Genomic DNA, 115,343 nt, shown 5'->3' with positions numbered 1-115,343 from the left:
AGCTGGTAATAAATTGGTCGATGGTGATTTGGGCACCATTGGCAAAATCACCGAATTGAGCTTCCCAAATCACAAGTGCATTTGGATTTGCCATTGAATAACCAAACTCAAAACCTAATACACCATATTCTGAGAGTAAAGAGTTGTAAATCATGAATGGAGCCTGATTTCCCGGGTCGATATTGCATAAATTACAATGTCTTTCATTGGTTTCAGCATCATTCAGGATAGAATGCCTGTGGGAAAATGTACCTCTTTCCACATCCTGCCCGGTAAGCCTCACAATTTTGTTCTCCAGCAAAATAGAACCATAGGCCAAGGCTTCAGCAGCTGCCCAGTTCAACATTTTTGATTCGAAGAACATGTTCTTTCGCTCCTTCATCAGTTTTTCAATCTGCTTAAGCGGCTTGAAATCTTTAGGGTAGGAGGTAAGGGCATCGGCAATTTTCAATGCAGATTCCAATGGAATAGAAGTTTCCGGAGACTGGTCAAAATCTTCCGGTGTTGACTTTCTCATTTCATTCCATCTTTTCTCAAAGGGCTGCTCCCTGTAAGGAAGGGGATTTTGTTTTACATCTTTGAGTCGGTCATTAAGTAACTTTTTAAATTCCTTTTCCAGGGTTTTGGCGATCTTCGCATCAAAATCCCCTCTTTGGGTAAGTTGCTTGCTATAAACCTCCCGTGGGTTTGGATGCTTGGAAATGATATTATATAATTTTGGTTGGGTGAACTTTGGTTCATCACTTTCATTATGGCCATGCCTTCTGTAGCATACCATATCAACCATGATATCTTTCTGATATTTTTGTCTGAATTCCACTGCCAGTTTTACCGCAAATACTACAGCTTCAGGATCATCTCCATTGACATGAATCTCAGGAGCCTCAATAATTTGGGAAATATCCGTACTGTAAATACTTGATCTTGCGTCTGTAAAATCAGTGGTAAATCCTACCTGGTTATTAATAACAAAATGGATGGTTCCTCCAACTTTATATCCTTTCAGGTTAGACATTTGAGCAGTTTCATATACAATACCCTGTCCAGCAAGTGCCGCATCTCCATGAATAAGAATTGGGAGAATTTTCTTTGGGTCATTATTGTAAATTTTATCTGCTTTGGCTCTTACATTACCCAAAACTACGGTATTCACGGCCTCAAGGTGAGATGGATTAGGTAACAGGTTCACCGTTACTTCTTTGCCATTGAGCGTATTAATTTGTGAGGAGAAACCTAAATGGTATTTAACATCCCCGTCTCCCATAGTTTCATCCGGAAGTGCTGCACCTTCGAATTCGTTGAATACTTCTTCGTAGGTTTTTCTCACTATATTGGTAAGAATATTCAGTCTTCCTCTATGGGCCATACCCATCACTACCTCTTGTATGCCTAATTCCGAACCATGATTAATGATTGCATCCAAAGCTGGGATTGTAGATTCTCCTCCCTCAAGAGAAAACCTTTTCTGTCCCACATATTTGGTGTGCAGAAAATTTTCAAAAACTACGGCCTCATTCAGTTTTTCAAGCACACGTTTCTTTTCATCACTGGTGAGGGTGAATTTTGGAAATTCTTCTTCCACTTTTTGTCTGAACCACTCGTGAATCTCTGGTTCCCGAATTGAAGAAAACTCAAAACCAATTTTACCACAGTAAATTGTCCTTAACTTTTTAATAATATCTTCAAGTGTAGCAGGACCAATTCCTATTTTCTTTCCCGATTGAAATACAGTTTTTAAATCACTTTCGGATAATCCAAAGTGCTCTATTTCCAGAAGGGCTTTTCGGTTAAGTCTTTCCCTTACCGGATTGGTTTTTGATTCCAGGTGTCCTCTAAGTCGATAGGCCTCAATTAATTCGTTTACAGCAATCTCCTTGTGTGCCTGAGATTGGTCAACCACTCCTCCGGCAGCCTCTTCTCCATTTTGCCCATAATTTGCCTGCGAAAACTCAAACCCCTCAAAAAATCTTTGCCATGAAGTATCAACGGAATCAGGATTTTCCTTGTAAGATTTGTACATCTCATCGATATAACTACCGTGAGCATTTGCTATAAAAGAATATTTGTCCATTTGGTAATAATTACTGGTAATCCCACAAAGCTAATATTTAATAAAAAATAAAACAAAACCTGAATTTGCTTATGCGGGTATAATAATATCGTTTATATTCGGATTTGCTTTAAGTGAAACGTTTGTTTTTGGAGAAGTTTAAAAAATCCTGCAAAAAATTATTTAATCACTAATTAGGATGACAAATTTTAAAATTTATTTGAAGAATACTAATAATTCAGATGATTTAATTTAAGTTAGGATAAAACCTTGTTGATATCAAAAAACTGAATAAAAATTTTGTTGAGATAATTCTACGAGCTGACCGGATTTTTTATGGGAATATCCTTATTTTTTTTTAATTTAGTTGGGGCTAGTTTAAATTTCGGTTCCACCAAAATGTTGGACCACAGCGATAATAATTGGCTTGATAAGCTACCAAATTATCAAATTTTAAACCTGTACTGGATACCAATTGAAAAGTATAGTTGATTTTAAAGAAATTATTTTAGGGATTAAGAGAAAATTTATTTTAAAAAATTGTCCGGATTTTTTTTCATATTAGCTTTAGTGTTGCGTTTGAAAAAATGTCTGTCACTTTTCAGAATGGGCTAAATTGGTGGATTTATTGTAATTAGTTTCAATAAAATGACTATTCCAGACTGGATTTTTTTTAACTATTTCCAAATTCAATTGGTTTGGAAACATCTAACCAAATAGAACAAAATTATTAATGATTCAATCCTTCCTTAATTATCTTCAGTACGAAAAAAGAAGCAGTCCGCATACCATTAAATCTTATAAAAAAGATTTAGAGCAGTTTCATGAGTTTTGTCTGAGTCAATTTCCTCTAGGAACAGAAACAGTAGTGCTGGAAACTATGGATTATGAGATGATCAGGAGCTGGGTCATTCAACTTATTGCGGATGAAATCTCACCAAGGTCAGTCAATAGGAAAATAGCCACTATCAATACTTTTTATAAGTTTTTACTTAAAAAAGGCGTAATAGAAGATTTGCCTACCAGGAAACTTCAGTCTTTGAAGTATTCGAAGAAACTGCCCAATTTTGTGAAAGAAACTGAGATGGAAGGCGTTTTTGAAACGGGCTTTCCGGAGGGACAAAATTATAGTATGAAAGAAAAACTGGTGATTGAATTGTTTTACGGGACCGGAATCAGGTTATCGGAACTGATAAACTTGAAAGTGGAAGGTATTAATCTGAATACCAGGGTGTTGAAGGTGTTGGGTAAAAGAAATAAGGAGCGGATGATTCCGATTAATGATAAACTACTGGAATTATTAGAAAACTACATAAAAACAAACGAATTGTCCCAGGATAATTTTTTAATTACTACGGATAAAGGGAAAAAGGCTTATCCATCCATGATTTATAAAATTGTGAATAATTACCTGAGTTTGTATACCACTTCAGGTAAAAAAAGTCCCCATACATTGCGGCATACTTTTGCCACCCATCTGCTGAATAACGGGGCTGATCTTAATGCCATTAAGGATCTTTTAGGACATGCAAATTTGGCTGCTACCCAAATATACACGCATAATTCTATTGAAAGAATAAAGAAAATTTTTGAACAGGCTCACCCTAAGGCCTGAAAAAAATCTGATTTAATTCAACTAAAATTATGGATACTCGTCATAAAAAAGAAATGGAAATTCGTTAATTTAACAACAAAGAATTACTGGAAAGAGAGGCAAAAAGTAGAAATAAAATTATTTTTATATTTTGGCTGAACTAACCAGCAATACCGAATAGGTATGAGAAAAAAAAAATCATTTTATAGATTTAGAATGATTTTATTAGTTAGAAAGTGATAAATAAACATCACTCATTTTGCCTGTACGGTTTGATTTTGAGATTTTAATTCTCGCTATTTAATAAGTACAGGTTCTTTAAATAGTTTTTTAACACTTAAAATTAAAATTGTATGAAACTTCAGATGCATTCGGTACACTTTACAGCTGATCAAAAGCTGTTGGACTTCATTCAAAAGAAGGTGGATAAATTGGAAACATTTTATGATAGAATCTTGGATGGAGAGGTATTTTTAAGAATTGATAAAGGAGAGCATAAAAAGGACAACAAGGTGGCTGAAGTAAAAATTAATTTGCCCGGGAACACTTTATTTTCCAAGGAACAGGCAGGTTCGTTTGAGGCTGCTACCGATGCTGCTGTAGAATCGCTACGAAGACAACTGAAAAAACATAAGGAAAAACTTTTTGCTAAACATTAAAATTGATCCTAATAACAAAAAAGGCTCAGGAAGAAATTTCAGAGCCTTTTTTGTGAATTTTATTTTCCTTAAGCCAGATATAATTTTTTATAATACTCCTTTAACATTCTTTTCACTGCAAACTCATCTTTTGTACTCAGGATGCTCCTTTTCATCATTTTTACCCATTTTTTCCTATTGTCATAGTAAGTAGGAATAACCTCATCGAGCAGTGTCTTATACAAAGCCTTCAAGTCATGTTTGTCCTGTTTTTTCTCGTTTTCACTTTCAAAGCCATCCCCAAATTGCCATCCATTTTTTCCGTGCTCACAAGCTTCGGGCCACCATCCATCCAGAATACTGAAATTAAGCACACCGTTCATGGCTGCTTTCATTCCTGAAGTTCCGCTGGCTTCCAAAGGCCTTCTGGGATTATTTAGCCACACATCTGAACCTCTGGTGAGATGGGCCCCAATGGTCATATCATAATTTTCAAGGAAAACCACTGCACCTTTATACTTCTCCGACATTTCCACCAGATTGGCAACAATGGCCTTCCCGGTATCATCAAGCGGATGAGCCTTTCCTGAAAAAATAAGTTGAAGTTTATTTTCTTTTAACAGCGGTTCAATTATTTCTTTGTTGGAAAAAATCAGATTGCTTCTTTTATAGGGTACAGCTCTTCTTGAGAAGCCAATGAGTAATACATTTTCTTTTAAAGTGACTCCTGTTCTTTCTTTTACAAAGGCAATCAGGTTTTTCTTGTTTTCCTGATGATTATTCCAGAGTTTTTCTGAATCATCCACACTTTCTATCATTTTTGAATCCACCCAGGTAGGTAAATGGATACAATTGGTGATTCCGACAATCTCCGACCTGTTTTTAACATCTTTCCACATTTTGTTGGCAGTTTTGTTGTGTAATGCCGCTACCGCATTCGATTTTTTAGAAAGCCTTAAAGCACCAACAGTCATGTTGAAGGGGGATCCTCCCAGCTTTTCCAATTGCTTTGCAGTAAAATTCAGGTTGGCTCCCATATACATCAGTTTGTCGATTGGATGAGATTCATTTCCCTGAATTACCGGAGTGTGTGTAGTGAAAACTACCTGCTTTTTGGTAGCTTCTTTTGCTTCCTTCAGGGTAAGTCCTTTTTCCATTTTCTCCCCGATCAATTCAAAACCGGCAAATAAGGCGTGTCCTTCATTGAAGTGGTAAACATCCGGCCGGATTCCCAATTTTCTTAATGCCCTGACACCACCAATACCCAAAACCATTTCCTGGGCAATTCTTTCTTCTCCAAACCAGCCATACAATTGGCCTGTGATCCAGCTGTCACTGTTTTCGGGAATGTCAGTATCGAGCATGTAAATTGGAGCATTTCCGAATTTGGTCACCTTCCAAACCTTACAAAAAACCTTAACATTCCTAATGTCCACAGAAACTTTGACACCCGTTTCTTCAAAACAATCATATTTGTAATTGTGGTAAGAATCGTAAGGTTGTCCCTTTTTATCAATCAATTGGTCGGTATATCCCTGTTTCCATTTTATACCAATTCCCACAATCGGAAATTTATGGTCTTTTGCCCCTTTTAAGTAGTCGCCAGCCAGAATTCCCAAGCCCCCTGCATATGTTCTCAGAGAGGTATCCAAACCATATTCCATACAGAAATAGGCTACTTTCGGTTTATTGTTTTTCTTTTTTGTTGAGTTTTTAACTGATTTATTTTTTTTCATTAGTCAGGTTTTTTAGTTTGGGAGATAATGCATTCTGGTTTCAGAAAACCGGGAATTCCAATATGACAAAATATCAATTGCATTCCTTTTGATTTTAAAAATATTTATAAAAAATTGGCTTTTGCTAAAATGAAAAGAATTTTTTTTAAGCTACTTGCTGTTTTTTTTATCGCTTCTTGTAATACCTCCCCTGGAGATCAAAACAAAAATGCCATTTTAATAGAGAATGAGGAATTTAAAGATTTCCCCTCCAAACTTTTTGAGGGTAATACGATATTTCCCGTGACTTTAAAGTTTGATATTGATTCAGTTTCAAAGGATATTCAAATGGAGAGAAGTGACCATCCGGTTACTCTGATTTACGAAAAGGAGGGAAAAACAATTTCTTTAAATGGTGAAATAAAGACCAGAGGTAATTTTAGAAGCTCTGAATATATCTGTAATTTCCCGCCATTTTCGTTGAAATTCCCTAAATCTGAGGAGGACTCCACTTTATTTGAAGGCACAAAAAAATTGAAGGTGGTTACGCATTGTATTAATGAAAATAGTGAAAACCCGCAATATTTATTTCAGGAGTATCTGGTTTATAAAATTTATGAACAACTTACTCCCAAAAGCTTTAAAGTTCAATTACTTCAAGTGAAATATGAAGATACTTCAGGGGACATTCCTGATTTTACTTCCTATGCTTTTTTGATAGAAAATGATGAAAAAATGGCCATAAGGAATGAAAGTGTACTTTCTGAAGAAATATTTATGGAAGGTGATGAAAATCCTGATTATAATCACTCTACTTTACTTTCTACCTTTCAGTTTATGATAGGCAATACTGATTGGTTTTTGCCTGATCATAACATGAAAGTGATGGTGGACCAGTCAGGGGATACTACCGCTATCCCTTACGATTTTGACCTTTCTGGAATGGTAAATGCCCCATATGCTAATCAGTACCACAACTTTGGAATGAAAAGTATTCGGGATAGAAAGTTTATGGGTTTTTGCAGAAATGAATCGGAATACAAAGCTGTATTTAACCTTTTTAATGACAAAAAGAATTCCATCCTGGCCTTATATAGGTCTTTCCCCTATCTTGATGAAGCACAAAAGAAAGCTTCATTAGATTACATTGAATCTTTTTATACAATTATCAATTCTCCGGATTCTGTGGCAAAATATATCGAGGCCAATTGCAGTAGTACTTTTTGAGGAAAGGATGGCATTTGTAATTAATCTAATTCCTGTCTTTATTCTAAGAGCTTGTTTAAAATTTAGGTTTTCAAGCGAAAACGTCCAGTTTTGGCTTCTTAGGAAAAAAGAAAATTTTTGAATAGCAGCGCTATTTGGAAATTTTGCTCTAAATTGATTTTCCCTTTTTCAAAATCCATAGAAGAAATGATTTGGTTTAAGCTCCAGTGCTCCACACCGGGTACTCCACATCGGGTACTATAATCCCCAGGAAATAGTAATCTCTCTATCAGTCTTCTAGGGCAAAATAATACGCGATAAATTTTAAATTACTAATTATAACTTTAAAGTAAGTGTATTCTATCTTATTATCATATGAAAATATTGACATATATCATTTTATTCATGAGTGATTAATTGCAACTTTATATAAAAGTTTAATTATCCCACACCATGAGAAATTCCAGAAGAAATTTCATTAAAATATCCTCACTTGGAATTGGAGGAGCGGCTGTAGCAGGAACTGCTGTGCACTGGGCCTCTGGTAAAATAATCAATGAAGCCATTCCCAAATCATTTCAATTTAAGCAAACACCAACCTATTGTGAAGTTTGTTTCTGGAAGTGTGCCGGATGGGTAACTACTGATGAAAACGGGGAAATCTGGAAGGTAGAAGGCCATAAAGCTGATCCACATTGTAATGGCAGGTTATGCCCCAGAGGAACCGGGGGAGTAGGAATGTATTATGATGAAGACCGTCTGAAAACTCCTTTAATTCGAAGGATAAAAAACGGGAAACAGGTTTATGAACCTGCTTCATGGGAAGAAGCCTTTACCTACATTGCCAACAAGCTGAATTTAATAAAAGAAAAGTATGGACCTGAATCTGTGGCTTTGTTTACCCATGGATCGGGGGGGAAATTTTTAGGTCATTTTTTGAAAGCCTATGGTTCAAATAATATTACTGCTCCTTCATTTGCTCAATGCCGGGGACCCAGAGAAGTGGCTTTTTTAAGCACTTTTGGTGAACTGGTTTTATCACCAGAAAGGACTGATATAAGGGATACAAAATGCCTGGTGTTAATTGGCTCCCACCTTGGGGAAAATATGCATAATGGACAGGTACAGGAAATGTCTCAGGCTATTGACAATGGAGCTGCCATAATTACAGTTGACCCAAGATTTTCCACTGCTGCCAGTAAATCAAAACACTGGTTGCCAATAAAACCAGCAACTGATTTAGCATTATTATTAGCCTGGATACATGTGATTATCAGTGAAGGTTGGTATGATGAGGAATATGTTGAAAAATATTGTTTTGGATTTGAAGAATTGAAGGCACATGTCCAGCAATATTCACCGGAATGGGCATATGGGATTACCACAATAGAACCTCAAACGATTCGGGAAACGGCAAAAGAAATGGCAAATGCTGCTCCTGCAGTAATTATCCATCCGGGAAGACATGTGACCTGGTATGGAGATGATACGCAAAGGTTGAGAGCTGTGGCTATTTTAAATGCAATTTTGGGGTCTTGGGGCAGGAGAGGTGGATTCTATAACCCTGAAAAAATAGCTTTACCAGAATTTCCGCATCCTCCATTTCCAAAACCTAGGAAAACCTGGAAAGATGCATTTCCCGAACAGTATAATATGGCCTATGAAGTCTTGTCAACAGGTGTTTGTGAGGCTTCTATTCCTTCTGCCGAAAGGGATAGTGCAATAAAAGGCTGGATAGTAAATGGTACTAACCTGGTTCACACATTACCTTACCAGCAACAAACTTTAGAGGCTATTCAAAATCTGGAGTTATTAGTGGTTATAGATACCATGCCCATGGAAATTACCGGATATGCAGATGTGGTTTTACCGGAATGTACTTATCTGGAAAGGTATGATGCCATTAGGAACTCTCCCCATCGGGAGCCCTATCTGGCTTTGAGAATGCCGGCCACCCAACCGAAATATAATTCTAAGCCAGACTGGTGGATTGCCAAAAAACTGGCAGAAAAAATGGGGCTGGGCGCCTACTTCGGATGGAAAAATATAGAAGAAATGCTGGACTGGCAATTGAAAAAAGTAGGATCTTCTTTAAAGGAGATGCAGAAGCTCGGGGTGAAAAAACTGAAGCGGGAATTTGACGATTTATATTTTATCCGTGGGCAGGAAATTGAGTTTAACACCAATACGGGGAAAATTGAACTATTCTCCACAGAATTACAAGCAGAAGGATTTGATCCTCTACCAAAATATACACTTCATCCAGAGCCTGAAGAGGAGTTTTACAGGTTGAATTACGGAAGAGCCCCAATGCATACTTTCAGCCGGACTTCCAATAATCCAAATCTCCATGCCCTTATGCCAGAAAATTATCTTTGGGTAAATCCAAAAGTTGCCAGGCTATGGAAGTTAAAAAACGGGCAGGAAGTATGGCTTAAAAATCAGGCTGGAAAAGTAAGTTACTTCCCCATTAAGATAAGGATAACTGAAAGAATCAGATGGGATTCGGTCTATATGGTTCATGGGTTTGGCCATAAAGAACAAAGGCTTTCCAGAGCCAATGGGAAGGGAGCAAGTGATACTCAATTGATCACCAATGTGATGATGGACCCCATTATGGGAGGAACAGGAATGAGAGGAAATTTTGTGACATTTTTAACTGAAAAACCAGAGAAAGAGGAGGAAACATTATGAGATATGCAATGGCCATAGATACAAGGAAATGTGTGGGTTGCAGTGATTGCGTAGTAGCCTGCCAGATTGAAAATAAAGTCCCGGAAGGGTTTTGCAGGGACTGGGTAGTGGAAGCTACAAGCGGTACTTACCCAAAATTGGAATTGGAAATTCGCTCAGAAAGGTGCAACCAGTGTGGAAATGCACCTTGTGTGAGATGCTGTCCTACAGGGTCCAGTTTTTATGCAGATGGGGGAATTGTGTTGGTTGATCCGGATAAATGTATTGGCTGTGGGGCATGTATTGCTTCCTGCCCCTATGATGCCAGGTATGTACACCCTGAGGGTTTTGTCGATAAATGTACATTTTGTATCCAGCGGGTAAGGAAAGGTCAACGACCGGCATGTGTAGAAGTTTGCCCAACCAATTGCATGTATTTTGGGGATTTGGATGATCCCAATAGTGAGGTTTCCATCAAACTAAAGGAAAGAAAGCATAAAACCCTTATTCCTGAAGCCGGAACTGACCCACATCTTTATTTTCTGATTTGATTTGAAACTTGAAAAAATGAAAGAGGAATTAATTATAAGCGGAAGAATGAATCCCAGGATTGACCCGGAGTTGGCCATCTGGCATTGGGAAATTCCATTTTATCTATTTGTAGGAGGATTGGCTGCAGGAATTTTATTTTTTGCTTCCTTTTACTATTTGAGGGGAAAGGCAAACGAAATGCCCAATACGGTTAAATGGGCACCATTGCTTGCCCCAATTCTTTTAATAGCGGGATTAGGAGCACTTTTCCTTGATTTGAATCATAAACTGTATTTCTGGCAATTGTATACCACCATAAAGTTACAATCTCCTATGTCATGGGGAGCCTGGACGCTATTGGTGATCACTCCCCTTTCCTTACTTTGGTGTTTTTCATATTTAAGTGAATTATTTCCAAAATGGAATTGGAAGCAGAAAACTCTTAGTCGGTTTGAAACTTATTTAGTTGGAAAAAGAAAAATCCTGGCCTGGATAATGGTATTCTTTTCTGTGATTTTGGGTATTTATACTGGTATTTTACTATCAGCATTTAATGCCAGACCTCTTTGGAATACCTCTATTTTAGGCCCCTTATTTCTTACCTCTGGACTTTCAGCCGGAGCAGCTTTTATCCTTTTAATTAGCAAAAACAATTTTGAAAAACAGCTTTTCAGGAAAATTGACCTGATCATCATAGGGGTTGAATTATTTTTCATCATTCATATGTTCATGGGATTTTTGGCCAGTACTCAGGTACAAATAGATGCGGCTAAGCTTTTCCTTGGCGGTGACTATACGCTTCCATTCTGGATTTTTGTGGTTTTTCTGGGTATGATAGTCCCTGCTTTGCTGGAATATCTGGAAATGAAAGGTCAAAAAATACCTTCATATATCCCTGCAATTTTAGTCATTTTTGGCAGCCTGATGTTAAGGTTCATCATTGTAAATGCTGGGCAGGTTAGTAGATATCTTTATTAAATTTTATAGTCATGGCTCATCAAAATTATATAACTCATCATTCCAAATATATGAATCCCTATTTAGCAGGAATTCTGCTGGGATTTGTTTTACTGGCAGCTTTTTATCTGACAGGCCGAGGCCTTGGGGCAAGTGGGGCCATGAAAAGCGCAGTGGTTACAACGGTAGCTGTAATTAGTCCGGATCATGCGGAAAATTCTGGCTTTTATAGTAAATATCTTTCTGGTGAAAACTCTCCAATGCATTCCTGGCTGGTTTTTCAGGTACTTGGAGTTTTTGTGGGCGGTTTGCTATCAGGGGCTTTTTCCGGAAGACTAAAGTTGACTACGGAACATTCCCCGAATATCAGTTCGAGAAAAAGAATTTACCTGGCTTTAATAGGTGGGGCACTTTTCGGGTTTGGTTCGCAATTGGGCCGGGGATGTACCAGTGGAGCGGCCCTTAGTGGAATGGCTACTTTATCTGTTGCCGGATTTGTCACCATGGTGGCCATTTTTGGGACTGCCTTTGCGCTGGCCTACTTTTTTAGAAAAAACTGGATTTAAGCACCTGTGCTATTATTTCTGAGAAATAGTATTCTCTCTATCAGTCTTTTATGGCAAAAGAATATACCGTTATTTTTGAAATATTACTTAAAATAGAAGATTATGGGACCTATAATTCCTGTAAATGAAATTTCAACAGAGATAAACTTCCTAATTGCTTTCTTGATAGGATTGGGATTTGGTTTTGCTTTGGAACAGGCTGGTTTTTCCTCCAGCAGGAAATTGGCAGGCATGTTTTATGGGTATGACACCACCGTGCTAAAAGTATTTTTTACTGCAGCTATCACCGCCATGTTGGGCTTACTCTTCCTCAATTATTTTGAGATGATTGATATGAGTATAGTCTATGTAAATGAGTATTACATCAATTCAGCGATTATAGGAGGAATCATTATGGGGGCAGGTTTTATTATTGGCGGATTTTGCCCGGGCACCAGTGTTTGTGCAGCAGCTATTGGGAAAAAGGATGCATGGTGGTTTCTACTGGGTAGTTTTTTAGGCATTGTGTTGTTTGGAGAAACCTATTCTTTATGGGAAGGATTTTACCTGAAAAATTATTTGGGCAACTTAAAACTTTCCACTTACCTGAATTTAAGTGATGGGGTTTTCGCATTTCTTGTGATTGTGGCGGCAGTGTTGATGTTTTGGGTAGGAGAATTGGCAGAGAAAAAATTTGCCAGAAATGATATTACCAAAGAATTGTAAGTTTAAAAGAAATTAAAAATGAACACACGAATTATATTGTCAGTAGTGGTGATCGCATTGGGTGCAATTTCAGCGATGTTTCCCTCCAAGGTAAATAACGCATTGGTCCCAACAGAAGAGGAAATCCAGTGGGAATTAAGAAGTGGAGCTTCATTTATTAATGTCGATGAGCTTGCCGAATCCTTGATAAATAAAGATCCGTCATATTTTCTTATTGATATTCGAGATGTTAAAGCATATGAGCAAAGTGCAATTCCCAATTCCATCAACATTCCTTTCGATAGTTTGTTCTCAGAAAACTGGATAGGCTATCTGGATCAGAATGCAAATAGAAATATCCTCATTTCTACAGATGAATTGAGGGCAAGGGAAGTTTTTGAATTGGCCAGAAGAAAGGGATTTAAAAATAATTATATTTTGGCTGGAGGTTTTAAAGCATGGGAAAATACCATAATTAATCCACCACACCCCTCAGTAACTGCCCCGGAAACTGAATTGATTTTATACCAAAAACGGCTTGCCAGTAGCCAGTTTTTCACGGGTAAAACAGCCGTTTTTTCCAATTCCACCACTAAAAAGCCTGTTTTACCCATCAAACGAAAAAAGAAAAAAGCTGTGCAGGGAGGTTGTAGTTAGAGCTTTTGAAATTGTGAACGAAATTGTAATTTTTTCACCCAATTAATACTTCTTTAATTATTTAGTTCTCCTTTGGCCTTGCTCAAATAGCGTGAAGCATTTAGGGGAATGAAGCGTAAAGAAATCTTCCAAACTCAATCAGCTTTGTAAAAGTTGATTGAGTTTGGAAGATTTTAGCGCAATGGACTTAAATATAGCTATTTGTGCATCGCCTTGATCTTTTGGTTCTTTTGGATCAAGCCAAAAGATCAAAAGGCTTACTACTAATGATGTAGAAAATTATTTACACTACTTAATATTTTTTGCAAATTGACTAGAGCGGCATAATAATTAAGCTTTCCGCCCTTTTTCCAGTCGATGAAAAAGGGCAAAAAAATCTCTGCTTTCAAAAAGGTTTTCCGAAAAAGTGGTGATAGTACCTGCATTCTTTTCCCCCTAGGGACTAGCAAAATAGTTGTCAGTACTTGTGACTATTTCCCACACTAATATTGAAAGCAATTGGCTATTAATATTTTAACTCTATAAAAATGGAATAAAACCATTAATAAGGAATGAAGGCGTAGTTTTATTAGTCTTTTTTGCTGCAGGATTATTTTTCTACATGTTTTATTTAAGTCTATTTTAACAACACAATTCAAAAAAAAATCCCAATTCTAAATAATGGTCTTATAAGTTGTTTTCTTGTATGGTGGGGTGTCTGTAAAAAAGGCGGGGAGGTGCGTTGACTTGTGGGGGGAAGCATCTTTTTTACTAGCCTTTTTTTGCTGACTTATTTTTGGTAATGAAAAAAAAGTCAGTCGGGTTGAAGGGCGGATAGCCCTTGGCACGAGCGTTGGTTTACCTGAATAATTGGCTATATTAAAGTTTAGTGTGTTCGATAGAATATAGTTTTAATTCATTTAAATTACTTTTTACTGAGATGGAATAAATGGTTTGTGGTAACCAAAAGTAATCGGTTAAAGTAAAAATCCACTTTTTACCAAAAGGAACTTTGATTATAAAAAACTAATTCTCTTTATCTTCATTTTCATTTCCCAATAATCTACCTTTGCGCCCTGAATCATAAAGTGAAAGGCAGTGAAAGCAAAGCAATTAAAAAAGGATAAAGTCAATATCATCACTCTGGGTTGTTCAAAAAACCTGGTGGACTCGGAAGTAATGCTTACCCAACTAAAGGGAAATGCAATTGAGGCGAGTCATGAAAGTAAAAAAGATGATGCGAACGTGATCATCATCAATACTTGTGGGTTTATTGACAATGCCAAGCAGGAATCTATTGATACCATTTTGCGATATGCTGATGCCAAAACAGACGGGGAAATTGATAAATTATATGTAACCGGCTGCCTTTCTCAACGCTACAAAGATAATTTAGAGGAAGAAATTCCTGAAGTGGATGCCTTTTTCGGGACAATGGAATTGCCAGCTTTGTTGAAAAAATTCAATGCCGATTACAAGCATGAATTAGTTGGGGAAAGAATCACCACTACAGCCAATCACTATGCCTACATGAAAATTTCTGAGGGTTGTGATCGTCCATGTTCTTTCTGTGCTATTCCTTTAATGAGGGGGAAACATGTATCCCGACCGATGGAAGAATTGGTAACGGAAGCCAAGAATCTGGCTAAAAACGGTACTAAGGAATTGCTTTTAATTGCCCAGGATTCGACTTATTACGGTCTGGATTTATATAAAAAAAGGAATCTGGCTGAATTATTAGATCGCCTATCAGATGTGGATGGCATAGACTGGATAAGACTTCATTATGCTTTTCCCGCTGGTTTTCCTGAAGATGCACTTTCTGTAATAGCCAGTAAACCCAATATTTGCAATTACCTTGATATTCCATTACAACATGGCTCAACCAATATGTTGAAGATCATGAGAAGGGGAATTACCAGAGAAAAAACGGAAGAATTGATTCACCGAATGCGTGAAAAAGTGCCTGGAATTGCCATCAGAACCACCGTGATTGCCGGCCATCCAGGAGAAACTGAAGCCGACCATCATGAAATGTTGAGTTTTATTGAGAAAATGAGATTTGAACGCTTAGGCGTTTTTACTTATTCTCATGAGGAAAATACACATGCTTTCTCTATGGCAGATGATGTTCCTGAAGAACTAAAAGAAGAAAGAGCAAATGAAATGATGGCGCTTCAGCAAGATATTTCTCTGGAACTAAATCAGGAAAAAGTGGGGAAAACATTAAAGGTTTTATTCGATAGAAAGGAAGGGGGGCATTTTATTGGACGAACAGAATTTGACTCTCCTGAAGTAGATAATGAGGTTTTGGTAGATGCGAAGGAAAACTATTTAAGGGTCGGTGACTTTGCCAATATCAAAATTACCAAAGCCACCGATTTTGATTTGTATGGGATTCCTGTTTAAAGTGGAGCATCCCAGCCAGAAATCTTTATTTCAAAAAGTCCTCCCTTATTGGATTAAAACTGTCAATTAACCTCACGTTTTTGGTTAACAATTTCACAGTATGCATTTTTCCTGAAGGGACATAATACATGTCTCCTGCTTTTAGGTGTTGGTCAGGTTCTCCCTCGCAATAAAAAATTACTTCTCCTTCTGCTACATAAGCAGTCTGCTCATGGGGGTGGGAGTGAGGAGGCTCAGGTTCTTCCCAAGGACCATCTGAAAAGTCAATGAGTACCATCATTAAATTATCCAGGTGGACTATTTTTCTTTTTAATCCCTCTCGAACTACTTCATAGGGAACATCATCAAATTTTAATACTGCCATTTTCTATATTTAATAGATGAAATAATGATTGTCAATTAAAAGCAAAAATCTTTTTATGACCAGAAATCAAATGTCTGAAAATATTATGGTTAATAAAAACCTACCATAAACTTTAAGAAGTTATGCTTGATTTTGAATTCCACAAGGAAGGCTTTTACCGACTGGTTTTATTTGTTTTATATTGCCCTTGTTCTTCGGTGATGGTAACCACAAAGGCATCTTTAAAACCCTGTTCCCTTATCTTTTTGGCAAGTTTAAGTGCAATATTCTGATCGTATTCCCTTCCAACCATGTAGCGATATTGATAATTGCTGCCAGGCATTTTATATTCTTCTACTCTAATATCTAAATCCTGGAATTGTTTCTGTTTCAGGTTTACGGATTTTTTACTCGCCATAATCTGAACCTTATAAACTGTTGTCCGGTCTTCTGCATCATTTTCTTCTACTACAAATTGCCGAAATGCCCGGAAAATTGCTGAAGCAATCAAATCTTGTCCATGTGTACTATTCAGGTATTTTTCTTCTGGGGGATTGCTCATAAATCCACATTCTACCAATACTCCGGGCATTGTTGTGTATTGTAAAACCTGTAAGTTGTATCCTCTGTCCCTGGCGTCCATCACTCCTCTGCTTTTTCTTCCGGCTCTTGTCTTAAATTCATTTTCCACTAATAAAGCCAGTTTCTTACTTGAAGCGAAAGAATTGCTATGGATGTGAGTCCGGGTCCCGTAAATGGCTCTGTTAGGATTGGAATTACAGTGGATACTTATAAAAACATCTACCTTATTTTTATTGGCAAGGTCTACAATATTATCCAACCCTACGAACTTATCGGTAGTTCTGGTATATATAACTTTGGTGTCTTTAATTCTTTCTTCTATATACTTTCCCAGTTTCATAGCAATTTCCAGATTCAGATGTTTTTCATTTTTCATACTGGATTTGCTTGCTTCATTTCCGGGATCTTTTCCTCCATGTCCCGGATCAATCATCACTTTAATGGTTTTTTTATTCTGGGCAAGAGCATTTTCCTGAAATGAAAAAGTGGCTATGCATAAATTAGTGAAGAAAAAAAGTATAAAAAATCTTCCTGGCATTGAAATTTTAGCTAAAAGATAACCCAAAAAATACTGGCAAAAATAAAAAGTATTCACGTGCTCTTAAACCGATAAAGTAAAAAGTAACAGTTTATTTTCAAAAGCAACCTCCAAATATTACAATTTTTATGGTTTTTGTTAGATATTAATGAGCAATAAACAGGAATAATTGATTAGGATATTAATTCTTTGGTGTTAATCCATGTTCCAGTACCAGATAATTCAGGAAATTCTGGTTAGATTCCATCAAAACCTGATAGCAATTATCAAAACCCACATCACTTTTATAATAAGGATCCTCCACATCGCTTCCTGATTCATTTCTATCAAAATCCCTCATCATCATCAATTTGTATTTTTGTCCTTTTCCCTTTTCCTCCAATATTTGAATATCCTTCAGGTTTTTTTTATCCATGGCAATGATGTAATCAAATGCCTGAAAATCTTTTCCAGTAAAAGGCCTGCTCCTATGGGTAAGGGTAATTCCATTTTTTGAGGCTGTATTCCTCATCCTTTTGTCAGGAAGCTCACCCTGATGGAAACTGATCATACCTGCAGAATCACAACTGATCTGGTCCTGAAGTTCATTTTCTTCTACCAAATGTTGGAAAATACCTTCTGCCATTGGAGAACGGCAAATGTTCCCTAAACAAACGAACAACACTTTTATCATTCTTATTTATCTTTTTTATTTCAATATTTTGTCTTTCACGAAACTTTATAGTCGTCAGCGGTAAGTAAATCCTTGATTTTCTCTCTAAAATCACCCTGAATTAAAATTTCTCCATCTTTTGTGTTTCCTCCTACACCACATTTGGATTTAAGCTTTTTACCCAATGCTTTTAAATCTTCATCACTTCCAGCGAACCCGGTAATTAAAGTGACCTGTTTCCCCCCTCTGGCTTTTTTATCAAGGGTTATTTTTAATTTTTGTTGATTCGGAGGCAGGGTTTCCTGCTCAGGTACCTCATCGTAATTATATTCGAAATCAGGGTTGGTAGAATAAACTACTCCCTCTCTGTTTTTTTTATTTTTCCTCCCCATTTTATATCATCTTTCTTTAATTGTAATAATTTTGATGTCAATAATAAACAAGTATCCGTCATTTCATTCAAAAATATCAATAAATGCCAAAAACTATTAATAGCCTCTTTATCATTTTTTTTATGTCCAGTTTTTTGTCTGATAAGCCAGCCTATCTCCTTTATGACAAGGAGGGAAAACCTACCAATTTTAGTGCAATGACCAATGTATTGGCAGATGCGGATGTGATTTTGTTTGGAGAGTTACATAACAACCCCATCTCACACTGGCTTCAGCTGCAAGTTACAAAAGATTTATATGCTGCAAAAAAGGAAGATTTAATTTTGGGTGCGGAAATGTTTGAGGCAGATGACCAATTGATATTAAATGAATATTTGCAAAACCTTATCAAATCCAGTCATTTTGAAAAGGAAGCAAAAATTTGGAATAATTACGGTACAGATTACGCGCCTCTGGTTGAATTTGCCAAATCCAATCAATTAAATTTTGTAGCTACCAATATTCCAAGAAGGTATGCGAGCCTTGTTTCCAGACAGGGATTACAGGCACTTGATCATCTTGAAAAGGAAGCAAAATCCTATATAGCACCCTTACCTATCAAAACAGATTTGGAACTGCCAGGCTATAAAAAGATGATTGAAATGATGGGCGGCCATGGTGGTGACATGAAACCTGAAAATTTTGCTTATGCTCAGGCTATTAAAGATGCTACGATGAGTCATTTCATTTTAAAACATTGGAAAAAAGGGAAAACCATTATTCATTACAATGGGGCATACCATTCTAATAATTTTGAGGGTATAGGATGGTATCTCAAGGAAAGCAAGCCGAAGTTAAAAATCATCACTATTTCTACGGTAGAACAAAATGACATTAATACCCTGGAGGAAAAAAATAAATCGCTTGCCGATTTTACTATCGTAATTCCTTCTGATATGACCAAAACGTATTAAGTGATTTAGTTGATTAGTTTAATAGACAGAAACCCCAACCCATTCCAAAATTTTGGTTGAATTGGGGTTTTTCAGTTATGGGGTTCCTTTAAGTCATTATTGAAGAAAAAGACGGAAAAAATAACTAATAAATCTCGTGGGTTTTAAATGTCTATTTGAATTGGAAGGTTGAACGCAATAATTGCAAGACCAGCAGGCTTAAAAGCGAATATATCCTTGTTATTAAAGAATTTGAAGCAGAAAATCCGGCATGCAATGTAAGGTTTTGTTAGAAAAATTGAGGTTTTGCAACTTAAATGGAGAGAAGTTACCTGATTAGCTAATTTCTATACTTTTCAACATTGTATAAAATAATAGTTTTCAGGATTTATATTTTATTGGAAAGAAATTGTATTTTTTGAAGAAATGACAAGAAATATGATATAAATCACCTTTTTCTTACAACTTCGGGGGACAATTGAGAGTCCTTATAGGACAAGACCTGATCGAAAATTTTTAATAATTTGAAGATTACAGTTGTATTTCTAAGGTTTTTTCTAAAAAAAGTGCTTAAACCTTAAATAAAATACAATGTAATTTTTGGGAAATTTTAAGGGCTGGTTAGCAGAACATAAGATTTTTTAATCTGTTATATTTGGAAATAATTAATTTTTTGACTCAAAAGTCTTCTATTCCAAATTTGGATTTTTAATAGGAGGAATTTTTTCGGACCAGCTTTTACAATAATCAACCAACAAATATCCAATTTGGAAATATTCCAATAAACAATTGAGTAAAATCCTGATTAAATTTTAATAATTACGCTGTCTAAATTTACAAACTATGAGGAAAACTATACTAAGTGCAATTTTTATTACCATTTTTGCTTTCGTAGGATTTGCGGAGGAAATGGAAAATCCTGATCAATGGAATTCAGAGAAATTATGGGAAAGTAAAGAAATTACTATTTCCAACATTTATCCTAACCCGGCTGTAGATTATGCCATTTTCGATTATTCTGTATTAGAATCAAATTCCAATGTCAGAATTATTCTGCGAAATTTAATTGGAAGTGAAGTGGCCAGTTTTTCCCTAAGTGGAAATGAAAGTCAATTGAAAATATCCCTTACTGATTTTTCAGCTGGAGTTTACTTTTACACCTTAAGTATTGACGATAAAAGCCTCGTTACCAAAAAATTTATAGTAAGTAAGTAATAATTTAGTATAGTTTTTCTCTCATTTAAAACACAAAAAAGCCCTCCAATCTTTAAGTTGGAGGGCTTTTTTGTGTTTTCTTTTTCGTTGGCTGGGGGATAGGGAACTTTGGACCGAAAAAAAATATTCTTCTAGAAAGATTTTATAAGAATTTCATCAGATCAGTTTGTATTTTTAGCCGGTCTATAATTTTTGGATTGAAATTTAAAAATGTTGAATATTAAACAACCTGCTTTTCTAATAAAAATCGTCAATTTCGAGTATTGGCCTTATTGGGTTTTCTATATTCCACTTTATTTCTACGGGTTTTACCTAGCCTTCAGGTCCCGCTCGCTTACTTACTTTTCCGCCACCAATCCGGGGATGAAATACGGTGGGGTAATGGGTGAATCAAAAATTAGTGTACTCAATAAAATTCAGCCTGCATTTCTTCCCAAAACTATTTTCCTGGAGAAGGGAAAGTCAATAAATGAATATTATTCCCTTATCGAAAGCATTAACCTTTCTTTCCCACTTATAGTGAAGCCGAATATTGGTGAAAGGGGAAAAGGGGTGGAAAAGATCAACAGCAAAGCTGAACTGGATACTTATTTTTCCAGCCATAATGAAGATTTACTGGTGCAGGAATATATTGATTTTCATTTAGAGCTTGGGATTTTATATTACAGATATCCAGGAAAACCCCAGGGCGATATTTCATCCGTAGTAGTAAAGGGATTTTTAACAATTGAAGGAAACGGAAATTCTACTTTGCAGGAATTAGTGGAAAATAATACCCGGGCGAAGGGAAGAAAAGCATATTTGCAGGCCAAGTTTGAAGATAAATGGAAAGAGATTATCCCTAAAGGGACGCAATTACTTCTGGAGCCTATAGGGAATCATTGTAGAGGTACCGTATTTAAGAATGGTAATCACCTGATCAACAGTCAATTGGTAAACGTGATTAATGAAATTGCCTGTGGTATTGAAGGCTATTATTATGGTCGGTTTGATTTGAGGGTGAAATCTCTGGAGGATCTTTATAAGGGGGAAAATATTAAAATACTGGAATTAAATGGAGTAAGCTCAGAGCCCGCTCATATTTACGACCCTTCCATGAAATTATGGAAAGCCTATAAGGATGTATTTAAGCATGCGAAAATTATTTGGGAAATTGGAAGAGCTAATCACAAAAAGGGTGTTCCTTATACCTCGCTGAATACTTTTTTAAAGGATTTGAAGATTCATTTTTTTCCTCAACCTGCGGAACTCAATCCTAATTCTATTTAAAGGTTTGCCATACTTTTTATTAGAAAAACGGATTCCGGCAAATGCTTTAAAAACCATATTAGAAAAGAGTAATATTTATAGTTTATTTCGAAGAAAATAAATAGATTGCAGTATGTTGATCTGGAAAAAGATTTTTAAATGTTATCATTTTATGATAGCCTTAAATCTTGAATTTTTTACTCATATATTTTTATTTCAAAAAGGTCAACACAACCAAACCAATTGAATAATATATCGGAACTGGAAAATTAACCTGATTTAGGTTTCTGTCCATACAGGATCGCCTGTCCCTGGTCTTTTTTTAGAAAGAATTTATCCTTTCTAATTTTTCAATTAAACTTTTTAACCTTTTCCAGGATTATAGTAAATATGAATGAACAACCATAACTGGAAACCTGAAGGTTTTCTAAGTTCCGATTTTTTTATTTCATACATTTTCTTTAATTAAAAATCAATTTCTAATTGCGTGCCCAATCTGTTATTATTATCCAGATTGGAAATGGAAATGCCGATTAACCTCAGTGGTTTTTGGGGTAAATGAGGATGGTGTAAAAGCTCATTGGCCGCATTTTTAATTTCCTCAAGGTTAGTGATGGTATGTTTAAACGTTTTGCTTCTTGAATTGATCTGAAAATCAAGGTCTTTAAGCTTTAGGGTAATGGTTTTTCCAAATGCATTGGCTTTTTGGAGTCTTTCATATACCATTTCCGCAATCTGAAAGGTCACCACCATAATATCCCCTTCATTGCTTAAATCTTCTTCAAAAGTTCTTTCAGCTCCAATGGATTTTCTTATACGGTCCGGTTTTACCTGTCGATCATCCTCCCCTCTGGAAATTTTATAATAATACCTGCCTGACTTCCCAAAACTTTTTATTAATTCAATCTCAGGTTTCTCTCTCAGGTCTTTGCCTTTATGAATACCCATTCGTCTCATTTTATCTGCGGTTACTTTTCCAATACCAAAAAACTTTTCGATTGGTAAATTAGCTATAAATTCATCTGCATCCTCGGGCTTTATCAGGAATAATCCATCTGGTTTGTCCATATCAGAAGCTATTTTCGCTAGAAATTTATTAAAGGAAATTCCTGCAGAGGCTGTCAGTTGGGTAGTTTCTTTTATTTTTTGCTTTATTTCCTTTGCGATAAGTGTGGCAGAAGGTAAACCCTTTTTGTTTTCGGTTACATCCAGATAAGCTTCATCCAAAGAAAGTGGTTCTACTAAATCGGTATATTGAAAAAAGATTTCCCTGATTTGTTTTGAAACTTCCTTATAAACATCGAAACGAGATTTCGCAAAAATAATATGTGGGCATTTTTGTATCGCCAGTTTTGAGGGCATGGCGGACCTGACCCCGTATTCACGTGCTTCATAACTGGCTGCGGCTACTACTCCCCGGTCTGAGGAGCCTCCTACTGCCAGTGGTCTGCCTCTGTATTCAGGAAAGTCTCTTTGTTCTACAGAGGCAAAGAAGGCATCCATATCGATATGGATAATTTTTCTCAAATCTTGTTTTTTTGTCAAATTTAATAGAATTTGGACTATACTTTGTTTAGTTTTTCACCGGAGAACTTAATTTTTAAGAATCTATAAACCTTGTTTAAAATGAAAATAAAATTATTCTTTTTAACCTTATGCTTTAGTGCTTTATTTATCACTGATAATCTTTTTGCCCAAGGCTTTTACATAGGAGGAAGTGTGGGGAATTCTTTCAGAGATAAATCCATTGAAGATCTCGGAGGAAACGATTTTAAAGTAGATAAAAATACTGTAGGTTATAAAGTTTTTGCCGGATTTGGTTCTGGTTTTTTGGGTCTCGAAGGAGGTTATAGAGATCTGGGAAAAGTTGAAGGAAAACAAAATGCGGTAAATTTTGAAACCAAATCCACCGGATGGGATATTGCGGCAAGGGGAAAATTAAGCCTGGGTCCGGTATTAGCTTTTGGAAAAGCTGGAGTATTTTTCGGAAATTATGAAAATACTGTCCATAGTGCTATTCCTGTAAGTAATACAGAGACCACTTCCACCTTCATGTGGGGTTTAGGAGCCGGAGTGAAACTTGGTTTGATAGGTATTCGGCTGGAATACGAATCTCTTGATTTAAGCGAAGACAATAAACTTTCTATGTTGTCTCTTGGTGGAACCATTCATTTAGGAGCAAAGTAGGAGGGCCTGACTTGTCTTTATTTCCCTTTCTTTAGGGAAAATAACTTTTGTAGTAATTGTAAAACACCTGTATTTGTAATCAAACATTTACAGGTGTTTTTTTATTTAGTTTTTAGGTTTTCTACGTAAAAAAATGTTTTAATACTTTATTTGTCCTTAAAAAGTAAAAGTAAATTAATTTTTTAGACTTATTAAGTACTTGATAATCATTGATTTATTATTAAATTAAGTATTTACGTAAAATTAATTACGTAAATTTACGTAAAATTTAAAAATCATACTTATATTTGCCTAAGTATTGAAAGGCAGGCAAATCAATAGTTTGAATTTCGATATTTCAAATAGAATTGAATTTTACGGATTATAAAAATTTAAATCATGAGTTATCAAAGTGTATCAAAGGCGACTAAAATCAAGCTTCTAAGTTTTGATTCCGTTCAAATGAGGGCCTTCCACATGAGCTGGATCGCATTTTTTCTTTGTTTTTTCGGTTGGTTTGGTATTGCACCTATGCTAAAGATCGTAAGGGCCGACCTTGGGATCACTACTGATCAGATTGTAACCACAAATATGGTGGCAGTAGCTTCTACTGTTTTTATGAGGTTAATAATTGGTTGGTTATGCGATAAAATCGGACCTCGAATTACCTACTCCTGGCTTCTTATTTTAGGCTCAATTCCAGTCATGTTGATTGGACTTTCTCAAACTTATGAGCAATTTTTAATAGCCAGAATGTTCATTGGAGCCATAGGCGCTTCCTTTGTGATTACCCAATACCATACTTCTGTGATGTTTGCTCCTAATGTGGTAGGAACAGCAAATGCTACCACAGCAGGCTGGGGTAACCTTGGAGGAGGTGTAACCCAACAGGTAATGCCATTTGTATTTGCAGGTTGTTTGGCCTGGTTTGGTTCTGAGACACTTGCCTGGAGATATGCCATGATTGGTCCTGGATTCCTGTTATTAATCATGGGTGTTTTATACCTGAAATTTACCCAGGATACACCTGATGGAAATTTTTCTGAGATTAAGGAAAAAGGCTTGTGGAAAAGTGAGAAAAGAGCCAGTGGTTCTTTTGCTGATGCGACTAAAGACTACAGAGTTTGGTTACTATTCGTGATTTACGGGGCTTGTTTTGGTGTAGAATTGATTGTGAATTCAAAAGCTGCACTTTACTTTTCGGATTATTTTGATATGGACCTGAGAACGGCAGGTATCATTGCAGGTATTTTTGGCTTAATGAACATCTTTGCAAGATCACTGGGAGGCATGGTTGGCGATAAGTTTGGGAAAATGGCCGGATTAAATGGAAGGGTAAAATGGTTATTCATTGGATTATTCTGCGAAGGACTTGCCTTAATGCTTTTTTCAAGAATGGGTACTATTCCTTTGATTATCATGTCTTTATTGATTTTTAGTTTGTTTGTTCAAATGAGTGAGGGGGCAACTTATAGTGTGGTTCCATTTATTAATAAGAAAGCGCTTGGAGCGGTTTCTGGAATCGTTGGAGCAGGTGGTAATGCCGGTGCTGTGGCCGGTATGTTCCTTTTCAAAAAACAACTGACTGGATTAGAATGGACCGAATCCTTCCTTTATCTGGGAATAATCGTAGGAGCAGTTTCTTTCTTGGCCTTCCTGATTCGATTCTCTGAGGAAGATGAAAAAATTGCCAAAATTGAACTTGATAAATCAATTGCTGCGAATAACGTAAAACCAGAGCCTGTAGTAGCGCAATAAGTTTTCAATAATATATTTCCAGTTTGGATGGGGCCTTGATGTAAAAATCAAGGCCTTTTTTATGATAAGCCTTTTCTTCCCAAAGTCCTAAATTAACCATGAGGGAAATTCATTCAATCTAAGTGGAGCATCCTGTTAAATAAAATTTTTACGTATTTTTACGCATTTATTTACTAAAAAAGAAGCAAAATTTAAATTAAATACGTATTTTTGTTACGTATTTACTGAGGTAAGTAAAGGCGAATCCTTTTACTTGTACAAAAAGGAGAAGTCATAAAGATAAATTTACAATCCTCTCCACGTAAATGGATCGGTAATGGGGGCCTTTTGGCCTCCACTACTTTGTTTTTGAGGATTGATAATTAACTAAAAATAGGAATAAGTAAGGAATTTAGAGCGAAGTTTAGTTAAGGTTTAAGTCGACTATATTCGTTTTCACCGCTTTAAATTCTTTCTTATTTTCCTATAAATAAAATGAATGCTCAAAGAGCTTTCAACATGAGAGGATTTAAATATTTATTATCATGATTACTGGCAAATCAGATTCTTTTAAAACTACATGTTCCTATTGCGGAGTTGGATGTGGAATTGTTGTTAAAAAGGACAAGAGGGGAAATCTTGAAGTAGAGGGGGATAAAGATCATCCTGTTAACAGAGGGATGTTGTGTTCAAAAGGTATGAATTTACATTATACCGTTTTGGATAAAAGTGATCGGCTTACACATCCGAAAATGAGATGGGGCAAAAACCATCCATTACAAAATGTAGACTGGGATACAGCCCTCAACAGGGCATCAGCAGTTTTTAAGGCACTAATTAAGCAATTCGGTCCCGATTCAGTGGGATATTATGTGTCGGGGCAATGCTTAACGGAAGAATATTACCTGGTTAATAAATTAACAAAAGGCTACATTGGAACTAATAACATAGACACCAACTCCAGACTTTGTATGAGTGGTGCGGTGATGGGTTATGTGAAGACACTCGGTGAAGATAGTGTTCCAATAGCCTATGATGATATTGAACTGGCGGATTGTTTTATGGTAGCCGGGGCTAATCCTGCCTGGTGTCATCCCATTTTATTTAGGAGATTAGAAAAACATAAGGAGGAAAACCCGCATGTAAAACTGATTGTAGTAGATCCAAGGGTTACACAAACCTGTGCCATGGCAGATTTACATATTCAATTACGGCCGGGAACTGATACGATTTTATATCAGGCCATAGGGAGGGCTTTAATTGAACATGGTGATATTGATCTGGAATTTATTAGAAATAATACAGAGGGATTTCAGGAATACAGAAAACTGGTAATGCAAAGGACAATTAAAGAGGCCTCTGCGATTTGTGATGTTCCTTTACATGTAATCGAAAAAGCAGCTAGATATATTGGTGAGGCCAAAGGATTTATCACTATGTGGGCCATGGGACTTAATCAAAGTACCGATGGTGTCAATAAAAACCTTTCGCTTTTAGACCTGAATCTTATTACCGGTCATCTTGGAAAACCAGGTTCGGGGCCATTTTCTCTTACCGGACAGCCCAATGCAATGGGCGGAAGAGAAGTGGGGGGTATGGCGACTTTACTCGCAGCCCACAGAAACCAGGCTAATCCTGAGCATAGAAAAGAAGTAGCAGATTTTTGGGGGGTAGATTCACTGCCGGATAAACCCGGGCTTACTGCCACTCAGATGTTTGATGCCCTGAAGTCTGGAAAAATGAAGGCAATTTGGATCGTTTGCACCAATCCTTCAGTTAGTATGCCTGATGCAAGGCTGGTTGATGAAGCGATGAAAATGGCTAAGTTTGTAGTGGTGCAGGATATTTCAAACCGGTCTGATACTACCAAATATGCTGACCTTCTGCTTCCTGCAGCGGGTTGGCTGGAGAAGGAAGGAACCATGACTAATTCTGAAAGAAGAATTACTTATCTTCCAAAAGTGGTGGATGCTCCGGGTGAGGCTTTACCCGATTGGGAGATTTTTTGCCGATTTGCCAAAAAAATGGACTATAGCGGATTCGATTTTAAGAACCCCTCTGAAGTGTATGATGAGCACTGTGCTTTAACAAAAGGTACTAATATTGATATTTCCGGGCTGAATTACCACAGGCTACAAAATGAAGGTTCTTTCCAATGGCCTGTCCCTCACAAAAGCCATAAAGGTACTCCCCGGTTATTTACAGATAAGGTGTTTTACACCCCTTCTCAAAAAGCACAAATCCACATCGATGGACCTACAGTTGAAGCTGAACCTCTTTCAGGGGATTATCCTTTAATTCTAACCACAGGGAGGGTAAGGGATCAGTGGCATACCATGACCAAAACCGGGAAGGTGAATAAACTTAAAAAACATATTGCCAAGCCCTTTTTGGAAATGCACCCCATAGATGCGGATTTGAGGGGCGTAAAAGAACACGATACTGTGGTTGTAAAAAATGAAAGGGGAGAAGTGCGGGTAAATGTGACTATAACCGATAGGATAAAACAGGGAGTTGTTTTTCTGCCAATGCATTGGGGAAAAATTCTGAATAAGGATTTTGGAAGAGCCAATAATATTACCAGCAGTGCTTTCGATCCGGTATCCAAACAACCGGGATTTAAATATGCTGCGGTGGAAGTTTCCAAATACACCAAAGAGAAGCAAAAAATTGTAATTATAGGAGCGGGTGCAGCAGGTTACAGGTTTATTAATACCTACAGGGAAATCAACAAGGAGGATGAAATCCATGTTTTTTCCAATGAAAAATATCCATTTTATAACAGGGTTTTACTTCCTGAGTATGTGAATGAGCAATTGGGATGGGAGGACCTGGTGAAATTTAAACTGGGAGAATTTGAAAAGCTGAATGTACACCTGCATGTTTCGAATAGCGTAATGCAGGTAGATCGGGAATCAAAAAGCATCACCGATAGCAAAGGAGAAAAGCACAGTTATGATATCCTGATAATGGCTACTGGAAGCCGGGCATTTGTTCCCTCAGATGTTCCCATTCATCTTCCGGGAGTATTTACCATGCGTAACCGGCATAATGCTGATCAGTTGAAGGAGGTGCTAAAACCCGGAGGACATGTGGTGATTGTAGGCGGGGGCTTATTGGGTTTGGAACTGGCTGCTGCACTTAAAGAAATTAATGTGGATATTTCAATTGTGCAACTTGGTTCCAGACTAATGGAAAGGCAGCTTGATCCCATTGCCAGTAGATTATTGAGGCAAAGGATAGAGGAAATGGAAATCCAATTGTATTTAAATGATCAGGTGCAAAACCTTGAGGTTGGGGAAGAAAACTCTGGTGTTTTTGCCCACTTAAAATCAGGTAAATCTTTGCACTGTAATGCCATTGTTTATGCCATCGGGACACGCCCAAATATTGAATTGGGAAAAGCCGCTAACCTGAAATCAGGAAGGGGGCTGGTGGTGAATGATTATTTACAAACCAGTGATCCCACCATTTTTGCCATGGGGGAAATAGCGGAACACAACCGGAAGCTAAACGGAATTACAGCAGCTGCAGAACAACAAGCTGATATAGCTGCAAGATTTATTTCTGGTGATTCAACCAGTATTTACACCGGATCTGTTCCGATGAATATCCTTAAGTTTTCTGATCTCGATCTGGCTTCTATCGGAATACCTGAAATTCCCACGGGAAAGGAGGAAGATTATGAAGAGATCATCTTTCTGGATCAGGCCAAAACTTATTACAAAAAATGTATTATCCACCAGGATAAATTGGTCGGGGCGATTCTTCTGGGGGATAAATCTGAATTTGCCGAGTTCAAAAGTTTGATTGAAGAGGAGATTGAACTTTCCGAAAAAAGAACAGAATTATTGAGGTCGAACAGTAATAAAGAACCTGTTATTGGCCCATTGGTATGTTCTTGCAGCAATGTAGGGAAGGGCAATATTGAAAAGGCCATAGAGGGTGGATGTACCGTGTTTAATGACCTTTGTACCCAAACTGGAGCTGGATTGGGTTGCGGAAGTTGTAAGCCGGAAGTTAAAAACATTCTGGAGGGAAAGCTGGCTGTGGTGAAGTAGAGGAGGTTGGTTAGAAACTGTTAATTTTGAGCAAAAAGTATTAAATTAAAATGGCAATACAGAAAAGGGATTTAGTAAGGGTCTTTGTAAAAGGAGGAATCATTTCCCCGGGAGACCTTTTAAAAATAATAGAGACGGCTAAGGAGTTTGGGACAGATTATGTGCATTTCGGTTCCAGACAGGATATTTTATTTCCGGTTATTGAGAAGAACAAAGAAAAATTGAATGAGACGTTCAACTCTATCCAGACAGAATATGATGTGGATGGGGAAGAATATCAAAATATTGTAAGTTCGTATGTGGCACACGATGTAATGCCAAAAACTTCATGGCTGGCCCCACATATTTATCATTATGTGCTGGATACATTTAAACACAGGCCCAAGTTTAAGATCAACATTGTAGATCCTGCCCAAAGTCTGGTGCCCTTGTTTACGGGGAATATTAATTTTATAGCTTCTTCTTCCGATAATTACTGGTTTTTATATCTCCGGTTTTCCGAAATTGGGGAAAAACCTTTTGGCCTGCCTATTCTCATCTATGGTTTTGATCTGGCTAAAGTTTCCAAAGCAATTGAAGATATGAAGCCTCTGGAAAATAATATGGGCTATGAAGAAATCTATAAAAAGTTGTTGGTGGATGTGCCAATGAATACTCAGCCAATTGAAAATGAGCTTATTTTTCCTGATGGGAATTTTCCTTACTACGAAGGAATGAACAGGGAAGCAGCTGATAAATATTGGCTGGGATTGTATTGGAGGAATAATCAATTTACCATAAAGTTTCTGAAAGAGTTGTGCAATCTATGCATGGAAACCAAAATTGGTAAGGTGAGTTTAACACCATGGAAATCTTTTATTGTACATGGCATTTTGGAGAAAGACCGGCTTTCATGGGAAAAGCTGATGGGAAAGTTTGGTATAAATATGAGGCATTCAGCATTGGAATTGAACTGGCATTTGCCAGTATTGGATGACGAAGCACTTGAATTAAAAAACTTTTTGGTAAGGGCACTTGACCAACAGGATATCTCAACATATGGACTGACCTTTACTGTAAAAACCAGTAGGAAAATAGTGTTATTTACTTCTGTTGTAATAGAGAAGAATGTGAAGACTAATGAAAATGAACCAGATACTTTTAATATTCTTTATTCCAAGGATTTTAACCCAAACCTTTCAGAATATTTCTATTATGCCAAAAAAGTAACCAGAGAAATCCTTCCTCCATTGCTCATTGAGCTTAGTCATATGTACTATGATCAATTGGATGTGAACCTGAAAAAGAACAATAAAAAGGATGCAGAAAGGCAGCAGTCAATCTCTGATAGCATTTACCAGTGCGGCAATTGTATGACCGTTTATGATCAGCAATATGGTGATGAAGCAGCAGGAATTGAAAGAGGCGTTTCTTTCGAAGACTTGCCAGAAACCTATTCCTGTCCCTTGTGTGGAAGTCCTAAAACTGAATTTGAAAAGGTCTCTTAAGGAAAAAAAGGTGGACTTCACGTGAATTGTGAGTCTGGGATAATGTAGTCATTTAGTTGGCTAATTATCCCTTTTTTTCTGCTAATTACCTTACTTTTTCCACCTCTTTTTTTTGCCCAAATTTTGAAGATTGAGGGACTCTGTATTTTTGAAAGGGTATCGCCAGTAAATTGCCTATATTGTCATTTTCTTTAGGGTCCATATGGGTATCAATTCCATAAATTAGTCCTTTGGTGTTTTCCACTTCAGCAAAAGTGCCAAAAATTCTGTCCCAAAATGCAAAAATATTTCCATAGTTAGTATCAGTAAGCGGTTGCTGATAATGGTGATGGACCTTATGCATATTTGGGGTGATAAATACATATGACAGTATTTTATCAATTCTTGGAGGCATATTCAGATTGGCATGGGTAATATGGGCAAATAATACTGAAAGACTTTGGTATAGCATTACAATGCCCATAGGAGCACCTACTATCATTACGGCACAAATTGTGAAAAATATTCTAAAAACAGTTTCCCCGGGATGGTGTCTGAGTCCTGAGGTGACATCAATGGTAGTGTCGCTATGATGAACCAGATGAAATTTCCACATCCATTTTACTTTATGTTCCAGCCAGTGGATAAAATAGGCTCCGATCAGGTCAAGTAGTAAAATTCCAACCACAACCTGTGCCCATAAGGGCAAATCGATTACGTGTAATAAACCAATTTTATTGGAATAGGTAAAAGTAGAGGCCCACAATAGCGCTCCGGCAAGTCCAAAACCAACAATGGCGGTAGTAAGATTGAAAAACATATTGAGAGCGCCATGTCTGAATTTTTTATATTTAAATTTAAATAGCGGTAAAACACCTTCCAGTACCCAGAAAAATACGATTCCTCCAAGTAATAGTCCTGTTCTGAAGCTGGTTGGTACATGTTCAAAAAAATTGATTAAGGCTTCCATATTTTATGTTTGGTAATGTGGTGGTAAATAATTGGTTTGGATAAGCAGGTTATGCCTATAAACAAATATAAATATCTTATTTCGATTTTTTAGGTAGACTTTTTCTCTCAAAAATTATTATTTCAAGCAAAGTTTTTTCATGGAAATATATAATGGCACAAATTCAATTTTATTCCTGTGATTGCAGCTTTAAATCTTTTAATTTGCCACCAAATTATATTATAGACAAAACCATTTAGATATATATAAAATGAAAATTTATACGAGGTCGGGAGATAAAGGAAAAACAGGAGTTTATGGAGGGCAGCGGGAGTTCAAGGATTCTCCCAGAATAGAATGTAATGGAACCCTGGATGAAGCCAATTCAACCATAGGATTACTGCGGTCCAAATTACCAGGAAACCATGAATGGCAGGAAAAGCTTCAAAAAATTCAGGTGGATATGATGGATATGATGTCGCATCTGGCTACACCTTCTAATGCTAAGAAACAGAATACTAACCACAAACCAGAAGATGGACCAGCATTTTGTGAACAATGGATTGACGATCTTGAAAGTGAGATGAAGGAACCATCCGATTATTTTTTATTACCAGGTGGAAATGAAGTGTCTGCTCTTTGCCATGTAGCCAGAACCCAGATGAGAAGAGGAGAAAGGCGATTGATTACCCTGATTAAAGAAGATCCGGAAAGCGTAGAGGATTACATTCCGGCCTATATTAACCGGTTATCTGACTTGTTTTTCACACTGGCCAGGGCGGAAATGGATAAGCAGGGAGTAGTAGAAGAAAAATGGAAACCTTTTATTTATAAAAAGTTTAGATAATCGGCTTGAGTTAATTTAAAACTTCTTCAATCTATTAATTTTTTACCACAATGGGGGCAGTATTTATAAGCTCCCTTTTTGCCTTTGTCTTTTTTCGATTTTTCCTTTTCCCTTATTTTTTCGATAAACTTCGAACTGATAATTCCGGTAGGCAAAGCGACTACACCAATGCCTAGTAAGGCGATAATTCCACTTATAAACTTTCCCCACCCGGTAACCGGGTAAATATCTCCATACCCCACCGTAGTAAGTGTGGCAATGGCCCACCAAAATGATTGCCCGATATTAGAAAAGTTGTTGGGTTGAATCTGATTTTCAAGATGATACATTATGGTGGAAGCTATGATCAGTAATAAAAAAGTGATGAATAAAGTCACCGCAATATCGCTTTTGGCCTCTCTGAAAACACTGATCACCATTTTAAATGAAGTAGAATATCGTTGTAATTTTAAAATCCTCAGGAGTCGTAGCAGTCTCATTGATCGTACTACTCTGAGGTCAACCTTCATCAAAAATGGAATGTAAAAAGGCAAAATAGATAGCAGATCGACAAGCCCGTAAAAAGAAACCATGAACTTTATAGCGCTTTTAAATTTTCCGTGTTTGGGATAAAGCATGTCACTTGTCCATAGTCGGAGCAGATATTCTATGGTAAAAACCAATACCGAAAATATTTCGATAATGTTAAATAATGTAGTATGGGCCCCATAAAAGTGCTCAAAAGATTCAAAAAATACGGCAAAAATATTTAGGGTAATAAGTGTAGTAATGAAATATTCGAACCACCTGTTTTTTTTAGTTTTTGAATTTTCATCAGGTTGGATAGTATGAAATACTTTCTCTTTAAATGTCATGGGAAACTCCTTGGGCAATTTTTGTCTATTTCAATATCCTTTTTAAAACACCCCTTTTCCAAAGATTTAGCAGAGGAAAACTTCAGGAGTGTTTTAATTACTTTTTGTGAAAGTTAAAACTAAGCAATTTTGTGTACTTAGGAAGGAAATTGTGAGAGTTTGATTTGGGAATAAGGAGAAATGAGGGGTATGGGAAATGCTTTCTTTGATTCATTTCCCAAAATTTGTAATGTATTCCAACCCTATGCCTTTAATTTGCCTCCATAGGCTTTTTTAAATTTTTGTACTTTAGGGTTGATCACCAGAGCACAATAAGTTTGCTCAGGATGCTCATTAAAATAGTTTTTGTGGTCTTCTTCGGCTGGGTAAAATACCTCAAAGGGCACAATTTCTGTCACAATGGTATCAGGCCATAAACCAGCCTCTGCTGTCAGTTTTTTAGACTTTTCGGCTATTTCCTTTTGTGTATCATTATGGTAAAATATGGCAGATCGGTATTGCGTGCCAACGTCATTTCCCTGCCGGTTTAAGGTGGTGGGGTCATGGGTGTTCCAGAAAACATCTAAAATTTCTTCAAAGGAAATGATTTCAGGATCGAATTCAATTTGTGCTACTTCTGCGTGTCCGGTTCTTCCTGTGCAGACTTCTCTGTAAGCAGGATTTTTTATATGCCCACCAGAATAGCCGGGAAGTACAGATTTTACTCCTTCAAGTCTTTGAAAAATTGCTTCAACGCACCAAAAACACCCTGCGCCAAGTGTGGCAGTTTCTGTTATATTTGTCATTTGATTTTTCTATGTTTGATATTGATTTCCAAAAACAAAAATTCCTCAAAACAATTCCTTTATTTTGATAAATATCCCCAAAAAAATAATATTTCCATCACTTTTGTGACTGACTAATACCATTTTAAATGCCTGTAGCTTCAAAGGAAAATATAAGGGTGCAAAGTTGGGTAGTAATTGTGTCATTATTGCTGCTAATAGTGAAATTTATAGCTTTTTATGCCACCCACTCTATTGCAATCCTTACCGATGCCCTGGAAAGTATTGTAAATGTTACAGCAGGTTTTGTCGGGCTTTACAGCCTTAAGGTATCTGCCCGACCGAAAGATGCCAATCATCCTTATGGCCATGGGAAAATAGAATTGGTTTCGGCTGCGCTTGAAGGTTCCATGATTATTCTTGCTGGTGGGTTTATTATTTATAAATCTGCGCTGAATCTTATTGTTCCTCCGGAAATTGAAAAACTCGATTTTGGCATTCTGTTGGTGTTATTTTCAGGAATCGCCAATTATCTCCTCGGATATTATTGCATAAAAGTGGCCCAAAAAACCAGGTCTATGGCATTGAAGGCTAGTGGTAAACACCTCATTACAGATACTTATTCTACGATTGGAATAATTCTGGGCCTCGGATTGCTTTATCTTACCGGTTTTGTCTGGATTGATAGTTTAGTTGCTGCCATTTTTGGTTTTATAATTATTTATACCGGTTTGAGAATAATTCGAAGCACTATTTCAGGAATTATGGATGAAGCAGATGAAGAATTGATTTCCGAGTTGGTACAAAGTTTAAATGAAAAAAGGAGAGAGAACTGGATTGATATTCACAATCTACGAATCCTGAAATATGGCAACAAACTCCATTTGGACTGTCATTTTACTGTTCCATGGTATCTTACTGTAAAAGAAGCGCATATGGAAGTAGAGGAAGTTGCCAAGCTGGCTGAAGATCAGTTTGGGGAAGTGATCGAACTTTTTGTGCATACAGATGGGTGCCAGCCACATTCCTGTGGATTATGCATAAAGTCTGCCTGTAGCCATAGAAAGAAAGAATTTGTAAAAAAACTTACCTGGGATATTAAAAATATTACCAATAATAAAAGCCATAGAATTGAAACAAATGCTTAATGCTGTTTATAGTTTTGTTTTTAAAAGATGAATACTTGCTTCAAGGTGTTTTTTATACCCTCTGAAAAGCAGTTTTTTATGTACCATCAATTCCCAAATTAGCCAGCCGTATACCAGGCAATATTCCAGCGCAACCAGCCAAAGGTTTTCAATGTATTGGTTTGTCTGGTAGGTAGCATAGGATAAAATGGCTAAAAATGACCATAAAACAGCAAAACGAAATTTCAAGGGAACAGAAAGGAATACCAATGTGGTAATATACCAGGGATGAATGATGGTTGCTACAAAGAAGTAAGCAGAAAGAGCAAATAGCATTTTCTCCCAAAGATTCTCCCACTTGTCTCTTTGATTAAAAGTGAGCAAAGCAATTAAAATAACAGGTATAAAAGAAAGCCTTATCCCAGCAGTCTGGATTATATTATAACCCTTTACCTGAAAACCTATCCATCGGACAATGTAGTAAATACTTGCATTGAATTCGAATTTTTTAAAATAAAGGTTGATGGAATCAGAAAGATTATAAATCATTTCAAAATTGAAAAAAGGCAGAAATAGCAAAATACAGGTAAGCCCTGTGATGAGATAGTAGGAAATAGCCTTTTTCCATCCCAGATAGGTAATGAAAAAAGGCAAAAACATTAATGGAAGTAATTTGGAAGAAATTGCCAAACCGAAAAATATAGGAGAGAGGAGCAATTGATTTTTGAGTAGGAAATAAAGTGATAAACAAAGGAAGAAAATCATCCAGGCTTCGGGGTGTACATTGCCAGATAACTCGATAATAATCAGAGGGTTGAATGCATAAGTCAGTACAAGTTTTTGGTTCCATTCATTCTTCTTTGTGAGCTGAAGTAAAAAGTAAATGGTACCCAATTCTGCCAGCAGAATGAAAATTCTAATGATCACGACATTATATAAAATGGATTTATCCCCACCAAAAGCCGATACAAAATAAACGAACTGACAAACAGGGGGGTAAATCGTGAAATAGTTTGGAGAGTTTAACTGCTCAAAAAGCGTATTATTGATTCCCGGAATCCCTTGTTGCAGGTAATGAGAGGGTAAGTGTAAAAATGGGTTTTCACCCTGGAAAAGCAACCGGCCATCCCAGATGAACCTGTAAAAATCATCGGAAAGGTTGGGAACAGATAGCAGAAATATTAACCTGAAAAAGATGACAAAAGCCAGTAGAAGATGAAAAGAAATGTTGGACCTGATCAAAAAAAAGTAACCTACAAACAGAAGGGAAAAAATACTCAGAATTTCAACAAAATTGGTTCGGTCCGTGAAATATCCAATCCTGATATATAGAATAAGTGAAATGACCAGTAAAATTAATTGAATATTTTTTTTGAAGTGTTTCAGTGATCTTTCCATTCTGTAGTGTGATTCAGGCAACCTTTTTTCAGGAAAATTAATTAGGAAAATGAGGATTAGGAAAAGGAAAGTAAAATTATATTGATACTTTATTAATTTTGTGGAAATTTCGGAAAACCGGAAATGTATTTTTTATTTGGTATTTATTGAAAGGGCCTGCGAATTGCTTCTTATTTATACCTAAAAATGCAATAGACAAAATGAACAGAATTTTATTATACCTGGTCTTAATGCTGAGCATACCGGCATGTGAATACCTGAAAGGAACAGGAGGTGGACTGGAGGAAGAAACGGCAGTGGCCAGAGTAGGAGATAAATATCTATATAAAAATGAACTGACTGGTTTGGTTTCCAACAGGAGTTCTTCGGCTGATAGTGCTAATATTGTGGAAAGGTATGTGGATACCTGGATTAAAAAGCAATTATTGTTGAAAAGTGCAGAGGAAAATATGGATTTGAATGAGGAAGAGTTATTGAAAAAAATTCAGGATTATCGGTATCAGCTTATTGTATACGAATATGAAAAGGAATATATCAAGAAACATCTGGATACTACCATTTCAGAAACTCAAATTCAGGAGTATTATGAGGGAAATGTGGACAATTTTCAACTAAAGCAGAATATCGTGAAGGGTTTGTTTTTAAAAGTACCTAATGAAGCTCCCAAAATTGATGACCTGAAGTCATGGTTTAATTCAAATAAACCACAGGATGTAGAGAAAATTACCTCCTATGCTTATAGTTTTGGCGATAGTTATCTTTTGGATGATTCTGTCTGGATTGATTTTGATGAATTTTTGTACAATACTCCATTTAATGATGAGATAACAAATCCGATCCAGGTTTTGAAAAAAGGGAAGTTCCTTCAGACATCGGATTCCCTATATAAGTATTTTATTAAAATAAATGATTTTAAAATTATTGATGAACCATCTCCTCTTGAATTTGTAAGGGATCAGGTGAAAAATATTTTGTTGAACAAAAGGATTGTTGACCTGAAAAAAAAACAGGAAGACGAAATTTATGATAAAGCATTAAATAGCAATGAATATGAGATTTATAAGTAAAGTTTTTGATAAAGTGTTTAAGTCAGCTTTATTTCTTTCCTTTTTTCTGTCAATCCAAATAGCAAATGGACAAGGTGATGGTGTAATTGTAGATAAAATAATTGCCAAGGTTGACAATTATATTGTCCTGAAGTCCGAATTAGAAAATGCTTATTTGGGCCAGCTTGCCAATGGAGAAACGCCAGGGCCAAACGCCAAATGCCAGATATTACAGCAGTTGATTGTGAATAAAATATTAGTGGCGAAGGCAGAGATTGATTCAGTTTTGGTAGAAGAAGTAATGGTTGATGGAGAATTAGACAGAAGGATGCAATATTTTATACTTCAGGCAGGAAGTGAAGAAAAACTTGAAAGGACATTGGGAAAAAAGGTAAGTGAACTGAGGGATGAATTAAGAGATCAGGTTTGGGAGCAATTAACCGCCCAGAGGATGCAACAGGAAATTACAGCTGGTGTGTCGGTGACTCCGGCTGAGGTAAAAAAGTTTTTTAAGCGTCTTCCTAAGGATAGTATCCCATTTCTATCCGCAGAGGTAAAAGTAGGGCAAATTGTAAAATTTCCTGAAGTAAGTAAAGCCGAAAAGGATAAAACGAAAAAAGCTTTGCTCGAACTTAAGACCAGAATTGAGTCAGGAGAGGATTTTGGAGAGCTGGCCAGAACATTTTCTGAAGACTATGGCTCAGCCAAAACCGGAGGTGATTTGGGCTGGCATGGAAGGGGAGAGTTAGTTCCGGAATTCGAAGCAACAGCACTGAGAATAGAACCCAACGAAATTGCAGATCCCATTGAATCTGAATTTGGTTTTCACCTTATTCAATTGTTGGAAAGGAGGGGGAATCAATTTAGGGCAAGGCATATTTTAATGAGACCAAAATCTAATAATACAGACATGACTCAGGCGGTTTCGCTTTTGGATAGTGTTCGTAATTTAATTGTAAGTGATAGTATGACATTTGAAAATGCTGCAAAGGAATTCTCAGATGACCAGGCCACCAGAGCTAATGCAGGATTTTTCAAAGATCAAAGAACAGGAAGTAGTATTGTTTCTACTGAAAGCCTTGATCCGGTTATTTTCTTTACAGTAGATACCATGAAGGTAGGCTCACTTTCCCAGCCTATGACATTCAGAACAGAAGATGGGAAAAATGCGGTCAGGATGTTGTATTATGAAAAATATACACCACCTCATTTTGCAAACCTAAAGGAGGATTATCAAAAAATGTATGTGGCGTCATTAAATGGGAAAAAGGCTGAAGTTTTAGATAAGTGGCTGAAAACAGCTAAAAGAGAGGTATTTATAGATATTGATGCAGAATACAATCAATGCAATATTCAGGAAGAATTATAAACGAGGCTTAATTGTATTAATAATATTTTCTGAAAGTTTTATTTAAAATCAATAGAAAAGTTGCTGGTATTAAAATGCCAGCAACTTTTTTTTTATTTTTATGTTATTTTAAAAACCTTTACTTAATATTGAGTTAATTTTTTCGCACTCAATTTTTTAAACATATAATCCTAATGTCTATAAATTTTAGCTCCGATAAAGAGGCCGCAGATGCTTTAAAAGAAACCTATGATAAACTCACAAATGAAATATCCAAAGTAATTATTGGCCAGGAAGAGGTGGTAAAATTAATTCTAACCTCAATCTTTTGCCAGGGGCATTGTCTTTTGGTTGGTGTGCCTGGTTTAGCCAAAACATTACTTATCCAAACAACTGCTTCAGTTTTAGACCTTGATTTTAACAGGATTCAGTTTACCCCAGACCTGATGCCCTCAGATATTGTTGGTGCTGAAACTATGGATAAGGATAGGAATTTTCAGTTTATAAAGGGACCCATATTTGCAAATATCATTCTTGCCGATGAGATTAACAGAACCCCTCCCAAAACTCAGGCGGCTTTACTAGAATCTATGCAGGAATTTTCTGTAACGGTGGCTGGTAAACATTTTAAGTTGGAAAAGCCATTTTTTGTGCTTGCTACGCAAAACCCAATAGAGCAGGAGGGAACTTATCCTTTACCAGAAGCCCAATTGGATAGGTTTATGTTTAATATTTTATTAGATTATCCCTCGTTTGAATCCGAAGTTCAGGTTGTAAAAGGTACCACCACAGATACAAAACAGAGTGTAAATAAAATTACATCTGCTGAAGAAATTATTTATTTCCAAAATCTGGTGAGAAAAGTGCCTGTGGCAGATAATGTAATTGAATATGCTGTTGAATTAGTGAGAAAAACCAGGCCCTTTACAGATAATGCAGCCGGAAGCTCAAATGATTTTCTTGATTGGGGAGCAGGGCCTCGGGCTTCGCAATACCTGGTGTTAGGAGCCAAATGTAATGCTTTAATTACTGGGAAATATTCCCCGGATATCGAAGATGTTCAGGCCATGGCTATCCCTGTCCTTAGACATAGAATTGTAAGGAACTTTAAGGCTGAAGCCGAAGGGTTAACAATTAATAAGATTATAAATGATCTCCTGTAAGCAAAATATAGGAGTTAGCGTATTTAGAAAAGATAATAATTGAAAAGAATTCGAACCTTTTTGGGGTATTATGTTGTAATATAAGTTAGACTTTAGCGATATAATAATACCAATAGAGAGTGTTTTTTGTGTATAAGCTCAGTTTTCTAGAGATAAGGCGATTTTTTTAACATTGATTCACCCTAATAGTCGATTAAAAAAAGTATATTGCAACTTGAAATAATGATAAAATACGATCCTTTTTAATGATTTGATTGATTGGGTATAGTATTTGGGGATAGAAAGTAAATATGATTTTTATATATGATTAAAAAATTACGCAGTTCTAATTAACATTTTTATTCTTTTAATTAATTATAATTCAATATTCAAAAAATGATAGGTGTAAAAAAGACTTTAACAGTATTAGTTATTGCCATTCTTACGCTTCCTTCGGTAACTGCGCAATTAGCTAGAAACAACCAGCCTCAGGAAGAACAATACAACCCGAACTCAATTCGGCCGGTAAGAAAAGATGACATCATGTTCAAGAAGTCTCTTTGGTATCGATTGGATTTGAGAACCAAGATTAATTATCCCATGTTCTCAGAAAACAATGAAATTTCCAGACTTCTGATTGACGCTGTAAAAAATGATATAGTTAAGCCTTTTAAAAATGATTCTCTCCAAACCAGAATGGATAAAAGAGATTTTTTGGAAAGGTTACGCATTCCGCAATATGAACCAGAAGAAGAAATTGTTGGATTTGATAATGATGATGCCTGGGGAGAGCCGGTTCAGGAAGTAGAGCTTGGGCCAGAGGAGTATTTACCCAGACAGCTTTACGTAATTGAGCTTAAAAAGGATATTGTTTTTGATAAGAAAGAATCGAGGATGAAAGATGATATTCAGGCCATTACCATTATTATTCCTGCAGAACAAACGCCAACAGGCCTTGACAAAGTATTAGCCTCATTCTCTTATAAGGAATTGGTAGAGCATGTTTTCAGAAATAATCCTAATGCTCTATGGTTTAACCCCCAAAATTCTGCTGCTCATCTAAATTTGGAAGATGCTTTTACGCTAAGGTTACCACACGGTCAGCTTGTAAAGTATGAAAACCCTAAAAATTCGATGATTGTAGATTTGTATGGAGGAGGAAAAAGAGCCTTAATAGAATCAGAAAAGGCAATTATGCAACTTATGGAATACGAAGCACTTCTTTGGGAATATTAGAATGAAGTGGTTAGTTAAAAGAATAAAACAAAAGCGCCTTTATGGCGCTTTTATTTTTTAGAATAATAGAATAATTTTTGGGAAATATTTTCCAGTTTTTCGCTACAGCTATAAAAACCTTTGCTATCTGATCCAAAGCAAATAGCTTCTCCCTGGGGTTCCAAATCACTATTAAAGTTTTCAATTCTGTATCCAGGGGTAAGTAATGCTTCTTCCAATGATGTTCCTTTTTCACGTGACCAATAATAAACATCCGTATAATTTCTGATTAGTATTTCGTGTCCATCATTTGAAATATCCCCACCAGTGGCTAATGGAAATTTTAGTATACCTATTTTCTCCAGGGTATTGATTTCAAAAAATGAAAATGGGTAAGAAAGCTTGAAAACAATGACATTTAAATCTCTTTTGCTTATAATAAATAAATCCTTTGAAAAAGGATCAACTAGGAGCGTTTCAGCATCCCGGGCCTGATCAGGATACCTGATTTTTATTTCTTCTATTTTCCCTATTGTTTTGGAAAATGGAGTTTCGGATAAATTCATTTCCGGTTCCTCAAACCTGTAAACACTAATATATTCATACTTGCCTTCATTATCTCCAATATCACCAATATAGATGTAGTTCTTTCCATTTTCAGAACCAGGACCAATGGCAATATCTTCCCAATCTCTGTTCTTTAAGTCAGGGAAATCGATTGAGCCTTTTAGTTTTCCTTTATTGTCAATTAGGAACAAATTGGCAGGATTCCCACTATCGTTAATACACCATAAATGTCCTTCATGATGGCTGGAGGCTACAATTCCGGAAATTTCCTCAAGCTCTGGAGTTGGAATATTTCCCGTTTCTACCACATCGTTAAATTCTGGAAATTCATTAGTTGGAATTTCATTAATAGGCTCTTCAGAATTACAACCTAATACTGATAAGAAAATAAAAATAAAACTTATAAACATTTCCTTTTTCAAAATGATTTATTCAGGTTAAAACTAATTATTTGAAGTTTTTAAAGTTTCAATTTATGAGTAAAAATGGAAATGTTTTTCCTTCAATAAAACACTTTTATGGCGAATAGCAGCTGCCGTGTAGTGCGGCAATTTAACCAGGAAAAAAACGAAAAGGAAGGCGAAACAGCCCATTTTTAGCATAAAGTCATAATTTTAAACAACTTCTTTATCATAAAAAATAATTGAAAGGCATTTAGCTTAGATTAATTACTTTGTTTTCTGAAATGGATATAATTTATCCCTCTTTGAAACTTTATTAAAGACATTATATCCTATTTTTATTATTGTAGTTATCTAAAGAAATAACATCAGTTAATCAAAAGTTTGTTTTGTCTCATTATACACAAAATTTAAACTTTTGACTATATTTTTTAAAAATCACCACATATATTAAATCGCAACTCAAATTTTGTGTTTGTATAAAACTATTACGCTTTTTAAACTAATATTCATTTTTGTTTTATTAAAATTGCCTTATGCGGGAACTTCTGGAGCTTTAAGCTATCGCAGTTTTTTTGCAGGCGATACAACAAAGCAAAATAAAGAAAAGAAAAATTCATTTGTAGCATTGCCAGTTGCTTTCTATACACCTGAAACAACCCTGGCTTTTGGGGGGGTAATGATCAATTTATTTAAGTTAGACCCGAATGACACCCTTACAAGGACTTCAAATGTACGGACAGCCCTAATATACACCCTGAGAAACCAGATAATTTTAAGTTCAGATTATAATGTTTTCCTAAAAGAAGAAAAATTTCAAATTCGTGGTAATTTTTCTTTTTTGACCTTTCCCGACAATTTTTATGGTATTGGGAATGACACTGAATTGGATAATATAGAGGTTTATGATAACAACATATTTAATTTTACATTCAGGTTGATGAGGAATGTAGGGAATGGATTTTTTGTGGGTGGAATGTATAATTTTTATTCCATGTTTAATATTCAGCCGGAAGAAGGAAGAATGTTGGAAAATGGTTCAATTGAAGGCTCGGAGGGGGTTGCTCTTTCAGGAATAGGTTTAATTGCTACCTACGATAAAAGAGATAATGTGTTAAATGCTACAAGAGGACATTACCTTGAGTTTTCGTCAAGGTTTTATGCCAAAGCCTTTGGTAGTAGCAATGGTTTTCAGTTTTGGGAGTTTGACTTGAGGAAATATTTCCCCCTTAAAAAAAGACATGTTTTTGCCATTCAGGGGAAAGTAGAATTATCATCTGGGGATGTCCCATTTCAAAAACTGGCCTTGTTAGGAGGAGATAAATTATTGAGGGGATATTACCGAGGAAGATATCGTGACAAAAATCTTTATGTAGTTCAAGGGGAATATAGATACAAAATTTCTAACCGCTTTGGTGTTGTGATTTTTGGTGGCCTAGGAGATGTAGGACCACAGTTGAGCACATTTAAAATAAATGAATCCAAAGCTTCATATGGAGGGGGACTTCGTGTGGCCTTAAACAGGAAGGAAAGAATTAATGTGCGAATTGATTATGGTTTTGGATTTGGCGTTAGTAATTTTTACATTAATCTGGCTGAAGCTTTTTAATCATTTCTTAAATAAGAATTAATTCTCCATTACCATTAAATTCCTTGTTTCTAATGCCTTGCTTACCTATTTTCGCAACTTTCATACTAATTTTTGCACGATTAATCTCATTCCTCAGTTTTAGTGTTTGAAAATATATTTTTGTGAAATTGAAACCTGAATAATCCTTTAATTAAAGGTGAGAAATCTAACTTAGCTTTATTTTCTGCCTTTAAATTGATAGTAATCAATTGATGGGAGATGATAAATTTCATTGCTAATAGTATGAAATAATTGAATTAAAATTTTTGAAATCCTGATTGTTAATCAGGTTTGATGTTGAAAGAAATTTAAATGGACGCTAATAGTTCTAAAGTTCTCAAATCCATAAATCCTACAAAAATAATTTTGCCTATTTTGATAGGGGTGGCGGTTATGGCATACCTTATTTTTAATATAAGCAAAGAGCTTGATTATGAAGATGTTGTGGAGAATATTAAGAATGCTAAGTTACACTGGATTTTTTTAGCCATCGTTGTTTTACTCATTAGAGACTGGGGATATATTGTCAGGATAAGACATCTTACTGATAAGAAACTTGATTGGATAGCCAGTTTATTTGTAATTGTGCTTTGGGAATTTGCCTCTGCTGTAACACCCTCTGTGGTTGGAGGAACGGCTGTAGTAGTTTTTATTATTAATAAAGAAGGGATTCCTTTTGGACAATCTCTGGCTTATGTGATGTTGACTGCAGTGTTGGATAATTTGTTTTTTGTGATCGCTTCCCTGCTTACATTTTTAATTGTTCCATTTGAAATTTTTCCCGCTATAACTGATGATTTCACCATTTTTGGGATGGCTGTCTCAGTAAAAGGAGCTTTTTTTATTAGTGTAGTTCTTATCGCTTTATATACCCTTTTAATGATCTATGGCTTATTTATCAGACCCAGGGCATTTAAATGGATATTAATTAAACTTACCGGAAACCGGCTGTTTAAAAAGTGGCGAAAAGATGCCATTCAGTGGGGGACTGATGTGATTAACGCCTCTGAGATTTTACTGGAGAAAAAATCCAGATATTGGACAAAGGCTATCCTATCCACAATATTTATATGGTCTGCCCGATATTTTATGTTAAACTGCCTTATTGCAGCATTTACCGATATTAATATTGCCAATCATTTCCTCATTTTTGGAAGACAGATAGTGATGTGGATTGTGATGTTAATATCTCCGACCCCGGGTAGTGCGGGAACTGCAGAGTTTGTCTTTCCCTTATTTTTTAGTGAGTTTTTTACCATAGCAGCATTTAGTGCAGTGGTAGCCATTTTCTGGAGGCTCTTTACCTATTATGCATATTTGGGTTTGGGTGTTTTTTTCCTTCCCAGGTGGATTAAACGTGTTTTTGTAGATAGAAAGCAGATAAAAAAGAAGGAAAATTAATTTGTTAAATGGAATTTTTTAGTTTCATCAATTGCTCAAATAACTGGTAAGGAAGAATTCTTCGAATTAAAATAATTATGGATTGTTTGAAGATTAATTGAAAATGGAAAAGTCTCACTTTAATTCTTTTTTCATGTTGTCTTACGATCTTCCAGTTTTCCCTGTAAGCTTTGATTACCTCCATTTCAGATTGTCCGCCTGCTGCATATTTCGCAATTTTTAATCCTGTATTATAAAAAGTTCTGCCTGCTATATAGCTGTTGAATATAAAATTGAAATCAGCCGCAATTTTAAAGGAAAGATCGAAAGGATTCTCTTGTAAAAGGTGAGTTTTAACAAAAAGGGATTGGTGGGAAAAGATCATGTGTTTCCATAATTGTGAAAGCGGTAAGGCTTTCTTCTCTTTTATAAAGGTTTCATGAATTACCTGATGATCACCATAAATAAAATCCGCGAACCTGTGATCAGAACGGAAAACTTCTTCAATGACTTTCTCATTAAAAAAAGAATCTCCTGCATTCATGAAATTAATATAATCTCCTGTTGCTTTTTTAACACCTTTATTCATGGCATCAAACACGCCCTGGTCCTTTTCACTCTGCCAATAGTCTATTTTTCCCTCATACTTTTTAATTACATCATTACTTCCATCTGTGGAACCTCCATCAATTACAAGATATTCCAAATTGGAATAAGTTTGATTTAAAACACTATTTATGGTTTTTTCTACATTTTCAGCTTCGTTGTAAACTACTGTGATTATGGTGACTTTAGGTTTTGATTCCAAAATTTATTTTTATATAAAGTATTGATTATGAATGTGTTTTACTAATTTTCTCTGGAAGATTTTTCGAAATTATTTTCTTGAGTTTCAAAAGTCCGTTTAAAATGATTTTTTTGCAAAAACAAATAACAAATTATTTGAATAGGCTGGTAATAATCCTGAAAATTAGTTTTGGATTTTCTGGCATTCAACTTCAAAAACAAAAAATATGAAAATTGCGATAGGAGGCGATCATGCCGGGTTTGGTTATAAAAGAAAACTAATTCCTATTTTAGAGAAATGGGGACACACCGTTACGGATTTTGGTACTAATAGTGAAGATTCGGTGGATTATCCGGATTTTGCTCACCCGGTTGCCAGTGCCGTGGAGAAAGGAGATTGTGAATTTGGTATATTAATTTGTGGCACGGGAAATGGAGTGGCGATTACTGCAAATAAACATGAGAAAATAAGAGCTGGATTATGCTGGAATGCTGAAGTAGCCACTTTAATTCGCCAGCATAATGATGCAAATGTGCTGAGTATGCCTGCACGGTTTATTTCGCTCGAAGAAGCCGAAAAAATTACTCAAACATTTTTAAATACGGCATTTGAAGGAGGAAGGCATGCCAGAAGGGTTGGAAAGATGAGTTGTTAAACTTAATTCGATATTTATTCAATTTCCTGCGCAATTATTGTCCTAATAAGGCATTGAATGAATATAGCATTTTTTACTTATAAAAGATTAATTTTTTAATGTCAAACTTTAATGTATTAGTTACGGGAGGGGCCGGGTTTATAGGATCAAATCTTGTTGAAAAATTATTATCCCTTGAAAATATTAAAAAGGTGCGTGTTTTGGATAACCTCTCAACCGGTAAACTGGAAAACATTCAGGAGTTTGACGGCAATCCTAAATTTGAGTTTTTAGAAGGAGATATCAGGGATTATGATACCTGCATTAAAGCATGTCAGGGAATTCAGGTAATCACCCATCAGGCGGCTTTAGGGTCGGTTCCAAGATCTATAAATGACCCCGTAACCACTAATGCGGTAAACATTTCCGGAACTCTTAATATTTTCACTGCAGCAAAGGAATTAGGAATAAAAAGAGTAGTTTATGCGGCATCTTCGTCTACTTATGGAGATAGTCCTACACTGCCTAAAGTAGAGGATAAAATAGGGAATCCGCTTTCTCCTTATGCCATCACCAAATATGTAAATGAGTTGTATGCTGATGTTTTTGCAAAACTCTATGGAATGGAAATTATTGGTTTAAGATATTTTAATGTGTTTGGGCCAAAACAAAACCCAAAGGGTGCTTATGCTGCTGTTATTCCCTTATTTATGCAAGCTGTAATTGATAACCAGTCACCTAAAATTAATGGGGATGGTGAGCAAAGCAGGGACTTTACTTTTGTGGCTAATGCTGTTCAGGCAAATTTGAAAGCCTTGTTTACTGATAACTCCGAAGCAGTCAATCAGGTTTATAATGTGGCTTGTGGGGAAAGAACAACATTAAATGAATTATTTCAAATGATTGTGGATGTTGCGGACAAAGGAAACATCAAACCTATTTATGGACCGAATAGGCAGGGAGACGTGAAACATAGTCTGGCTGATGTTTCAAAAGGTAAAAGGTTATTAGGTTACGAACCTGAAGTAATGATAAAGGAGGGGCTTCAGAAAGCTTTTTTGTGGTATTGTAATCAATAAACTGAGGAGAATCCTGGATTGGGTAGCCTGATGTTCGATTGCTTTGAGTAAGAGCTGTTTTTAAAGGAAATTATTTTTTTCTTTGAATGACATATCTCATCAGTTTTTCCAATGACAATTTATATTCAGAATCGGGAAAAGCTGCAATAATTTTGTCCGATTCTTCAAAATATTCATTCATTTTCTCAGTAGCGTAGTTTAAACCTCCAGAAGCTTTAACAAATTCAATTACTTCGTTAACCTTTTTGGGTTCACCGCTTTTGTTTTTGATGATATTAATAATATGCCTTTTTTCCGATTTAGAGGCCTGATTTAAAGCATAAATAAGAGGAAGGGTCATTTTTTTCTCCTTTATATCAATTCCTAAAGGTTTTCCAATTTCCGCTTCTCCATAGTCGAAAAGATCATCTTTTATCTGGAAGGCGATACCCAGTTTTTCTCCAAAGCAAGCCATTTTTTTGATGGAATCCTCATCCGCTTCCACAGATTTGGCTCCAACAGCACAACAGGCAGAAAGTAATGTGGCTGTTTTTTGTCTGATGATTTCGAAATAGATATCCTCATCAATATCAAGCCTACGGGCTTTTTCCATTTGGAGGAGTTCCCCTTCACTCATTTCCCTTACTGCATTGGAGATGAGCTTTAAAATATCAAAATCTCCATGGTCTATTGATAGCAATAACCCTCTGGAAAGCAAATAGTCACCCACTAATACTGCAACCTTGTTTTTCCACAAAGCATTAACTGAAAAAAAACCTCTTCTGTATTGTGCATCATCCACCACATCGTCATGCACAAGTGTAGCGGTATGAAGCAATTCGATCAAGGCTGCTCCCCGGAAAGTTGTTTCTGTAATTTTTCCGCACATTCCAGCGGTTAGGAACACTAGTATTGGTCTGATTTGTTTCCCTTTCCGTTTGATAATAAAGCTCATAATATTATCAAGCAGAGGGACTTTACTCTTCATGAATTGACGGAATTTTTTTTCAAATTCCACCATTTCATCAGATATTGGTGCTTTTATGTCGTTGATATTCGATGCCATTCCCATTTTCGGCAATATTACAATCAAAAATTCTAATAAACTAATGCCCGAATTAACAATCAATTAATTTTAATTTAATCCGAAACTTAAAGTTCGATTTAAACACAGATATAGTAAGCAAGGGAGCAAACCTAAAACATTTAATTGATAGTTTTTCAGCTTTGATGTTGTGGAGAGCAAAAAGATAAACAGTAAATTGAATCAGGCAGGCACATATACTATTTTCTTAGTTTCAAAAAACTCTTCTTCAAAGTAATCTGATATTTCAATAAACCTGTAGTTATGTTTAAATTTTGAGAATTCCTCCTTTAAATCTCCTCCTTTCAGGCAAATTATTCCATTCCAAATATCATTTCCCCCCTGATTCCTAACTTTCCCTTTTACCCAATTATAAATCGTATCTATTTTGGCTACGGCTCTGGTAATCACAAAATCAAATTCGTCTTTTACTTTTTCTGCTCTTTGATGTGCATAGGTAACATTTTGAAGCCCAAGATGTTTGGAAACTTCTTCCACTACCTTAATTTTTTTGGCAATAGAATCCACCAAATGAAACTGACAATTAGGATATAAAATGGCAAGAGGAATACCCGGAAATCCACCCCCGGTGCCTACATCAAGTATTTTTGTATTATCCTTAAAGTCAACATATTTGGCTATGCTGAGGGAGTGTAATACATGATGAATATAAAGATTATCAATGTCTTTTCTTGAAATTACATTGATCTTTTCATTCCATTCGGAGTAAATGTCTTGTAACTGACTGATTTGATGCCTTTGTTTTTTGGTTAAATCCGGGAAATACTTGGCAACGACTTCCATAAATTGAAAGGAAATTTTGGTAGGTAAAGCTGAAAAAAATTGACTTGAAAAATTTAAATTACATTTTTGGAATTTTTCACCAAATCATAAAGTAACTCTCTTGCTCTATGCAATTGAGCTTTTACTGTTCCCAGAGGAGCTTCCAATTCCTGAGCAATTTCATCATATGATAATTCCTCAAAATATCTAAGCTTTACGAGTTTCTGGTATTTAAGAGGGAGTAGCGTTACAAATTGCCTGATGATTTCAATTTTCTGACTTTTGATAGCTTCTTCCATCGGGTCCAGGGCACCATCTTTTATATCAATACTTAGGCTATCTCCATCATCTTTGGTGATTTCGGCATTAATACTCATGGTTTCCAGCCTTTTTTTCCTAATGAAGTCGATACAATTATTTGTAGCTACTCTGAAAAGCCAGGTACTAAAGGTATAATCTTTTTTGAATTTTGATAAGTTTCTAAAAGCTTTGGCAAATGCTTCTATAGTTAAGTCTTCGGCATCATCCACATTCCTTACCATTTTCAGCATGGTATGATATACCGGTCTACGGTATTTTTCCATCAAATCAGCATAAGACTTCTCGTCCCCCTCAATCGCCTTGTCGATGAGTTCGAAATCCTCTATAGCCTTATCCGAAAACTTTTTCTTTATTTCCATAATATTTTTTTTGTTGAAATACTCGCAAATCCAATTACCACATAGTAAAATACATACAAAATATCAACAAAGGGTGTTGCCATTACTGGAAAACCTGCCTTCAGTTTTTTATTGGTAAAATAGATGATTAAAGTTAGTGCCAAAATTCTAAATAAATAAAAAACTGACACAATTAGCCAATGATTATTTAGCAAACTTAATATCAATATGCAAAAATAAAATCCGATATGGGAGAAATTTAAAGTCCCAAGGAAAACTTTATTTTCTAAATTATATTTCACCCCCACGGATAAATGCCTGATTTTCTGATTGTACCACTCAAAAAACGTTTCTGGAGGTGCTGAAATTGTTTGGCTCTCCTTGTTAATTACAATTCTCACATTTCGCTTATTCCCCACTTTATTGACAATCAAGTCATCATCTCCGCCAGTAATATTTTGGATGCCATTAAACAAACCACTATCTAAAATAATGGATTTTCTGTAAGAAAGGTTTCTTCCAACTCCCATATAAGGTTTGCCGGCCAAAGCAAATCCCAAATATTGAAGGGCTGTATAAAGTGTTTCAAATTGGATGAATAAATTTAATAATCCAGGCTTTTTTTGATAAACCCCCACACCTAAAACCAAAGAAGTTTCTGTGCCATATTTCCCATTAATAATTGAAATCCAGTCATTTGAAACAGGAAGACAATCTGCATCTGTAAGTAAAATAATATCAGAACTTGCCTTTTTTATACCAAGGTGTAAAGCGTGTTTTTTAGGATTCCAACTTTCCTTTAATTCTTCTACTCTGATAATTTTGAGTGCATCAAATTTTTTTTTAAAACTATTAAGTAAGGCTAATGAGCCATCTTCAGATCGGTCATCCACAATGATGACTTCAAAATTTTGATGAGATTGGGCTTTTAGTGCCGGAATCAATTTCTTTAAATTTTCATATTCATTCCTTGCAGCTATTACCACAGATATTTTTCCAAAATGGTTGGGGTTTATTTGTTCCCTGAAGAATATTAATCTTGAAAAAACAAAAAATATGAAAAACAATTGAAGGCCACCAAAGCCTGTCAGTGTACAAGTTAAAAAAAAATCCAAAAGGCTATTGTTCACAGTTCCAATTCCCAAAAATAGAAATAGGAGGGAGGGAATTTCTAATTTAGCCAAAAAATCCCTTGATTTGCTTATTATTTTTTTGAGCCTTTCTATTTATTGGACATTCTATAAAACATAAATTTACAAATGGAGATCAAGGAGATTATTGAAAATGCATGGGAAAACAGAGAACTTTTAAAAGATTCTGCCACCATAGAAGCCATTGAACATACTGTAGCTGAACTGGATAGTGGAAAGTTAAGAGTTGCAGAACCGACAAGCGATGGTTGGCAGGTAAATGAGTGGGTGAAAAAAGCGGTGATTTTATATTTCCCCTTACAAAAAATGGAAGTGATTAAGGTGGGACCTTTTGAGTTTCACGATAAGATAAAATTAAAAGAGGGATATGCAGACAAGGGGGTTAGGGTAGTGCCTCATGCTATCGCCAGATATGGTTCTTTTGTGAACAAAGGGGTAATTATGATGCCTTCTTATGTGAATATCGGGGCTTATGTAGATTCTGGTACTATGGTAGATACCTGGGCCACTGTGGGAAGTTGTGCTCAAATTGGGAAGGATGTACATTTAAGTGGAGGAGTAGGAATAGGAGGTGTTCTAGAGCCTGTTCAGGCTGCTCCGGTAATAATTGAAGATGGTGCATTTATTGGCTCAAGATGTATTTTAGTGGAAGGGATAAGAGTAGGAAAAGAAGCAGTTTTGGGTGCAAATGTAACTATAACTGCCAGTTCAAAAATTATTGATGTGACTGGAGATGAGCCTGTTATTTATAAAGGTTATGTACCTGAAAGATCAGTAGTAATTCCAGGTTCTATTACCAAAAAGTTTAATGCTGGAGAATACCAGGTTGGGGCTGCATTAATTATTGGTAAAAGAAAAGAGAGTACTGATAAGAAAACCTCATTGAATGATGCCTTGAGGGAAAATGATGTTTCAGTTTGATTTTCGCATTGAAAAACTATAATTTTTTGTAATGGGGAAGGGGGAATCTTTTTGAAGATAATCCTTCCCTTTTTTGTTCTATTGAATCTAAAAACTTACTTTCCAGCCAATGTAATGGTGAAATTTCCTACAATATAATACCAGTTACTTCTTTTAAAGGGAAATATTAAAAAGTGAAGATTAGGGAAGCTTTTCCAGTTTAGACTTTCATTTACCATTTGTGTTACCATCCAGATAGTAAATATTTTGCCCGATCTCAAAAATTTATTGATAAGGGTGATTTCTAAAATCAAAAAAAGTAATAGGAAAAGAAGGAAATAATAATTAATGAAATTATTAGGGAAAATAGTGAATAGTGGAGTATACGAAAACACTCCCAGCAGGAAAAGAAAAACGATAAGAATAGGGAACCAGATGGCTATTTTTCTAAGCTTTACTTTTTTCTGTCATTTCTTCCTTTTTTCCTGGTATGAATTAACTATTCCTAAATGGATTGTTTTGTGGTCTGCTTTATTCCAGTGGACAATTCCATTTTTACAGTCAAAAGGGAAATATATTTTAGCCCGGCTATCCACCCTTATTCTGGATTGTACCGTAATTTTTATTTGTAGTTTATTAGTAGGCAAGGCCTCTCATATTTATTTTTACTACTTTGTTGCCATTTGCGTCCCGCTCATGCTTTTTAGTAAAAAAGAGAAAATTAATACTTTACTTTCTTATCTGCTAATTGGGACAATCATTATCCTGGACGTTTTTTTAGGGTTTAATCCATTTGTGGAATTTAACCCTCCCCTTGAAGTACAGCAAGCCATAAGTCTCTTTGTATATCCAATTGGGCTGACTTTAATTTTTATGTTTGTTTTTTATTTAACAAATGAGTCTTACCTGGCCACGAAAAAGTTTCAAAGTGAATTAGGAAATTCCAATCACTTAAATGAGGAATTACAAAATGTGAATAAAGCACTTGACCAGTTTGTTTATAGTGCCTCACATGATTTAAGGGCCCCAATTGCTTCGGTTTTGGGTTTAATTGAGCTGGCTAAAAGTGAAGATTCCATTGAAAAGGTTAAAGAATATCTTTTATTACAGGAAAAAAGTTTATTGAAGCTTGATGAATTTATTAGAGATATTCTGAATTATTCCCGAAATGCCAGAATGGAAATCCAAAGGGAGGAGGTAGATTTCAATGAAATGATTCACGAAATTTTTAGTCAACATCAATTTAACAAAGTGCCTTTTGAAATTGAAAAAATGAAGTCAGTTTCGCAAAATAATCCTTTCATCACAGATAGAAAAAGGCTGGAAGTAGTTTTAAATAATTTAATTTCGAATGCAGTTAGGTATAGCAACCCTTATATTGAAAGTCCATATATCAGGGTGAATGTGAAGGTGAATCCATCTCAGGCCATCATTAAAGTAGAAGATAATGGGTTGGGAATAGATAATCATCACCTGACAAAGATTTTTGATATGTTCTACAGAGCTACAGACAGAATTGAAGGTACTGGTATTGGCTTGTATATTGTGAAAGAAACCATTGAAAAAATTAGAGGTGAAGTATTAGTAGAGTCAGAGCTGGAAAAGGGCTCTTGTTTCACCGTTATAATCCCCAATTTGAAAGATATTTAACTATTGTAGGGGGCGGGTAAATTAATGTTGCTCAAGTAGTTTTTCCCCTCCTCCTTTTGTATTTTTCTTATAATTTAAACTTCCCCTTACCCTTCTGTAAATTTCCAAAACAAGGCAATTCATAGTTACTAAGTCTTTTTAATTACAATTAATTATAAAATTCCAATTTAATGGATAGTTTTAAGGTCCTTAATATTTGTGGATTTAATTATTCAATTACTTGGTAAATATGAAAAATAATAAAATGCAAAGTTATTGGAAGAAAAACCTCACCTATCTGGTAATTCTTCTCCTTGTCTGGTTCACCGTATCTTATGGATTCGGAATTCTATTGGCGCCTTATCTTGACACTTTCCATCTAGGAGGATTTAAATTAGGGTTCTGGTTTGCTCAACAGGGCTCTATTTATGTATTTGTGATCATAATTTTTGTGTATGTCTGGCTTATGAACAGACTTGATAAAAATTATGATGTGGACGAAAAATAGATCATAATTAGCCTTATTTTTTTAAACTATTCAACTGACAAATAATCTTTCCAAAAAATGGAAGTACAAACCTGGACTTATATTATCGTTGGCTTAACCTTTAGCCTTTATATTGGAATTGCGCTATGGGCCAGAGCCGGATCAACAAAAGAATTTTATGTAGCTGGAGGGGGAGTTCACCCAATAGCAAATGGCTTGGCCACTGCTGCAGACTGGATGTCGGCCGCCTCATTTATTTCTATGGCCGGACTAATCTCCTTCATGGGATATGATGGAGCTGTCTACCTGATGGGCTGGACAGGAGGCTATGTGTTGCTGGCTCTGCTTCTTGCCCCTTACTTGCGAAAGTTTGGGAAATTTACCGTCCCTGATTTTATAGGTGATAGATACTATTCTGATGTAGCGAGAACTGTAGCAGTAGTTTGTGCCCTGTTTGTTTCCTTTACCTATGTTGCCGGTCAAATGAGAGGCGTTGGTGTGGTGTTTTCCAGGTTTCTTGAAGTAGACATAAATCTTGGGGTAATTATAGGTATGTGCATTGTGTTTTTTTATGCTGTTTTAGGGGGAATGAAGGGCATTACTTATACTCAGGTGGCTCAATATTGTGTGCTGATTTTTGCCTTTATGGTTCCTGCTATTTTTATTTCCATACAACTTACAGGAGAAATTCTTCCCCAAATGGGTTTTGGAGGCAAATTAATTGATGGGTCTGGGAATTTTCTTTTGGACAAACTAGACGGACTAAATGAGGAACTTGGCTTTGCGGCCTATACCAGTGGATCCAAAAGCATGCAGGATGTGTTTTTTATCACTGCTGCCCTTATGGTAGGTACCGCTGGGTTACCTCACGTTATTGTGAGATTCTTTACTGTTCCTAAAGTGAAAGATGCCCGAATTTCAGGGGGATATGCCTTGGTTTTTATAGCTATATTGTACACCACCGCACCAGCAATTGCAGCTTTTGCCAGAACTAACTTAATTACAACCGTAAGTAACCAGGATTATGTGGCTATGCCAGAATGGTTTACTAAGTGGGAAGAAACAGGGCTGATAGCCTTCGAGGATAAAAATAATGATGGTAAAATTCAATATGTGGCAGATAAGGGTACCAATGAGTTAACCATCGACAGGGACATTATGGTATTGGCCAATCCTGAAATTGCAGATTTGCCAAATTGGGTAATTGCCTTAGTCGCGGCTGGAGGGTTGGCGGCAGCGCTTTCTACAGCGGCAGGGTTATTATTGGTAATTTCCACCTCGGTTTCCCATGATTTAATTAAAAAGCAGCTCAAACCAGACATTACTGAAAAGGGAGAATTAATCTGGGCCAGAATTGCTGCAGCTGTAGCTATTATCATTGCAGGACTTTTTGGAATATTTCCTCCCGGATTTGTAGCTCAGGTGGTTGCTTTTGCATTTGGACTTGCTGCAGCCTCATTTTTTCCGGCCATTATTCTGGGGATTTTTAATAAAAAAATGAATAAGGAGGGGGCCATTGCCGGAATGGTTACCGGGCTGGTATTTACTTTGTCCTACATCATATATTTCAAATTTATTTTAGATCCTGCAGAAAATATTCCATCCAACTGGATTTTTGGTATATCTCCGGAAGGAATAGGCACCTTTGGAATGTTAATCAATTTTGTGGTGTCATTAATTGTAGCCCGTTTTTATCCGGAACCACCAGAGGAAGTTCAAAACCTGGTGGAAGACATCAGATTTCCAAGAGGAGCAGGAGCAGCAGCAGAGGGGCACTAGCATGAAAAAAGTAAACTTTAAAGTAAAAAAAGACCAGCTTGAGGAAAGCTGGTCTTTTTTTATATGTAAGGAATCTAATAAAAGTCATGTAAGAAAAATTGAATATCATTAAAATTTATTTTTTCAAACATTAATTATCATTAACAAGGAAGTCTGGTAATGTTTATTTCAGATACCTTAATTTCGGAACTTAAGACTAATCTGCATTAATTAATAAGTCTTATCATTTGTGAATTTTAATATGTAAGAATTCTTAAATGATTGCATAAAAATTGCAGAGCATTTCTTTCAACTAAATAAATGCATGAAGATAGAATTTAAAGCTTATAAAAAACACTACAAAAGAAGATGAATTACCAGAAACTACTAAAAGGTGGACTCCTTTACCTAAAGAAATTGGCATTGATTTCAATTTCTCTATTCTTATCCCAGATCACTTATTCCCAGGATGGTGCTTTCAAAATGGAAGCCGAGGAAATGACTTTATCAGGTGGATTTGTTGTTGAAAATGGAGGTTTTGCCTCGGAAGGTTCATTTGTTGGATCAAAAGATGGATCAGGATCAGCAATTTCGGACTTTGTTGGATCAGACAAAAAGTATAAAGTTAATATTGGCTATTTTGATGAAAATGATGGAACCGGGACACTGGAGGTATTGATAAATAACTTAAGTTTAGGAAGTTGGACCTTAAATGAAAATAAAGGAGTTTCAAATGCAAGTGCTGAAAGTTTTGTGAAAAAGTCCTTAACAGCAGAGTTTATTGATATTAGTAATGGAGCTAAGATTGAAATTAAAGGAACAAAAAATAATGGTGAGCATGCTCGGGTAGATTATCTTGAATTTATACCAATTGATGGGAAAAGCGGTTTGCCTGAAGTTGAAATATTTTCACCAAATTCTGGTACAATATATAACTCCCCAGCCAAAATAGCAATAGAGGCCATTGCAACTGATCCAGATAGTGTGGGTATATCGAAAGTTGAGTTTTATCATGAAAAAATACTAATAGGAACAGATTATAATGAGCCATATATCCTAGAATGGGAAAATGTAGTTAAAGGTAAATATTCCATCACTGCAAAAGCTTATGACCTAGGAGGAAGTAGCGGGACTTCCCTGCCTATTTCTTTAAATGTTCTTTCTGAAGGGACAGGTAGTTGTGAAACCCCTTTTGCCGAAAAAAATGGTGTTCTGGTTATGCAGGCTGAAGGGGGAGAATTCACAAATTCTGAATATTGGTTAGTAACAAATGATACATCGGGTTATACTGGTCAGGCTTATATTCAATGGAATCATCCAGAGACCTATACAATATTTCCCCATGGAACAGATCAGGTTAACTATTCTTTTTCAATTACAAAACCTGGAACTTACCGCTTTAGATGGCGAACAAAAATTAATAAAGTTCACCCAACTAAAAATCCCCAACATGAACATAATGATACGTATGTTAGATTTCCAGATGCTAAAGCATTTGGAATAAAAAATGATGGAGGAATTTATTACCCCGCTGGAGGGGTTGGGGTACCTCCTGGCTCTAATATTATTTATAAGAGCTCTGGAGGATGGTTTAAGGTTTTTACTGGGTATAAAACCAATTTATGGAGTTGGGATTCAAGATGTAATGATTCAGAAACTATCGTTTTTGTTACTTTTGATGCCCCGGGAACCTATCAATTCCAAATTGGGGCAAGATCTGTTGGTCATGCAATTGATAAAATAACATTACAACATGAATCAGTAGGAGGTGATCCTTATAATACTTCTGATGAAACATTGTGTACAGAAGGATCAGGAAATAAACTTCCATCTGTAAGTATTACAAGCCCTGCGAATAAGACAAAATTTGAAGAAGGTGTGGGTAGTATTCCAATAACTGCCAATGCTTCTGATCCTGATGGCTCCATTTCAAAAGTTGAATTTTACAATGGAAATACTAAAATTGGAGAAAAAAAATCTGCTCCATTTTCCATAAGTATCCCAAATCCAGAAAATGGAGTTTATTTGTTGTCCGCTAAGGCAACAGATAATAAGGGAGTTACTATTACCTCATCAGGAATTACAGTAGGAGTAGGAAATGTTGATTTAGGAAGTGTAAAACCTTCAGCTAATATTACGTCACCTGGCAATAATTCAGAGGTTGAGGCTGGAAAGAAGATTAGGATTTCTGCAAATGCCTCAGGAGGAAGTGGAGGTATTAAAAAAGTGACTTTCTTTGCAAATGGCCAGAAAATAGGAGAAGATTTCGATTCGGGATTTGGGTTAGACTGGACACCAAATATACCTGGGGAATATGAATTAACTACTTGGGTGGAGGATAATAAAGGTAATGTAGGTTTTTCAAATCCTGTTAAGATTACTGTTTTTATTAAAAATAGTCCGCCTGTAATTTCTCTTATTTCCCCTGTAGATTATGAGGTGATTGATGAAGGGGAAAATTTAAAAATTATTGCTAATGCCGCTGATAATGATGGCTCAATTTCGAAGGTGATTTTTTATGAAGGAGCCAATGTATTGCAAGAGGTATTAAATGCTCCGTATGAGTTTGAGTGGGAAACTCCTGCAATTGGAAATTATGAAATTACTGCCAAAGCCATTGATGATGAAGATGAAGAAACTGTAACAGAAGTGGTTAATATTACAGTGAATGCTCTGCCTACGGTTTCAATTTCAACCCCGCAAGATTCAGAATATTTTGGGAAAGGTACAAACCTTGAAATTTCTGCTGTAGCAGAGGATACTGATGGAACAATAGCTGAGGTTCAATTTTTCTACGGAGAAACACTCATCGGTTCTGATGAAACTGCTCCATTTGCTGTAACCTGGGAAAATCTTCCTGCAGGAGAGCACGAATTGACTGCCAAAGTAATTGATGATAATGGGGGCGAAAAAATGTCCGAAAAAGTAAAAATTACAGTAAATATTCTTCCTATTGTTTCCATTAAAACGCCTGTGAAGAATGCCATTATCACCAAAGGTGACTTGATAACATTGGAGGCTTTAGCTACTGATGAGGATGGAACGATTTTCAAGGTTATTTTTTATGATGGTGAAGAAAGTTTGGGAGAGGTGGAAACAGCTCCTTTTAAATTAGACTGGGAAAATGCTGGAGCAGGTTTACATTCTTTGAAAGCAGTAGCAATTGACAATAATGGAGGTGAATCTGTTTCGGAGATTGTTCAAATTAAAATAAACATTCCTCCTTCTGTATCTTTAGTGAAACCAACAGCAAATGATCAACTTGATTTAGGACAGGTATTTACCATTGAAGCTGGTGCAGAAGATCCTGATGGAGAAATTAAGAAAATAGAATTTTATGCAAACGATGAGCTTATCGGGGAGGATAAAATTGCTCCGTATAAATTTAACTGGAAATCTTTAGAAACTGGTGAAATTCAAATCACTGCAAAAGCCTATGATAATGAAAATGCCATTACCATAAGTGAACTAGTGACTATTATTGTGAATATGGCACCAGAGATTAAAATTATTAAGCCAGGAAATGGATCAAGTGTGTTGGCAGAAACTAATCTGGTTATTGAAGTAGAATTGAGTGATAGGGATGGAACAATAGAAAAGGTTGTCTTTTATGATGGGGAAGATTCGTTGGGGGTCTCCACTAGTGAACCATTTTCATTTACAATCAAGTCTATTTCTGCAGGTGAGCATATATTAAAAGCTGTTGCCTTTGATAATTTGGGGCAAGCTTCTGAGTCTAATATTGTTGAAATTAAAGCAACTTCAAACATTCCTCCTGAAGTTGAAATAGTAAAACCTTCTGATCAAGCTTTATATAATGAAGATGAGGAAATTGTTTTAGAGGCTAATGCATCCGATTCTGATGGCAATATTTCAAAAGTTGAATTTTATAGTGGAGCGACTCTTTTAAGGGAGGTATTTGAAAGTCCTTATCTATTTAATTGGAAAGAGGCTTCCTCTGGAGAACATATAATCACCGCAAAGGCCTATGATAATGAGGATGGTATATCTGTTTCCCAGGATATTAAACTAACCATAAACAGTATTCCAGTTGTTTCCATTACTTCTCCTATAAAAGATGGAGATTTTGTGCCTGGGAAAAATATTTTGATTGAAGTGAATGCTGAGGATGATGGAACTATACAAAAAGTAGTTTTCTATGCAAATGATCAAAAATTGGGAGAATCAGCTACAGCACCTTATAGCTTTGAATGGGCCAAACCAAGTGCTGGAATTTATGAACTTTATGCCACTGCTTTGGACGAAAATGATGGGATCGGACAAAGTCAACTGGTGAAAATTAGCGTAAAAGATTTGACTGCTTCACCAGTTTCTATTATTTCAATAACTAAAGATACCATCGTAGCGCCAGAAGTTGAAATTCCAATAGCTACAAAGATAACTGAGGGGTATGAAGTTGAGAAAGTTGAGTTTTATTTAGATGGAAATAAAGTAGGTGAAGATTCTGAAAAACCATTTGAATTTAATTTGTTAGTTGGAAAGGAAGAAGGAGAACACAAATTGACGATTAAAGCATATCATAGTGGTGGAAAAGTATTTGAATCTGGAGAACTAAATATTACTATTCAGGGAGTTTTAGGAATTAATGAGGCAAATCCTGAAGAAATTGGGTTTAATGTTTACCCAAATCCAAGTGTGGAAAAAGTTTATGTGATTTTGAATTCTGATCAATCTGAAAGAATTGACATCACACTCTCTAATGCCATTATGCAAACAGTACAGGAGAATCAAGCTTATTTACTGAAGCCTGGAGAAAACAGAATTGAAATTGAAATTAAAAATTTTAAACCTGGAATATATATCATGTCTCTGGAGATTGACGGTAAAAGATATACTAAAAAATTCCTGAAAAAATAGTCTTTTCTACCATTCTGATAACATTGAAAGACCAGCTTTCCCCAAGCTGGTTTTTTTATATGTAAGAAGTTTAATAAAAGTCATGATTTTTGCTCAAAGCATTTTTAATTAACCAAAAAACAATTTTTTATCTCTTTTTAAGCTTTTAAGGCTTTTTTTAGTGAAAAAAGAAAAAGGTTAAAACTATTCAAATTATAATAAGCTTGTATTTTTTGATTATTTTTGTGCACAATTTCAAGTTAATGGATGAAAGGAAGGGAGTAATATTTTTCCCTTTTCCTGTGATTAACTTATTGCTTCAACAATTCAATCCAATAACCTTTCAGGCCTTTTTTGATTAACAGAACCAAAACCTAATTGCTTATCAAACAATAGGACATAGGAAAATACGCACATTTAATTATTGAAAATTAGCTTTTCATATACCAGGATAAGAATTATATAAGACTTTTAATCGAATTAATTTTATGGTAAAACAATACCAGTTTTTTATATTTTTTCTGTTGGTGATTGTAGCCAATACTAAAACCCAGGCAACAGATTTTTTTTATAAAATAAATGGAGATTCTTTGTCAGTGTCTTACCCAACAGAAGGCAGTGAGTTTAATGAGATTGATAGTATAACAATTGATCTGAATATTCAATACTCTACAGATTCTATTGACAAGATAGAGTTTTTTGCTGACACCATTAAAATTGGAGAGACTAATTCTGACCCATATTCATTTACATGGAAAAATTTATCGCCCGGAAATCCGAATGTTTTTGCAAGGTTATTTCACGCTTTGGGTGATACCATATATTCTGATACGGTCAATATTTTAATTACTGAATTTCAGCCAGGTATTGAAATTTTGAACCCCTCAGAGGGAGAAGAATTTGATGAGGGCACTAATATTACCTTTCTTGCTCAAGTTGAAATGGGGAACAAAATTTTAGAAAAGGTTGATTTTTACTGGAACGAAATGCTTTTGGCTTCAAAATCATCTCCTCCATATGAGCACATTCTTGCAGGAGCAGGTATTGGAGATCATGCCGCAAAAGCTATTTTGTATTATGAAGAGGAAGATTCTGTTATTTCAGAGGAAATTAATTTTTCAGTCATTGATTTTATACCAGAAATATCTCTTTTAAAACCACTTGATAATCAGGTTTTTAATGAAACAGAATCAATAGAAATACTTCCTGATATTTTAGCCGGAAATGATACAATAGTAAAGGTGGAATATTATGCGGATACTGAATTTATTGGAGAATCAAATACTGCTCCGTTTAGCCTCAATTGGGAAAATGTTAATGCAGGGACTTTTGACATTAAAGGAGATTTATTTACAAATAAGGATACCGTTTCATCCGCACCAATTGCCATAACTGTTGATCCTTTTATACCTACAGCAACTATTTTAGCTCCGGAAAATAACGCAACATATGACGAACCCGCTTCATTGCAGATTTCGGCAGAAGTAGAATTATGGCAGGATACTGTAAACAAGGTGACTTTTTATGCTGATACAGATATCCTTTTTGAAACCCCAAACACCCCGTTTGAATACAACTGGACGGAGGTTGGAGAAGGTATTTATGGAATTTTTGCCAAATTTAATTTAACCTCAGGTGATTCCTTATATTCAGACACCGTAAACGTTACAGTTAATGCTTTTACACCTTCAATTAGCATAACCAGCCCCCTTAATAATGAAACTTTTAATGATTTGGAAAGCATCCAGATTGAGACAGAGTATAGCATTTGGAAGGATAGTATTGCCAGAGTCGATTTTTTTAAGGATAGTGTTTTAATAAATCAGGACACAGAAGAGCCTTATGCTTATTTATTGGAAAATCTGGATAGTGGATTATCAAGCCTTATGGTGAGAATGTATTTGGAATCAGGAGATTTTGTTGATTCGGAATTGATAAGTGTGAATGTTGTTCCCTTTCAACCTGAAATTACCATTACCAGTCCTACTAATAACCAGGAGTTTAACGAGTATTCCGATATTTTGCTTGAAGTAAATACTACTGTAGGTTTAGACACCATACTGGAAATCATTTATTATAATGCTGTCAATCCTTTGGATACAGTCACTATTCCACCTTACTCATTCGATTACCAGAATGTAGAGGAAGGTAATTATAAATTTATTGGTAAAATGCGCCTGAAGTCTGGGGAGGAAGTGGTTTCAGATACGGTTTCTGTCAAGGTCAATCCTTTCATGGCAGAAGTTTCTATTCAGCAACCAGCTGAAAACCAGGAGTTTTTTCAAGACTCTGTGATCAAAATTGTTCCCAACTATTCCATTGGAGAAGATACTATTTCTGCAATACACTATTATGTTGATAATAAAGAAATTGGATCAGTAACCCAATCTCCGTTTTCGATAAACTGGTTTTCAAATAAAACAGGAGAATATGATATAACTGCAAAAATGTATTTGACTTCAGGTGATTCTGCTATCTCTAATCCGGTGAATGTTTTTGTGGTTGCGCTAAAACCCGTCTTATCCCTTACAAGTCCTACTTCTAATGCCACTTTTAAAGTTGATGAGAATATTCCTCTTTCCGTAAATATTTCGAATCCTCCATCCTCTATTACAAAGGTGGAGTATTTAAATGGAAATACAGTAATAAAAGAAGCAACTTCAGCTCCATATGCAAGTAGTTGGGACAATGCAACTTTAGGAAATTATAATATTTCAGCCAGGTTAATTGCTGAATCACTTGACACTATTTATTCTGGTTCAGTATCCATTAAAGTGGAGGAGAATGTGATTATAGATGATAAGTTCTATGAGGCAGAGCAAATGGAATTAACAAATTACCAGATAGAAGAGGCTCCTTATGCTTCTAATGGGAAAGTAATCGGTATCCTTTCCGGAGGAGATGGAAGTGTTGGGACAGCCTCTTTTACATTTAACGGTGAAACGGATACTTATAGAATTGTGCTAGCTTATTTTGATGAAAATGATGGAAAAGGTTCAATAGAAGTGAACATTGGAGGAAAGCAGGTATCAAGTTTTGTGTTAGACCAAAATTTAGGTTCTTCGGGACCTGGAGAAATTACACTGGTGAAAAAGATTTTACTTACAAACACTGAAATAGCAAAGGGTACGGAAATAGAAATTAAAGGGGTAAGACAGGGTGGTGAATGGACACGAATAGATTTCATGGAGTTCCAAACGCTTGATGGAATAAATATTCCGCCAGTATCATCCTTATCAAGTCCAACCAATGGTGATAGTTTTGAAAAAGGGTCAACCATTGTTCTGGAGGCAAATGCCAGTGATCCGGATGGACTTATTCAAAAGGTAAGATTTATGGCAGGAGAAAAACTTTTAGGAGAAGATAATACCAATCCATATTCTTATAGTTGGGCAAATGTGGAAGAGGGAGATTATGAACTGAAAGCAATTGCTTTTGACGATCAGGGTGATTCTACAGTATCGGATGTTGTGGAAATTAAAGTGGCTGCCCCCGGAAGTGGGGAATGCGCAACTACTTACGCTGAAAATGATGGATTACTCATAATTGAAGGAGAAGAAGCAACGCTCACGGGTGATTGGAAATTTAAATCCGATTTATCTGGATATACAGGACAAGGCTATATTGAATGGGATGGACCAAATTATTTTGATAAACCTGTTTCCGATATCCTAACGTTTAATATTACTATTAACAAAACTGGTACATATAAATTTCAGTGGCATAGTAGGATTGCCAAAGGTAATCTACCCTCGGAAAATAATGATACCTGGTTTAAAGTAGAAAATGCTAAAATGTTTGCGGAAGAAGATGGGGCTATAGTTTATCCAAAAGATGGATATAATGCGCCTTCAGGGGCAGCAACTTCTTATAATAGCGTAGATGGATGGTTTAGTGTTTATCATGGAATTGTAAATGCCTGGAGCTGGAGGAGTTACGTTATTTCTCCTCTATATGCTACGTTTCAGATTTTTGTGGAATTTGATAAACCTGGTGAATATGAGTTACAAATTGCTCCAAGGTCGAATGGTCATGCTATAGACAGATTGATATTATTTCATCCGGAGAGTGTCCTGGGAGATGTAGCAAGGGATTTATCCAATAATGAAACCTATTGTTCCGGTGCAGTGGTTAACAAAAAGCCTGTAGTAAAATTGACTAAACCGGCTAACAATACTATCCTTGAGGAAGACAAAATTGATATTATTTTAGAGGCTGAAGCATCGGATGAAGATGGAGAAATTGCCAAAGTGGAGTTTTTTCAGGGAAGTACCTTACTTGGTTCTACACAAACGAGCCCTTATAATTTCTTATGGGAAAAAGTAGAAAAAGGAATTTATAACCTTACCGCAAAGGCTACAGATAATTCAGGGGCGGTGGTAACTTCTTCAGTGGTGAGTATAAATGTTGGTAATGTTGATCCAAATAATTCCCTCCCGACAGCTACTATAATTTCACCAAAAAATGGAGCAAAATTCGACATCGGTGAGCCTTTTATATATGAAGCTTCAGCATCTGATTCAGATGGAGAAATTACCAAAGTTGATTTTTACTACAACGGAAATTTATTGAATACGGATTCCACAGCTCCCTATAAATTTACCTGGGAAACTACCATTGCTGAAGATTATGAGCTTACCGTAAAGGCATACGATGATCAGGGAGGAGTGACAACTTCGGAGCTCGTACTGATTTCCATAAATTCTGTACCAGGAAATTTACCTCCAACAATTTCCATGAAAACACCTAAGGATAATGCCACTTTTACCTCCACCGCTTTAATAAATCTGGAGGCTACGACCATTGATAAGGATGGAAGCATTAGTATAGTGGAGTTTTATATTAATGGAGAGAAAGTAGGTGAGGATGAAACCGAACCTTACACCTACTTGTGGGCTAAACCAGAGGCCGGACCTTATTCCATTTATGCCAGAGCAATTGATAATCAGGGGTCCACTGGGAATAGTCAGTTAATTAATGTAATAGTCCAGGATGTGGATAATCCCCAGTCCCCGGTTCAGATTATTTCTCCAGCACAGGATACAACCATAAATGTAGATGAAACAATAGAAATTGTGACCCAAACAGGAAAGGATTATGGGATTGACAGAGTGGTTTTTCTGGTGGATGGTCAAAATGCTGGAGAGGATGATACCTTCCCGTTTACCCGAGATTTAACTTTCAAAACAGAAGGCGTATTTACCCTTACTGTCAAGGCTTTCAACAGTTCTGGGGCTACTTATGTTTCGGACCCTGTTCGGATAGGAGTTGGGGAAGAACCTGGTCCTCTTGGCATTAATAAAGGAGATGAAGAAAAAATTGGTCTGAACCTTTACCCTAACCCTTCATCCGGAAGTTTTAATGTGAATTTCAATGTGTTAAAACCTGGGAACCTTTCTCTTAAAATGGTGAATTTCCTTGGTAAGGAAGTCTACCAGGAAAATGTAGGCATGGTGAGTGGGGAAAACATTATTCCTTTAGAATTAACTGGAAACCCTGCCGGATTATACCTGGTCATACTTGAATTGAATGAGGAAGTATTTATCAAAAAGATCATGTTAGAGTAAGCTCATTTGGTCAGCAACTCATATGCAGGGAGAACGCTTTACCTTTATTTCTAAATTGTTAGATTTTCTTCTCTTAAAGAAGTCTATTTTTCTCTTGCCTAAAGATCATATTTTATAACTTTGCGGTTATGGATAAAAATAGGACAATATTTGAGGATAATCGCCTGCTGCTCACAGAACCTTTTGAAGAAAGATTAATTAACCCGGATGGTATTGGTATTGAGCATCATACGTTTGTTTCAGCATGTGAAATCCCTGAGGAAAAGGTATTTTGGGTAATTGCTGATGCACACAAAAAAAGACCTCATCTGTTTGGTACTGAAGATTCTTTTAAAGCTGCTGAAGAAAAAGTTTTGGCAGCCCTCAAAAATAAAAGAGCGATATGCAGAAATCCCAATTTTGCTTTCGAGGAATATGTGGAACAAAAAGTAGAACAAGTTACTTTTCAATCACAGGATGCCGGATTTGCAGAAACCACTAAGCTGGAGTTTGTCTACGAAAAATTTGGTTTCTGTAAGTATTTAATTAAGAAAAAAGCCAGTAGTGAACTTGTGGTTTATGGGGTTCGGTATTCCGATAAATTTAAACCAGCTCCCGATACTCCTGTTTTTAAATTAAACAAAAGAGAACTAGATAATACCGGTGAAACCAAAGCCAGAGGCCAGATTTTCTGTACAGAGGAGAAAAAAATGGAGTTGGATAAGTTCAAAAAAGCGCCTCATTATTTGAAAATTTTTGGTTTGGACTGGAGTGCAGAAGTCAGCGATGTAAAATATTGGTTTAGGAAACTAAGTAAGGAATATCATCCTGATTTAGGTGGAAATGTGAAGAAATTCCGGGAACTGATCGAATGTTATGAGAAAGCTATAAAATCAATTAATGCCCGAAATGAAAGGGATGGTTTTATTTAAGAGGTTTTCAATCACTTCTTTGCTAGTTTTGCAATCATTTTTATTATCAAACAAATTTAATGGGAGGTTTTTAAGTCCCTGATAAAAGAAGAATTCATTAGAATGGAAAAAACATATAATCCTCAGGATGTAGAAGATAAGTGGTATAAGTATTGGCTGGATCAGAAATTTTTTAGTTCCAAACCAAATCCAGATAAAGAACCCTTTACCATAGTAATTCCCCCTCCAAACGTAACAGGAGTGTTGCACATGGGGCACATGCTTAATAATACCATTCAGGATGTATTGACCAGAAGGGCAAGAATGCAGGGAAAAGAGGCTTGTTGGGTGCCTGGTACTGACCATGCTTCAATTGCCACTGAAGCCAAAGTGGTAAAAATGCTGAAAGAGGAGAAAGGGATTAATAAAAAAGATATTTCCAGAGACGAATTCCTAAGTTATGCCTGGGAATGGAAGGAAAAATATGGCGGGATCATCCTGGAGCAGTTAAAAAAATTGGGGGCTTCATGCGATTGGGACAGAACCCGATTTACAATGGATGAGGATTATTACAAAGAGGTAATTTCCGTATTTGTGGATCTTCATAAAAAAGGGCTGATTTACAGGGGAGTTCGAATGGTAAACTGGGATCCTCAGGGTAAAACGGCTTTGTCCGATGAGGAAGTAATTCACAGAGAAGTAAATTCCAGGCTTTTCTATGTGAAATATAAAATTAAAGATGAAGACGAATTTGTAACCATTGCTACTACAAGGCCAGAAACAATTTTGGGTGATAGTGCGGTTTGTGTAAATCCAAATGATGAAAGATTCAAGCATCTGATTGGGAAAAAGGTGATTATTCCAATGGTGAATAGGGAAGTGCCTGTTATTGGAGATGATTATGTGGATATGGAGTTTGGTACAGGTTGCCTGAAAATTACTCCTGCCCATGATTTGAATGACTACGAAATTGGAATAAGACACAATTTGGAAGTTATTGATATTCTGGAAGATGATGGAACATTAAGTGAGAAGGCTCAATTTTTTGTTGGTGAGGACAGGTTTGTGGTAAGGAAAAAAATTGTGAAGGAACTGGAAGCCATGGAGCAGCTGGTGAAGATTGAGGACATGGTGAACAAAGTGGGTTTTTCGGAAAGAACTGATGCGGTGATTGAACCCAAACTTTCCATGCAGTGGTTCATGAAAATGGATGGGCTTTCAAAACCTGCGCTGGAAAATGTGATGAATGATAACATCAAGTTTTATCCTTCAAAGTTCAAGAATACCTATAAACACTGGATGGAAAACATCCGGGACTGGTGTATCTCCAGACAACTTTGGTGGGGGCACAGAATTCCGGCCTGGTACCTTCCAGATGGTTCTTATGTAGTAGGAAATAATGAAGAAGGGGCCTTGAAACTGGCTCAGGAAAAAGATGCCAGCCTCACTTTAGCTGATTTAAGGCAGGAGGAGGATGTATTGGATACCTGGGCTTCCTCATGGCTGTGGCCAATTTCTGTATTCAATGGAATTAACGATCCTGATAATGAGGATATCAAATATTATTATCCAACTAATGATTTGGTAACTGCTCCGGAAATTTTATTCTTCTGGGTAGCCAGAATGATCATTACTGGGTATGAATATAAAGGCGAATTACCATTCAAAAATGTTTACCTGACGGGAATTGTTCGGGATAAGCAAAGGAGAAAAATGTCTAAATCTTTGGGTAACTCACCCGATCCTTTGGATTTAATCGATAAGTATGGAGCAGACGGAATCAGAACAGGAATGTTGTTTTCTTCTCCTGCAGGAAATGATTTGCTTTTTGATGAAAAACTTTGTCTTCAGGGCAGGAATTTCTCTAATAAAATCTGGAATGCTTTACGTCTGGTAAAAGGATTGGAAGTGAAGGATGAACTTTCCGGAAGTGACAATGAAGTGGCTATTCAGTGGTTCCAGTCCAGGTTTAATAAGGCTGTGGAAGAAATTGAAGATCATTATTCCAAGTTCAGAATTTCCGATGCTTTAATGACCACCTATAAGTTGGTTTGGAATGACTTCTGTTCCTGGTATCTGGAAATGGTGAAGCCGGATTTTGAGCAGCCCATTGATAAAAAGACCTATGACCAAACGATTAATTTCTTCGAGCAAATTGTAAGACTCTTACACCCGTTTATGCCATTTATTACTGAAGAAATCTGGCATTTAATCGGTGAGCGATCGGAAAAGGATTGTATTGTGGTGGCAAAATACCCTGAGCTTTTACCTTATGACAGTGCTATTTTAAAAGAGGCAGAGGCTGTTTTTGAGGTAATCACCAACATCAGAAATTTGAGAAATTCAAAAGGTATAAATAAAAGCCAGGCATTGGATTTATACATCAAAACTTCCGACAAAGGTTTTTATGGCAAGTTTGAAAGTATCTTACAAAGATTGGCTAATTTATCGAAAGTAGAATATGTCACTGAAAAAGTAGAAGGTGCTATCAGTTTTGTATATACAGCCGATGAATTCTTTGTGCCAATTGCCGGTGAAATTGATGTGGAAAAAGAAAAGGAAAAAATCCTTTCTGAAATTGAATATACCAAGGGCTTCTTAAAATCAGTAGATAAAAAGTTGGGCAATAAGCGATTTGTAAATAATGCTCCGGCAAAAGTAGTTGAAAATGAGAAGCAGAAGAAAAAAGATGCAGAGGAAAAATTAGTGGCACTGGAAGCGGCTCTATCCAGTTTATAAAATTAGTTTTTTATTAAACTGCCTGATCTTTGATTTAAATTAAATCAAAAAAAAAACTAAAGAAGGAAAAAGGAATTTTGTATCCCATATAATTTCCTTTTATCCTTCTTTTTTCTTTATTTTTATCTTATATTCCAAATTGGTGGCGGGTAATAATACAATTGGCTGGTTTCAGCCCAGAAAAATTAAACTCATTCCAAAAAACTTTAATTATTATAACAGGAACTTATTACCCATTTTTACCTTTAACTGAAATAAGATTCCCCACTTTTTTTCTGAAAATATGAAAAACGTTTTCCAAAAAATATTTCTTTTCTCGGCTCTGATTTCCCTGGCACTATTTAGTAATTCCTGTAAAAAAACAGAGGCAACTTCCAGTATCATTGCCAAAAAGGCAAAAGTAAAAGAGCTGGATTATGCTTTATTTACAGCAAAGGGTAAATTAAAAATAGAGCAGGGTGATACCAAGCAAAGGGTAATTGCTGATGTGAGGATGAAAAAGGACAGCATTATCTGGCTTTCTATGAAATCTCCTACAGGAATTGAAGGCGCAAGATTACTGGCCACTCCCGACTCTGTAGTCATGTTGGACAGGTTGAATAATGTATTTTATGCCTACACTTTCCCGGAAATCTCGAGAATTTTAAAGTTTGATTTAAACCTTCCTATGCTGCAATCTATTGTGGTAGGAAATGCATTGGTTTTTGATGAGGGAAATGCTATTGTAACCAAGGATGATACGCATAAAATTCTTTCCCAACTGGTCAATAACATTAAAATAGAAAGTAAAATATCTAAATCAACTTCTAAACTGGAGGAGATAACGGTGGAAAATTTTAACAACCGTAACCAGTTGCAGGTAGAGTACAGTAATTTCAAGGAAATTAACAACCGTCTGATTGCCCACTCCGCCAATGCACTATTTACTTTCAGGGATGAAGCTCAGATAAAAAGTATCAATTTTGAAGTGAATTATACGCGAACCGGCTTTGATGGCGAGGAACTGAATTTCCCCTTCAAAATTCCCAGAAAATTTAAGCAGGCCATTATTGATGTTGAAAAAGCCCAGGGAAGAAAATAATTTTAATAATTCGATTAAAAAGGAGCCTGTTAAATTAATTTTTATCAGGCTTTTTTTTTCCATTTAAAACCGGAATTATCCATTCATAAAATTCCAGAATTCTTTAAAGAGAAATTTGTAACCTCTCCTTATCAAACCTCATCAAAGCTACAAATAGATAATATTTTTAATCCTTCGGGAAAACTTTACTGTACTAGAAATGATAAAGAACTATATAAAAATAGCTATTCGGACACTGCTGAAAAACAAATTTTATTCCTTGTTAAATATCACCGGACTTGCTGTAGGAATAACCTGTTGCCTGCTTATTTTTCTTTATGTAAACGATGAACTGAGTTATGATAATTATAATGTAAAAGGAGATCAGATTTACCGATTGGCTGTTCACGGGAAATTTGGAGGAAATGATTTTCATATCCCTCAAATGAATGCTCCAGGAGGCCCCACCATGGTGAATGAGTTTCCGGAAGTGCTTGAAGCAACCCGAATCAGAAAAAGAGGGAGCTATTTGGTAAAATATGAAACAAAAGACGGAAGGGTCAAGTCATTTAAAGAAGAAGGGGTAGCTTTTGTAGATTCAAATTTCTTTAGTGTTTTTAGTGTGCCCTTATTACAAGGGAATTCAAAAACAGCCCTGAAAGAGCCTAACACAATGGTGATTAGTAAAAAAATGGCTGCAAAATATTTTGAGGATGGTGAAGACCCAATAGATAAAACGCTTAGATTAAATAACCACGAAGATTATAGAATTACCGGAGTTTTTGAAATCCCCAAAAATTCTCATTTCCATTTTGAAATGATGCTTTCCATGGAAGGTTGGGAAGACAGTAAAAGTGATACCTGGATGAGTTTTAATTATTTTACCTATCTGGTATTGCGAAAAGATGCCACTCCTGAAGGGGTTAATGCAAAATTTCCTGCTTTAATAGAGAAATATATCGGACCTGAAATTGAACGATTTGTCGGAGTGAGTATGGCTGAATTTATAGAATCCGGAAATGCCATGGGATTTTATCTTCAGCCTTTAAAAGATATTCATTTGAAATCTGATTTAATGGATGAATTAGATGCCAATGGTGATATTACTTATGTCTACATTTTTTCTGCCATTGCTTTTTTAATTCTAGTTATAGCCTGTATCAATTTCATGAATTTATCTACTGCCAGGTCAGCAAATAGAGCCAAGGAGGTTGGGGTAAGGAAAGTACTTGGTTCTTATAGAAAGCAATTGATTTACCAGTTTTTGGCGGAATCTATCATCTTAAGTATGATTGCCTTTGCCATGTCTGCTTTATTGGTTCCCTTATTAATTGATCCTTTTAATGATTTGGCTGCAAAGGAATTGGAAATTTCCTATTTAACTGACTGGTGGCTATTGCTTGTAATGTTATTGGGTGCCATAATAGTTGGTTTAATGGCGGGAAGCTATCCGGCTTTCTTCCTTTCTGCATTCAGGCCAGCGCAGGTATTAAAGGGGAAATTAAGTACAGGTGCTAAAAGTGGCTGGCTAAGGAGCACATTGGTGGTATTTCAGTTTTTTGCTTCTATTTTCCTTATTGTAGGAACTATGGTGGTGTTTAATCAGCTGGGATATGTGCAGAATAAAAAACTTGGTTTTAATAAAGATCAAATTTTAATTCTGGAGGATGCTTATGTAATTAATGATGATAAGATTTTATCTTTTAAGAATGAAATGCTGAGAAATCCGGATATTACAAATGCTTCTATTACGGGTTTCACGCCCATCAGAGGATATCAGAATAATAATGCCTATTTCCCGGGAGATAGCCCTTCTGAAAATGACCAGACCACGGTGGTTTCCGAATGTTATGTAGATTTTGATTATATCAAAACTTTTGGGATAGAAGTATTGGAAGGCAGAGATTTTTCGCTGGATTATGGTACAGATTCTTCAAAAGCCATTGTGAATGAGGCTCTTGTAAAACACTTTGGTTGGGAAAATCCTATTGGTGAACATTTGGGTACTTTTACTTCAGACGAGGGCGAATTTGAAGTGATGGAAGTGATTGGGGTTGTTCAAAATTTTCATTTCGAATCTCTAAGGGAAAATATCAGACCTCAGGTGTTGAGAATTGGACAATCTACCGGAAAAGTTGCTTTTAGTTTCAATGCGCAGAATACCAAAAAGGTATTAGATGATTTAAAATCCAAATGGGATCAGTTTGCAACTGGTCAGCCCTTTAGCTATTCCTTTATGGATGAAACATTTGAGCAGGATTATTTGGCTGAAAGAAGGGTTGGAGAATTGTTTGGTGTATTTGCAGGTTTGGCAATTTTTATTGCCTGTTTGGGTCTATTGGGATTAGCGGCCTTTACAGCAGAACAGCGGACGAAAGAAATTGGCGTAAGAAAAGTCCTGGGGGCTTCAATTTCAGGAATTATTATTTTGTTGTCCAAAGAGTTTATCAAACTGATTCTTATCGCCTTTGTATTGGCAATTCCCCTTTCCTGGTATGTGATGAATTTATGGTTAGAAGATTTCGCGTATAAAACTACAATCAATCCCCTGATTTTCGTTTTTGCTGGATTGCTTACTTTTTTCATAGCCTGGTTTACAATGGGTTTCCAGTCCATTAAGGCAGCTAGAGTGAATCCGGTAAAATCTTTAAGGTCAGAGTAAAACGGTATTGAAAAAATAAAAAAAAGCTCAGTGATACATCTTCACTGAGCTTTTTTTATAGCAATAATTACCTAAACCTCCTTTTCCTTATAGACATATTTAAACCTTTTGGTTTCCATATTCGCATAGCCTTCCAAATAATCATAGCCGTGGAATTGATTGATTTCCGGCTCAGGACTTTCTTTTTTGTAATTTCTAAAGATATAGGCACAATAGACGCCAACAAGTGCTCCGATCATATGCGATTCCCATGAAACTCCCGGATGATGAGGAAAAATGCCATAAAGCATGCTGCCATACACCAGGGCAATCAAAAGGGAAATAGCCATGGATTTAATTTCCTTTCTGAAAATACCGCTGAAAAACAGGAAGCCTGCAAAACCATAAATCAATCCACTGGCCCCAATATGATAGGCCGGGCGGGCAAAAAGCCAAACTCCGGCTCCGGTAAGCAGATAGATATTCAGAATTACTTTTTTAGATATTTTGGGATAAAAATAGAGGATACTGGCTCCCAGTATAATGAAAGTAGCAGAATTAGAAATTAAATGGGAATAGCCCCCGTGAAGAAATGGGCAAAATATAATCCCAATTAAGCCCTCAAAAGTTCTGGGATAAATGCCGAGGTTGCTCATGCTAAATCCCAGTAAATCTTCCGAAATTTCTACTACCCAGAAGGCCGCAACTACCATAACAGGTATTTTTATACTTTCAGTTAAACTCATATTTATTTAGATAAAATGAATCTGCATTTTGTAAGTAACAATTTACTATTATCATACCTTTTCTGCATTATGCCAAAAAGAAAGTATTAATTATTCTTAAGGGAATGTTTTAAGACCCCTTCAATAGAATAATTACATAAACCTATTCCTTGTTAAATTGGTTTTCTAAGTTGGAACTTTCCATATTAGGGAAATTTAAATAGTTTGTGCAGATTTGTTTTTTAGCGGAAGGAGCAAAGCAATAACTCAGTAGTTAACAATGAACATCAAAAATAATCCGGAATTAGAAAATACCATACAGCAACTGCCCCACGAACCGGGGGTTTATAAGTTTTTTAATGAAGAAGGAGTCATTATTTATATAGGGAAAGCTAAAAGTCTTAAAAGCAGAGTTTCCAGTTATTTTAATAAGCAAAGCCCTTTTAATAGAAAAACCCTAAAACTGGTAAGTGAAATTAAACACCTGGAATACGTCATTGTAAATTCGGAATTTGATGCGCTGTTTTTGGAAAATAATCTGATTAAGGAAAATCAGCCAAAATACAATATCCTGCTGAAGGATGATAAAAGTTATCCCTACATCTGTCTGACTAAGGAACGGTTTCCCAGAATTTTTTCCACCCGAAATATTGAAAGTAAACACCATACCTACTTTGGCCCATATGCCAGTGTGAAGCATATGAACACGCTTCTTGAATTATTGAGAAGACTGTATCATATCCGGACTTGTAATTATTTGCTTAGTAAAGCCAACGTTAAGGCTGAGAAATTTAAAGTATGTCTGGAATATCATATCAAAAACTGCCTTGGTCCATGCGAAGGATTGCAGGAAGAAGAGGATTATAATGAAGACATCAAACAGGCAGTGGATATTTTGAAGGGAAATATTTCCCCGGTCAAAAATTATTTTAAAGAAAAAATGACTCAGGCTGCTGCCAATATGGAATTTGAAAAGGCAGAAAATTTCAAGCAGAAATATGAGTTGGTGCTGAATTACCAGAATAAATCGCTCATCACCAACCCAAAGATTACAGAACTGGAAACTTTCACCATTATTGATGATGAGGACTTTGCTTATGTGAATTTTATCAAGATAACCAATGGCTGTGTTACACAGACAGAAACCATTCAGATAAAGAAAAAGCTGGATGAATCTAAAGAAGATATTTTGGGGTATGCCATATTTGCCATACGGGAAAAATATAATAGTGCGTCCAAAAAAATCATTTCCAATATTGAAATAGAAATGGAGGCTATCGAATTTGTGGTCCCAAAAATTGGTGATCTGAAAAAGCTGGTGGAACTTTCCCTCAAAAATGCTTTCTATTATAAAAAGGAAAAGGATCTGGCGAAAATTGAAACACAAAAAAATAAAAATAAAAACTACACCCTGATTCAGCTAAAAGCTGATCTCAATTTAAAAGAATTACCAAGGCATATCGAGTGTTTTGATAATTCTAATATTCAGGGGACTAATCCTGTTTCGGCTATGGTTTGTTTTAAGGATGGAAAACCTGCCAAAAAGGAGTACAGGCATTATAACATTAAAACTGTGGAAGGACCAGATGATTTCGCTTCCATGTATGAGGTGGTTTACAGAAGGTACAAACGCCTGAAAGAGGAAGATTTACCTTTTCCTCAATTGGTGGTAATTGATGGAGGCAAAGGGCAGTTAAGTTCCGCCTGTAATGCATTGAAAGATTTGGGAATTTATGGGGAAATTCCAATAGTAGGCATTGCCAAGAGATTGGAAGAAATTTATTTTCCCGGTGATTCTATTCCGCTTCACATCAGTAAAAAATCCCGATCATTGGCCCTTTTGCAGAAACTTCGGGATGAAGCCCACAGGTTTGGAATTACTTTTCACCGACAGAAAAGAAGCAACCAAAGCCTTCATTCTGGTTTGGAAGATTTAGAAGGAATTGGCAGCAATACCATTGAAAAGTTGCTTTCAGAATTTAAATCTGTGGCCAATATTAAAAAGGCACCAAAGGAAGCCGTGGAAGAAATAGTGGGCAGGAAAAAGGCCGAAATTGTGCTTGATTATTTAAATAAGGATTGAAGATAGTGAATACTATAATCAAACAATTTCCTCTTTTCAAAAAAATGTTATCTTTAGGTTTTTGATGCTTTACTCAGTATTTCAATCGGGGAAAACTGAAAAGATTTAAATATGGATATAAAAATCGTTGTGGTACTCATTTCCGGGGCAATAGCCTTACTGAGTGCTATTTTGGGAATTTACAATCAAAATAAAATAACTACCCTAAACCATCAATTTAACTTACAATCCCGTGAATTGGATAAGAAGGAGGAGTTTGAAAAATTACTTTCCCGCTACAGAGATCCTTTGCTCAGGGCCACTTGCGATTTCCAGAGCCGATTGTATAACATCATTCAAATAGGTTTTTTAAAGATCCATTATGATCGCTCTGAAAGAGAAAGAGATTATGCCATAAATAATACATTATTCGTAACAGCCGAATACCTGGGCTGGATTGAAATAATCCGAACAGAAATCCAATTCCTCGATTTGGGAGAAAATAGTTTAACCAAGAATTTTAATGAAATTATAGAACGGATTTCACATATTTTCCTGTCTGCTAAATATGATCTGACCTACCGGTTATTAAGAGGAGAACAAAGAGCAATTGGGGAAATCATGATTGAAAAATCTGATCAGCGTTTGTTGTGTATTGGCTATGCGGAATTTAGGGATAAAATGAATGATTCAAAATTCAGTTTCTGGTTTGATACCCTGGTGGCTTCTATAGAGGTATTGGCGAAAAACCCGGAGTCCAAACTGAAGCGCATGATTATGCTACAACATGCCTTAATTGATTTAATTGACTTCCTTGATCCCGATAGCATCAGGGTAAGTGCCAACCGCAGGAGTAAAATCGATGCTTAAGCAAAACTACTAAAAGTCTAATCTTGTGTTTGGGAGTGAATCAGTTAGCCTGGATTGTAAATTTACATTTTTATAACCCCATTTCGATATAAGTCCAGGGCTTCATTTAACAGCATTTCAATGGTTTCCAGTGGCAAATCTTTTGCAGGATCCAACCTGAAAACTTTCATTCTGGCTCTGTTTCCTGCTTCCAATTGGGGATGGTCAAGATAGTTTCCTTCCACGAAGAGAATATAAGGCTCCTCTGTTTTTTTATCAGCCCATAAATAGCAGAACATTTTTTGCCTGTAACAGAAACAGGGCATCCCGTATTTTCGGGTCTCTGAAATATGGTCATCCTGCCGGAGAATAATACTTCTCAAAGCCAATAAACAACTTTTGTTCGGTTCGTCCCTGCCTAAATAGTATTGATCGAAATCCTCCATGGTAGTTTTTTTATTGCCGATATTTATCCATTCTTTCCATGGCCTTTCCTTCGTAAACTCTTTGCAATTGCCAAAGTGGTCGTGCTAAAGTTAATTCCCATTCAAAAAGTTTTTTATACATATCCTTTACTTTTTCAGGATATTGAATAGCCAGGTTATTTTTTTCCGAAATATCTTCAGCGAGATTATATAGTTCAGCCGGACGGTCGGGAAACCTTAGAAGTTTCCAGTCCCCTTCGCGAATGGCCCCTCTGTTTTCCTTTTTCCAATAGAGTGTTTGATGCGGGCGGTATGAATTTTTGCCCGATATATAGGGCATCAGATTTACGCCATCTGGGCTCTCCAGGGCATCAGGATTTCCACCACAAGCTGCAAAAACAGTGGGCAAAATATCAAGGGTGCTTATGGGTAAGTTATATTCAGAATTCTCCGGGAGAACAGTCGGCCAGCGTATAAGAAACGGTACCCTTATCCCTCCTTCCAAGTGATTGGCTTTTGTGCCGCTCAGCGGCTTATTATTGGAAGAATTGGTATCTGAAGGGCCTCCATTATCATTGGTGAAAATGATGATGGTATTTTCTTCAAGACCTAATGCCTTTAATTTATCCAGCACCTTTCCGCAGGCTCTGTCCATTGATAATGTCATGGCAGCCAAGTGCTTTCTTCTTTCTTCTAATTCTGGAAATTGTGCAAGGTCTTTTTCCTCAGCTTCCATGGGGGTATGAACTGCATTAAATGCCAGAATCATAAAGAAGTTTTGTGCCCTATTTTTTTCTATAAATGAAGAAGCTTCATATCCCAGAGCAGTGGTTAAATAATCAGGGGCCTCTTTGTAATTCTCAAAATTCCGTTCCAGTCTGTTTTCCAATTTATCTGTCGGGTGTTGGTCATTATATTCCCAATAACTTCGCGCTCCTCCACGGAATCCTACAAACGTATCAAACCCTCTTTTGGTCGGATGATATTTATCAGCATTACCCATGTGCCATTTTCCAAAATAACCAGTTGTATATCCCAGAGATTTCATGTAATTGCCAACCGTTTTCTGGTTTAGTGGAAGTCCCATTTCATCATCGGGTAAACAAGATTTACTCATATAACCCGGTACGTTGTTTTCCTCATACCCAAACCTTTGTTGATATTTTCCAGTCAATAAGCCAGCTCTGGAGGGGCCACAAACTGCTGCAGTTACGTAAGCTTGAGTGAATTTCATGCCTTTGTTTGCCAGTTTATCCAGGTTGGGGGTTTTCATGATTTTACTCCCCTGAAAACCAAAATCGGCATAGCCTGCATCATCCGAAATGATAAGGATGACATTAGGTTTTTCCTGGCAATGGCCAAAATTTTTTATCCCTACAATGCTTAATAGAGTGAATATTACCAAGCAATTTTTTAAATATTGCACCTTTATGTTTTTAATTATTTTCATTTATCAACCGATCAATTTCAGGTTTCAAAGCCTCAAACATAAGCAAATGTCCTTCAGCATTTGGATGGAGGTAGTCGGGCATTAGTTCCTGTTTTACCTTCCCGTTTTCATCCAGGTAAATATTTCCGATATCCACATAATTAATAAGTGGGTTCTTTTCAGGAAATTTAGAGATTAGCAAATTTGTGGCCTTGTTGATATTATCCCTGTGATTGGGTTTATATCCGTAGGGAAGAATACCCATGATTAAAATCTTTGTTTCAGGTAGTTTTTCATTGATCAGGGTACAGATTTTCCAAATTCCCTCTTCCAGTTCCTCTGGTGTACTGATATTGAGGTAGTGGTTGCCATCGGTATTATTGGTGCCGATAAGGAGAACAGCCAGTTTAGGGTTTATACTATCTAAGGTTCCATTTTCGATTCTCCAAATTACATTTTCAGTTCTGTCTCCTGAAATACCCATATTAACAGTTTGGTAACCATCGAGATATTGCCTCCAGACTTCCTTTCGATCCTTATTATCAAGGGTATGGAAGATGGAGTTACCCACCAGAATTAATTCCGGGTTTGAAGCCTTTTTTTTCAGAATTTCCTGGTGGCGTTTCAGCCACCATTCACCCGCTACCGGGATAGATTGTATAGCTTGATTTTCAGGTTGTTCTGTTTCAAGAATCGTTTCAGGAGTTTGCTTGTTTTCCTTTGGAACACAGGCCCACAAAATAAGAAAGGACAATAAAAAAGAAAGAATTAATTTACTTAGAATTTTTGGCTTATTTATTAGTCCGTAGTTTTTCAAAATAGATCAAATAATTAAATAAAAAAATGAGTGAAGAAGCGAATTTAAAACTGTCTGACCGGTGAATATAATTTATGAAAATGAACAATCCAAAGTTGGCGAAAACCTTATGTAACATAGGTTACAGACATAATCTTATTTAGGGTTTACATTTGATAAGTCTAAGTTAATGATTGGCTTTTTATAATTTTTTTAGTCTATTAAATCTCGGAAAAATGAAAAAGAACATGGGAAATGCTGATAAAATATTCAGGGTAATAATTGCTTTGGTGATTGCAACCCTATTTTTCACCAATATTATTTCCGGAACCCTGGGAATTATCTTACTTGTGGTGGCAGGCATATTTGTACTCACCAGTCTGATTGGTTTCTGCCCACTTTATACCATTTTTGGAATAAAAACATGCGCCATAAAAAAGTCAGTTTAAATTAAGGGAAATAAGAAGTAGTATCACTCCAGTTACTGCTTCTTTTTTTTAAAATCTAAACCTGTCCAGATCGAATAAATTTCCTAGTCCATTTTTTGTAAATTTGAGGTATAAGTCTCTTTTCCCATTCACTTTTTTTCCTTGCAGCCAATAATTGTAATTCTTTTTATTCATTGATATCATATCTTTAATAATTTATGGGTTTAAAATAATGCCATAAAAATGTAGTGTTAAAATTCCTCTTTCCTAATTTAATTTGTTTAGTAATTAAATTAAAACTGATTTTTTTAATTCCTTGAGATTATTCTTAGATGAAATTTTTGGAGCAACCACAATACCTTGATCTTAATTAAGATTTTGTAAAGGAATTAATGGTATTTGGATGGTAGCCCACCACTATAGATTTAACTGAGGGAGAGTTTAGACGAAAAATGTTACTGGAAAAAAAGCTAAAAAAATACTACCATAAACTCATTTTGATAAACAGTATATTTTTTTACTATCCAATTTCAGTAGAATCACAGGATTGGAATAATCGGGAGATATTAATTGCAAATAATAATAGTATGCTGCAAAAAGTAACAATCATAATGCCTGTTGAATGGGTTTCCCAATTGTCCATTCCACAAACTATTGAAGATGGTAAATCATCTATCTCAAATTTTGAGAAAAAGCAATTCTCAAAGGTAAATGTAGCAGAAATCTGGTTGTTTTCAGATTGAATGGGAAGGGAGAAGAGGTGTTCCCGCATTTAAACTTTATAGGATATCAATTTGTCTGTCATATAAAAACTTAGTTTTTTTTCTCTCCTATATAAAGAATTTCAAACAATCAGGATTTTATTTTTTTAGGTAAACCAATTATTTTAGGGAAAAAGATTTTTTAGCTTAATACTTATATTGTTCTAATGGAAAATCAGGTGATCCAATCACAAATAGCATTTCACAATAATGTCCAATTAGGATATTTTGGAGAGAAAATTAAGCCAACTATGATTCCCGTAGATTCATACTATGTCACCCGACATGTCAATGAGTTCATAAGGAATACGGGAATTACAGCCAGCGATAAAATTCTTGAGGTAGGATGTGGGATGGGTAAATTTACCTTGCCACTTCTAAAAAAAGGGTTTCAAATAACTGGGTTGGACCTTTCTCCATTTCTCCTGCAAAATCTGCTGAAATATAATGATAACCGGTTTAAAGTAGATTTAATTTGTTCGGATATTCTTGATATTCCCGATTCTTATAATGGGCAATTTGATTATGTAATTGGTTTTTTTACATTGCATCACTTCCATCATTTACACACGTATTTTCAGGCTATGAGCAGAGTACTCAAACCTGGTGGAGCAATCATTTTTACAGAGCCAAATGCATATAATTTTTTATATTACATTCAAATATTTTCCTCTCCTACCATGTCTTGGGAAGGAGATAAGGGAGTAGCCCAAATGAGGAAATCCAATTTTAAAAAAGCTGCAAATTATGCGAATCTTACTGGTTTGACAATAAAAAAATTCGGTTTTTTTCCACCTTTTGTGGTCAACACAAAGCTAGGAAGAAAACTGGAGAGTCTGATAGAATGGTTTAGAGTTTTCAAACCCTTTTCTGCTTTTCAGATTGTCCAATTAGATAAACCTGGACAAAATGATTGAAGTACAGGAGATAGCTTCAAATGTTTATATGGCTGAAGATGGGATGTGGAGAACATTTGATTCCGCTAAAATTTCATATACCCAGAATGGTCATGACTTGATAAAGGAAAGTGAACAAAAATCATTTTGGTTCAAGCACAGGCTAAACTGTTTGGCTATAATCCTTGATTTATTTCCTGTAGATTCAGTATTAGATATTGGTGGTGGAAATGGGGAAATATCAATGTTTTTTCAAAAGCAAGGAATAGAGGTAGTTTTGATCGAACCTAGAATGGAAGGAGCTTATACCGCATTTCAGAATGGAGTAAAAAATGTGGTTCAGGGCTCATTAATTAATACTGGAATAAAGAAAAATTCAGTTCAAGGTATTGTCCTTTTGGATGTTTTGGAGCATATTGAAAAAGATGAGGAGTTTTTAGATGAATTATTCAGGATACTTGCTCCTGAGGGAAAACTATTTCTTTCGGTTCCATCCTACAATTTTTTATTTTCTGAATTTGATAAAGAAGTAGGACATTTTAGGAGGTATACTTTAAAAAAATTAACCGAAAAGTTAAAAAAAACCGGATTTAATATTCAATTTAATAGCTACCTTTTTCACTTTTTGCCTATCCCCATTTTTCTAACGCGATTGTTTTATTCCTCATTTCATAGCCGAAAGAGAAGACGAAAACTAGGTCATATAAATAAGGAGGGGATTTTAGGAAAACTTCTTCAATTGTTATTAGTCCCTGAATTATTTTTTATTAAACTTAAAATGAAAATACCTTTTGGTTCAAGTTGTTTTGTGGTAGTAAATAAACCTTTAGTCTATGAGAAATGAAATAGAATTATTAGCCTTTTATTCCTCATTAGAGTCGCTTTATGTATTGGAAGATGCCGGAATTGATGGCGTGATAATAGATTGGGAAACAAAGGGTAAGGATCATCGACAACATTTTTTTAATACTCAAATTACGAAGCATTCCCTAGCTGATCTTAAATTAATCAGCAAATTTACCTCCGCTAAAATTACCTGTAGAGTAAATGGACAGGCTTTTCTGAATAAGAGAGAAATTCTTGATGCTATTGAAGGTGGAGCAGATGAAGTTCTTATTCCAATGGTAAAGACATTGGAGGAAGTGGATTTTGTATTCCAGGTAGTAAGGGAAAAAGCCAAGGTGGCACTTATGCTTGAAACGGAAGAAGCATTACTATTGGCAGATCAATTGGATAAATATCCTGTCTCCAAATTTTTTGTAGGATTGAATGATTTATCGATTCAAAGAAATTCCCGAAATATTTTTAAACCAATATCAGATGGAACAATTACAGAATTACGTCCAAAAATCACCAAACCATTCGGAATGGCTGGTTTGACTCACCCTATGGAAGGAAATCCGGTACCATGTCATCGGCTGATAAAAGAGATGGTCCGATTCAATTGTACATTCGCTTTTTTAAGAAGATCATTTTATCGGGATCTTGAAAAATACAATGCTAAAGAAATTCTTAAAGCTATTCGGTTACAATTTGAAAAGGAAACTAATTCAATCTATTTGAACGAAGCCACATCTGAAGAAAAAAAAATTTTAAATAAAGCTTTAATTTAAATGACAAAATAAACAACAACGAATAGCTCTGTATCCAGCTAGGAGCCTTTTTGTGAAGTTATAACCTGAGTTTCCATAATTTTTCCCCCTTTTAGCTTTTAAGTACTTAATCTGGTGGGCCTGAAATGCAACCAAAATGGATAAATAAGGAAAAGAACATTTTGAAGCAATAGGAATGACATTTGCAATTGTTTTTCTATCTGTTAGGTAATAAGAGCCTGCTTTATAATTTAATCCAGAAAAGCCTTGAATAATAATCTTTAGTAGAATAGAGGTTATCATTCGGGGAAGTGATTGGTAGATTCCTTCCCTTAGGATGAATATAGCTTCTCCGGAATTATTATGTAAACCTAATAATTGTTTAATATGGATAGGGTTGTCTTGTAAATCTGCATCTAGCACCACTATTTTTTCTCCTATTGCAATACGCATTCCTTCCAATATGGCTAACTGTTGACCTTTATTTTCCGAAAGGTTTAAGTATTTTATTTGAGAATAATTTTGAGAAAGTTCTATAATTAAATCTAGGGAATTATCAGTAGAAGCATCATTCACAAAAATGATTTCAAATGTCAATTTTTCAAGGCTAGAAGTAATCTGTTGAGTGAGTTTTTTAAGTGTTTTTTCATTTCCGAATACAGGAATGATTATGCTTATTTGAATTAAAGGTTCCATTTAAAATAATTTTTATACCAATCCACAGTACATTTAAGTCCTTCTTTTACACTAAATTTTGGTTGCCATCCCAACTTCTGCTTAGCTAAAGAAATATCGGCAATAAAATTTCCCCTATCATAAGGATTTTCAGGGTATTCGCTTGTTGCAATAAGAGCATTCTGGTCCAGGATTTCTTCAAGCGTTTTTATAATCTCTCCTGCATTATATTGCTTTCCACTACCAAAGTTTATTTCAGAACCAGTTGGAATATGGCTAACCGCCATTTTCAAAAAACCCTGAATTAAGTCATCAATAAAAATATAATCTCTCTTAAACCTATCATTTGATAGTGGCATGGGATTACCTGTTTTTATGGAGTTTAAAGCGGTTACAATAAGCTTTTGAGAAGTGTCCCACGGTCCATATGCCCTGAAAATTCTGCCGATTTTAATCGGGATTTTATTTTTTCTAGCGAAATGGCGACAAATATTTCGCTCATTTAATTTTAACATTCCTCTAAAAGTTGCCGGGTCTAAAGAGGTTTTTTCGCTGAGGTAATAATGATTTTTTTCCCATTTATAAATTGTAGAGCTACAGGCATGAACGAAAGAGTTTAAATTAGTTGAGTATTGATTTACTGCATTGAGCAGATTAATGAGGTTTCCAGTGGTTTGATTAAGTTGGTTATGGTAATCAAAAGCATTTTTTAATCGCAAATAAGAAGGTAGAGCAAAATGGAAAATATAATGAGGATTAAATGATTGAATAAGTCTGTTTACTTTTTCTTTATTTTGAAGGTCAATTTCCAATAAGTTAATTTTGTTTTTTATATTTTCTAACCGCCACAAATCTGAACTTTTCCTTATTCCTACAAATATATTAGCATTTTCTTTAATCAATTCTCTTACTAGGTTGGAGCCAATGAACCCTGTACCACCGGTTATTAAAATATCTTTTTTGGAAAATGCTCCCTGGGGAAATTGCATAAAAGTTATATTGTTTATAAAAAAATATTTCAGTTTGAAATGAGGATGTTGCAAAATAGTAAATTAATCTCTAATTAAGCAGACTGAAAAACTAGATAACTCAGGACCTTAACATGAAATTCATTTCTGAATCCAGCATCAATAAACTGTATAAAAATGGAAGTATAATAAGTTTTAGTTTAGGTTTATTGATAATTCTAGGGTTTTACCACCCATTCGAACAACCAATTCAAGGAGATAGAGCCTATCTATTTTATATGTCACAGGTGGTGGCCAAAGGAGAACCCTTATATAAGGCAACTACTTTTGGGTATACTCCCTTGGCAATATTAGTGGTCGGGTTTTTTATGTGGGTTGGTAAACTTTTTTCGATAAGTACTCTAATTTCCGCAAAAATTGTTGGGATTATTTTATATGGTTTAATTTGTACTCAACTTTTTAGGTTAGTATCAGTAGTTTATATTAAAATGTATACTGTTTTTCTGGCCTGTATTTTTTTTTTAGGGTTGGGATATTTACCAATGCTCTCAGGTGTAAATGCTGAACCCAAGCTCTGGGTTTTATTATTTACAATACTCGGAATTAGAGCTGTAATAAAATTTGATTGGTTTTTTACAGGATTGTACTTTTCCCTATCTGCAATGTGTTGGCATGCGTCAGTTATCAGTCTTTTTCCATGCCTTATTTTGATTCCTTGGAAAGATTCTAGATTTATAAAGTCAAGTTTAAATTTTACAGCAGGAATACTAATTGGAATACTACCTGTAATTATTTATTTATTTGTAACTCAAAGTTGGGGGGATTTTTGGATTCAAGCGGTCCTTAGAAAACTTGTTGTAGAAGGGGAATCCGTTGGAGAATCACCTTTAATTTGGTTTTATAGAGGTTTATATCCATTTTTTATTCCTGAAATAATTCATTTCGTTGTTGCTTTTGTAGGATTTGTAATTATTTGTATTGTATGGTTTACTGGAAATATTACACTTAAAAAATATTTTAGAGATGAGTGCACTTTAAAGTTTCTTATTGGATTTACCATAGTATGGGGAGCCTTTAATTGTCTGGAATTCCAAACTCCTGTTGATCTTTTTCCACTTCTTCCTGTACTAATGATTTTTTGTGCCTATTTAGTTCAATTCCTAAATAGAAGAAAAAAAACGATCCTGGTGTTGATCCCAATTTTACTATATAATTTTTATGATGCAATAGTTTATGATATACCATATAAAATTAATGACCAGATTCGATTGGCGAAAAATTTAAAGGAAAACTATGGTAAAGCATTTGTTGTTGGATTTGAGGAAATTTTTACTGTTCTAGAAGAACCCATGCCTACTCGGTTTATGAGGTATTCTTCTTATGAGGATCATTTAATTTATAGAGAACCTGGAGGGTGTGATGCGATTTCCAGAAAATTAAAAACAGAAAAATTTCAGGTAATAATTGAAATGGATTGGGAAAAGAGGGAAAGAAGCAAGTATTCCCAGAGTCTAATTGAGCAAATGCAGAGTTTATTAAATCAAAATGACCTAAAAAGAAAAAGAAGTGGATGTGCTGGTCAGTTAATTGAAACATTAACAAGTCAAAACCCATCAGGTAATTTTACTATGATTATTCAATCTATACCTATGGGTAAATTTTTTTATACCAAAGAATATTATTCCATATATGCCATTGAGTGAAATAAGCATATATTGAGCCTTGATAAATTTTGTTTCCCGATTAAAAATTCAAACTTCCCCTCAATTTTTGTATCTTAAAACCAACTTTAAGTATTACAAACAAATTGAAAATGAAAAGAAGAAATTTACTCCGGGGACTTGGCCTTGGTATTGCCGGTGGCCTTGCCGGTGGGCAGTCTGTTTTGGCAAATGAAAATGGTGAAAAACCCTGGAACAGGGGGATGGCTCCTTTAAAAATTACCAAAGTAAAAGCAATTCCTACTTGCCCTCATGGAATTGAACTGATTGTAGTGAAAGTGGAAACTAATGACCCTGATATTTATGGCCTGGGTTGTGCAACTTTTCGGCAAAGGGCACACGCTGTGGTAGCGGCTGTAAATGAATACCTAGATGATTTTTGCCGGGGAAAAGATCCTGATAATATTGAAGACATTTGGCAGACATCTTATGTGAGTAGTTATTGGCGAAACGGGCCAGTTTTGAATAATGCGCTGAGTGGATTGGACCAGGCCCTTTGGGATATTAAAGGAAAAAGGGCGGGTATGCCGGTTTACCAGCTTCTGGGTGGAAAAACTCGGTTTGCGGTAGACTGTTATACACATGCTAGCGGGAAAAGCATTGAAGAAGTAGCTGATAACGTGAGCAAATTTATGGAACAGGGGTACAGACATGTGAGAATTCAACTAGGAGGATATGGTTCTGCTAGTTTATCAGAATCCCCCGATTTCAAAAATGCAGGGTTTGGTACTCAGGAAGACAACTATTTGGATAGTCATTTTTACCTGAATAATGTGCCGAAAATGTTTGAAGCGGTGCGGAAACAATGTGGGGAAAAAGTAGCGCTATTGCACGATATTCATGAAAGGGTAAAGCCCCTGGAGGCTATTAACATGATTAAAAAACTGGAGGAATTCAGGCCATTTTTTATCGAAGATCCCTTTTCTCCGGAAAACATGGAGTATTTTGAATTGCTTCGTCAACATACTACTGTGCCGATAGCCATGGGGGAATTATTCAATAATATCAATGAATTTAAGGAGCCTATGGTAAGGCGATTATTTGATTATATTCGAATTCATATTTCCCAAATTGGAGGGATTACTCCGGCCATGAAAGTAGCCAGGTTAGGAGAGTGGTTCAATGTTTTAACCGCATGGCATGGTCCGGGTGATGTTAGCCCTGTAGGTCACGCAGCGAATGCTCATATCGATTTGGCTGTTTGGAATTTTGGTATTCAGGAAGCGGTAAACTTTTCCGAAACCTTACAGGAAATTTTTCCTGGCTCTCCAACTATGAAAAATGGTTTTATGCATATTAGTGAAGCACCTGGATTAGGTGTGGAGATCAATGAAAAACTTGCACTTAAATATCCCTTACCAGATAAATTTAATTATAACTGGACCCAGCTGAGGAAGAATGACGGTACTCCTGTTAGGCCATAAAATCGGAGTATATTTGTTCTTCTTTGAATTAGTTGGTTTTCTTAATGGCGTAGAATCTCTCCATTACAAAGGCATGTGGAAGGGTAATGGAAGATGTAGCTATAATAAACAACAGAGGATAGGATAAATTTAGGATGCCTGAATGAGTCAGGTATACAAGTAAGGAAAGGCCCAAAACAGAAATGAGAAATAATGGCATAATTTGTCTGGAAAATTGGAAAAGTGTTAAAGAACTGACCTTCCTATAGAAAAAATTGAATTCTGACTGTAATGCTTTAAACGAATGAATCAATACAAAGAACATGGCAAAACCGAGCAGGAATGTAAATAGGTAAGCTGTAAGATGTATTATAATTAGAATCAAAATTTCTATAGCAAGCTTCTCTATTGGGATTAAGTTTTTGGAAAAATAAATTCCAAATATTCCAACTGTAAATAAACTGGTTGTAAAATATGATGTTTTTATCACTGATTCGCTAAGGATTAAATTAATGGAATGAGTATCGGTATGTTGCTGAAATAATAAAACCAATTCCTCATGATTGTAGAAAAAAAAGCTGGAAAGTACACTCAGGCCCCACATGAGATAAAGCAAGGCAGATAATATTTTCACCTTACCTATCTCCTCAGAAAATTGAGATTGGCCGAAATGGTATGCTGATAGCACAAGGAAAAAAGAGAAGGCGGAAATAGGGTGTAGAAGCCATATTAATACATATACCAATACAGCGGAAAGGTAAAAAAAATAAAAGCGGGCAGGTTTTACAGCAGAATTTTCGAAAAATAATAAGTTATCTATAGCCCCATGGGGTACCCCAAATAGGAGAATGAAAAAAAGAGCGATCTGATTTTGATAGTCAACATCAATCTCTTTCAAAATGGGCGATAAAGAAAGTAACAGCAAAAATAAAACCCAGTATATAAAATTTGTTTTTTTCATACACGTAGAGATTGTTCATCTGTTTATCATGGGGGTAATGGATTTCTTCTAAACTGTAATATTTTTATTAAATATTAGAAGGGTTGAGATCCGCATTTACTTAAAGTCCTTTTTAGCTTGGTTTACTTGGTGTAACGCTTTTGTGCTAAGCGATTTTTCCACTGAACTTTTGGTAGGATAGGGAGGAAGGAATTTTCCTCCCTTCCATTTGAATTAGAATTTATTAAGCTCCCACAGCTTTGTTTTTACTGGATTCGGTTATGGCAATGTTATAAACCACTAAACCAAAACCAATTTTATTAATGGCATCGGCTATATTGTAGAAAAGATCAACATTTGTTGGACCCAGTCCAAAAGCAATATTTAACCATCCGCCAGGCATACACATGTACCCAATTGGATAAATAGCCCATCCAACTAAAACAAACCAGGCCAAATACCTTACTCCTTTCTTAATTACCCCACTGTTACTTTTTACTGCAAGATGAGCAACTTCACCAAACCAGGCCGTATACAGGATATAGACATAACCTAATGTAGATAAAAAGCCATATACTACCGAATGAGTGGTACTTCCCCCTTCAGGATTATAGGCCTCACCAATGTAACCTAATACCAGCATCCATACTGAGGCAATAATCAATTTCCAAAGTAAACTAACCTTTGCACCGGCATATTTGGTAAGAAGATAAAACTCTACACACATTAAGGGAACTGTAAGCGTCCAGTCTATGTACCTTAAGGATGTGGGATTTTCCCCTGTTACCATGTAATAATCCCTCATGTAATAATAATGAACAGCGGCAATACCTGTTATCAATCCGGAGATAAGCAGGGACAATTTCCACTTACCATCTACTCTTCCTCTTTCGAAAAAGAAAAATACTGAAGCGGCCATCATGGCCATGTATCCTGTGAAAAATGTAAAAGCAACAGGATCATCTTTTGGAATAGCAATTATTTCTGAAAATATCATAGCGTTAATTTGTTAAGGTTTACTAGGGAAACCATAGGTTATGATTTTTGTTTAAGTATTTTCAAAAATTATTGAACAAAATAAAATTATTGGAAGTCCAATCTGGTTTTTGGAAATCAATCCCATCCTCGTACCGCATTTCTTTAAAATGCAGGTAAAATGGTTTGAATGCTTAGGAAAGTGGATATTTGGATAGTTACTTAAAACTTCACTTTAACAGGCTTTGCCCAATCCTTTTTCATGGTATAAGGGAGTTGCCACACATTGCCCTGGCTATCGCCAAAATAAAGTTGGGAAATACTTAATTTGTCAGGATTGCCATCTGCCCAGAAATAATAAAAGGGATCTTTTGCATTTAAAGGTCTTCTCATGTAGCTGTGGTTCAACGGACTATCCCTGGTAACTTGTTTTTCCATAGTCCAGGTTTTACCCTTATCGGTGCTTTTCCAGAAGACGATTTCCCCACCTGTACCGTATTTTTGAGGACCATCTATTGTGGGACCAATTACCTTCCATTCTGTTGCTGAAATATACAAACTGCCCATATCGTAATTATGATCGGACTGGCAGATAATACTGGTTTCCCAGGCAGCTCCGTTCCAGTAAGTCACCCGCCAGTCTCTTGGATCATTATCAGGACCGGGCTCGTGGCCACCACTGGTGATATACAAACAAACCGGATTTCCCTTTTCATCAAAATTCATGTCTTTCATATACACATTTTTGCCTGGTGACTGATAGTCAACCACTCTGGGGGGAATGGCCACCTTTTCCAATGGAATCTCCATTTTTTGTCCATCCACTGTAGTCCAGGTTTGGCCAAAATCTTTGGTTTGTAAATAGTATAAATCTGTTCTTTTGTCCACATTGCCATTGGGATGCCTGTTAAAGAAAGTGGCAATAGTATTTTCAAATCGCCCGGTAGTTTGATAATGACCGGCTTTTTCTGCTCCTTCTTCCACAATTCCGGCAAGTTTTTGGTCATCCGTCCAGTTTTCACCATCCGGGCTGGTTTCAAAATACAGTTCCCGCACCCCGGTATATTTGGTGAAGAAATGAAAAAATCCCTTGCCTTTCTGATAAACTGTCTGAGGATAAGTCATTTCTTCCTCGGTAATTAATTTAAACCTGGAAATATCATAAGGTTTTTCGCTTTTGTATTTAAAACCCATCCTTTTTGTTCCTCTTCCGCTGACAAATACCCAAATATAGCCATCCTTATCCATCTGGATACTGGGATTATCATGCGGATCATCTACGCCTTTTTTGTCGTAAACTACCACAGGCCTGCTAACCATTTTTGTATTGTGGTCAAAAACACCAGCCATGCAAAGCAGATACTTTTCATCTTTACCAGTTGTGCCTCCATACACAAAAAATGTTTTATTCACTTGTTCAGCATAGATTGCCATCGGGTTATGTTTGGCCGTATAAGTACCCAAGGCTCCTGAATATTTGTCCCCATGAGGGTATTTCTGGTTGAGCTCAAACCAGATCGCTTTGTAACCATCGATGTTAGTTCCCGAAAGATCTTTCTTTTTCTGAGCGTGAAGGTGAGTAATGATGAAGGCAAATAGTAAAAGGCTGAGATAGTTTCTTTTCATTTTCTGTTTTGAGTTAGTTTAATTTCCTCTAATTTAATTATTCAATTTCATTCGGTATGCATTTGATGAATAAAACAGAAAAATCAACTTCTGAAGGGCGATTTGGAGCGTCTTTATTAAAAACAACTTTGTTGTAAGTTTTAAAACTTATGATTTAGTTGTAAAACTGAAAAATACGTTTTATATTAGAGCTGTAATTTTGTTTTTAACTTAATTGATAAATAGAATTAAATTTTAATTCTACATCTTTTTGCGAAATGAAGTTTTTGATATACCTGCTCGAAACAAGTGCCTGCCTGATTTCTTGCTATCTTTTATATTTCCTTGTTTTTAAAAAGCTCACCCATTTCCAATGGAACCGATTTTATTTGTTGGGAAGTCTGGTATTAAGCTTTATAATTCCTGCTTTAAATATCCAGGTGACTCAGGAAGAAACTCCGATACCAAAAGATTTATATCAAATTATTTTGGACAATAACAAAGTGGAATCTGCGGGTTTTGAACATGAAGATGCCTTGCCAAATTCGGAAAACGAAAGCATTTCTTTGAGTGAAAATTATATTGAAGAAAAGTCGGGTTCTTGGGATTGGAAAATATCATTTGTTGCCATTTATCTTTTGGGGACCTTGCTTGCAAGTATTAGGTTTTTTAGGGGAATTATTAAATTAATAAAACTGATTAGAACCAGTCCCCGGGAAAGTAGGAGAGGGTTCACCTGGGTGAAAATGCCTGTAGGTTTTCAACCTAGTTCCTTTTTTCTATGGGTATTAATTGATGAGGAAAAGCTAATTGATAGGGAAATTTTAAAACATGAAATGACTCATGTAAAACAGTGGCATTCCCTTGATATTTTAATATTTGAGTTGGCCACCATCCTTCTTTGGTTCAATCCGGTGATTTATTTATTCAAAAGAGACCTTCGGCAAATCCATGAATATTTGGCTGATGCCAATGCCATGGGAGAAAAACCCAAGTTTTATGCTCAGAAAATGCTCACACTTGCTACGGGAAATAAAATTGTTTTACTAACCAATTCCTTTGCTTTTTTACCTTTAAAACACAGAATAAAAATGTTAACCAGAATCAAATCTTCTCCGATTTCAAAACTGAATTTTCTGCTTTCGCTTCCGATAATTGGTTTGCTCTTTTTTACTTTCTCCTGCGTAAAAGAAGATTTTGCAGAAATCACTGGATCAGGAGAGGTGGCCCAAAGAAAAATCAAATCAATAAAGTCCTACTACGTAGATGAAATGGGAGATCAGCCAGAAAAAAACGGGACTGTAATTGGAGAAGTTTATTTTGATATGGAGGGGAAGGTTGAAACGATAAGGACATCTTATAGTGATGTTTTAAGACCAAATAAAGAACTTTCATACTACCAAAAGAATCCACAACTATTATTTCAAGCTACCCAAAATGATGTACATTGGTTAATTGATGGCTATATTTATAACTTTAGCCATTCAGAGATCGTTATGGATCCAAAACTTCAAAAAGTATTTGAGTTAAATGCCGATGAAAAAAAAGTACTAAGTGGGGGGAATGTTGTTAAATACACAAATACACAGGAGTTTAACTTGGAAGGCAAAAATGCAAAACATTCTTTTAAATCCAGGACAGAGAATTATTTTGAAAAAGGGAAACGAATAAAGGAGGAAGTGTGGTATTCTGGGATCAACGAAGGGTTTTTCCAGCTTGGATCAGGAAGAGATTTTATTTTTGATGATAAAGGGAAGTTACTTCTACAAAGGAAATTCCTATTAAATAATGGAAGCAAGGTGTATCAAACTGAAGGACATCTCACCTATAATGACAAACAGTTGATCGATACCTATTCCTCTTTTGACAAATCAGAATTTAAAAGGAAAGCACAATATTTCTATGATGAAAATGGGCTTAGAACCAGCAATCAGGTTTATAATTCCAATAATCAATTGGAGTTTACGATCAACTTTGCTTATGAATTTTACGATTAAAATCCAGCGTCTTTCACAAATTCATTCCTGAATGAAGTAGGGGATTTCCCAGTCCATTTTTTGAATGAGCGGATAAATGGGCTGGGTTCTGCATAGCCCAATAGGAAGGCGATATCTCCGATATTCAGGTCTTTTCTTTTCAGGTAGGAGATGGCAAATTCTTTTTTAATTTCCTCGGTAAGTGCTTTAAAGGTTTGGTTTTCCTGCTTAAGTTTTCGCTGCAAGGTTCTGACAGTCAAATTCAGGTTGGACGCCACTTGTTCTATGGAAGGCAGAGCCGGCTGTGCCAGGTTGATGATGGTATCCTTAATCATTTTCAACAAAGCGGAATCTGAGCTTTTCACCTGCTGGGCAGCCAGCTTTTGGTTGGCGTGTTCCACCAAAATACTATGTAATCGATAATCACTGGAAATGATGGGTTCATGCAGGTATTTTTTATCGAAAATAATGGCATTTTCATTTTCACCAAAAAGAATTGGTGCACCTAGAATTTCTGTTATTTCCCCGGTTTTTCTCTCTTTTACAGTGGAAAAATGAATTTTTAAAGGATGATGTTTTTTTAAAGTGAGGGTTTGAAATTCTTTGAGTGTGAAGGCTATAGTAGCCATTAAAGTATGCTCTACTGCTACAGGAGATTCTTTTACCCATTCAATATCCGGAGTAAGCGAAAGTTGGAAAGTATTCGTCCCAATGGATAATTCCATGGGTAATGCTTTACAGCCCAGGCTGGCAAAATGGCAAATATGTTGTAGCGCTTCCTTTATATTTTTACTGGTCTGGGCAATTTGGCCAACCAGACCTACAGCCGATAAATTCAGGTAATCTCCCAAGTGCAACCCAAATAAATCATCTTTACTTAAAGCAACTGCTTTTTCCACCACCTCATTATAGATTTTTTCATCCAGTCTGAGGTCCTCTGCTCCCAATTCTTCGATGGTAAGTCCTGTGGTTTTGAGAAGCACTTCAAAATCTGCTCCCTGTCTGGAGGCAAAGAATATTATATTTCTGATGTACCGGGCACTGAAATCCATTTTTTTAAAAGCTTGAGGGTTAGGTTTTTATCAAAAATAAGTTTTTGTCGTGAAATGTCAATTGATTGTCATTATTCGTCAAAATTAAGTTTAGGAATTCCGGCAATTTTGAATGGTAAACCAAAAAAGAAGTAATGAAAAGCATCAACACAGAAATTACCATAAATGCCTCAAAAGAAGAAGTCTGGTCAGTTTTAACCAATAATGAAAATTATCAAAACTGGAATCCATTTATTGTGGAGTCGAAAGGCAGGGTGGAAAAAGGAAATCGAATTGTGAATACCATGAAAAATGGAAATCAGAAAATGGTATTTAAACCGGTAATCAAATCAGTGCGGAAAAATGAATATTTCTCCTGGTTAGGAAGCCTTTGGATCCCCGGAATTTTCGATGGTTACCACTTCTTTCATTTGGAGGAAGTTTCAGCAAAAAAAGTTAAACTCACACAGGGAGAGCAGTTCTCAGGTCTGTTATCAGGAATGATTTTAAAGAAAATCAAGACACAAACAGAAGCGGAGTTTATAAAAATGAATGAAGCCTTGAAGCAGGTGGTAGAAGGGGAAAGTGTTATGCTTGAAAACCAAAAATAGATGATCATGGAACAAATAATAAAGCGAAATCTAAGCAACCTTAAAAAAGTACTTTACATCAATGCCCTGTTTTCAGCTTCCAGTGGTCTTATATTCATCCTTTTTTATCAATTTTTAAGCCAGTTCATAGGTTTGGAGCAGCCTCTGATATTGTTGTTCATTGGGGCAGGACTGATTTTATTTGCCCTAAACATTGTATTTCAGGCGAGCAAAGAACAGCCTGATTTGAAACAGGTAAAAGGAATAATTATTCAGGATTGGTTATGGGTAATTGGAAGTTTTATCCTAATAATTTTTCCACCATTCCCCATTACAAAAATGGGCTATTTCCTCATAATTAATGTGGCTGTGATTGTTAGTGTTCTGGCTTTTTTGCAGGGTAGGTTTTTGAGGAGCTTGTGATAATTTAATTTTTTATGGGGATGAGAACGATGCAAAAGCAGAGTTTCTCCGGAACCCTGCTTTTAATATCAATCAATCACTCCAGACCCAACTAACTCTTCATCATCATACCAGGCGGCAAACTGCCCTGGAGTGATGCCCATTTGAGGGTTTTTGAAAATGATGTATAAACCATCTTCTTCCCTATACAGAGTAGATGCTTCCAGATCCTGTCTGTACCGGATTCGGGTTAAAAATGAAGCGGATTGCCCCGGTTTTAATGCCTTATCCGGTCTCACCCAGTGGATATCTTTGTTTTTAATGTAAAGGCCATTTCTGTAAAGTCCGGGATGGTTTTTCCCCTGTCCGGTATAAATGATGTTTTCCTTTACATCCGTTCCAATCACAAACAAAGGCTCCGGTGTTCCGCCCACATTCATGCCTTTGCGCTGACCAATAGTAAAATAATGCGCACCCTGATGTTCTCCCACTTCTTTTCCATCCGTAGCCGTATATTCGAAGGGAGCAGAAACAGTTTTCAATGCTTCTGAATTTATGGTTTGCTCAAAATTTACCACAGGTCTGTTGAAGTTTTCAGCATCGGCTGGCACCTCCAGAATTTTACCTTTTTTAGGCTTCAATTGCTGTTGCAAAAATTCAGGTAAACGCACTTTACCCACAAAACACAATCCTTGTGAATCCTTCTTTTCAGCAGTTACCAAATCCAGTTCTTTGGCAATTTTTCGTACTTCCGGTTTAGTCAATTCGCCAATGGGGAACATGGCTTTTGCCAGCTGTTCTTGTGACAGTTGACAAAGGAAATAACTCTGGTCCTTATTGTTATCTTTTCCGGCAAGTAGCTTGTGTACTTCCTTTCCGTTTTCTACAATAGTTTCTTTGCGGCAATAATGCCCGGTGGCTACATAATCCGCCCCTAATTTCAGCGCTGTTTCCAAGAATACATCAAACTTAATTTCCCGGTTACACAACACATCCGGGTTTGGGGTCCTGCCAGCTTCATATTCCCCAAACATATAATCCACAATCCTTTCTTTATATTCCTTGCTCAGGTCAATAGTTTGGAATGGAATCCCCAACTTTTCCGCCACAATCAAGGCGTCATTACTGTCTTCTATCCATGGGCATTCCTCACTGATAATCACCGATTCATCATGCCAGTTACGCATAAAAAGCGCAATCACTTCATGACCCTGTTCGATTAACAAATGTGCCGCCACACTCGAATCTACTCCTCCGGAAAGCCCAATAATTACTCTAGCCATTTTATTAAATTATCATTTTTTATGCAAAGATAGGAAATTGGGAAAAGGTTCCATATTTTAATATTTGGGGGAGGGAATCTTTTTGATTTTACCAAATCACCGGGTTTACAAAACCCTGCATTTATTGCTTTTTATAATATCAAGGATGAATTTGCAAAATTCGTCCAGCGGTTGGGGAGAATATTTAGATATAATATTTAATGTTAAAATACCGAATTCGCTCTCTTTGGGAATATTGAAATATGGAATAAAATGAGGAAGGAAAAATTGTAATTGCAATTAAGTTTCCAATAGCAAATACATTGGTTAATTTAAAAAGAAAGTCCCAAATGAAAAGCCAAATGCCAATAGTTCCAAAAATAGATATAAATAAGGCTAACAAATTGACAATCTTGTTGCCTTCAGCTTTAATATCATTTACATGATAATTCTCTTTACTGTGACAATTTTCACAAATCAATTCTATTGCATCTCCTTGATCTTTAGCGAGTTTAAATCTATCCGAAGCAAATGAAAAAAAGTTGATTTCCTTTCTGCATTTTTTACATTTAGTGTACAGTTGTAGCATACTAATTGATTTTTGATTTAAGCCAGGTTCTTTTTTTTGAATCAAAAATTGGTTTAGATAGAATGTGCCAAACCACCGGGTTTACAAAACCCTGCATTTATTGCTTTCTATAATATCAAGGACGAATTTGCAAAATTCGTCCAGTAGCTAAAATTTAATTTTTTTCATCATCCTTGTTTTCAACGAGGATGCCTGAGAATTGCGTTTGTAACGCAAATTAATCCAGCTTCAATTCTACTAAAACTGCCCATTTTCCTTCACAGGGGCTTTTGAGATTGATTTCTCCCTGGCCTTCTACAAAAATTGGCTGATCCCATTTGGCATTCAGAATATCCAGCCAAGAGATTTTTACTTTTCCATAAAAATCCCCAATATCAATTTTTACTTCTCCGCAGCCTGGATAGTAAATCGCATAAGCTTTTCCGGGAATACCCAGGCAGTAAGCCTCATTTTCTGTACGGTCTTTCAGCAAATCATTGAGAGGTTTGGACTGATGGAAAGTAAATGCTTTTTCTAATAACCGCACACTTTTGATATTAACTTCGGCAAGTTTTTCAAGTCCCAGCCCTGCGGGAGGGCGGTGGAACCTGACGGCTGCCTGCCCTGCAAAGATATTTCTCCAGAATCGTTCCGGCCCATCGTAAATTCCTCCATAGGTTTCATCATTCAGTTCGCCTCCATATACTTTTATGGAGGTCATGGGCATGGGCTTTCCTTCTTTTATCAGTTTATTCCTGAAATTCAGTGTGGTTGCATAATGTACTTCCCCTGTCTGGATATTGTTTTGGGAAAGTTCTGCAAAATCATAAGTCTCCTGGCTTTCTATAAAGGTGCTGTAGGGAATGGAATTGGTATTTGGATGAGTTTCCGACATGGGCTTTTTCGTATGGCTCACTTCTCCATCTGAAGAGTCCCAGTTGTCTGGCATGTCCGTAATCAAAATCTCTTTTCCCTTTTCCCTGGCTGTTTTCCTGATATAACCCGACCAATACTTTCCCCACTCCAAACTTGCATTTGATTCGTGATTAATACAATACAATATATGGTTATAATTGAGGGAATAGGAAAGTAGCTTGTCTACATAAAGCTGCTGAAATTCCAGCACTTTCAGGTTATTATTTAATGCAGGGACAGTTTCGAAAAAAGCCTGTGTTTTTTGGTTGGGCAGGTAATCTACGGTGGCTGGTAATCCGGAATCTTCCACTGCATAGTTGCTATTACTCATCGGATGAAAAGGGTTCTTTTTCCAGGCATTATTAGCTTTATAAAAATCCCAGGGGTCCCAAATTTCCACCTGTACCACTATTTCGAGTTCAGCAGTCATTTTTAAAAACTTGTCGAACCTGCTCCAGTAATTTTCCCTGAATTGGGTAAGGTCATATAAGGAATTTGCCTGTTGTTCATGTGGCCATGGATTACCGAAGTCACGGCTGCTCATGGTGCATCTTACATAATTTCCACCATAGCTTTTCAGCAATTCCAGTTGGGCAGAAAATAAATCAACCTGAAACAAATTATCCTCATTACTGGCTCCTAGCAACAAAACTGAAGAATCATTGAATGTAAAATAAAATGGATTTTCTGAGTTGATTTTAATCCCGGAAGCTTCAGGTTTGGAAATCTCTTTTTCATTTTGGCTCGTGTTACTGGAATCAACACAAGCTAAAAGCAAGAGGAAAAGAATTAAAGGGAAATATTTGATATGAACGTTTGTGGTCATGCCTGATTAAAGGGGTTCATGGGAATGAAACTTATTTTCCCATGAGCATTTTAAAATGTTCTTCCTTAAAATCTAAAAGGGAATTTAAACGAATGTCTGCCACATCAAACCTGGACAGATGACTGAATTCCTTTTCTGGTATGGAAACTGTTTTCATCCGTGCTGCCATGGCCGATACCAGGCCGGCAAATGAATCTTCAAAAGCCACCGTATCGACTGGCAATACACCCAGTTGTTTGGCTGCATTGATGTAAACAGCGGGGTGAGGTTTGCCATATTCTTCTTTTTCAGCTGAGTGAACCACTTCAAAATAATTGGTGATATCCAGGGCCTTCAGCATGGCGTTTATTATTCTTAAATGAGATGAGGAAGCCAGTCCGATTTTAAAATCCTTAGCCTTAAAAAATTCCAGAATGTATTGAACTCCTTCTTTGGGTTTAGCATCTTTTTCAATCAATTGAATAAAATTATCGTGGATGCTGTCTTCTACTTCCTTGAAAGTTTTATTTTCCCAGGGATGCTCTTTGTACCATTTTACCACCACTTCGTCTATTCGCAAACCAATAGTTTGCATACACAATTCGTGCGTTAAGTTTAAGCCAACTTCTGCAAATGCAGCAATTTCAGCTTCTCTCCAAAATGGCTCAGAATCTACCAAAAGCCCATCCATATCGAATATTACTCCTTTAATCATCTTATTTAAAAATTTGGTTAAACTTAAACCTTTTTGTGGTGTTCTTAAAATTGTTCTAACTTTCAGGGCGAAGATATAAATGAATTGGCAAACCAGAAAGCCAAATAATTAGGCAAGGTATAGCCATAAAAAGTTTTAAATTAAATGGAATTTGGAAAACTTCAGGATATAAGTCAGGTGGATTTTACGCTTCCTCCTGATCCATTGGGTACACAACAAATTTTGGAAAAACTTGACAAACAGGAGTGTGAAATTCTAATTGGATGCCCTGCCTGGTCGTGTAAGGAATGGGTCGGGAAGATTTACCCAAAAGGCACAAAGCCCAGAGATTTTTTAAGTCAGTATACCAATAGTTTCTCTACCATTGAGTTAAACACCACCTACTACAGCACTCCTAAAAGAGAAGTGATTGAGCGCTGGGCCGAAGTAACCCCTGATTATTTCAGGTTTTGCCCAAAAATTTCCAGTCAGATTAGCCATTATCGAAGGCTATCCAATTGTAATTTGCTTATTCAGGAATTTTGTGATGCTTTCCTGCCCTTGGGGGAAAAGCTTGGTTCCATGTTTTTACAATTGCCACCCAATTTTACCATTAATGAAGCTGAAAAACTGATCAATTTTATTGAAAATTTTCCTTTGGGCTATCAAATGGCAGTGGAATTCCGGCACGAGTCCTGGTTTAGAGAAAATGATGAATTTGATGCTGTTTGTAAGGTGCTGGAATCCAGGGGTTTTCTCACTGTGATTACGGATGTGGCAGGAAGGAGAGATGTGCTTCACCAGCGATTAACCACTGGAAATGTAATGTTGCGTTTTGTGGGAAATAGCCTTCATGACACGGATTATACACGAATAGGCTACTGGGTGGAGAAACTAAAAAACTGGATTGACCAGGGTGTTTCTCAGGTTTATTTTTTTGTGCATGAACCTGAAGATGTGCTTTGCCCTGAATTGGCAAATTTTCTGGTAAAAGAATTAAAGGCTAAAGCTTTGGAAACGCCTGTTTCCCCAAGGTTTTTAAATACAGGAATTCAGGGTTCATTATTTTAATAATTTGGATATGATTTTTAGAGAATATCAGGAGGAAGACCTTAAAGCAGTAACACAACTTTTTTACGATACTATTCATCATATAAACATTCGCGATTATTCTGAAGAACAGGTAAATGCCTGGGCCCCAAAGGAATTTGATTTGGAAAAATGGGATGCCAGAATGAATAATTCATATTCAGTATTGGCTTTTGAAGGTGAAAAACTGGCAGGTTTTGGCACTTTAGTGGCTCACTCTCTTGTTGACTTTTTGTATGTGCATAAGGATTTCCAGGGTAGGGGAGTTGGCAGAATTATTTATGAAAAACTGGAAAAGGAAGCATTGGATTTTGGCTCAATAATGCTTTCAACTGAAGCCAGTATTACTGCCAGACCTTTTTTTGAAAAAATGGGATTTAAAATGGAGGAAAAGCAAACTAAACTGGTGAGAGGTGTTGAACTAAATAATTTTCGGATGAAGAAAATAATACCTACCTGAAATTTGAAATCTTAGTTTAATTCATGGCAAAAAAATATATTTAGGGAAAATTAAAGTATTTAACCCAACTGAAATGAGAAAATATTTTTTAATACTCGCATTCTTAATTCCCGGATTTGTAAATGTGGCTTTTGCCCAGGAAAAGGATTACATAAATCTGATGAAATCGGTATTACAAACAGAAAGAAAATCAATTATTGGTGAGGTGTTAGAATTAACAGAAGATGAAGCTTCTAATTTTTGGCCATTATATGATGAGTATGAGGCTAATTTGAATCTTACCTACGAACAAAATTACAAACTGGTGCAGGAGTTTGCCAATAATTATAACAACATGACGGAAGAGAAATCGGAGGAACTTATAGGTAAATTTTTTGATGTAGATATTGAGATTTTAAAAATCAGGAAGTCCTATATTAAGAAATTCTCTAAGGTTATTCCTGCCACCAAGGTGGCAAAATTTTATCAGGCTGAAAATAAAATAAAAGCTCTGGTAGATTATGAACTAGCCAAATCAATTCCATTTCTGGAATAGCTTCCTGATTCACTTGATTTGTTGAATTAGAATTACCCTTTTTGGAATTGAAACTTTAGACAATCCCTAAAGCCATTGAGAAAAGGGAGATAGAAACTTATTTAATAATAAATTTTATTTTTGCCGCTTGGAACAAAGCGCTTGTAATTCCTGTTCTCGGTTCCAAATAAATATTATAACTACAAAATCATAATTATTTAATAATGAGTTTTATTAAAAATCTATTTGGGGGTAACGAATCTGATTCAACGAATAAGAATATAGGGATTAATTGGAATTTATTAGAAAGTGATCCGGTGTTGGATGAGATTATCGAAAAATCGAAATCAAAACCAATTATCATATTTAAGCACAGCACAAGATGTTCAATTAGTTCTATGGCAAAAAGCCGGTTGGAAAGAAGTTGGGATATTGATCAGGACCAGGCTGAAATTTATTACCTCGATTTGATAACCTACAGAAGCATTTCCAATAAAATTGCTGATCAGTTTGGAGTAATGCACCAATCTCCTCAGGTTCTGGTGATTAAAAATGGTAAATCAGTTTACGATACTTCCCACAATAGTATTTCTGTTCAGGACATCAGGAATCATTTGAATTGATTTGTATATAAATTTTTAAAGAAAAATAGGCTTTTAATAAGCCTATTTTTCTTTAAGCCATTTTAAGGCATCCTCCTCACTTTTGAAATACTTGGTTTCGAAATTAAGGCCTTGTTGTTCTTCCATGGTTTGTTCAACAGAAACCTGTGCGAAAATTTCCTCACTCATAATAAAAGCAGCTTTTTGTACTCCTAAATTTAGGTGGGATTTGTTTATGTGGTCATCGGTCCATCTTTGCATTTCAGGGCTAATTGTAAATCCAAATTCTCTGATATTGATCAGTTGCATCTTTGGCCGGTATTTTTCCACAAATATTTTAAGATTCAACAACTCCTTTTGATACTCTTCATCCTCCATATCGATACTTTCCTTCTTCCAGGAGTTAGTCAGAATTCCATATTGCTGATCTAAATGAATTTCCTGGTATTTATTATCATATAATTTCATTCCCATTAGTGTTATCTTTAAATTATTTAGGTGTCCAGAGTTTTAGTGTTAGAGGGATAAAAATGCGTAGTAGGAAGATTTGAATAATTTTGTGAAAACTTAATCTGTAATTTAATAGAAACAATATCTAAATTTTGATAAGAAGGACATATGGAAATTTATTGGTAAATAAAAAGCTGATTCTTTAAAATATTTTGAGTAGTAGTAAAAAGTCCAACTCAAGTTTGGAAGAATAACCTAGGACTATACCTGTTGTTATTTCCAGTTTTTTTAAAGGAAATAATTTTTTCTTAAATTTTCATACTTTCAATATAAAAAAATCAACAGAATAAAACAATTTCGATCTTGAATTAAAAAGTTGGGTATTGTAGGGGATAATTGGATTTTCCACAGATTTAGGTAAGGTTAATTGTGCTACAAAAAAATTTACTTTTTTTACCAGCTTTCCTTTCCCCACTTAGGCATCAATTTGTTTAACGGTAAATCTGCCTGTTGCCCTCATTATTTGGTCTGAAATGAATATGGATTTCTATTTAAAAAAATGGAAGGACAAAAAGTTTATTTCAAGGGTTAAAAAATGACAGAACTTTGAAATTCTTACCTAGGAAAGAAATTCCCTGCAAAAAAAAATCCCTTCAATTTTGAAGAGATTTGGGTGCTTCATGTGAGTAATAACTTACAGCCACTTATTGGATGATTTCCATTTGTGGACTCAGACTTCTTTCCTTTAATTTATCGGCTTTTTTACTAATTGGAGTGAGGTGGAAATTTCTTGTGATTTTTCCAAAAATTGAGGAAATACAATTAGAAAGAATATAATATAAAGGCAGAATAAATAGCAGTAATAAACAAAATAACACAATTACGATCATCATTTTCAAATTTACCTACAGTGCTGATTTTATAGTAAAGTACTATAAATCAGTGTTTTGTAGTTGGGTTAGAGTTTGTTTAGCTAATAATATTAGCTTGTTAGTATCTCATTATCTCCACATATATAATAAGTGATTAGTACAAGTAGAACCAGGATAATGATTATTTATAATCTATAAATATGTATTTTTTTTGCGGGATTACCAAGATTTAAGTTGTTAATTAATCTTACAGAACCAGGGAAAACAGAACCCCAGCTATTTTATATCGTTTAAACAATTAGTTGAGATTTTTGTTCGTTTTTTCTTGAAATCTTACATCAGAAAAGCTCAATTCTTAATAAATTATATAAAGTAGGATGGTTTAAAACATGTTAACAAGAAAATTACTATATTTAACTTTCTTGATCATAACTTACATTCGATTTAAATATCATAACGAAAAAAATAAAGACAATTAATTATGCTAACCTTTCAAAAATTTAGCAATCTTTCAACCGAGAACAAGCTAAAATACCTTTCAGAAAATGGAGTTTTATTGTGTAGCAGAACCTATGCGAAAACAAAGGTTTCTTTGTATTCAATAGGGAAGTTCTACGCAGAGGTTTGGTTTAATCGCAATACAGATGATATTAGCAATGTACTGCCGTTTACCACAACCAAATGTTTAAAAGTTTATTTAGATATGATTGATATCTCAGACGTATATAATGTGAGATAAAATTACTTGTCTGAATTATTATTAAGTTATAGTTTTACCACACCTGGCTGTCTTAATAATTAGAAGATATAATAATTGAAATCAAAAGATATAAATTAAAACCCCGGATGGCTCCGGGGTTTTTTAATTTTTTTTCACTTGACGGAAAGGGGAGGGAATGTTTTACTCAAGTGTAAAGGAGATGAGATTGAATCTTGAAGATTCAGTTTTTTAGAGAAATTTCTCTTAATAATTTGCTTGGGAAGTCAGGTAGAACTGACCAACTAAAACTTAAACAGCCGTTACTTTTTCTAAATCCTCGATTAGTTTCTTTGAAACTTGTCTGGAATTTTTCTTCTTATATGACTTCAAAATGGTGAGTGCCTGAGCCCCTACTTCTATTAAACCTTCAGGGTTTTTGTCATTATTATAACTACCAATGCACCACTCCAGTTTTGAGGTAATATCATTATTTTTTTCTGCGTCTAGTTTCTGTAACTTGGCCTGAGCCTCTCTACAAACTTTTTCTAATTTTCCATTAGTTGCAACATCATTCATGCTTGAAAAAATTTAAATTGAATAACTAGTTTAATCGAAAAGTGATTGTTTACACAAATCTAATGAAAACATGTAGAATGTTAAATTAATTAATAATTTGGTTATGGTTTTGTAAAAAAAACTTAAAAAATTACGAGAAATTCTAGAAATTTTACAATTCTGAATCCAAATTATAATAGTAAATACGTATCGAACCTTCGATTTGAAAAGGCTATCCTTATTTTTTTGCTCTGAAGAAAACTACATTCAAAAGTTAATTTACCCTCAATTCTAAAAAATCTGATCCCAAAAACATGATCTGATAAAGGATAATATGATATGATTTACCCCGAAAATTAAATCATAAATCAATAGTAATTTCGTATACTTAATAAGTAGAAGTTATACTTAGTATTGGAAATTATAAATATAACTACTAAATTGGCCGCAAAGAAATAAAAACGTATGAGTGCAAAGATTATATCGTTCGCTACGCAAAAAGGTGGTTCGGGAAAAAGTACAATGCTAATGCTTACCGCAGCAGCATTTCACAACCGAACAGGTAAAAAAGTACTGGTAATTGATTGTGATCCTCAGAAATCTGTAAAGGATATTTACAAGGCTGAAAACCAAGAGTCAGGGAACAATTCCTATGATGTAATTTCATATAACTGGAATCAGCCCAAACCTGAAGTAAATTTTCAAAAGACGCTGGCTATAGCCGAGAAGAAATTTGATTTAATTTTTCTGGATGCCCCGGGAAAAGTTGAAGGCAAGGAAGTTTACTTTAGTATATTAATTTCTGATATTGTGGTGGTTCCCCTAGTGGCAAGTGCCCTGGATATTAAAGCTACAATTAGATTTTTGAGGACAATACCAGTTGTAAAAGAAGTAAAAGAAAAGCAGGGTTTTTCACTGGAAGTTTTTGGGGTAATTAATAAAAAAGACAATACGGTGGAGCACCAAAGGTTAGTGGAACTGGCAGGAATTGGAGGTTTACAACTTTTCGATTCATCGCTTTCCAATCTAGTAAGATATAAAAGAGGTATTTCTACTATCCACGATATCACACATCCCGATCTAAGGGAGGATGAATTTAATACCTACTTTGAAGAATTCCGCAGAAAATGTAAAGTTTAAAATTATGGAAAAAAAGAGTAAGGCTGAATTGATTTTTGGTACCCTTCTGGATGGTGAAACCACAGATCTGGGGCAGGTAGCTAAAAAGGAGAAAATGCTCAATTTTAAAAATCTTGACGTTGACTCTATCCGACCTAAAAAAAAGGCAATTGAATATTCCTCTGTGAAAATCAGGGTGGATTTGTATGAAAAAATTAAAGCAGTTGCAAAGAAGCAGGGTGTTAATCAACCTGGTAAATTTATTAGTCTGATTCTGGAATCCTTTCTGGCTCAGGCAGATAAAAAATAAGTAGATTTTTTAACTACTAAATAAAGTAAAGAAACTCCCGGATAATTCAACCCAGAGTCGCTATTCCTTTACTTATTTCCCTTATCCGAAAACTGTAAAAAAACTCAGGCCTGTTTCTTTTATTTTTAAGAAACAGGCTTTTTTATTTCTGCTCCCCGATTGTTTATTAAAGCAAATATAAATTCTTCTTTTGATTGTCATTTCACTCAATTGATTTTCAGTTTATCAATTCTCTGAAAAATACTTTAGCATAGTTGGATAAATAATCCACTTCTTCCCGGAAAGTGTAGAAAATTTCTACAGTTTGAGTAACCATTCGCCAATCTGGTTCAGAATTATTATCAATTTATTTGATAGAGGAGTAGGTTAAGTATTTGAATATTAGGTTGGTATGTTTTTTTGCCTTCTGTGGCATGCATTTTTTATAGGAATAGATACTGGTAGTTTATAATTTGATTAAATCAGTATTTTAAATCTTGAAAAATGAAAAGAATTGTACTCATTTCACTGATTTTATTCAGTTTGTTTTCATGCAAAAATAAAGAACTGGAACAGGAAATTGCGTCTCTAAAGGAAATTAATAAAGAGCTTACCAATTCCAATTTCGAACAGGATTCTGCTATCACTAATTTTATGGAGTCCTTTAACGAGATCAGTCAGAACCTTGCGGAAATCAGACAAAAGGAAACAAGTATTGAATTAAGCTCGGAAAATAAATCTGGAGATGTAAAAGCGCTTATTAATGAGGATTTGCAGATTATTAACGATTTAATGGCTCAAAACCGGGCAAAGATTGAAGAACTGGATAAGCAATTAAAAGGATCGTATTATACAAATTCCAAATTGAAAAAGGCCATGGAAAAGCTAAAAGAGGACTTCATGGCACAAATTGAAGCTAAAGATGGTGAAATTACCGTATTAAAAGCCGATTTGGAAAAAATGAATTTTACGATTGAGGAATTGAATTCAAATATTACTTCTTTATCGGAAGTGAGTTCTCAAAAGGACGAGATTATATCTGAGAAGGAAGGGATAATAACCGAGCAAACAGAAAAGTTGCATACTGCTTTCTATGCGCTTGGAAATACCAAAGAACTGGTAGAAAAAGAAATTGTGGCTAAAGAAGGAGGCTTCATTGGCATAGGGAAATCCTTGAATCTCAATAGTAATATTAATGAGGCTCAGTTTAATAAAATTGATATAACCGAAACACTAGATATACCTTTAGAGGGCAAAAAAGCCGAACTAATTACCTCTCATCCGGAAGGAAGTTACAAGATTGAGGGTTCTGACAAAAAGGTTTCAAAATTAGTCATTCTCGATCCTGAAAAATTCTGGAATTCTTCCAAATACCTGGTAGTAATGGTTGATTGACTCTAATTTTTTAATTTAATTCTACGATAAACATTAAGAAAATTGATTCTGGTGATTGCAAGTAAGCCAGTGTCAAACAAAAAAACATTTAAGATTAAGCTCCATACAGACAACCAGCGATTAAAAGAGCCGAGATTTAATATCTCGGCTTCTTTTTTTTTAATATCTATGGTTACATTTGATGAAATTTTGTCTGTTTTTGCTAACTTGAAACTAATTTTTGAGAGGTTGAATCAGGAGTTTGCTAATTTGCAATAATGGGTCAGGCCAGGCAAATAAGGCACAAGGGATGTTGACCAGTAATTTTGCTTCCTGTTGGATAGGGGAGAAGAGTTACTCAGAAGATAATTAGCCTTTGTTGGAGCTTAAAATTAATCTAAATGTTAAAGATATTAATTGTAGATGATGACCCTACCTTTGGGTTAATGCTGAAGAAGTTTTTGAATAAAAATAATTTTGAAGCTAAGGAGGTTTTATTAGGCAAATCCTGCCTGGAGGAAATTAAGTCGGTAAAGTACGATGTTATTTTGATCGATTTTAGGCTTCCGGATATGACTGGAATTGACCTTTTAAAGGAAATTAAAGCCAAAGACCCGCATCAACCGGTCATCTTAATGACTTCCTATGCAAATATCAGGACAGCAATAAAAGCCATACAAATGGGGGCTTATGAGTATTTGACTAAGCCGGTAAATCCTGATGAAATGTTATTGACTATCCGGGATGCTCTGGCAGATAAATCTAAATCCAATACAGTTACTGAGAATGCCCAAAAGGTAGCTCAAAACAAACCTGCTGCAGCTTCAAAGTCTGGAAATTTCCAGTTTATTCAGGGGAAAAGTACTCATGCCGCTGAAATTCAGAAATATATCGATTTAGTAGCGCCTACCAACCTTTCAGTAATTATTGAAGGAGAAAGTGGTACTGGGAAGGAATATGTTTCCCGAATGATTCATCAAAAAAGTGAAAGAGCAGATAAACCCTTCCAGGCGATTGATTGCGGGGCATTGTCAGAAGAATTGGCGGGAAGTGAACTATTTGGGCACCTGAAAGGAGCCTTCACAGGAGCCTTACAAGATAAAATCGGCCAATTCCAGGCTGCTAATGGAGGAACCTTATTTCTTGATGAAATAGGGAATTTGACTTATGAAATCCAGGTAAAATTATTGAGGGCTATCCAGGAGGGGATTGTAAGGAAAATAGGTAGCAATAAGGATGAAAAAGTGGATGTGAGGATAATTGCTGCCACAAATGAAGATTTGGCCAAAGCTGCTAGGCAGGGGAGTTTTAGGGAAGACCTTTACCATAGATTGAATGAATTTAAAATAACTGTACCTGCGCTCAGGTCCAGGGATCAGGATATTGCCCTTTTTGCCAATCATTTTCTTATGCTTTCAAATTCTGAATTAAACAAAGAGGTGAAGGGTTTTTCCAAGGAAGTTCTAAGTAAAATCCATGATTATTCCTGGCCGGGAAATTTAAGGGAGATGAAAAATGTCATTAGACGGGCAGTGTTGTTAACTACTGCGGAGGAGGTGCAACTCGAAGCCCTACCCTCAGAAATTGTCTCTCCCAATTTGGAGAACCAATTGGGTAGTACTGAAACGGCAAAAGCTGTCTCAGCTCCAGTGCAAAGCGAAACGGACCTGAAGGAAGTGCTTGGTAAAAATGAAAAGGAAGTAATTCTAAAAACCCTGGAAAAGGTAAGATACAACAAATCCAAAGCCGCCCGCTTATTGAATATTGATAGGAAAACACTTTATAATAAATTAAAGCTATATGGCATTGAGGCTTGATTTGAGATAAGAGCATGTTTGAATTTTATGTATTTCGCTGCAAATGCCCATTATAGGAATCTCATTTCAAAATTTAATATTAAACAAGTACTAAGAAAAAAAGCCCGATTCAGGGCTTTTTATTTTTTTGATTTATCGTAAGCTGCAATGATATTTTTTACCAATCGGTGCCTGATTACATCTTTTCCCGAAAGCTTGATAATACTGATTCCTTCCACTCCATCTAAAACTTTTACTGCCTCTACCAGCCCTGAAGACATGTTCCTGGGTAAATCTACCTGAGAAATATCTCCTGTAATAATCATCTTGGATTCAGGCCCCATTCTGGTGAGGAACATTTTCATTTGCATGGTAGTCGTATTTTGCGCTTCATCCAGCAGAATAAAGGCATTGTTTAACGTTCTCCCACGCATATAGGCAAGCGGTGCAATTTCTATTACATTGTGCTCCAAATAATACTTTAATTTTTCGGAAGGAATCATATCGTATAACGCATCATAAATTGGACGTAGATATGGGTCGATTTTTTCCTTTAAATCTCCGGGAAGAAAACCTAAATTTTCTCCAGCCTCTACAGCAGGACGGGTGATGATCAGTTTTTTTACCACCTTATTTTTAAGCGCCTTTACCGCCAGGGCTACAGCTATGTAAGTCTTCCCAGTTCCCGCAGGACCAATCGCAAAGATTAAATCATTTTTCCTTGAGGAAGCAACCAGTTTACTCTGGTTTTCAGTTTTTGGCCTGATAGCCAGTCCTTTAGCACCATAAATAAGGGTGTCTTCCTGTAGTAATAAACTGAAGTCCCTGCCTTCTTTTTCCACATAATTCAATACATTATCAGTGGTAACTTTACCAAATTTTTTATAATGTTCGATTAAGTCGTTGAAAGTACTATTTATTTTAAGGATTTCAGGATTTGAACCTTGTATTCTGATCTCATTACCCCTCGAAATGATTTTACTTTTGGGAAAAGCGGAGGAAATTTCTTTAAGGTTAATATTATCTACACCTAAAAAATCAACAAGTGAGATATTTTCTAATTTTATTACTTTTTCTACCAAATGAATACTTTTAAATAAAACGGAATTGATTAACAAATACGCTCATGAAGTAGGTGATCGTGTTTGATAATCAGCTAATTATAAAATTGTTTGTTAAATGAAATTTCTAAATAAATTCAAGTAACCAAATTTATGCATTTTTTAAATTAAAAAAATGGAAAGTTAAAATTTATTACAAAACCAAATTCCAATTACAAAACAAATTCCAACCGGCAAATTGCCTCGAAATGCTTAAAAACTAAATCTGGCCATAAGCTGTGCTCTTTGTGCATGTCCTGTCGCTCCATCTTTATTTTTTCTCCTTCCCCAAACTATTTCCGCTCCACATTGCAGGTTTGGCAAAATCTGAATAAAGGTATTGACACTGGAATATCCGCTGGATTTATAACTGCTTTCAGGTTGATCTTCCGTGTTTTTTATATGGTTGCCCCCAACAATTAGGGTGGAATAGACTCTTGGATTCCAATTGTATTCATAGGCTACAAAACCCCCTCTGGTTGGCAGGGCTGTTAAATTGCCTTCCTGATCGGGGATTGCATCCAGGCCCCTTCCACTCAGGCCGGTAATAAATCTGGCAATTCCTTTACCCCAAATGCCCTGAAAAAGCAAACGGGAGTAATCATTTAATTTTAATGTTCCGCTAATCAAAGCTCCCAAACCAGTTTCTACTTTTTCTGTTTGGTTAATATTTTTGTATGAAATCGTTCTGAAAACCCCCGCAACCTGCCAGTGGCCCTTATCCGTATCGAATTTTATTCTCCCGGAAAAGTCAAAGTTTCGTTGTCTTGATTCGGCCCGGACGGTATCAAAAGGATTGGTTACGTCAGTTAATGGACTTTCTGCAGATAATCCAAATTCATATTTGCCCTCAATTTTCCTTTCGTATTTGATCAGACCATGTCTTGTCCAGACCGCACTGTTTGGCCCTTCATTATCAACCACAGATGGCATGGATTCCAAATCAGTAAAATTTGTCCAGGTATGGCCGATAGTGAGGTACCCCAGTTTTCCATAAGCATGCCTTAACCGGAAATTCAGGCCAGGTCCATCTCCGGCAAAATCGCCCTCAATAAAAGTTAAAATCCGGCCATATTTGGTATTGGCACTTGATTCAATGTTGAATCTGGATTGTCTGGCACCCATATATAATCCCTGTAATTCCTGGTTTAAAGCCTCATCGACCGGGATTTCAAAAGGAAGAAAGCCTTCTGTATTTTTCATTCCGTTGAAATCATAAAAGGTATTGGTTTTTACATAACCTCTGATATCTATTCTGTATTTAGCTGCCTGAGCATCCTGAGGGTGAACCTGAAATTCCACGACTTTTGTAGTATCAATTTTTATTTCTTTAGGTTCTTCCTCCTCTTCCGGTGGACTTGGAGGCTCTATTACCAGTCCGGTTTCCGATAAAGCGAAAGAAATAGTATCTAGTCCTGTTTCATTCTTCGTGGTTCGGAATTCCCAGAAATATTTTTGATTGGGGTGAATTAACTCAATGCCATAAATGGGCATATTTCCGGGTATGGAAGCCACATAATTTAATTCCCCGGGGAAAATCAATATTTCAACCTTCTCCTTTGGAAAGAAATCATAGATACTTTCATTTAATTTTAGATAAAGTCTTTTGTTGGAAGAATTGTAAATCTGAAGGTCCGCCTGGACATTTTTTAGTGAATCTTCAAATTCTCCTTTTTTAAAACTATATCTTGGAATCACATCTAATATCTCAAAATGTGAGGAATAAACATAGCCTTCCTGGTTAGTAGCCACATCCAACACATGGAAAAAATTTTCGGTTGGTTCTTCTGAAAAAACAAACATTTTTTTCCCTTTTGGTAGTACTTCAATGATCTCAAAGGAGGTACTAGGACCTTTTCTGAAATTTAACCGACTTGTAGTTTGACCTACAAATGATTGAGAAATCACCTGAGTGGTAAGAAAAAAACAGAAAAAAACAGAAAGGTATAGGCTTTTCATATTTTGAAATTTTGGGTTTCCACAAAAATTGTGATGGATTGTTGAATTACAAAAAATCAGGATTGGATGCAAAAAAAAGTCTGTTTAACAGGTCAAGGAATCTTTATTCCTGATTTTTAATGAAATTGTGAAAGGAATTTTTTGGGTTTAAGAAAGTAAATAATTCCTTGTTTTCAATGGTGTTGTAAAATACTTAATAAGGATCCATTTTGAACAAAGCATGTGACCTGAGGAGTAAGGTTCGTCTATTACTTGCAAATCAGTAACTTAAATGGTCTTTTTAGAGTATAAAAGGCTTTAATAGAGGCTGAATAGCACAATAAAAGACCATTATTATCTTTCAAAGGATAGTAATTTTATAAGATTATTACCAAGCACCCAAAAAACAGAATAATGCCATTAATTTATTGGATCCTTTTCAATGCTTTCGTTCTGGTAATGCTTTTACTGGATTTGTTTGTATTCAATAGAAAGAAAAAAGAAGTAAAAGTAAAAGATGCCCTGCTTTGGAGTGGATTCTGGATAGCACTGGCACTGGCATTCAATGCTTTAATTTATTTCTGGAAAGGGCAGACCATGGCCCTTGAATTTCTCACCGGCTACCTTATTGAAAAATCCTTAAGCGTGGATAACCTATTTGTGTTTTTGGTCATCTTTTCCTATTTCAATATTCCGGGTAAATACCAGCACAAAGTGCTTTTTTGGGGAGTGTTGGGTGCCTTGATTTCCAGGGCGGTATTCATATTTGCAGGGGTCAAACTGATTGAACAATTTCATTTCACACTATATCTGTTAGGCGGGTTTTTGGTGTTTGCAGGGCTAAAATTAATGTTTCAAAAAGAAAAAGAATTTGAACCTGAAAAAAGCATTGCCATAAAACTAATTCGAATGGTTTTTCCTATTACCAATGAACTGCACGAAGATAAATTCTTTGTAAGGCTTAATAATGTACTTCATGCGACTCCACTTTTTGTGGTAGTTTTCTTAATTGAAACCACTGATGTAATTTTTGCGATGGATTCTATTCCGGCAATTTTAGCCGTTTCGAAGGATCCTTTCATTGTGTTTACCTCTAATATTTTTGCCATTTTAGGATTAAGATCCTTGTATTTTGCTTTATCCGGTATAATGAATTTGTTTCATTATTTAAAATATGGTCTGGCTACTATTTTGGCATTTATTGGTACAAAAATTTTAATTGCAGATTATTACCATATGCCGGTATTAGTGGCTTTGGGTGTTGTTGGCGGTATTCTTATCCTGTCAGTATTGGTTTCGGTTCTTTTTCCACAAAAGGCTGAACAAATAGAGATTGATTTAAATGATGGAAATAGCACACTTCCCGATGATGAAAATAAAGCTGCTTAAAAACAAATAAGATAACCCTGATTCAATAAAATCAGGGTTTTTTTATGCCTGCAAACTAAATGGATTTCCCAATTTGTGTGAGAAAGTAGTTGGACAGAAATAACAACCTTTTAATTTGCCTCAACTGCCTGATATTGAGGTAAAGTTTCTCCAAATTAAAAAAGTACAGGTAATTAAAGTTGAGAGAATAAAATCCGCTTTTACTCGCCATTTTTTGCCCAGAATGATAAGTTTTTGATCCGAATTGCAGCGGTACGCAG

Annotated in this window: 94 protein-coding genes (1 of these 94 cut by a window edge); 59 read left to right on the top strand and 35 right to left on the bottom strand. The window is 35.8% G+C overall.

Features of this window, described 5'->3' with window-relative positions:
- Positions 1-2,071 carry the 5' portion of a 2-oxoglutarate dehydrogenase E1 component gene (locus A3EM_RS0138675; protein ID WP_026210859.1) on the bottom strand. Its footprint begins 677 nt before the window's first position, so only the first 2,071 of its 2,748 coding nucleotides appear in the window; its start codon is at positions 2,069-2,071; the stop codon falls past the left edge of the window.
- Between the two features lie 712 nt (positions 2,072-2,783).
- Between A3EM_RS0138675 and A3EM_RS0138660 the strand changes: the two genes are divergently transcribed.
- Positions 2,784-3,665, top strand: coding sequence for a tyrosine-type recombinase/integrase (locus tag A3EM_RS0138660; RefSeq protein ID WP_020533607.1), 882 nt, complete (start codon positions 2,784-2,786; stop codon positions 3,663-3,665).
- Between the two features lie 332 nt (positions 3,666-3,997).
- Positions 3,998-4,303 (top strand): ribosome hibernation-promoting factor, HPF/YfiA family, encoded by a 306-nt coding sequence (gene hpf / locus A3EM_RS0138655; protein WP_020533606.1) that lies wholly within the window; start codon positions 3,998-4,000, stop codon positions 4,301-4,303.
- Positions 4,304-4,371: 68 nt separating this feature from the next.
- On the opposite strand, the gene glgP is transcribed toward hpf, so the two are convergent.
- Positions 4,372-6,018 (bottom strand): alpha-glucan family phosphorylase, encoded by a 1,647-nt coding sequence (gene glgP / locus A3EM_RS0138650; RefSeq protein ID WP_020533605.1) that lies wholly within the window; start codon positions 6,016-6,018, stop codon positions 4,372-4,374.
- Between the two features lie 129 nt (positions 6,019-6,147).
- Here glgP and A3EM_RS0138645 point away from each other — a divergent pair, with 129 nt between their 5' ends.
- The 8 genes from A3EM_RS0138645 to rimO all read left to right on the top strand — a co-directional run bounded on the left by A3EM_RS0138645 (position 6,148) and on the right by rimO (position 15,659).
- Complete coding sequence (locus tag A3EM_RS0138645; RefSeq protein WP_020533604.1) at positions 6,148-7,224, top strand: hypothetical protein; 1,077 nt, start codon at positions 6,148-6,150, stop codon at positions 7,222-7,224.
- Between the two features lie 432 nt (positions 7,225-7,656).
- Positions 7,657-9,897: a molybdopterin-containing oxidoreductase family protein gene (locus A3EM_RS0138635; protein ID WP_020533603.1), complete on the top strand. Its 2,241-nt coding sequence runs from the start codon at positions 7,657-7,659 to the stop codon at positions 9,895-9,897.
- Positions 9,894-10,427: a 4Fe-4S dicluster domain-containing protein gene (locus A3EM_RS0138630; RefSeq protein ID WP_020533602.1), complete on the top strand. Its 534-nt coding sequence runs from the start codon at positions 9,894-9,896 to the stop codon at positions 10,425-10,427. Before A3EM_RS0138635 ends, A3EM_RS0138630 begins: the two co-directional genes overlap by 4 nt.
- A 16-nt stretch (positions 10,428-10,443) precedes the next feature.
- Positions 10,444-11,385, top strand: a complete 942-nt coding sequence (gene nrfD / locus A3EM_RS0138625) for an NrfD/PsrC family molybdoenzyme membrane anchor subunit (protein ID WP_020533601.1) — start codon at positions 10,444-10,446, stop codon at positions 11,383-11,385.
- An 11-nt stretch (positions 11,386-11,396) separates the two neighbouring features.
- A complete protein-coding gene (locus A3EM_RS0138620) occupies positions 11,397-11,930 on the top strand; it encodes a YeeE/YedE thiosulfate transporter family protein (RefSeq protein ID WP_020533600.1) in 534 nt (177 codons plus the stop codon).
- 102 nt (positions 11,931-12,032) lie between these two features.
- Positions 12,033-12,635: a YeeE/YedE thiosulfate transporter family protein gene (locus tag A3EM_RS0138615; protein ID WP_020533599.1), complete on the top strand. Its 603-nt coding sequence runs from the start codon at positions 12,033-12,035 to the stop codon at positions 12,633-12,635.
- A gap of 18 nt (positions 12,636-12,653) precedes the next feature.
- Positions 12,654-13,271, top strand: coding sequence for a rhodanese-like domain-containing protein (locus A3EM_RS0138610; RefSeq protein ID WP_083925384.1), 618 nt, complete (start codon positions 12,654-12,656; stop codon positions 13,269-13,271).
- 1,077 nt (positions 13,272-14,348) lie between these two features.
- Complete coding sequence (gene rimO, locus A3EM_RS0138595; RefSeq protein ID WP_020533595.1) at positions 14,349-15,659, top strand: 30S ribosomal protein S12 methylthiotransferase RimO; 1,311 nt, start codon at positions 14,349-14,351, stop codon at positions 15,657-15,659.
- A 25-nt stretch (positions 15,660-15,684) separates the two neighbouring features.
- Here the strand turns inward: rimO and A3EM_RS0138590 are convergent, their stop codons facing one another.
- From A3EM_RS0138590 to A3EM_RS0138575, 4 genes are all read right to left on the bottom strand, one after another.
- Positions 15,685-16,023: a cupin domain-containing protein gene (locus A3EM_RS0138590; RefSeq protein WP_020533594.1), complete on the bottom strand. Its 339-nt coding sequence runs from the start codon at positions 16,021-16,023 to the stop codon at positions 15,685-15,687.
- A gap of 154 nt (positions 16,024-16,177) precedes the next feature.
- Positions 16,178-17,122: an N-acetylmuramoyl-L-alanine amidase gene (locus A3EM_RS46775; RefSeq protein ID WP_020533593.1), complete on the bottom strand. Its 945-nt coding sequence runs from the start codon at positions 17,120-17,122 to the stop codon at positions 16,178-16,180.
- Positions 17,123-17,303: 181 nt separating this feature from the next.
- Positions 17,304-17,795, bottom strand: coding sequence for a low molecular weight protein-tyrosine-phosphatase (locus A3EM_RS0138580; protein WP_026210856.1), 492 nt, complete (start codon positions 17,793-17,795; stop codon positions 17,304-17,306).
- Positions 17,796-17,830: 35 nt separating this feature from the next.
- Positions 17,831-18,166, bottom strand: coding sequence for a translation initiation factor (locus A3EM_RS0138575; protein ID WP_020533591.1), 336 nt, complete (start codon positions 18,164-18,166; stop codon positions 17,831-17,833).
- A gap of 83 nt (positions 18,167-18,249) precedes the next feature.
- Here A3EM_RS0138575 and A3EM_RS0138570 point away from each other — a divergent pair, with 83 nt between their 5' ends.
- The 3 genes from A3EM_RS0138570 to A3EM_RS45055 all read left to right on the top strand — a co-directional run bounded on the left by A3EM_RS0138570 (position 18,250) and on the right by A3EM_RS45055 (position 21,582).
- Positions 18,250-19,119: a ChaN family lipoprotein gene (locus tag A3EM_RS0138570; RefSeq protein ID WP_044241058.1), complete on the top strand. Its 870-nt coding sequence runs from the start codon at positions 18,250-18,252 to the stop codon at positions 19,117-19,119.
- Positions 19,120-19,941: 822 nt separating this feature from the next.
- Positions 19,942-20,313, top strand: coding sequence for a T9SS type A sorting domain-containing protein (locus A3EM_RS45060; RefSeq protein ID WP_020533588.1), 372 nt, complete (start codon positions 19,942-19,944; stop codon positions 20,311-20,313).
- A 210-nt stretch (positions 20,314-20,523) separates the two neighbouring features.
- A complete protein-coding gene (locus A3EM_RS45055) occupies positions 20,524-21,582 on the top strand; it encodes an ATP-grasp domain-containing protein (RefSeq protein ID WP_020533587.1) in 1,059 nt (352 codons plus the stop codon).
- 444 nt (positions 21,583-22,026) lie between these two features.
- Here A3EM_RS45055 and dinB read toward each other — a convergent pair whose 3' ends face one another.
- Positions 22,027-23,106: a DNA polymerase IV gene (gene dinB, locus A3EM_RS0138545; protein ID WP_085948295.1), complete on the bottom strand. Its 1,080-nt coding sequence runs from the start codon at positions 23,104-23,106 to the stop codon at positions 22,027-22,029.
- An 81-nt stretch (positions 23,107-23,187) separates the two neighbouring features.
- Between dinB and A3EM_RS0138540 the strand changes: the two genes are divergently transcribed.
- From A3EM_RS0138540 to A3EM_RS0138520, 4 genes are all read left to right on the top strand, one after another.
- On the top strand, positions 23,188-23,748 hold the full coding sequence (locus A3EM_RS0138540; RefSeq protein WP_020533584.1) for a porin family protein: 561 nt from the start codon (positions 23,188-23,190) through the stop codon (positions 23,746-23,748).
- A 378-nt stretch (positions 23,749-24,126) separates the two neighbouring features.
- Positions 24,127-25,485, top strand: a complete 1,359-nt coding sequence (locus A3EM_RS0138535; RefSeq protein ID WP_020533583.1) for an MFS transporter — start codon at positions 24,127-24,129, stop codon at positions 25,483-25,485.
- 524 nt (positions 25,486-26,009) lie between these two features.
- The gene (locus A3EM_RS0138525; RefSeq protein WP_020533581.1) at positions 26,010-29,525 is read left to right on the top strand and encodes a nitrate reductase; all 3,516 of its coding nucleotides are present in this window, start codon (positions 26,010-26,012) and stop codon (positions 29,523-29,525) included.
- Positions 29,526-29,575: 50 nt separating this feature from the next.
- Positions 29,576-31,012 (top strand): rubredoxin, encoded by a 1,437-nt coding sequence (locus A3EM_RS0138520; RefSeq protein WP_020533580.1) that lies wholly within the window; start codon positions 29,576-29,578, stop codon positions 31,010-31,012.
- An 85-nt stretch (positions 31,013-31,097) separates the two neighbouring features.
- Here A3EM_RS0138520 and A3EM_RS0138515 read toward each other — a convergent pair whose 3' ends face one another.
- Positions 31,098-31,961, bottom strand: coding sequence for a sterol desaturase family protein (locus A3EM_RS0138515; RefSeq protein WP_020533579.1), 864 nt, complete (start codon positions 31,959-31,961; stop codon positions 31,098-31,100).
- 250 nt (positions 31,962-32,211) lie between these two features.
- Between A3EM_RS0138515 and A3EM_RS0138510 the strand changes: the two genes are divergently transcribed.
- Entirely contained in the window at positions 32,212-32,787 is a 576-nt protein-coding gene (locus A3EM_RS0138510) for a cob(I)yrinic acid a,c-diamide adenosyltransferase (protein ID WP_020533578.1), read from the top strand.
- Between the two features lie 26 nt (positions 32,788-32,813).
- Here A3EM_RS0138510 and A3EM_RS0138505 read toward each other — a convergent pair whose 3' ends face one another.
- Positions 32,814-33,641 carry an ion transporter gene (locus tag A3EM_RS0138505; RefSeq protein WP_020533577.1) on the bottom strand — a complete coding sequence of 276 codons (828 nt, stop codon included), beginning with the start codon at positions 33,639-33,641 and terminating at the stop codon, positions 32,814-32,816.
- 242 nt (positions 33,642-33,883) lie between these two features.
- Complete coding sequence (gene msrA / locus A3EM_RS0138500; protein WP_020533575.1) at positions 33,884-34,426, bottom strand: peptide-methionine (S)-S-oxide reductase MsrA; 543 nt, start codon at positions 34,424-34,426, stop codon at positions 33,884-33,886.
- Positions 34,427-34,554: 128 nt separating this feature from the next.
- On the opposite strand from msrA, the gene A3EM_RS0138490 reads away from it, so the two are divergent.
- The gene (locus A3EM_RS0138490; RefSeq protein ID WP_020533573.1) at positions 34,555-35,553 is read left to right on the top strand and encodes a cation diffusion facilitator family transporter; all 999 of its coding nucleotides are present in this window, start codon (positions 34,555-34,557) and stop codon (positions 35,551-35,553) included.
- A gap of 6 nt (positions 35,554-35,559) precedes the next feature.
- On the opposite strand, the gene A3EM_RS45050 is transcribed toward A3EM_RS0138490, so the two are convergent.
- Entirely contained in the window at positions 35,560-36,930 is a 1,371-nt protein-coding gene (locus tag A3EM_RS45050; protein WP_020533572.1) for an MptA/MptB family glycosyltransferase, read from the bottom strand.
- 200 nt (positions 36,931-37,130) lie between these two features.
- Between A3EM_RS45050 and A3EM_RS0138480 the strand changes: the two genes are divergently transcribed.
- The 4 genes from A3EM_RS0138480 (at position 37,131) to porN (ending at position 41,702) form a co-directional block, all read left to right on the top strand.
- Positions 37,131-37,997, top strand: coding sequence for a hypothetical protein (locus tag A3EM_RS0138480; RefSeq protein ID WP_026210853.1), 867 nt, complete (start codon positions 37,131-37,133; stop codon positions 37,995-37,997).
- Positions 37,981-39,345: a peptidylprolyl isomerase gene (locus A3EM_RS0138475; RefSeq protein ID WP_169513466.1), complete on the top strand. Its 1,365-nt coding sequence runs from the start codon at positions 37,981-37,983 to the stop codon at positions 39,343-39,345. Before A3EM_RS0138480 ends, A3EM_RS0138475 begins: the two co-directional genes overlap by 17 nt.
- A 173-nt stretch (positions 39,346-39,518) precedes the next feature.
- Entirely contained in the window at positions 39,519-40,487 is a 969-nt protein-coding gene (locus A3EM_RS0138470; protein WP_020533569.1) for an AAA family ATPase, read from the top strand.
- A gap of 375 nt (positions 40,488-40,862) precedes the next feature.
- Positions 40,863-41,702: a type IX secretion system ring subunit PorN/GldN gene (gene porN, locus A3EM_RS0138465; protein WP_020533568.1), complete on the top strand. Its 840-nt coding sequence runs from the start codon at positions 40,863-40,865 to the stop codon at positions 41,700-41,702.
- Positions 41,703-41,752: 50 nt separating this feature from the next.
- On the opposite strand, the gene A3EM_RS0138460 is transcribed toward porN, so the two are convergent.
- Positions 41,753-42,658, bottom strand: coding sequence for a hypothetical protein (locus A3EM_RS0138460; protein WP_020533567.1), 906 nt, complete (start codon positions 42,656-42,658; stop codon positions 41,753-41,755).
- A 466-nt stretch (positions 42,659-43,124) separates the two neighbouring features.
- Between A3EM_RS0138460 and A3EM_RS0138455 the strand changes: the two genes are divergently transcribed.
- On the top strand, positions 43,125-44,258 hold the full coding sequence (locus A3EM_RS0138455; protein WP_020533566.1) for a BamA/TamA family outer membrane protein: 1,134 nt from the start codon (positions 43,125-43,127) through the stop codon (positions 44,256-44,258).
- 333 nt (positions 44,259-44,591) lie between these two features.
- Positions 44,592-45,680 carry a lysylphosphatidylglycerol synthase transmembrane domain-containing protein gene (locus A3EM_RS0138445; protein ID WP_020533564.1) on the top strand — a complete coding sequence of 363 codons (1,089 nt, stop codon included), beginning with the start codon at positions 44,592-44,594 and terminating at the stop codon, positions 45,678-45,680.
- Between the two features lie 4 nt (positions 45,681-45,684).
- Here the strand turns inward: A3EM_RS0138445 and A3EM_RS45045 are convergent, their stop codons facing one another.
- On the bottom strand, positions 45,685-46,467 hold the full coding sequence (locus A3EM_RS45045) for a glycosyltransferase family 2 protein (RefSeq protein WP_020533563.1): 783 nt from the start codon (positions 46,465-46,467) through the stop codon (positions 45,685-45,687).
- A gap of 205 nt (positions 46,468-46,672) precedes the next feature.
- Here A3EM_RS45045 and rpiB point away from each other — a divergent pair, with 205 nt between their 5' ends.
- Together rpiB and A3EM_RS0138425 are read left to right on the top strand one after the other, a co-directional pair.
- On the top strand, positions 46,673-47,101 hold the full coding sequence (gene rpiB / locus A3EM_RS0138430; RefSeq protein WP_020533561.1) for a ribose 5-phosphate isomerase B: 429 nt from the start codon (positions 46,673-46,675) through the stop codon (positions 47,099-47,101).
- A 98-nt stretch (positions 47,102-47,199) separates the two neighbouring features.
- On the top strand, positions 47,200-48,159 hold the full coding sequence (locus tag A3EM_RS0138425) for an SDR family oxidoreductase (RefSeq protein WP_020533560.1): 960 nt from the start codon (positions 47,200-47,202) through the stop codon (positions 48,157-48,159).
- Positions 48,160-48,229: 70 nt separating this feature from the next.
- On the opposite strand, the gene A3EM_RS0138420 is transcribed toward A3EM_RS0138425, so the two are convergent.
- From A3EM_RS0138420 to A3EM_RS0138405, 4 genes are all read right to left on the bottom strand, one after another.
- Positions 48,230-49,210, bottom strand: coding sequence for a polyprenyl synthetase family protein (locus A3EM_RS0138420; protein WP_020533559.1), 981 nt, complete (start codon positions 49,208-49,210; stop codon positions 48,230-48,232).
- A 195-nt stretch (positions 49,211-49,405) separates the two neighbouring features.
- Positions 49,406-50,026, bottom strand: a complete 621-nt coding sequence (gene rsmG, locus A3EM_RS0138415; RefSeq protein WP_020533558.1) for a 16S rRNA (guanine(527)-N(7))-methyltransferase RsmG — start codon at positions 50,024-50,026, stop codon at positions 49,406-49,408.
- Between the two features lie 53 nt (positions 50,027-50,079).
- Positions 50,080-50,685: an RNA polymerase sigma factor gene (locus A3EM_RS0138410; RefSeq protein WP_020533557.1), complete on the bottom strand. Its 606-nt coding sequence runs from the start codon at positions 50,683-50,685 to the stop codon at positions 50,080-50,082.
- Positions 50,676-51,848, bottom strand: coding sequence for a glycosyltransferase (locus A3EM_RS0138405; RefSeq protein WP_052323413.1), 1,173 nt, complete (start codon positions 51,846-51,848; stop codon positions 50,676-50,678). Before A3EM_RS0138405 ends, A3EM_RS0138410 begins: the two co-directional genes overlap by 10 nt.
- A 75-nt stretch (positions 51,849-51,923) precedes the next feature.
- Between A3EM_RS0138405 and A3EM_RS0138400 the strand changes: the two genes are divergently transcribed.
- The 10 genes from A3EM_RS0138400 to A3EM_RS0138335 all read left to right on the top strand — a co-directional run bounded on the left by A3EM_RS0138400 (position 51,924) and on the right by A3EM_RS0138335 (position 74,364).
- Positions 51,924-52,736 (top strand): 2,3,4,5-tetrahydropyridine-2,6-dicarboxylate N-succinyltransferase, encoded by an 813-nt coding sequence (locus tag A3EM_RS0138400; RefSeq protein ID WP_020533555.1) that lies wholly within the window; start codon positions 51,924-51,926, stop codon positions 52,734-52,736.
- A gap of 327 nt (positions 52,737-53,063) precedes the next feature.
- Positions 53,064-54,365: a sensor histidine kinase gene (locus A3EM_RS46770; RefSeq protein ID WP_052323412.1), complete on the top strand. Its 1,302-nt coding sequence runs from the start codon at positions 53,064-53,066 to the stop codon at positions 54,363-54,365.
- Positions 54,366-54,594: 229 nt separating this feature from the next.
- On the top strand, positions 54,595-54,852 hold the full coding sequence (locus A3EM_RS0138380; protein WP_020533551.1) for a DUF4212 domain-containing protein: 258 nt from the start codon (positions 54,595-54,597) through the stop codon (positions 54,850-54,852).
- Positions 54,853-54,909: 57 nt separating this feature from the next.
- Positions 54,910-56,610 carry a sodium:solute symporter family protein gene (locus A3EM_RS0138375; RefSeq protein ID WP_020533550.1) on the top strand — a complete coding sequence of 567 codons (1,701 nt, stop codon included), beginning with the start codon at positions 54,910-54,912 and terminating at the stop codon, positions 56,608-56,610.
- Between the two features lie 396 nt (positions 56,611-57,006).
- A complete protein-coding gene (locus A3EM_RS0138370; RefSeq protein ID WP_169513465.1) occupies positions 57,007-61,467 on the top strand; it encodes an Ig-like domain-containing protein in 4,461 nt (1,486 codons plus the stop codon).
- 467 nt (positions 61,468-61,934) lie between these two features.
- On the top strand, positions 61,935-67,013 hold the full coding sequence (locus A3EM_RS0138360) for an Ig-like domain-containing protein (RefSeq protein WP_020533547.1): 5,079 nt from the start codon (positions 61,935-61,937) through the stop codon (positions 67,011-67,013).
- 128 nt (positions 67,014-67,141) lie between these two features.
- On the top strand, positions 67,142-67,924 hold the full coding sequence (locus A3EM_RS0138355) for a hypothetical protein (RefSeq protein WP_020533546.1): 783 nt from the start codon (positions 67,142-67,144) through the stop codon (positions 67,922-67,924).
- 96 nt (positions 67,925-68,020) lie between these two features.
- Complete coding sequence (locus A3EM_RS0138350) at positions 68,021-70,642, top strand: valine--tRNA ligase (RefSeq protein ID WP_425402081.1); 2,622 nt, start codon at positions 68,021-68,023, stop codon at positions 70,640-70,642.
- Between the two features lie 283 nt (positions 70,643-70,925).
- Entirely contained in the window at positions 70,926-71,723 is a 798-nt protein-coding gene (lolB1, locus tag A3EM_RS0138340; RefSeq protein WP_020533543.1) for a lipoprotein insertase outer membrane protein LolB1, read from the top strand.
- A gap of 199 nt (positions 71,724-71,922) precedes the next feature.
- Positions 71,923-74,364: an ABC transporter permease gene (locus tag A3EM_RS0138335; RefSeq protein ID WP_020533542.1), complete on the top strand. Its 2,442-nt coding sequence runs from the start codon at positions 71,923-71,925 to the stop codon at positions 74,362-74,364.
- A 71-nt stretch (positions 74,365-74,435) separates the two neighbouring features.
- On the opposite strand, the gene A3EM_RS0138330 is transcribed toward A3EM_RS0138335, so the two are convergent.
- Positions 74,436-75,089, bottom strand: a complete 654-nt coding sequence (locus tag A3EM_RS0138330) for a rhomboid family intramembrane serine protease (protein WP_020533541.1) — start codon at positions 75,087-75,089, stop codon at positions 74,436-74,438.
- Between the two features lie 259 nt (positions 75,090-75,348).
- Here A3EM_RS0138330 and uvrC point away from each other — a divergent pair, with 259 nt between their 5' ends.
- Entirely contained in the window at positions 75,349-77,151 is a 1,803-nt protein-coding gene (gene uvrC, locus A3EM_RS0138325; RefSeq protein WP_020533540.1) for an excinuclease ABC subunit UvrC, read from the top strand.
- Between the two features lie 111 nt (positions 77,152-77,262).
- The gene (locus tag A3EM_RS47305; RefSeq protein WP_020533539.1) at positions 77,263-78,000 is read left to right on the top strand and encodes a hypothetical protein; all 738 of its coding nucleotides are present in this window, start codon (positions 77,263-77,265) and stop codon (positions 77,998-78,000) included.
- Between the two features lie 62 nt (positions 78,001-78,062).
- On the opposite strand, the gene A3EM_RS0138315 is transcribed toward A3EM_RS47305, so the two are convergent.
- The 3 genes from A3EM_RS0138315 to A3EM_RS0138305 are packed head-to-tail and all read right to left on the bottom strand — an operon-like array spanning position 78,063 to position 80,650.
- Positions 78,063-78,425, bottom strand: coding sequence for a DUF1801 domain-containing protein (locus tag A3EM_RS0138315; RefSeq protein ID WP_026210845.1), 363 nt, complete (start codon positions 78,423-78,425; stop codon positions 78,063-78,065).
- A 10-nt stretch (positions 78,426-78,435) separates the two neighbouring features.
- On the bottom strand, positions 78,436-79,809 hold the full coding sequence (locus A3EM_RS0138310; protein ID WP_245576601.1) for a sulfatase-like hydrolase/transferase: 1,374 nt from the start codon (positions 79,807-79,809) through the stop codon (positions 78,436-78,438).
- 31 nt (positions 79,810-79,840) lie between these two features.
- Entirely contained in the window at positions 79,841-80,650 is an 810-nt protein-coding gene (locus A3EM_RS0138305; protein ID WP_020533536.1) for a GDSL-type esterase/lipase family protein, read from the bottom strand.
- 215 nt (positions 80,651-80,865) lie between these two features.
- Between A3EM_RS0138305 and A3EM_RS0138300 the strand changes: the two genes are divergently transcribed.
- From A3EM_RS0138300 to A3EM_RS45025, 5 genes are all read left to right on the top strand, one after another.
- Positions 80,866-81,078 (top strand): YgaP family membrane protein, encoded by a 213-nt coding sequence (locus A3EM_RS0138300; protein ID WP_020533535.1) that lies wholly within the window; start codon positions 80,866-80,868, stop codon positions 81,076-81,078.
- 566 nt (positions 81,079-81,644) lie between these two features.
- Entirely contained in the window at positions 81,645-81,800 is a 156-nt protein-coding gene (locus tag A3EM_RS47895; protein ID WP_157638293.1) for a hypothetical protein, read from the top strand.
- Positions 81,801-81,985: 185 nt separating this feature from the next.
- The gene (locus A3EM_RS0138285; protein ID WP_020533532.1) at positions 81,986-82,735 is read left to right on the top strand and encodes a class I SAM-dependent methyltransferase; all 750 of its coding nucleotides are present in this window, start codon (positions 81,986-81,988) and stop codon (positions 82,733-82,735) included.
- Positions 82,728-83,558 carry a class I SAM-dependent methyltransferase gene (locus tag A3EM_RS46765; RefSeq protein WP_020533531.1) on the top strand — a complete coding sequence of 277 codons (831 nt, stop codon included), beginning with the start codon at positions 82,728-82,730 and terminating at the stop codon, positions 83,556-83,558. Before A3EM_RS0138285 ends, A3EM_RS46765 begins: the two co-directional genes overlap by 8 nt.
- Entirely contained in the window at positions 83,548-84,327 is a 780-nt protein-coding gene (locus A3EM_RS45025; protein ID WP_020533530.1) for an aldolase/citrate lyase/malate synthase family protein, read from the top strand. The genes A3EM_RS46765 and A3EM_RS45025 overlap by 11 nt, the downstream gene beginning before the upstream one ends.
- On the opposite strand, the gene A3EM_RS0138270 is transcribed toward A3EM_RS45025, so the two are convergent.
- Together A3EM_RS0138270 and A3EM_RS0138265 are read right to left on the bottom strand one after the other, a co-directional pair.
- Positions 84,319-85,002 (bottom strand): glycosyltransferase, encoded by a 684-nt coding sequence (locus tag A3EM_RS0138270; protein ID WP_020533529.1) that lies wholly within the window; start codon positions 85,000-85,002, stop codon positions 84,319-84,321. The two genes, A3EM_RS45025 and A3EM_RS0138270, sit on opposite strands and share 9 nt — an antisense overlap.
- Positions 84,990-85,970 carry an NAD-dependent epimerase/dehydratase family protein gene (locus A3EM_RS0138265; protein ID WP_020533528.1) on the bottom strand — a complete coding sequence of 327 codons (981 nt, stop codon included), beginning with the start codon at positions 85,968-85,970 and terminating at the stop codon, positions 84,990-84,992. The genes A3EM_RS0138270 and A3EM_RS0138265 overlap by 13 nt, the downstream gene beginning before the upstream one ends.
- 269 nt (positions 85,971-86,239) lie before the next feature.
- Here A3EM_RS0138265 and A3EM_RS0138260 point away from each other — a divergent pair, with 269 nt between their 5' ends.
- Both A3EM_RS0138260 and A3EM_RS0138255 read left to right on the top strand, forming a co-directional pair.
- Complete coding sequence (locus tag A3EM_RS0138260; protein ID WP_157638292.1) at positions 86,240-87,652, top strand: hypothetical protein; 1,413 nt, start codon at positions 86,240-86,242, stop codon at positions 87,650-87,652.
- 110 nt (positions 87,653-87,762) lie between these two features.
- Complete coding sequence (locus A3EM_RS0138255) at positions 87,763-89,094, top strand: enolase C-terminal domain-like protein (RefSeq protein ID WP_020533526.1); 1,332 nt, start codon at positions 87,763-87,765, stop codon at positions 89,092-89,094.
- 28 nt (positions 89,095-89,122) lie between these two features.
- On the opposite strand, the gene A3EM_RS0138250 is transcribed toward A3EM_RS0138255, so the two are convergent.
- The 3 genes from A3EM_RS0138250 to A3EM_RS0138240 form a co-directional block, all read right to left on the bottom strand.
- Complete coding sequence (locus tag A3EM_RS0138250) at positions 89,123-90,034, bottom strand: Brp/Blh family beta-carotene 15,15'-dioxygenase (RefSeq protein ID WP_020533525.1); 912 nt, start codon at positions 90,032-90,034, stop codon at positions 89,123-89,125.
- A gap of 223 nt (positions 90,035-90,257) precedes the next feature.
- On the bottom strand, positions 90,258-91,010 hold the full coding sequence (locus A3EM_RS0138245) for a bacteriorhodopsin (protein WP_020533524.1): 753 nt from the start codon (positions 91,008-91,010) through the stop codon (positions 90,258-90,260).
- Between the two features lie 200 nt (positions 91,011-91,210).
- Complete coding sequence (locus tag A3EM_RS0138240; protein WP_020533523.1) at positions 91,211-92,614, bottom strand: BNR-4 repeat-containing protein; 1,404 nt, start codon at positions 92,612-92,614, stop codon at positions 91,211-91,213.
- A gap of 257 nt (positions 92,615-92,871) precedes the next feature.
- Between A3EM_RS0138240 and A3EM_RS0138235 the strand changes: the two genes are divergently transcribed.
- A complete protein-coding gene (locus A3EM_RS0138235) occupies positions 92,872-94,590 on the top strand; it encodes a M56 family metallopeptidase (protein ID WP_020533522.1) in 1,719 nt (572 codons plus the stop codon).
- Here A3EM_RS0138235 and A3EM_RS0138230 read toward each other — a convergent pair.
- Positions 94,587-95,621 (bottom strand): AraC family transcriptional regulator, encoded by a 1,035-nt coding sequence (locus A3EM_RS0138230; protein ID WP_020533521.1) that lies wholly within the window; start codon positions 95,619-95,621, stop codon positions 94,587-94,589. The genes A3EM_RS0138235 and A3EM_RS0138230 overlap by 4 nt on opposite strands.
- Positions 95,622-95,755: 134 nt before the next feature.
- On the opposite strand from A3EM_RS0138230, the gene A3EM_RS0138225 reads away from it, so the two are divergent.
- Together A3EM_RS0138225 and A3EM_RS0138220 are read left to right on the top strand one after the other, a co-directional pair.
- The gene (locus A3EM_RS0138225) at positions 95,756-96,211 is read left to right on the top strand and encodes an SRPBCC domain-containing protein (protein WP_020533520.1); all 456 of its coding nucleotides are present in this window, start codon (positions 95,756-95,758) and stop codon (positions 96,209-96,211) included.
- 6 nt (positions 96,212-96,217) lie between these two features.
- The gene (locus A3EM_RS0138220) at positions 96,218-96,613 is read left to right on the top strand and encodes a hypothetical protein (RefSeq protein ID WP_157638291.1); all 396 of its coding nucleotides are present in this window, start codon (positions 96,218-96,220) and stop codon (positions 96,611-96,613) included.
- 68 nt (positions 96,614-96,681) lie between these two features.
- On the opposite strand, the gene mnmA is transcribed toward A3EM_RS0138220, so the two are convergent.
- The 4 genes from mnmA to hxpB form a co-directional block, all read right to left on the bottom strand.
- Positions 96,682-97,875, bottom strand: coding sequence for a tRNA 2-thiouridine(34) synthase MnmA (mnmA, locus tag A3EM_RS0138215; RefSeq protein ID WP_020533518.1), 1,194 nt, complete (start codon positions 97,873-97,875; stop codon positions 96,682-96,684).
- Between the two features lie 184 nt (positions 97,876-98,059).
- Positions 98,060-98,443, bottom strand: coding sequence for a hypothetical protein (locus A3EM_RS46760; protein ID WP_020533517.1), 384 nt, complete (start codon positions 98,441-98,443; stop codon positions 98,060-98,062).
- A gap of 217 nt (positions 98,444-98,660) precedes the next feature.
- Positions 98,661-100,163 (bottom strand): hypothetical protein, encoded by a 1,503-nt coding sequence (locus tag A3EM_RS0138205; protein WP_020533515.1) that lies wholly within the window; start codon positions 100,161-100,163, stop codon positions 98,661-98,663.
- Between the two features lie 31 nt (positions 100,164-100,194).
- Entirely contained in the window at positions 100,195-100,857 is a 663-nt protein-coding gene (gene hxpB / locus A3EM_RS0138200; RefSeq protein ID WP_020533514.1) for a hexitol phosphatase HxpB, read from the bottom strand.
- 144 nt (positions 100,858-101,001) lie between these two features.
- Here hxpB and A3EM_RS0138195 point away from each other — a divergent pair, with 144 nt between their 5' ends.
- The 4 genes from A3EM_RS0138195 to ytxJ all read left to right on the top strand — a co-directional run bounded on the left by A3EM_RS0138195 (position 101,002) and on the right by ytxJ (position 103,522).
- Positions 101,002-101,907, top strand: coding sequence for a DUF72 domain-containing protein (locus tag A3EM_RS0138195; RefSeq protein ID WP_020533513.1), 906 nt, complete (start codon positions 101,002-101,004; stop codon positions 101,905-101,907).
- Positions 101,908-101,917: 10 nt separating this feature from the next.
- The gene (locus A3EM_RS0138190; RefSeq protein ID WP_020533512.1) at positions 101,918-102,385 is read left to right on the top strand and encodes a GNAT family N-acetyltransferase; all 468 of its coding nucleotides are present in this window, start codon (positions 101,918-101,920) and stop codon (positions 102,383-102,385) included.
- 73 nt (positions 102,386-102,458) lie between these two features.
- Positions 102,459-102,920 (top strand): hypothetical protein, encoded by a 462-nt coding sequence (locus A3EM_RS0138185; RefSeq protein WP_020533511.1) that lies wholly within the window; start codon positions 102,459-102,461, stop codon positions 102,918-102,920.
- A 203-nt stretch (positions 102,921-103,123) separates the two neighbouring features.
- Entirely contained in the window at positions 103,124-103,522 is a 399-nt protein-coding gene (gene ytxJ, locus A3EM_RS0138180; RefSeq protein ID WP_020533510.1) for a bacillithiol system redox-active protein YtxJ, read from the top strand.
- Positions 103,523-103,564: 42 nt separating this feature from the next.
- On the opposite strand, the gene A3EM_RS0138175 is transcribed toward ytxJ, so the two are convergent.
- Positions 103,565-103,975 carry a hypothetical protein gene (locus tag A3EM_RS0138175; RefSeq protein ID WP_020533509.1) on the bottom strand — a complete coding sequence of 137 codons (411 nt, stop codon included), beginning with the start codon at positions 103,973-103,975 and terminating at the stop codon, positions 103,565-103,567.
- 1,329 nt (positions 103,976-105,304) lie between these two features.
- Between A3EM_RS0138175 and A3EM_RS48105 the strand changes: the two genes are divergently transcribed.
- Positions 105,305-105,562, top strand: a complete 258-nt coding sequence (locus A3EM_RS48105; RefSeq protein ID WP_020533506.1) for a hypothetical protein — start codon at positions 105,305-105,307, stop codon at positions 105,560-105,562.
- A 270-nt stretch (positions 105,563-105,832) separates the two neighbouring features.
- Here the strand turns inward: A3EM_RS48105 and A3EM_RS0138155 are convergent, their stop codons facing one another.
- Entirely contained in the window at positions 105,833-106,099 is a 267-nt protein-coding gene (locus A3EM_RS0138155; protein WP_020533505.1) for a hypothetical protein, read from the bottom strand.
- 444 nt (positions 106,100-106,543) lie between these two features.
- Here A3EM_RS0138155 and A3EM_RS0138150 point away from each other — a divergent pair, with 444 nt between their 5' ends.
- The 4 genes from A3EM_RS0138150 to A3EM_RS0138130 all read left to right on the top strand — a co-directional run bounded on the left by A3EM_RS0138150 (position 106,544) and on the right by A3EM_RS0138130 (position 110,677).
- On the top strand, positions 106,544-107,218 hold the full coding sequence (locus A3EM_RS0138150; RefSeq protein WP_020533504.1) for a ParA family protein: 675 nt from the start codon (positions 106,544-106,546) through the stop codon (positions 107,216-107,218).
- A gap of 4 nt (positions 107,219-107,222) precedes the next feature.
- Positions 107,223-107,507: a hypothetical protein gene (locus A3EM_RS0138145; protein ID WP_157638290.1), complete on the top strand. Its 285-nt coding sequence runs from the start codon at positions 107,223-107,225 to the stop codon at positions 107,505-107,507.
- A 483-nt stretch (positions 107,508-107,990) separates the two neighbouring features.
- Positions 107,991-108,881 carry a Cbp1 family collagen-binding glycoprotein adhesin gene (locus A3EM_RS0138140; RefSeq protein WP_020533502.1) on the top strand — a complete coding sequence of 297 codons (891 nt, stop codon included), beginning with the start codon at positions 107,991-107,993 and terminating at the stop codon, positions 108,879-108,881.
- 380 nt (positions 108,882-109,261) lie between these two features.
- Entirely contained in the window at positions 109,262-110,677 is a 1,416-nt protein-coding gene (locus A3EM_RS0138130; protein WP_020533500.1) for a sigma-54-dependent transcriptional regulator, read from the top strand.
- Positions 110,678-110,796: 119 nt separating this feature from the next.
- Here the strand turns inward: A3EM_RS0138130 and A3EM_RS0138120 are convergent, their stop codons facing one another.
- Both A3EM_RS0138120 and A3EM_RS0138115 read right to left on the bottom strand, forming a co-directional pair.
- The gene (locus tag A3EM_RS0138120) at positions 110,797-111,738 is read right to left on the bottom strand and encodes a PhoH family protein (RefSeq protein ID WP_026210842.1); all 942 of its coding nucleotides are present in this window, start codon (positions 111,736-111,738) and stop codon (positions 110,797-110,799) included.
- 231 nt (positions 111,739-111,969) lie between these two features.
- Positions 111,970-113,715, bottom strand: a complete 1,746-nt coding sequence (locus A3EM_RS0138115; RefSeq protein ID WP_020533497.1) for a DcaP family trimeric outer membrane transporter — start codon at positions 113,713-113,715, stop codon at positions 111,970-111,972.
- A gap of 393 nt (positions 113,716-114,108) precedes the next feature.
- Here A3EM_RS0138115 and A3EM_RS0138110 point away from each other — a divergent pair, with 393 nt between their 5' ends.
- Positions 114,109-115,083, top strand: a complete 975-nt coding sequence (locus A3EM_RS0138110) for a TerC family protein (RefSeq protein WP_020533496.1) — start codon at positions 114,109-114,111, stop codon at positions 115,081-115,083.
- Positions 115,084-115,343: the final 260 nt, after the last annotated feature.

The sequence above is a fragment of the Flexithrix dorotheae DSM 6795 genome (assembly GCF_000379765.1).
Lineage (GTDB): Bacteria > Bacteroidota > Bacteroidia > Cytophagales > Flammeovirgaceae > Flexithrix > Flexithrix dorotheae.
The sequence above is the reverse complement of the archived record's forward strand: the minus strand, read 5'-3'. Positions and strand labels throughout refer to the sequence as shown.

Bases quoted from the DNA above. Each gene is read 5' to 3' on its own strand.
- A3EM_RS0138355 (WP_020533546.1), top strand. From the start codon at position 67,142: ATGGATAAAAATAGGACAATATTTGAGGATAATCGCCTGCTGCTCACA.
- A3EM_RS46775 (WP_020533593.1), bottom strand. From the start codon at position 17,122: ATGCCAGGAAGATTTTTTATACTTTTTTTCTTCACTAATTTATGCATA.
- A3EM_RS0138505 (WP_020533577.1), bottom strand. From the start codon at position 33,641: ATGACATTTAAAGAGAAAGTATTTCATACTATCCAACCTGATGAAAAT.
- A3EM_RS0138240 (WP_020533523.1), bottom strand. From the start codon at position 92,614: ATGAAAAGAAACTATCTCAGCCTTTTACTATTTGCCTTCATCATTACT.
- A3EM_RS0138220 (WP_157638291.1), top strand. From the start codon at position 96,218: ATGGAACAAATAATAAAGCGAAATCTAAGCAACCTTAAAAAAGTACTT.
- A3EM_RS48105 (WP_020533506.1), top strand. From the start codon at position 105,305: ATGCTAACCTTTCAAAAATTTAGCAATCTTTCAACCGAGAACAAGCTA.
- A3EM_RS0138110 (WP_020533496.1), top strand. From the start codon at position 114,109: ATGCCATTAATTTATTGGATCCTTTTCAATGCTTTCGTTCTGGTAATG.
- A3EM_RS0138470 (WP_020533569.1), top strand. From the start codon at position 39,519: ATGTCTATAAATTTTAGCTCCGATAAAGAGGCCGCAGATGCTTTAAAA.
- A3EM_RS0138535 (WP_020533583.1), top strand. From the start codon at position 24,127: ATGAGTTATCAAAGTGTATCAAAGGCGACTAAAATCAAGCTTCTAAGT.
- A3EM_RS0138615 (WP_020533599.1), top strand. From the start codon at position 12,033: ATGGGACCTATAATTCCTGTAAATGAAATTTCAACAGAGATAAACTTC.
- A3EM_RS0138445 (WP_020533564.1), top strand. From the start codon at position 44,592: ATGGACGCTAATAGTTCTAAAGTTCTCAAATCCATAAATCCTACAAAA.
- A3EM_RS0138400 (WP_020533555.1), top strand. From the start codon at position 51,924: ATGGAGATCAAGGAGATTATTGAAAATGCATGGGAAAACAGAGAACTT.
- A3EM_RS0138265 (WP_020533528.1), bottom strand. From the start codon at position 85,970: ATGCAATTTCCCCAGGGAGCATTTTCCAAAAAAGATATTTTAATAACC.
- A3EM_RS0138425 (WP_020533560.1), top strand. From the start codon at position 47,200: ATGTCAAACTTTAATGTATTAGTTACGGGAGGGGCCGGGTTTATAGGA.
- A3EM_RS0138145 (WP_157638290.1), top strand. From the start codon at position 107,223: ATGGAAAAAAAGAGTAAGGCTGAATTGATTTTTGGTACCCTTCTGGAT.
- A3EM_RS0138490 (WP_020533573.1), top strand. From the start codon at position 34,555: ATGCCTGTAGCTTCAAAGGAAAATATAAGGGTGCAAAGTTGGGTAGTA.
- A3EM_RS0138620 (WP_020533600.1), top strand. From the start codon at position 11,397: ATGGCTCATCAAAATTATATAACTCATCATTCCAAATATATGAATCCC.
- nrfD (WP_020533601.1), top strand. From the start codon at position 10,444: ATGAAAGAGGAATTAATTATAAGCGGAAGAATGAATCCCAGGATTGAC.
- msrA (WP_020533575.1), bottom strand. From the start codon at position 34,426: ATGACAAATATAACAGAAACTGCCACACTTGGCGCAGGGTGTTTTTGG.
- A3EM_RS0138515 (WP_020533579.1), bottom strand. From the start codon at position 31,961: ATGGAAGCCTTAATCAATTTTTTTGAACATGTACCAACCAGCTTCAGA.
- A3EM_RS0138150 (WP_020533504.1), top strand. From the start codon at position 106,544: ATGAGTGCAAAGATTATATCGTTCGCTACGCAAAAAGGTGGTTCGGGA.
- A3EM_RS46770 (WP_052323412.1), top strand. From the start codon at position 53,064: ATGAAATTATTAGGGAAAATAGTGAATAGTGGAGTATACGAAAACACT.
- A3EM_RS0138575 (WP_020533591.1), bottom strand. From the start codon at position 18,166: ATGGGGAGGAAAAATAAAAAAAACAGAGAGGGAGTAGTTTATTCTACC.
- porN (WP_020533568.1), top strand. From the start codon at position 40,863: ATGATAGGTGTAAAAAAGACTTTAACAGTATTAGTTATTGCCATTCTT.
- A3EM_RS0138590 (WP_020533594.1), bottom strand. From the start codon at position 16,023: ATGGCAGTATTAAAATTTGATGATGTTCCCTATGAAGTAGTTCGAGAG.
- A3EM_RS45050 (WP_020533572.1), bottom strand. From the start codon at position 36,930: ATGGAAAGATCACTGAAACACTTCAAAAAAAATATTCAATTAATTTTA.
- lolB1 (WP_020533543.1), top strand. From the start codon at position 70,926: ATGAAAAACGTTTTCCAAAAAATATTTCTTTTCTCGGCTCTGATTTCC.
- A3EM_RS0138245 (WP_020533524.1), bottom strand. From the start codon at position 91,010: ATGATATTTTCAGAAATAATTGCTATTCCAAAAGATGATCCTGTTGCT.
- A3EM_RS45055 (WP_020533587.1), top strand. From the start codon at position 20,524: ATGTTGAATATTAAACAACCTGCTTTTCTAATAAAAATCGTCAATTTC.
- glgP (WP_020533605.1), bottom strand. From the start codon at position 6,018: ATGAAAAAAAATAAATCAGTTAAAAACTCAACAAAAAAGAAAAACAAT.
- A3EM_RS0138230 (WP_020533521.1), bottom strand. From the start codon at position 95,621: ATGGATTTCAGTGCCCGGTACATCAGAAATATAATATTCTTTGCCTCC.
- A3EM_RS0138255 (WP_020533526.1), top strand. From the start codon at position 87,763: ATGAAAAGAAGAAATTTACTCCGGGGACTTGGCCTTGGTATTGCCGGT.
- A3EM_RS0138175 (WP_020533509.1), bottom strand. From the start codon at position 103,975: ATGGGAATGAAATTATATGATAATAAATACCAGGAAATTCATTTAGAT.
- A3EM_RS0138410 (WP_020533557.1), bottom strand. From the start codon at position 50,685: ATGGAAATAAAGAAAAAGTTTTCGGATAAGGCTATAGAGGATTTCGAA.
- A3EM_RS0138155 (WP_020533505.1), bottom strand. From the start codon at position 106,099: ATGAATGATGTTGCAACTAATGGAAAATTAGAAAAAGTTTGTAGAGAG.
- A3EM_RS0138270 (WP_020533529.1), bottom strand. From the start codon at position 85,002: ATGGAACCTTTAATTCAAATAAGCATAATCATTCCTGTATTCGGAAAT.
- A3EM_RS0138225 (WP_020533520.1), top strand. From the start codon at position 95,756: ATGAAAAGCATCAACACAGAAATTACCATAAATGCCTCAAAAGAAGAA.
- A3EM_RS0138570 (WP_044241058.1), top strand. From the start codon at position 18,250: ATGCCAAAAACTATTAATAGCCTCTTTATCATTTTTTTTATGTCCAGT.
- A3EM_RS0138300 (WP_020533535.1), top strand. From the start codon at position 80,866: ATGAAAAAGAACATGGGAAATGCTGATAAAATATTCAGGGTAATAATT.
- A3EM_RS0138185 (WP_020533511.1), top strand. From the start codon at position 102,459: ATGAGAAAATATTTTTTAATACTCGCATTCTTAATTCCCGGATTTGTA.
- A3EM_RS0138460 (WP_020533567.1), bottom strand. From the start codon at position 42,658: ATGTTTATAAGTTTTATTTTTATTTTCTTATCAGTATTAGGTTGTAAT.
- A3EM_RS0138335 (WP_020533542.1), top strand. From the start codon at position 71,923: ATGATAAAGAACTATATAAAAATAGCTATTCGGACACTGCTGAAAAAC.
- A3EM_RS46760 (WP_020533517.1), bottom strand. From the start codon at position 98,443: ATGCTACAACTGTACACTAAATGTAAAAAATGCAGAAAGGAAATCAAC.
- mnmA (WP_020533518.1), bottom strand. From the start codon at position 97,875: ATGGCTAGAGTAATTATTGGGCTTTCCGGAGGAGTAGATTCGAGTGTG.
- A3EM_RS0138610 (WP_083925384.1), top strand. From the start codon at position 12,654: ATGAACACACGAATTATATTGTCAGTAGTGGTGATCGCATTGGGTGCA.
- A3EM_RS0138510 (WP_020533578.1), top strand. From the start codon at position 32,212: ATGAAAATTTATACGAGGTCGGGAGATAAAGGAAAAACAGGAGTTTAT.
- hxpB (WP_020533514.1), bottom strand. From the start codon at position 100,857: ATGATTAAAGGAGTAATATTCGATATGGATGGGCTTTTGGTAGATTCT.
- hpf (WP_020533606.1), top strand. From the start codon at position 3,998: ATGAAACTTCAGATGCATTCGGTACACTTTACAGCTGATCAAAAGCTG.
- A3EM_RS0138205 (WP_020533515.1), bottom strand. From the start codon at position 100,163: ATGACCACAAACGTTCATATCAAATATTTCCCTTTAATTCTTTTCCTC.
- A3EM_RS0138130 (WP_020533500.1), top strand. From the start codon at position 109,262: ATGTTAAAGATATTAATTGTAGATGATGACCCTACCTTTGGGTTAATG.
- A3EM_RS0138315 (WP_026210845.1), bottom strand. From the start codon at position 78,425: ATGGAGGATTTCGATCAATACTATTTAGGCAGGGACGAACCGAACAAA.
- rsmG (WP_020533558.1), bottom strand. From the start codon at position 50,026: ATGGAAGTCGTTGCCAAGTATTTCCCGGATTTAACCAAAAAACAAAGG.
- A3EM_RS47305 (WP_020533539.1), top strand. From the start codon at position 77,263: ATGGATATAAAAATCGTTGTGGTACTCATTTCCGGGGCAATAGCCTTA.
- A3EM_RS0138115 (WP_020533497.1), bottom strand. From the start codon at position 113,715: ATGAAAAGCCTATACCTTTCTGTTTTTTTCTGTTTTTTTCTTACCACT.
- A3EM_RS0138250 (WP_020533525.1), bottom strand. From the start codon at position 90,034: ATGAAAAAAACAAATTTTATATACTGGGTTTTATTTTTGCTGTTACTT.
- A3EM_RS0138630 (WP_020533602.1), top strand. From the start codon at position 9,894: ATGAGATATGCAATGGCCATAGATACAAGGAAATGTGTGGGTTGCAGT.
- rpiB (WP_020533561.1), top strand. From the start codon at position 46,673: ATGAAAATTGCGATAGGAGGCGATCATGCCGGGTTTGGTTATAAAAGA.
- A3EM_RS45060 (WP_020533588.1), top strand. From the start codon at position 19,942: ATGAGGAAAACTATACTAAGTGCAATTTTTATTACCATTTTTGCTTTC.
- A3EM_RS0138330 (WP_020533541.1), bottom strand. From the start codon at position 75,089: ATGAGTTTAACTGAAAGTATAAAAATACCTGTTATGGTAGTTGCGGCC.
- A3EM_RS46765 (WP_020533531.1), top strand. From the start codon at position 82,728: ATGATTGAAGTACAGGAGATAGCTTCAAATGTTTATATGGCTGAAGAT.
- A3EM_RS0138360 (WP_020533547.1), top strand. From the start codon at position 61,935: ATGGTAAAACAATACCAGTTTTTTATATTTTTTCTGTTGGTGATTGTA.
- A3EM_RS0138420 (WP_020533559.1), bottom strand. From the start codon at position 49,210: ATGGGAATGGCATCGAATATCAACGACATAAAAGCACCAATATCTGAT.
- A3EM_RS0138525 (WP_020533581.1), top strand. From the start codon at position 26,010: ATGATTACTGGCAAATCAGATTCTTTTAAAACTACATGTTCCTATTGC.
- A3EM_RS0138580 (WP_026210856.1), bottom strand. From the start codon at position 17,795: ATGATAAAAGTGTTGTTCGTTTGTTTAGGGAACATTTGCCGTTCTCCA.
- A3EM_RS47895 (WP_157638293.1), top strand. From the start codon at position 81,645: ATGCTGCAAAAAGTAACAATCATAATGCCTGTTGAATGGGTTTCCCAA.
- A3EM_RS0138635 (WP_020533603.1), top strand. From the start codon at position 7,657: ATGAGAAATTCCAGAAGAAATTTCATTAAAATATCCTCACTTGGAATT.
- uvrC (WP_020533540.1), top strand. From the start codon at position 75,349: ATGAACATCAAAAATAATCCGGAATTAGAAAATACCATACAGCAACTG.
- A3EM_RS0138140 (WP_020533502.1), top strand. From the start codon at position 107,991: ATGAAAAGAATTGTACTCATTTCACTGATTTTATTCAGTTTGTTTTCA.
- A3EM_RS0138195 (WP_020533513.1), top strand. From the start codon at position 101,002: ATGGAATTTGGAAAACTTCAGGATATAAGTCAGGTGGATTTTACGCTT.
- A3EM_RS0138540 (WP_020533584.1), top strand. From the start codon at position 23,188: ATGAAAATAAAATTATTCTTTTTAACCTTATGCTTTAGTGCTTTATTT.
- A3EM_RS0138285 (WP_020533532.1), top strand. From the start codon at position 81,986: ATGGAAAATCAGGTGATCCAATCACAAATAGCATTTCACAATAATGTC.
- A3EM_RS0138480 (WP_026210853.1), top strand. From the start codon at position 37,131: ATGAACAGAATTTTATTATACCTGGTCTTAATGCTGAGCATACCGGCA.
- A3EM_RS45025 (WP_020533530.1), top strand. From the start codon at position 83,548: ATGAGAAATGAAATAGAATTATTAGCCTTTTATTCCTCATTAGAGTCG.
- A3EM_RS0138190 (WP_020533512.1), top strand. From the start codon at position 101,918: ATGATTTTTAGAGAATATCAGGAGGAAGACCTTAAAGCAGTAACACAA.
- A3EM_RS0138475 (WP_169513466.1), top strand. From the start codon at position 37,981: ATGAGATTTATAAGTAAAGTTTTTGATAAAGTGTTTAAGTCAGCTTTA.
- A3EM_RS0138375 (WP_020533550.1), top strand. From the start codon at position 54,910: ATGGAAGTACAAACCTGGACTTATATTATCGTTGGCTTAACCTTTAGC.
- A3EM_RS0138520 (WP_020533580.1), top strand. From the start codon at position 29,576: ATGGCAATACAGAAAAGGGATTTAGTAAGGGTCTTTGTAAAAGGAGGA.
- A3EM_RS0138660 (WP_020533607.1), top strand. From the start codon at position 2,784: ATGATTCAATCCTTCCTTAATTATCTTCAGTACGAAAAAAGAAGCAGT.
- ytxJ (WP_020533510.1), top strand. From the start codon at position 103,124: ATGAGTTTTATTAAAAATCTATTTGGGGGTAACGAATCTGATTCAACG.
- A3EM_RS0138645 (WP_020533604.1), top strand. From the start codon at position 6,148: ATGAAAAGAATTTTTTTTAAGCTACTTGCTGTTTTTTTTATCGCTTCT.
- A3EM_RS0138235 (WP_020533522.1), top strand. From the start codon at position 92,872: ATGAAGTTTTTGATATACCTGCTCGAAACAAGTGCCTGCCTGATTTCT.
- A3EM_RS0138380 (WP_020533551.1), top strand. From the start codon at position 54,595: ATGAAAAATAATAAAATGCAAAGTTATTGGAAGAAAAACCTCACCTAT.